The organism is uncultured Methanospirillum sp., from assembly GCF_963668415.2.
Lineage (GTDB): Archaea > Halobacteriota > Methanomicrobia > Methanomicrobiales > Methanospirillaceae > Methanospirillum.
This window is the reverse complement of sequence record NZ_CAXXDL010000001.1, coordinates 3,689,442-3,804,784: the sequence shown is the minus strand read 5'-3', so window position 1 is coordinate 3,804,784 and position 115,343 is coordinate 3,689,442. Positions and strand designations below refer to the sequence as shown.

The 115,343-nt window shown below is 44.1% G+C and carries 88 protein-coding genes and 4 pseudogenes (2 of these 92 cut by a window edge); 46 read left to right on the top strand and 46 right to left on the bottom strand.

Translation table 11 applies throughout. The features are described from left to right. The 4 genes from ACHZA2_RS17795 to ACHZA2_RS17780 form a co-directional block, all read left to right on the top strand. Positions 1-1,209 carry the 3' portion of a DUF2207 domain-containing protein gene (locus ACHZA2_RS17795; RefSeq protein WP_319580831.1) on the top strand. Its footprint begins 621 nt before the window's first position, so only the last 1,209 of its 1,830 coding nucleotides appear in the window; the start codon falls outside the window, past its left edge; the stop codon is at positions 1,207-1,209. 133 nt (positions 1,210-1,342) lie between these two features. Beyond that, positions 1,343-4,531, top strand: a complete 3,189-nt coding sequence (ileS, locus tag ACHZA2_RS17790; RefSeq protein WP_319580830.1) for an isoleucine--tRNA ligase — start codon at positions 1,343-1,345, stop codon at positions 4,529-4,531. 162 nt (positions 4,532-4,693) lie between these two features. Beyond that, entirely contained in the window at positions 4,694-5,245 is a 552-nt protein-coding gene (locus ACHZA2_RS17785) for a hypothetical protein (RefSeq protein WP_319537566.1), read from the top strand. A 681-nt stretch (positions 5,246-5,926) separates the two neighbouring features. Continuing rightward, positions 5,927-6,715 carry a hypothetical protein gene (locus ACHZA2_RS17780; RefSeq protein WP_319537567.1) on the top strand — a complete coding sequence of 263 codons (789 nt, stop codon included), beginning with the start codon at positions 5,927-5,929 and terminating at the stop codon, positions 6,713-6,715. Between the two features lie 253 nt (positions 6,716-6,968). Here the strand turns inward: ACHZA2_RS17780 and ACHZA2_RS17775 are convergent, their stop codons facing one another. From ACHZA2_RS17775 to ACHZA2_RS17765, 3 genes are all read right to left on the bottom strand, one after another. Continuing rightward, positions 6,969-7,652 carry a hypothetical protein gene (locus ACHZA2_RS17775; protein WP_319537568.1) on the bottom strand — a complete coding sequence of 228 codons (684 nt, stop codon included), beginning with the start codon at positions 7,650-7,652 and terminating at the stop codon, positions 6,969-6,971. 78 nt (positions 7,653-7,730) lie between these two features. Continuing rightward, a complete protein-coding gene (locus ACHZA2_RS17770; protein WP_319580829.1) occupies positions 7,731-11,111 on the bottom strand; it encodes a NosD domain-containing protein in 3,381 nt (1,126 codons plus the stop codon). After that, entirely contained in the window at positions 11,108-12,493 is a 1,386-nt protein-coding gene (locus ACHZA2_RS17765) for a hypothetical protein (protein ID WP_319580828.1), read from the bottom strand. Before ACHZA2_RS17765 ends, ACHZA2_RS17770 begins: the two co-directional genes overlap by 4 nt. Before the next feature lie 230 nt (positions 12,494-12,723). Here ACHZA2_RS17765 and ACHZA2_RS17760 point away from each other — a divergent pair, with 230 nt between their 5' ends. Then, positions 12,724-14,049 carry a PKD domain-containing protein gene (locus ACHZA2_RS17760; protein WP_319580827.1) on the top strand — a complete coding sequence of 442 codons (1,326 nt, stop codon included), beginning with the start codon at positions 12,724-12,726 and terminating at the stop codon, positions 14,047-14,049. 46 nt (positions 14,050-14,095) lie between these two features. Here the strand turns inward: ACHZA2_RS17760 and comE are convergent, their stop codons facing one another. From comE to ACHZA2_RS17730, 6 genes are read right to left on the bottom strand one after another with little or no spacing between them, the layout of a single operon-like run. Then, entirely contained in the window at positions 14,096-15,202 is a 1,107-nt protein-coding gene (gene comE / locus ACHZA2_RS17755) for a sulfopyruvate decarboxylase subunit beta (RefSeq protein ID WP_319580826.1), read from the bottom strand. Next, entirely contained in the window at positions 15,195-16,466 is a 1,272-nt protein-coding gene (locus ACHZA2_RS17750) for a cysteate synthase (protein WP_319580825.1), read from the bottom strand. Before ACHZA2_RS17750 ends, comE begins: the two co-directional genes overlap by 8 nt. Beyond that, the gene (locus tag ACHZA2_RS17745; RefSeq protein WP_319580824.1) at positions 16,463-17,689 is read right to left on the bottom strand and encodes a methanogenesis marker 16 metalloprotein; all 1,227 of its coding nucleotides are present in this window, start codon (positions 17,687-17,689) and stop codon (positions 16,463-16,465) included. Before ACHZA2_RS17745 ends, ACHZA2_RS17750 begins: the two co-directional genes overlap by 4 nt. Further along, the gene (locus tag ACHZA2_RS17740; RefSeq protein ID WP_319580823.1) at positions 17,689-18,402 is read right to left on the bottom strand and encodes a (Fe-S)-binding protein; all 714 of its coding nucleotides are present in this window, start codon (positions 18,400-18,402) and stop codon (positions 17,689-17,691) included. The genes ACHZA2_RS17745 and ACHZA2_RS17740 overlap by 1 nt, the downstream gene beginning before the upstream one ends. Beyond that, on the bottom strand, positions 18,395-19,099 hold the full coding sequence (locus ACHZA2_RS17735; RefSeq protein WP_319580822.1) for a GTP-binding protein: 705 nt from the start codon (positions 19,097-19,099) through the stop codon (positions 18,395-18,397). Before ACHZA2_RS17735 ends, ACHZA2_RS17740 begins: the two co-directional genes overlap by 8 nt. 4 nt (positions 19,100-19,103) lie before the next feature. Further along, positions 19,104-19,883, bottom strand: a complete 780-nt coding sequence (locus ACHZA2_RS17730; protein WP_319580821.1) for an ATP-binding cassette domain-containing protein — start codon at positions 19,881-19,883, stop codon at positions 19,104-19,106. A gap of 105 nt (positions 19,884-19,988) precedes the next feature. On the opposite strand from ACHZA2_RS17730, the gene ACHZA2_RS17725 reads away from it, so the two are divergent. Continuing rightward, positions 19,989-20,477 (top strand): helix-turn-helix domain-containing protein, encoded by a 489-nt coding sequence (locus ACHZA2_RS17725; protein ID WP_319580820.1) that lies wholly within the window; start codon positions 19,989-19,991, stop codon positions 20,475-20,477. A 79-nt stretch (positions 20,478-20,556) separates the two neighbouring features. On the opposite strand, the gene ACHZA2_RS17720 is transcribed toward ACHZA2_RS17725, so the two are convergent. Both ACHZA2_RS17720 and ACHZA2_RS17715 read right to left on the bottom strand, forming a co-directional pair. After that, on the bottom strand, positions 20,557-20,961 hold the full coding sequence (locus tag ACHZA2_RS17720) for a hypothetical protein (RefSeq protein WP_319580819.1): 405 nt from the start codon (positions 20,959-20,961) through the stop codon (positions 20,557-20,559). 121 nt (positions 20,962-21,082) lie between these two features. Continuing rightward, positions 21,083-24,682 (bottom strand): methyl-accepting chemotaxis protein, encoded by a 3,600-nt coding sequence (locus ACHZA2_RS17715; protein WP_394698627.1) that lies wholly within the window; start codon positions 24,680-24,682, stop codon positions 21,083-21,085. Positions 24,683-25,695: 1,013 nt separating this feature from the next. On the opposite strand from ACHZA2_RS17715, the gene ACHZA2_RS17710 reads away from it, so the two are divergent. From ACHZA2_RS17710 to ACHZA2_RS17690, 5 genes are all read left to right on the top strand, one after another. Further along, positions 25,696-25,875 carry a hypothetical protein gene (locus tag ACHZA2_RS17710; protein WP_319580817.1) on the top strand — a complete coding sequence of 60 codons (180 nt, stop codon included), beginning with the start codon at positions 25,696-25,698 and terminating at the stop codon, positions 25,873-25,875. 55 nt (positions 25,876-25,930) lie between these two features. Continuing rightward, positions 25,931-27,115: a Xaa-Pro peptidase family protein gene (locus ACHZA2_RS17705; RefSeq protein ID WP_319580816.1), complete on the top strand. Its 1,185-nt coding sequence runs from the start codon at positions 25,931-25,933 to the stop codon at positions 27,113-27,115. Positions 27,116-27,247: 132 nt separating this feature from the next. Continuing rightward, on the top strand, positions 27,248-27,442 hold the full coding sequence (locus ACHZA2_RS17700; RefSeq protein ID WP_319580815.1) for a hypothetical protein: 195 nt from the start codon (positions 27,248-27,250) through the stop codon (positions 27,440-27,442). Between the two features lie 167 nt (positions 27,443-27,609). Further along, positions 27,610-28,968 (top strand): PAS domain S-box protein, encoded by a 1,359-nt coding sequence (locus ACHZA2_RS17695; protein ID WP_394698626.1) that lies wholly within the window; start codon positions 27,610-27,612, stop codon positions 28,966-28,968. A gap of 114 nt (positions 28,969-29,082) precedes the next feature. After that, the gene (locus tag ACHZA2_RS17690) at positions 29,083-29,733 is read left to right on the top strand and encodes a tetratricopeptide repeat protein (protein ID WP_319580813.1); all 651 of its coding nucleotides are present in this window, start codon (positions 29,083-29,085) and stop codon (positions 29,731-29,733) included. Positions 29,734-30,827: 1,094 nt separating this feature from the next. Here the strand turns inward: ACHZA2_RS17690 and ACHZA2_RS17685 are convergent. Continuing rightward, positions 30,828-31,091, bottom strand: a complete 264-nt coding sequence (locus ACHZA2_RS17685) for a hypothetical protein (RefSeq protein WP_319580812.1) — start codon at positions 31,089-31,091, stop codon at positions 30,828-30,830. Between the two features lie 126 nt (positions 31,092-31,217). Here ACHZA2_RS17685 and ACHZA2_RS17680 point away from each other — a divergent pair, with 126 nt between their 5' ends. The 11 genes and pseudogenes from ACHZA2_RS17680 (at position 31,218) to ACHZA2_RS17630 (ending at position 45,193) form a co-directional block, all read left to right on the top strand. After that, positions 31,218-32,429: a serine hydrolase domain-containing protein gene (locus ACHZA2_RS17680; RefSeq protein ID WP_319580811.1), complete on the top strand. Its 1,212-nt coding sequence runs from the start codon at positions 31,218-31,220 to the stop codon at positions 32,427-32,429. 219 nt (positions 32,430-32,648) lie between these two features. Then, the gene (locus tag ACHZA2_RS17675) at positions 32,649-33,836 is read left to right on the top strand and encodes a hypothetical protein (RefSeq protein ID WP_319580810.1); all 1,188 of its coding nucleotides are present in this window, start codon (positions 32,649-32,651) and stop codon (positions 33,834-33,836) included. A 101-nt stretch (positions 33,837-33,937) separates the two neighbouring features. Further along, complete coding sequence (locus ACHZA2_RS17670; protein ID WP_319580809.1) at positions 33,938-34,222, top strand: hypothetical protein; 285 nt, start codon at positions 33,938-33,940, stop codon at positions 34,220-34,222. 18 nt (positions 34,223-34,240) lie between these two features. Further along, positions 34,241-34,549 (top strand): annotated as a pseudogene (locus tag ACHZA2_RS17665) (PAS domain-containing protein); the annotation flags it as partial. Beyond that, positions 34,529-35,089: a PAS domain S-box protein gene (locus ACHZA2_RS17660; protein WP_319580985.1), complete on the top strand. Its 561-nt coding sequence runs from the start codon at positions 34,529-34,531 to the stop codon at positions 35,087-35,089. The pseudogene ACHZA2_RS17665 and the gene ACHZA2_RS17660, both read left to right, overlap by 21 nt. Positions 35,090-35,339: 250 nt before the next feature. Further along, positions 35,340-35,717: an ATP-binding protein gene (locus ACHZA2_RS17655; protein WP_319580984.1), complete on the top strand. Its 378-nt coding sequence runs from the start codon at positions 35,340-35,342 to the stop codon at positions 35,715-35,717. Positions 35,718-36,076: 359 nt separating this feature from the next. Beyond that, a complete protein-coding gene (locus tag ACHZA2_RS17650) occupies positions 36,077-39,253 on the top strand; it encodes a PAS domain-containing protein (RefSeq protein ID WP_319580808.1) in 3,177 nt (1,058 codons plus the stop codon). 4 nt (positions 39,254-39,257) lie between these two features. Beyond that, the gene (locus tag ACHZA2_RS17645; RefSeq protein ID WP_319580807.1) at positions 39,258-39,770 is read left to right on the top strand and encodes a chemotaxis protein CheW; all 513 of its coding nucleotides are present in this window, start codon (positions 39,258-39,260) and stop codon (positions 39,768-39,770) included. A gap of 205 nt (positions 39,771-39,975) precedes the next feature. Next, complete coding sequence (locus ACHZA2_RS17640) at positions 39,976-42,180, top strand: PAS domain S-box protein (RefSeq protein WP_319580806.1); 2,205 nt, start codon at positions 39,976-39,978, stop codon at positions 42,178-42,180. A gap of 183 nt (positions 42,181-42,363) precedes the next feature. Beyond that, on the top strand, positions 42,364-44,172 hold the full coding sequence (locus ACHZA2_RS17635; protein WP_319580805.1) for a KUP/HAK/KT family potassium transporter: 1,809 nt from the start codon (positions 42,364-42,366) through the stop codon (positions 44,170-44,172). 322 nt (positions 44,173-44,494) lie between these two features. Next, complete coding sequence (locus ACHZA2_RS17630; RefSeq protein ID WP_319580804.1) at positions 44,495-45,193, top strand: PAS domain-containing protein; 699 nt, start codon at positions 44,495-44,497, stop codon at positions 45,191-45,193. Positions 45,194-45,239: 46 nt separating this feature from the next. Here the strand turns inward: ACHZA2_RS17630 and ACHZA2_RS17625 are convergent, their stop codons facing one another. From ACHZA2_RS17625 to ACHZA2_RS17605, 5 genes are all read right to left on the bottom strand, one after another. Beyond that, the gene (locus ACHZA2_RS17625) at positions 45,240-47,189 is read right to left on the bottom strand and encodes a DUF4118 domain-containing protein (protein ID WP_319580803.1); all 1,950 of its coding nucleotides are present in this window, start codon (positions 47,187-47,189) and stop codon (positions 45,240-45,242) included. A 4-nt stretch (positions 47,190-47,193) separates the two neighbouring features. Next, positions 47,194-49,299 carry a potassium-transporting ATPase subunit KdpB gene (gene kdpB, locus ACHZA2_RS17620; RefSeq protein WP_319580802.1) on the bottom strand — a complete coding sequence of 702 codons (2,106 nt, stop codon included), beginning with the start codon at positions 49,297-49,299 and terminating at the stop codon, positions 47,194-47,196. Beyond that, on the bottom strand, positions 49,292-51,703 hold the full coding sequence (gene kdpA, locus ACHZA2_RS17615) for a potassium-transporting ATPase subunit KdpA (protein WP_319580801.1): 2,412 nt from the start codon (positions 51,701-51,703) through the stop codon (positions 49,292-49,294). Before kdpA ends, kdpB begins: the two co-directional genes overlap by 8 nt. Positions 51,704-52,172: 469 nt before the next feature. Beyond that, complete coding sequence (locus ACHZA2_RS17610) at positions 52,173-52,991, bottom strand: hypothetical protein (RefSeq protein ID WP_319580800.1); 819 nt, start codon at positions 52,989-52,991, stop codon at positions 52,173-52,175. 223 nt (positions 52,992-53,214) lie between these two features. After that, the gene (locus ACHZA2_RS17605; protein ID WP_319580799.1) at positions 53,215-53,988 is read right to left on the bottom strand and encodes an ABC transporter substrate-binding protein; all 774 of its coding nucleotides are present in this window, start codon (positions 53,986-53,988) and stop codon (positions 53,215-53,217) included. Positions 53,989-54,080: 92 nt separating this feature from the next. Between ACHZA2_RS17605 and ACHZA2_RS17600 the strand changes: the two genes are divergently transcribed. Further along, positions 54,081-54,914 (top strand): hypothetical protein, encoded by an 834-nt coding sequence (locus tag ACHZA2_RS17600; protein ID WP_319580798.1) that lies wholly within the window; start codon positions 54,081-54,083, stop codon positions 54,912-54,914. A 172-nt stretch (positions 54,915-55,086) separates the two neighbouring features. Next, complete coding sequence (locus tag ACHZA2_RS17595) at positions 55,087-56,031, top strand: transporter substrate-binding domain-containing protein (RefSeq protein WP_319580797.1); 945 nt, start codon at positions 55,087-55,089, stop codon at positions 56,029-56,031. Between the two features lie 84 nt (positions 56,032-56,115). Here ACHZA2_RS17595 and ACHZA2_RS17590 read toward each other — a convergent pair whose 3' ends face one another. Beyond that, positions 56,116-57,981, bottom strand: coding sequence for an amidohydrolase family protein (locus tag ACHZA2_RS17590; RefSeq protein ID WP_319580796.1), 1,866 nt, complete (start codon positions 57,979-57,981; stop codon positions 56,116-56,118). Positions 57,982-58,309: 328 nt separating this feature from the next. Between ACHZA2_RS17590 and ACHZA2_RS17585 the strand changes: the two genes are divergently transcribed. Both ACHZA2_RS17585 and ACHZA2_RS17580 read left to right on the top strand, forming a co-directional pair. Further along, the gene (locus tag ACHZA2_RS17585) at positions 58,310-59,011 is read left to right on the top strand and encodes a serine aminopeptidase domain-containing protein (RefSeq protein ID WP_319580795.1); all 702 of its coding nucleotides are present in this window, start codon (positions 58,310-58,312) and stop codon (positions 59,009-59,011) included. Positions 59,012-59,164: 153 nt separating this feature from the next. Further along, positions 59,165-59,602, top strand: coding sequence for an isoprenylcysteine carboxylmethyltransferase family protein (locus ACHZA2_RS17580; RefSeq protein WP_319580794.1), 438 nt, complete (start codon positions 59,165-59,167; stop codon positions 59,600-59,602). A gap of 58 nt (positions 59,603-59,660) precedes the next feature. Here the strand turns inward: ACHZA2_RS17580 and ACHZA2_RS17575 are convergent. Further along, a pseudogene (locus ACHZA2_RS17575) lies at positions 59,661-60,166 on the bottom strand (preprotein translocase subunit SecD); the annotation flags it as partial. A 59-nt stretch (positions 60,167-60,225) separates the two neighbouring features. Here ACHZA2_RS17575 and ACHZA2_RS17570 point away from each other — a divergent pair. Beyond that, a complete protein-coding gene (locus ACHZA2_RS17570; RefSeq protein WP_394698650.1) occupies positions 60,226-60,411 on the top strand; it encodes a winged helix-turn-helix transcriptional regulator in 186 nt (61 codons plus the stop codon). A 29-nt stretch (positions 60,412-60,440) separates the two neighbouring features. On the opposite strand, the gene ACHZA2_RS17565 is transcribed toward ACHZA2_RS17570, so the two are convergent. Then, on the bottom strand, positions 60,441-60,716 hold the full coding sequence (locus ACHZA2_RS17565; protein ID WP_319580793.1) for a chemotaxis protein CheW: 276 nt from the start codon (positions 60,714-60,716) through the stop codon (positions 60,441-60,443). Between the two features lie 139 nt (positions 60,717-60,855). Here ACHZA2_RS17565 and tnpC point away from each other — a divergent pair, with 139 nt between their 5' ends. Next, complete coding sequence (tnpC, locus tag ACHZA2_RS17560; RefSeq protein WP_319580293.1) at positions 60,856-62,304, top strand: IS66 family transposase; 1,449 nt, start codon at positions 60,856-60,858, stop codon at positions 62,302-62,304. On the opposite strand, the gene ACHZA2_RS17555 is transcribed toward tnpC, so the two are convergent. Continuing rightward, positions 62,301-62,633 (bottom strand): chemotaxis protein CheW, encoded by a 333-nt coding sequence (locus tag ACHZA2_RS17555; protein ID WP_319580792.1) that lies wholly within the window; start codon positions 62,631-62,633, stop codon positions 62,301-62,303. The two genes, tnpC and ACHZA2_RS17555, sit on opposite strands and share 4 nt — an antisense overlap. Before the next feature lie 41 nt (positions 62,634-62,674). Further along, complete coding sequence (locus ACHZA2_RS17550; protein ID WP_319580791.1) at positions 62,675-64,783, bottom strand: methyl-accepting chemotaxis protein; 2,109 nt, start codon at positions 64,781-64,783, stop codon at positions 62,675-62,677. Positions 64,784-65,489: 706 nt separating this feature from the next. On the opposite strand from ACHZA2_RS17550, the gene ACHZA2_RS17545 reads away from it, so the two are divergent. Then, entirely contained in the window at positions 65,490-67,130 is a 1,641-nt protein-coding gene (locus ACHZA2_RS17545; RefSeq protein ID WP_319580790.1) for a PKD domain-containing protein, read from the top strand. A gap of 608 nt (positions 67,131-67,738) precedes the next feature. Here ACHZA2_RS17545 and ACHZA2_RS17540 read toward each other — a convergent pair. From ACHZA2_RS17540 to ACHZA2_RS17525, 4 genes are all read right to left on the bottom strand, one after another. Beyond that, positions 67,739-68,836: a transposase gene (locus ACHZA2_RS17540; protein WP_319578110.1), complete on the bottom strand. Its 1,098-nt coding sequence runs from the start codon at positions 68,834-68,836 to the stop codon at positions 67,739-67,741. 222 nt (positions 68,837-69,058) lie between these two features. Beyond that, entirely contained in the window at positions 69,059-69,610 is a 552-nt protein-coding gene (locus ACHZA2_RS17535) for a TATA-box-binding protein (protein WP_319580789.1), read from the bottom strand. Between the two features lie 146 nt (positions 69,611-69,756). After that, the gene (locus tag ACHZA2_RS17530) at positions 69,757-70,308 is read right to left on the bottom strand and encodes a TATA-box-binding protein (protein WP_319537608.1); all 552 of its coding nucleotides are present in this window, start codon (positions 70,306-70,308) and stop codon (positions 69,757-69,759) included. Positions 70,309-70,975: 667 nt separating this feature from the next. Next, positions 70,976-71,704: a hypothetical protein gene (locus ACHZA2_RS17525; RefSeq protein ID WP_319580788.1), complete on the bottom strand. Its 729-nt coding sequence runs from the start codon at positions 71,702-71,704 to the stop codon at positions 70,976-70,978. Between the two features lie 1,216 nt (positions 71,705-72,920). On the opposite strand from ACHZA2_RS17525, the gene ACHZA2_RS17520 reads away from it, so the two are divergent. Both ACHZA2_RS17520 and ACHZA2_RS17515 read left to right on the top strand, forming a co-directional pair. Beyond that, entirely contained in the window at positions 72,921-73,910 is a 990-nt protein-coding gene (locus ACHZA2_RS17520) for an ATP-binding cassette domain-containing protein (protein ID WP_319580787.1), read from the top strand. Further along, a complete protein-coding gene (locus ACHZA2_RS17515; protein WP_319537611.1) occupies positions 73,910-74,659 on the top strand; it encodes an ABC transporter permease in 750 nt (249 codons plus the stop codon). Before ACHZA2_RS17520 ends, ACHZA2_RS17515 begins: the two co-directional genes overlap by 1 nt. A 492-nt stretch (positions 74,660-75,151) precedes the next feature. Here the strand turns inward: ACHZA2_RS17515 and ACHZA2_RS17510 are convergent, their stop codons facing one another. The 6 genes from ACHZA2_RS17510 to ACHZA2_RS17485 form a co-directional block, all read right to left on the bottom strand. Next, complete coding sequence (locus ACHZA2_RS17510; protein WP_394698625.1) at positions 75,152-75,451, bottom strand: class I SAM-dependent methyltransferase; 300 nt, start codon at positions 75,449-75,451, stop codon at positions 75,152-75,154. Between the two features lie 902 nt (positions 75,452-76,353). After that, a complete protein-coding gene (locus ACHZA2_RS17505; RefSeq protein WP_319580785.1) occupies positions 76,354-76,779 on the bottom strand; it encodes a hypothetical protein in 426 nt (141 codons plus the stop codon). Next, the gene (locus ACHZA2_RS17500; protein WP_319580784.1) at positions 76,776-77,222 is read right to left on the bottom strand and encodes a hypothetical protein; all 447 of its coding nucleotides are present in this window, start codon (positions 77,220-77,222) and stop codon (positions 76,776-76,778) included. The genes ACHZA2_RS17505 and ACHZA2_RS17500 overlap by 4 nt, the downstream gene beginning before the upstream one ends. Before the next feature lie 98 nt (positions 77,223-77,320). Next, on the bottom strand, positions 77,321-77,515 hold the full coding sequence (locus ACHZA2_RS17495) for a hypothetical protein (protein WP_394698624.1): 195 nt from the start codon (positions 77,513-77,515) through the stop codon (positions 77,321-77,323). Positions 77,516-78,022: 507 nt separating this feature from the next. Beyond that, on the bottom strand, positions 78,023-78,445 hold the full coding sequence (locus ACHZA2_RS17490) for a transposase (RefSeq protein ID WP_394698623.1): 423 nt from the start codon (positions 78,443-78,445) through the stop codon (positions 78,023-78,025). 84 nt (positions 78,446-78,529) lie between these two features. After that, positions 78,530-78,694, bottom strand: coding sequence for a hypothetical protein (locus tag ACHZA2_RS17485; protein WP_394698649.1), 165 nt, complete (start codon positions 78,692-78,694; stop codon positions 78,530-78,532). Between the two features lie 327 nt (positions 78,695-79,021). On the opposite strand from ACHZA2_RS17485, the gene ACHZA2_RS17480 reads away from it, so the two are divergent. Both ACHZA2_RS17480 and ACHZA2_RS17475 read left to right on the top strand, forming a co-directional pair. Beyond that, the gene (locus ACHZA2_RS17480) at positions 79,022-81,259 is read left to right on the top strand and encodes a NosD domain-containing protein (RefSeq protein WP_319580783.1); all 2,238 of its coding nucleotides are present in this window, start codon (positions 79,022-79,024) and stop codon (positions 81,257-81,259) included. Positions 81,260-81,485: 226 nt separating this feature from the next. Continuing rightward, the gene (locus ACHZA2_RS17475) at positions 81,486-82,049 is read left to right on the top strand and encodes a tetratricopeptide repeat protein (protein ID WP_319580782.1); all 564 of its coding nucleotides are present in this window, start codon (positions 81,486-81,488) and stop codon (positions 82,047-82,049) included. A gap of 128 nt (positions 82,050-82,177) precedes the next feature. On the opposite strand, the gene ACHZA2_RS17470 is transcribed toward ACHZA2_RS17475, so the two are convergent. Together ACHZA2_RS17470 and ACHZA2_RS17465 are read right to left on the bottom strand one after the other, a co-directional pair. Beyond that, a complete protein-coding gene (locus ACHZA2_RS17470; protein ID WP_319580781.1) occupies positions 82,178-83,656 on the bottom strand; it encodes a condensation domain-containing protein in 1,479 nt (492 codons plus the stop codon). A gap of 166 nt (positions 83,657-83,822) precedes the next feature. Further along, a complete protein-coding gene (locus tag ACHZA2_RS17465) occupies positions 83,823-84,452 on the bottom strand; it encodes a TetR/AcrR family transcriptional regulator (protein WP_319580780.1) in 630 nt (209 codons plus the stop codon). 585 nt (positions 84,453-85,037) lie between these two features. Between ACHZA2_RS17465 and ACHZA2_RS17460 the strand changes: the two genes are divergently transcribed. Further along, the gene (locus ACHZA2_RS17460) at positions 85,038-86,426 is read left to right on the top strand and encodes a transporter substrate-binding domain-containing protein (protein ID WP_319580779.1); all 1,389 of its coding nucleotides are present in this window, start codon (positions 85,038-85,040) and stop codon (positions 86,424-86,426) included. A gap of 736 nt (positions 86,427-87,162) precedes the next feature. Here the strand turns inward: ACHZA2_RS17460 and ACHZA2_RS17455 are convergent. From ACHZA2_RS17455 to ACHZA2_RS17445, 3 genes and pseudogenes are all read right to left on the bottom strand, one after another. Further along, positions 87,163-89,418 carry an MASE3 domain-containing protein gene (locus tag ACHZA2_RS17455; protein WP_319580778.1) on the bottom strand — a complete coding sequence of 752 codons (2,256 nt, stop codon included), beginning with the start codon at positions 89,416-89,418 and terminating at the stop codon, positions 87,163-87,165. 876 nt (positions 89,419-90,294) lie between these two features. Continuing rightward, positions 90,295-91,542 (bottom strand): annotated as a pseudogene (locus ACHZA2_RS17450) (IS110 family transposase). 253 nt (positions 91,543-91,795) lie between these two features. Beyond that, positions 91,796-92,674 (bottom strand): class I SAM-dependent methyltransferase, encoded by an 879-nt coding sequence (locus ACHZA2_RS17445; RefSeq protein ID WP_319580775.1) that lies wholly within the window; start codon positions 92,672-92,674, stop codon positions 91,796-91,798. A 303-nt stretch (positions 92,675-92,977) separates the two neighbouring features. Here ACHZA2_RS17445 and ACHZA2_RS17440 point away from each other — a divergent pair, with 303 nt between their 5' ends. Then, entirely contained in the window at positions 92,978-93,781 is an 804-nt protein-coding gene (locus ACHZA2_RS17440; RefSeq protein WP_319580774.1) for an N-formylglutamate amidohydrolase, read from the top strand. 23 nt (positions 93,782-93,804) lie between these two features. Here ACHZA2_RS17440 and ACHZA2_RS17435 read toward each other — a convergent pair whose 3' ends face one another. From ACHZA2_RS17435 to ACHZA2_RS17425, 3 genes are read right to left on the bottom strand one after another with little or no spacing between them, the layout of a single operon-like run. Beyond that, on the bottom strand, positions 93,805-94,044 hold the full coding sequence (locus ACHZA2_RS17435; RefSeq protein ID WP_319580773.1) for a hypothetical protein: 240 nt from the start codon (positions 94,042-94,044) through the stop codon (positions 93,805-93,807). Beyond that, entirely contained in the window at positions 94,041-94,607 is a 567-nt protein-coding gene (locus ACHZA2_RS17430; RefSeq protein ID WP_319580772.1) for a hypothetical protein, read from the bottom strand. The genes ACHZA2_RS17435 and ACHZA2_RS17430 overlap by 4 nt, the downstream gene beginning before the upstream one ends. A gap of 32 nt (positions 94,608-94,639) precedes the next feature. After that, on the bottom strand, positions 94,640-95,149 hold the full coding sequence (locus ACHZA2_RS17425; protein ID WP_319580771.1) for a hypothetical protein: 510 nt from the start codon (positions 95,147-95,149) through the stop codon (positions 94,640-94,642). A gap of 594 nt (positions 95,150-95,743) precedes the next feature. Here ACHZA2_RS17425 and ACHZA2_RS17420 point away from each other — a divergent pair. The 3 genes from ACHZA2_RS17420 (at position 95,744) to ACHZA2_RS17410 (ending at position 99,531) form a co-directional block, all read left to right on the top strand. Further along, positions 95,744-96,109 (top strand): hypothetical protein, encoded by a 366-nt coding sequence (locus ACHZA2_RS17420; RefSeq protein ID WP_319580770.1) that lies wholly within the window; start codon positions 95,744-95,746, stop codon positions 96,107-96,109. A 101-nt stretch (positions 96,110-96,210) separates the two neighbouring features. Continuing rightward, entirely contained in the window at positions 96,211-99,123 is a 2,913-nt protein-coding gene (locus tag ACHZA2_RS17415) for a hypothetical protein (protein ID WP_319580769.1), read from the top strand. 96 nt (positions 99,124-99,219) lie between these two features. Continuing rightward, entirely contained in the window at positions 99,220-99,531 is a 312-nt protein-coding gene (locus ACHZA2_RS17410) for a hypothetical protein (RefSeq protein ID WP_319580768.1), read from the top strand. A 4-nt stretch (positions 99,532-99,535) separates the two neighbouring features. Here ACHZA2_RS17410 and ACHZA2_RS17405 read toward each other — a convergent pair whose 3' ends face one another. From ACHZA2_RS17405 to ACHZA2_RS17395, 3 genes are all read right to left on the bottom strand, one after another. Next, positions 99,536-99,691 (bottom strand): hypothetical protein, encoded by a 156-nt coding sequence (locus tag ACHZA2_RS17405; protein ID WP_319580767.1) that lies wholly within the window; start codon positions 99,689-99,691, stop codon positions 99,536-99,538. A 319-nt stretch (positions 99,692-100,010) separates the two neighbouring features. After that, positions 100,011-100,244 (bottom strand): type II toxin-antitoxin system MqsA family antitoxin, encoded by a 234-nt coding sequence (locus ACHZA2_RS17400; RefSeq protein ID WP_319580766.1) that lies wholly within the window; start codon positions 100,242-100,244, stop codon positions 100,011-100,013. Further along, positions 100,241-100,561, bottom strand: a complete 321-nt coding sequence (locus tag ACHZA2_RS17395; RefSeq protein ID WP_394698622.1) for a DUF4258 domain-containing protein — start codon at positions 100,559-100,561, stop codon at positions 100,241-100,243. The genes ACHZA2_RS17400 and ACHZA2_RS17395 overlap by 4 nt, the downstream gene beginning before the upstream one ends. Before the next feature lie 502 nt (positions 100,562-101,063). Here ACHZA2_RS17395 and ACHZA2_RS17390 point away from each other — a divergent pair. After that, positions 101,064-101,270, top strand: coding sequence for a hypothetical protein (locus tag ACHZA2_RS17390; RefSeq protein ID WP_319580765.1), 207 nt, complete (start codon positions 101,064-101,066; stop codon positions 101,268-101,270). A gap of 329 nt (positions 101,271-101,599) precedes the next feature. Continuing rightward, the gene (locus ACHZA2_RS17385) at positions 101,600-102,322 is read left to right on the top strand and encodes a PAS domain-containing protein (protein ID WP_319580764.1); all 723 of its coding nucleotides are present in this window, start codon (positions 101,600-101,602) and stop codon (positions 102,320-102,322) included. A 392-nt stretch (positions 102,323-102,714) separates the two neighbouring features. Here ACHZA2_RS17385 and ACHZA2_RS17380 read toward each other — a convergent pair whose 3' ends face one another. From ACHZA2_RS17380 to ACHZA2_RS17370, 3 genes and pseudogenes are all read right to left on the bottom strand, one after another. Continuing rightward, positions 102,715-102,930 carry a hypothetical protein gene (locus ACHZA2_RS17380; RefSeq protein WP_319580763.1) on the bottom strand — a complete coding sequence of 72 codons (216 nt, stop codon included), beginning with the start codon at positions 102,928-102,930 and terminating at the stop codon, positions 102,715-102,717. A 39-nt stretch (positions 102,931-102,969) separates the two neighbouring features. After that, positions 102,970-103,092: pseudogene (locus ACHZA2_RS17375) on the bottom strand (hypothetical protein); the annotation flags it as partial. Positions 103,093-103,764: 672 nt separating this feature from the next. Further along, the gene (locus tag ACHZA2_RS17370; protein WP_319580761.1) at positions 103,765-104,349 is read right to left on the bottom strand and encodes an isoprenylcysteine carboxylmethyltransferase family protein; all 585 of its coding nucleotides are present in this window, start codon (positions 104,347-104,349) and stop codon (positions 103,765-103,767) included. Positions 104,350-104,856: 507 nt separating this feature from the next. On the opposite strand from ACHZA2_RS17370, the gene ACHZA2_RS17365 reads away from it, so the two are divergent. The 6 genes in view from ACHZA2_RS17365 to ACHZA2_RS17340 are tightly spaced (at most 33 nt apart) and all read left to right on the top strand, a layout consistent with a single transcriptional unit that may run on beyond the window. After that, positions 104,857-105,636 carry a BrxA family protein gene (locus tag ACHZA2_RS17365; RefSeq protein WP_319580760.1) on the top strand — a complete coding sequence of 260 codons (780 nt, stop codon included), beginning with the start codon at positions 104,857-104,859 and terminating at the stop codon, positions 105,634-105,636. Beyond that, positions 105,611-106,210: a BREX protein BrxB domain-containing protein gene (locus ACHZA2_RS17360; protein WP_319580759.1), complete on the top strand. Its 600-nt coding sequence runs from the start codon at positions 105,611-105,613 to the stop codon at positions 106,208-106,210. The genes ACHZA2_RS17365 and ACHZA2_RS17360 overlap by 26 nt, the downstream gene beginning before the upstream one ends. Before the next feature lie 4 nt (positions 106,211-106,214). Next, on the top strand, positions 106,215-109,868 hold the full coding sequence (gene brxC, locus ACHZA2_RS17355) for a BREX system P-loop protein BrxC (RefSeq protein ID WP_319580758.1): 3,654 nt from the start codon (positions 106,215-106,217) through the stop codon (positions 109,866-109,868). A 5-nt stretch (positions 109,869-109,873) separates the two neighbouring features. After that, complete coding sequence (gene pglX, locus ACHZA2_RS17350) at positions 109,874-113,692, top strand: BREX-1 system adenine-specific DNA-methyltransferase PglX (protein WP_319580757.1); 3,819 nt, start codon at positions 109,874-109,876, stop codon at positions 113,690-113,692. Then, the gene (locus ACHZA2_RS17345; protein WP_319580756.1) at positions 113,689-114,453 is read left to right on the top strand and encodes a hypothetical protein; all 765 of its coding nucleotides are present in this window, start codon (positions 113,689-113,691) and stop codon (positions 114,451-114,453) included. The genes pglX and ACHZA2_RS17345 overlap by 4 nt, the downstream gene beginning before the upstream one ends. A gap of 33 nt (positions 114,454-114,486) precedes the next feature. Further along, positions 114,487-115,343, top strand: partial view of a tetratricopeptide repeat protein gene (locus tag ACHZA2_RS17340; RefSeq protein ID WP_319580755.1) — the start only. Its footprint extends 1,414 nt past the window's final position; 857 of the gene's 2,271 nt are visible here — the first part of the coding sequence; the start codon lies at positions 114,487-114,489; the stop codon falls past the right edge of the window.

Here is a 115,343-nt window from a genome sequence, read left to right as displayed (position 1 = left end):
ATAACCGGAAGTGCATCAGGAGATGTTCCTCTCGGATTTGAACTAGTACTCGATCGCGGAACCGGTGATACGATTCACGGCAGAATCAGCGACCTTGGAGCTGTCAGTATAGCAGAGAAGACAAACGCTGCAAATCCCTGGTTCGCAGGGCTGCTGACAGCCACTCCGGCCATCTCATACTTTGGATCAATCTGTCTGCTTGTCTGTATCCCAGTTCTGCTTCTTATTATCTGGTACCGGAAAGGGCGGGAAAAACCATTCACCGTTCCTGAACACCTGAGTGTCGTTCCTGATCCGTCGCTTAAGCCATGGATGGTAAACCTGATCTTTGAAGGCGATCCAGAAGAGTTCGGTAAAGAAGGGCTCTATGCAACATTGCTGGATATGCACAGACAGAAGATCATAAGGATTGATGAAAAACCTGACAGTAAGGATCTGACAATCACCATTTTGAAGAACCAGTCACCCGATCCATACGAGCAGACGGTCCTTAATGTGTTCAGCAGGATTGCATCAGACAACGTGATAGATACGGGATCACTTGCCTCGATGGCAGATGCAGCCAATTCTGATTCTTCAGTCAGAACCACACTCCTTGCATATCAGCAGGAGATTCAGTCACTCACCTCGTACTCCAGTTCCTACCTTGAGTCTCACTATATCGAGGATGGACGCGGGTATCTTCTTCCCCTTCTGATATTCCCGGTTATCTGGTTCCTGTTCTCAATCTTTGCTGCCATTGCCGGGAGTGATGGTCCGGTAGGATTTGCAGCAACCATCATGGCCGGGGCAGCATTCCTTCAGGGGCTTGTTGCCATGCTTTTTCCGGCTACCCTCTTCGGCAGATGGAAAGGAGATACATATGCCGAAAAACTCAGGTGGGACTCGTTCAGATCCTTCCTTTCTGATTCGGCATTAATACGTCGGTATGCTCCGTCTGATCTCTCGATGTGGGGGGAGTGGCTGGTGTACGGCACTGCCCTCGGTGTTGGTGATCGGGTGGTGAGAACGATGCAGGATCTCGAGGTGAACCTGCCTGAGTTTACTTCATCCTCTGGTTCTGCCATTTTTGCCCCCGCATTATTCTATTCGGCATTCATGCCGGTGACCGCATATTCTCCACCGTCATCAGGGTCCGGGTTCAGTGGCGGAGGAGGAGGATTTGGTGGTGGAGGCGGGTTTGGTGGAGGTGGTGCAGGAGGGTGGTAACCACCCATTTCTCGCTGTACATGCTTCATTGAACCACGTTCTCTTTTTTCTCTGACTTATGCTGAGACCGGAAGACCGCAAAGACCTTTGTATGGTCAGGTCTAATTAATAAAGGAATTTTTGAGGGGTATCCTTGCGAGAAGTCACCAGTAGTTATGTTGCAAAAGAGATCGAGACCTCTGTCCGTACGTTCTGGACAAAGAACTCGATCTACAGCAGGGTGAAAGATCAGAATAAAGGGAAAAAGCCTTGGTTTTTTGTTGACGGTCCTCCGTATACAACCGGAAACATTCACCTGGGAACTGCCTGGAATAAGCTCCTCAAGGATAGTATTCTCAGATTTCACCGGATGCTGGGATATGATGTTACTGACAGGGCAGGATATGATATGCATGGACTGCCCATTGAGGTCAGAGTTGAACAGGAACTCGGGTTCAAGAGCAAAAAGGATATTGAAGCATACGGTATCGAGACCTTCATTGAGCGGTGCAAGCAGTTTGCAATCTCGAACAAAGAGACTATGTCTGACCAGTTCCGGTCTCTCGGAATCTGGATGGACTTTGACAATCCGTACCAGACAATAACACCAGATTATATCGAGGCAGCATGGTGGGCATTGAAGAAGGCACACGAGAAAGACCTTCTTGAGCGGGGCCACCGGGTAGTAAACTGGTGTCCACGTTGTGAGACAGCCATCGCAGACTCTGAAGTCGAATACTGGGACGAACAGGACCCCTCACTCTTTGTCAAGTTTCCGATTACTGGTAAATCCGATGAATACCTGGTTATCTGGACCACAACTCCCTGGACACTTCCTGCAAACGTGGCAGTTGCTGTTGATAAGGACTTTGTGTACGCCAGGGTTGCAGCCGAGAAGGAGGGAAAGACCGAGTACCTCTGGATAGCAGAGTCGCTGGTAGAGGAAGTACTCAAGAAAGGGCGGTATCAGGACTTTTCGATCCTTGAGAAGAAGACCGGGAAAGAACTTGAAGGAACCAGATACACATCCCCACTGGCTGATCTTGTCCCACATCAGAAAGAGATCGATCACCGTGTCGTCATTGCCGGATTTGTTGAGATGGACAACACCGGAATGGTACACATTGCACCAGGCCATGGATGGGACGATTATCTCCTCGGTGTTCAGGAAGGACTTGATGTCTTCTGTCCGGTGGACGGTGCCGGACTGTACACAAAAGATGGCGGTGCCTTTGCCGGGAAGTTTGTTCGTGATGCAAACGCTGAGATAGTCGAAGCACTAGGCAGTTTTCTTCTGGCACGCAAGAAGATCACTCACCGGTACGGGCACTGCTGGAGATGTAAGACCCCGATCATCTACCGGGCGACCGAACAGTGGTTCATCTCGATCCCGAAGATCAAAGAGCAGATGCTTGGTGAGATAGCAGCTACGACCTGGTACCCCGACTGGGCTGGAAGTGCAAGATTCCATGACTTTGTCTCAGATGCCCGCGACTGGTGCATCTCCCGGCAACGGTACTGGGGCATCCCGATTCCAGTCTGGGAATGCAGCGAGTGTAGCCAGCAGATGGTCTTTGGCACGATGGCTGAACTTAACAAGGCAGCCGGATCGAACCTGACCGATCCGCACCGGCCATATGTGGATACGATCACAATACCCTGCTCCTGTGGAGGAACGATGCACCGGGTTGAGGACATTTTTGATGTCTGGTTTGACTCTGCAATGGCATCATGGGCAACGATAGGATATCCGGGGAAGACCGAAGAGTTTGAGAAACTCTGGCCTGCTGACTTTATTCTTGAAGGACAGGATCAGACCCGTGGATGGTTCTACTCACAGCTTGGTGCTTCTACTATAGCATTCAACCGCTCGCCGTACAAGCAGGTGCTCATGACCGGTTTTTCACTTGATGCAGATGGTCGGAAGATGAGCAAAAGCCTTGGCAATGTGGTAAGTCCTGAAGAGGTCGTCGAAAAGTTCGGCGTCGATGTGCTTCGACTCTACCTGCTGTCATCAAATGCCCCATGGGAAGATCTCAAGTTTAACTGGGAGAGTGTCTCAACAGTCAACCGAACCATAAACATCCTCTGGAATGTGTACCGGTTCCCACTCCCGTATATGATTCTTGATGACTTCACTCCATCATCTGCCGGAGGAGTCTGGAATCATGATTTCATTACACGTTCCCTGCGGGAGATGCCCGATGAGGATCGCTGGATCATCTCCAGAATCAACACTGTTGCTAAACAGATCACTGCTGATATGAAGGAGTATAACCTGCATCGCCTGAGCAGGTCACTTCTAAACTTTGTACTTGAGGATCTCTCCCGCTGGTATGTTCAGATCGTGCGTCCCCGGATGTGGCTGGAAGAGGATTCTCTTGATAAGAAGTACGCATATGAGACGATCTACTACTGTATGCGAACCATATGCCGGTTACTTGCCCCCTTTGCTCCACACATCGCAGAGGAGATCTATGGGAACCTCAGACTTGAAGGAGATCCAGTATCTGTTCATATGCTCTCCTGGTACTCAGGAGAAGAACGACTCATTGATCTCGATCTTGAGACCCGGATGGGTCTGATCCGGTCGTTTGATGAAGCAGTTGCAAATGCACGACAGACCGGAAAACGGAAACTTCGCTGGCCGGTAGGGACTGTTACCGTCGCAGCAAGAAATGATATGGTCGGGAAGGCCTTTGGCAGCATGTATGATCTGGCATGCCAGCGTGCCAACGCCCGGGAGATCGTTGTCATTTCAGGCCAGTACGATAAGATCCTCTGGAAGGCAGAACCGGTAATGAAGAAGATCGGCCCCTCGTTTGGAAAGATCGGACCACAGGTGAAGGCTCTTATCGAAGGTGCTGATGGAACCGAGATGCGGAGGCAGATTGCAGAGAAGGGATCGTACACTCTTGCAGGTCCTGAAGGTGATATCTCGATAACAACTGAGCACGTGATGTTCACTGAGGTAATGCCTGAAAATATATTCTCTGCAGAGATGAGTGATGCAGCCGTCTTTGTAGATGTAACCCTGACTCCTGATCTCGAGGCAGATGGATACACACGAGAGATCATCCGGAGAATTCAGGAGATGCGCAAGCAGATGAATCTGAATGTCGAGGAGATGATTGATATCGATGTTATCGTGCAGGATGCCCATCTCTATAAACTGTTGACCAAAACCTGGCAGGAGACAATTAGCAAAGAGGTCAGGGCAACATCGCTCGTGATTCATCAGGACAGTGGATCACGTGACACATCACTCTGGCAATTGGATCGTGACTGGGATATTGAAGGTGTCATGGTCACCATCGGCATCTCAGTATCCAATAAAAAATAATTTTTCGTATGTAATTTTTCTGGAAATGTCGGTATTCTCCTGATATCAGCATAGTATCTGTCCTGACAATTTCATCTTTGCCTACGAGTATGATCGATTTATATAGTAAAAAGAGGTAATCAACCCTAGCAAGATGAACGTATGGTATCTGGAATGAATACTATGAACTTACAATCTGTAATCCTGGTACTTCTGGGTGTTCTGTTTTTTATCATCGCTCCTGTATCAGCAATCGATTACTCTGCCTGGAAAGATATTACCGTAAATGAAACCCCGATGAATCATTCTTCCAATACAGTATATTCGATGAAAATTCCTCCTGGAAACTCAATTCTGATTGAAAATACCAATATCGGTCCGTTAACAAATGTATTTAACAAAAATAATCCTGGGTCCAGGATATCAATAGTGGTAAGTAATAATCCGACAGGTCTAAAACTGGATTCCACTGCTTCACGTCAGTTCCTTGATAAGTTCATGCTTGGTGCAAAGATCTCATTGATTTATGGTGATCAACCACAGTTCCTGAGTAATGGCGGAGTGATGGTTTATGGTACAAGCGGTGACAAGACCCTCGGAATCTATATCCTGAGTACAGACAAAAAGATCATCATCGTGACTGGTTTTTACGATTCGATGCAGGATGCCAAGGCCGGAGTAGAAACGCTGGGTATGCTTGCAGGATCAATTCAGATGGTAGTCCCTGCCCTCTAACCTGTAATCTCTTTTTCTCTACTGTTTTTAAGAACTGTGGCTTTTTATCCGGCAGGTATCGACAACATGTAAGTCGTATAAGATGATCCGGTTACTGACGACTGGACAGAAGAAGCAGGGAAGAAGATTGTAGAATTGGATAAAAAATATGGTGAATGTGGAAGTTATTGCAGGATTTCAGCGCCTGTTCTTGTTTGCACCAGGTGCATGTGCTGACTTTATGTCCTGCTGTTCTGAAACCGGAGCCTGAATATTCTTTGCTCCGGACTCATTCTTGGTGTTCTTCTTTGACATTAATTTCATCTCGTTCTATTCGAACTTTCAATGAACCTTATAGTTCATCTACATCTTTCTGTTGCCCGCAGCAGCGTATAAAGTTTCGCCTGATTGCCGATTCAAATACTTTATCAAATTGGTTTAAACGTATCATTAACAAAGTTATGGCGGTTTTTTGTAATTTTGTATATGCATACTTGTAATTTATGAAACACTCGTTAATTTCGTCCTCTCTTTGCCTATGGCGCATATTGGTTTCGTCTGGATATTTTTCAGAGCAATTTGATAGAGCATTCGGGTAATATAGGCAGACAGTCACTCCATTCTGTGCCTCTCTGTATCCACCGAACAACTATATACTAATCCTCGGTATTATGCAGTATCAACTCTGTGGAGGGTATGTAGATGATAAAAAAATGGGTGCAGGTGATTCTCATCTGCCTGGTCATCCTCATGTGTGCTACGGTTGTGACGGCCTTTCCATACCGGAGTCTTCCGATTCTAACCGGACTTGTCATTGGAAGCACTTCAGATCCGGGAATTAGTTCCAGTCTTTCACTTTCAACCAGTACTAGTATTATTTCATCGGGTACCTCGGGAACAACCCAGTCTGGTTCTCCATCCGGTTCTTCGAGCAATATCCTGAAGGCTGAAATACCTGAACAGTGGCAACCGGGAGTGAGGGAGGGTGTCTATTATGATCCACTCTCAAAGACCTCATGGATCTATGACAGAATTCTGAAGAAATACTATTGTCCGGAAAAAGGCTGGCTACTTATCGGTGAGTATACCACGGGATCTACACCACGGCTGATTCGGCAGTTTTACTATGATCCTGCTGATGTGGTTTTCATATCCATGAAGAATGGTGAGAAGATACAGGTAAACCAGAATGGAATTTATGATCCTACAAGTATCTCGCCGTCTGTCACTCCCAAGCCTGTTGTTCAGCCACAACAGACCGGTTCAACGACTATACTCATGAGCCCTGAACCTGTGGCTTCTGGAAGCAGTAGTCAACAGACAGCAGATCCCTGTCTTGTTCAATGTTCTGAATGCCCTGGTGGCACGTGCAGGGATTGTAATCAGAATGGTATCTGTGATGACAGTGAAGGGGCAACGGTAACTCCTACTCCGACCGGAGGAATGAGTGAGTCTGCCCAGTCAGGCATTCTGTTCAAGAAAGATCTCTGAACTTCTTTTTTTCTGACCTGAAGGATAGAGTAGAAACAATGAATCTTCTGGTTAGGCATAGTATAACTATTCCAGAACTGCATCAGGCATCTGAATTTTCTCACCTGACCCGGTCATATGAGCAAGTCCGGTCCTTATATTTCAAAACAGATCATGGATCAGATTACTGTGAGATACTCAGTGTTTGTCAAATTTGGCAGATGACTAATCCACATCAGGGTCATTGAGAATCATTGAGAAAGTACAAAAAAGGTTAGGTGTTCTGTATCGGGTTGGTACCAACCGGATTTGTCACCCGCTTGTCAGAGGTCTGACTGGTATCAACATTCCAGCTAAGCTGAGGCATGTCCATGAGGGCATCATCCTCTTCGGCTGTCAGGTTTGCTCTGACTTTGGTTCCGGTGAACGGTCCCCAGGTTCCGTCAGCATAGGCAAAGACACCATTCAGAGAAGTACTATTATCAAACGTTATCTGTACGGCACCTGCCTGATACGGTGGCCTGTACTCGGGTGCCTCCCACCAGAATCCGTCCATGACTGGCGAATTGTTGGATGAGAAGTTACCCTGCATGTATCCGTTGTTATCCTTCACCTTGTATGATGCACGGATGATATCGTCACCTGTCAGGCGGACCGTGAGGTTCCCGAGCAGATCCGTCTTCCATACTCCTGATACATCAGCGATCTGGGTGCCATTGGCCCACCAGCCTGTCCAGAAATTTGATCGTGTGTAAGAACTGAAATAATCCGAGTACAAACCACCGAACCAGTTCGGACCCCAGCCTCCTCCTGATGATGAAGAATGTGATTCACTCTGCTGCTGGTAACATCCTCCTCCAAAGAAGTTCCAGTCGCAGCCAGAAGATGACTGATAACTATCCTGCTGTGACCACCATGCGGCTGATACTCCGCCAGCGGTCATTACGATGAGAATCATCGTAATTCCTAAACATACCCACAACCTGTTCATACCCGATAATGATGGTTCTGTCTTAAAAATATTTGGTTATGATCATCATATGTGAGAATGCGAATAAGCCTTATCTGCCTCCTGTATCTTTCCAAGCGCAGTATATGCATTACCAAGATTTGTCCAGGCAACATCGTATGAATTATCTATCTGAATGGCATTTTGATATGCCTGAATTGCCCCTTCATAATCTCCTTCCAATGATAGGGCATATCCTTTGTTGTTCCAGGTGAATGCATTTCCAGGATCCAATGATAATGCTTTGTCATAATGTTGAATTGCCTGGTTGAAATTATTTGCGCGCGTTTCGATATTAGCTGCTTTAACCCAGGCATCTGTAAGTGACGGATTGATTGTGATGGCCTGGAGATAAAGTTTCAGTGCCTCATCACTCCTACCCGATTTATCCATTGCAAAAGCCAGGTTAGTCAGACTGTGTGTATCATCTTTGTCAATCGCGAGAGCTTTCTGGTACGCTGAAATAGCCTTTTGGTACTCGGCGAGGTCAAGCAGATAGATGTCACCGAGAGTGTACCACAGGATGATAGATTCAGGATAAAGACTCAAAGCCTCATTGGCAGTAGCAATCGATTCATCACTCTTTTTCATTTTTGAAAGAGAGAGAACCTTTAGTCTCCATGCCTGGAAATTTGTCGGAGACGTATCAATGGCCTTGTCCATCAATGCCACCGCTTCTTCGTATTTTCCTTTACCGAAGAGAGAGAGGCCCTCAGTAAGGAGATCCTCCGGACCTGGAGGCCTGATAGTGGATCCTGTACTTACCGGACTGCCCGGTATGATGGACGAACTGGAATATTTCAATGGCAACTCATCTTTAACTCCCGGTAACACTGAATAGGCAGCATCACATAACCCGTCCCCGTCAATGTCAGGACAGGTCTGCGAGAATCCTTTCCCATCAGCCAAAGCCCAGACATTACCGCCGGTATACGGTCCACCAACTATGTTTGTACCCTGGGATTTTTCACCGTTCCAGGCATAATTAGGATTAGCACCCTCCTGGATGTTTACATTATTCTCATTCTCAAGATAGTTGTCTGAGATAAGATTCACTTTTTCAGGTGTGACACTGCCAGAAATGAGGATACCTTCACCAACATTTCCTGTAATTCTGTTCTGACTTACGATATTGCGTCCCGAGGGCTGGAACATGATACCGCTGATCTTGTTCGATAGTACAGAATTATTGGTAATCGTGTTTGTGTCTGAATAATAGAGATTCAATCCTCGGAGATTTCCAGTCAGAGTATTATCAGATATCAGGTTCTCTGAACTCTCTTCCAGGTAAATTCCTGGTGGTGAGTTCTGTTCACAGATATTGTTGTTGATCGAATTTTTCAGTGAGGATTTCAGGACGATCCCACCATTTCCATTTCCTGAACAAGTATTTTTCTCGATGACATTTGATGTGGATCCTCCCTTAAGCAGGATACCTTCCTGGTGACTGAGAATTACAGAATTGCCGGATATCCGGTTATTAGACACTTTATCCAGAACCATACCGATGAGGTTTTTCTTTAGATCGTTTATGCTAATGACTGAGTCGCTGGTTCCTTGATCCATCACAAGGCCATACTGTGCATTCCCGTTAATTGTGTTCTTTTTTACATCTGCATGCGATATCCCTGACAGGATCATCCCGATGGTATTATAGGGTAAACGACAGGAATCTATCACCAGACCATTGGTATTTCTGGCTGAAATTCCCACATATGTTCCCATCACGGCGAGATTCTTTATGGTTATATTCTTAAGCCTGCTCTGATCAGGGGATTCAATCACAATTCCACGTTGAAGGGGGGGAGATTCAAGTCCGAACTGTACCGCAAATCCTTCGATCTGGTGATCTGTTCCATCCAGCGTGACATCAGAAGAGGATATCCTGATGATGGTTTCTGAAGAGTCAAGAATATCTGATCCAAGGGTATATTCACCAGACTCTGTTATTTCAACAGAACCTGTGATTACAGAGGAGGTTCCTGTTTCTTCAACTGGTGGTTGCGTAGGAGTGGGGAACGTTGTCTGAGTCGGTGTTGGTGTGATTGTCTGTTGTTGGGTTTGGTTTGCCGAAGTGTTATGCAGATATTCATACATCTTTACTGCATTTGGAAGGCCGTACCCGTACACAGGGCTCCATCTCTGCTGATCGAATGGAGTCGCACTCTGGAACATGGCTTCCTTCATACGTTCCCCGGATGTCTGGGGAAACAGGCTCCATACAAGGGCTAATAAGCCGGCGATATGGGGAGCTGCTGCACTGGTTCCGGTAAATGGTGAAGGAAATTTTCCGGCTCCAGAAACTTCGACTGAGTTGAGTCCTGATATATCAGGCTTTTTGCGCTCTACCTGTGTTGGATATGCGATGGTCACCTCGCCCTGTGATGAAAACTTCTCAATCGTTGGAGCCATAACTGCAGGTACTGCGGCTACGGATATCACCTCATCCACTGCCGCCTGACCGATGATAGAATCTGATGAAATCATGTATCCCTCCGGAATGGATACCAGATTCTTGTCGATCTTCAGAATCAGTTCAAGAATTTTTGGTTCTGCCTCTTCTGTCTTTTTTACCCTGATCTCAGCCTTCAGTGGTTTGTCTCCGATGTACTGATAATATAATTTTTCAAGTGAACGTTTTTCTCCACTCTCCGTTCGTTCACTTACCGCGATCTCTGCTCCTGTCTGGCGATCATAAAGATACAGACTGTACGGGTTTTGACGCTGCTCATACGAATCATCCCATTCAAGGATAGTTCCCATAAAACCGCCTGAGTTCATATCAACCGGAATGCCCGGAGATCCATTGAACGAGTTGAAACCACCACCTGCATCGGTGAACATCCCCTGGTAATGCAGTTGCCCATTGTTTCCAGCTGCAGAAACAAAGATCTGGTTTGGATGTTGAAGGAGGATCTCTTTCAGATGAACTGCACTACGTCCGTCTTCAAAGTACGGAATCTCAAGGAGTCCGACATCATCAACAATAATGTTGCATCCAGCCGCTACAAGACTGTCAATAGCTTCTGAAAAACTGAGATCATTATCACCTGAATCTGCATAATAGAGCGAAGCGTTTGGTGCCAGGTCATGAATGATCTCGAGCATTGCTGTTCCTTCATCCATCTTACCGGTCTTCAGAACATGGACATCAGCAGGGAGATCGCCGGTCTTCTGGGCATCTGCAAGATGCTTCACCCCGTTTGAGATGACACCTACTCTGATCCCTTGTCCGTCTCCTCCGGTAAGATTTCTCAACTGGTCGGTCTTCAGGATCTCATCTCCGGCAGTTGTGACACTCCCGATTGCGGAGACCGGAGAGAAAATGTAGAGAATGCAGATGATGAGTATGATAAGCCCGAACTTTTTCAGGTAACCTTGTTGAAAGGATACCAAAGAGATGGTCATGATGTCAGATCTCCTATCTTGGTGCTTTTCAGATCCAGGGGCTTTATGGATGAATCAGAAAGATCTGAGAGCGAACTGGTATTTATCGCACTAATATACTCCACTGTGCAGAACCCTTGATTCTTTGAATTTGTATTGACAGACCAGGTACTTTGGTCTGAATCAATAACCGTGTAAGATCCTTTCTTAAAAATCGGTTTCTCATTACCAGAAGTTTCAGGAATGGCAGTCCATCTGGTATTCGGCACTCCGTCTGTTCCCTTTTCACCGGTGGCCTGCCAGGGTCCGTACATTGTTCCATCTGAATCCTTGACCCCGATGGTTCCCGGAGCGGAGACACCCTGGCCGTTATTCCAGTGATATGTGGAGATGGACAGAATCTGAACATCTGAGTCAAAAGTTATCAGAGTGGGTGATGTTGGATTGTTCATCACAGCATCGGTGTTCTCATTGGTCCAGGTTGATCCCATCTTCATTGCCAGGATAGGTGCCTGTGCTGTTTCGCTGATTCCGCCCTGAGAAACAGGTGTCTGTGTTGGCTGGACAATAGGCTGGGGTGCTTCACTCTGGCCACTCTGATGGTTGGTAACACTTGGGACCGGTTGTACCAGACCCTGAGGATTTTCACTCTGGCCCCCGGTCGACGTTGTTCCTGAAGTACCAGATTCTATCTCATCGCAGATCTGGTTGTGGTTACAGTCACGACAGTATCCGTCAGGACAATCCTGACAGGTAACAAGGCAGGGATCATTATTGAGTGTACCAGAGTCTGACCCGCTGATTCCTGTCTCGCCAGTCTCCTGGGGTATAGGAGTTTTCGTATAAGTGGGTTTTATTGTCCTGGCCGGAGTCTGGGTCTGTGTAGGTTGAATGGCCTCCATTGTACTGGGATTGATGGATTGCCCGGTTTCCATATCAATCAGGCTGATGGATCGGGGATCATAGTAATATTGCGCAACAATCCGTGCTGGTTGTATGTCAGAAAAACGGGTAACCAGATACCATTCCTTGTCTTTGCAGTAAAATTTCCTGATGACCGAATCGTATCTCCAGTATGTTCGTGATACCGGGTCATAATACTGATCGGTTTTTGTGTCTCTGATCCAGCGTTCAGGTGGTTGTTCCTGAATTCGTGGAGGTACAGAAGTACTGATAGAAGCATCATTACCATCTGAAGGTGTATACGAGACGACTTTGCTAGAAGAAATACCAGATAGAGATGTGCCTGACTGAGATATGGTGAGTGATGTATCAGTATCAGATATGCCGGGATGATCCCCCAGATCTGTAAGGGTCTCGGCTGATATCAAAGACGATGCTGTGACAATTAGTAAAAAAATACCAATTAATGGCATTAATTTTCTGATACTATCTGCTCTCATGCTTCATCCTCTCTCGTATGAAGAGGGGATATTCGCTGGTGAGTATTTAAAAGTGCCGTAAATAATGAGCAGATACAGGATGCTTATATCTATTATTCAAATTCCAATGTTTTTGTGATATAATTTGAAATTTATTATTATAATCGAATATTTGTAGATTTTTTCTCCTGGTAAAGATATGTTTAAATAATTCACAACTCACTACAATCGTATCTCATGGAGGTGTCACTATGAACAGGTTTTGTAGTCTGGAAGTACTGATGATTGTCCTATTTGGATTTCTGATCAGTATAACTGGGGAGGTTTCAGCATTGAATGCACAGTTTATGATGAAACCTGCTCAGGGACAGGCCCCGCTTACGGTGTTCTTTGTCGATTCCTCTTCCGGGGCTCCATCGGACTGGCGTTGGGATTTTGGTGACGGTTCAACCGGAGAAGGTAGACAAATTATACACACATACCTCCAACCCGGGAAATACACGGTTTCAATGACCGTTTCTGATGAATCCGGTTCAGATACCAGTACTCTCCCTGATGCCATTTTTGTGGTGAATAATCCCTTTTACTCATCGATTCCTGTAGTACCTGGAATAAAACCATCCTTTATGGCAAATTTCAAGGTCAGTACACGATCCGGCACAACACCACTTCAGGTCCAGTTCACTGATCTCTCTAGTGGAGATCCAACTGCATGGAAATGGGAATTTGGAGACGGAGATACAGATTCTGTTCAGAATCCGGTTCACATCTATACAAAACCTGGAACTTATCCGGTCTCACTCTCGATCAGTAAAGAAGGAAGTTCCAGTTCAAAGGAGGAGAAGAATTATATCTCTGTGTCTGAAGGGCAGAGAGCCGCTTCCATGAATACCGTAACTTCCCATCAGACCAGTGAACAGGCATCTGGTACTGATTATTCTCAATCATCTACTTCTGTTCCTCTGCAAGCTACAGGAGCTCCTGTATCTTTGATATCAGCCAGTTCTGCTACAACCACTGATTCATCTCCATCAGGTGAGAAGTACTCGTTGCTGAACAGGCCGCTGATCGACTTCTATAACAAAACTCAGGCATTATTAGCATCCAGCCCCTCTGGAACACAAGATCTCCTTACCATCAGTACAAACCCGGAAACAGTAAAGGTGGGGCAACCATTTGTATCTGTAATCTCCGGGAAACCCGGAGAAGATGTTTATATCTGGATTGTTGTCCCGGAGAATGTCGCAGATTCAGATAATCCGATCATCCCTTTTTTTGAAGGTAATCAGAGTGACATAATGAGAGATTATCCACCCGGTCCCTACCAGATAGGGGCGTATATTCCCTCCGGGGAAGGTGAGGGAATCTCCCTGAGATCTCTCATCCCAACTGATTCTGTCTATCAGGGGACAACTTCTTACGGGCAGATCAGGCTTAATCAGACCGGAAAAGGTATAATCTCATGGGAAACTACTGGTACAACTCCTGGAAAGTACTTCATCAGGGCAGAGTCAAAGAGTGTTGAGGCATCATCTGCAAACATACAGGCTGCAGCCGCCTTATTAATTGTATTCTGAAAAAACTTATTTTACTTCTTTATTTCTGCACCTAATAAGATCCAAACTATCCCGCTGAAAACCGGTTCCTGATATCATGGGGTGAGAGGGAAATATTTGGTGCAGTACTATTGCCGGGTTCAATTACAACATGAATAAACCGGGGCCCCTCCGGAAGACTACTCCAGGCAGCTTTGAGTTCTTCTGCTGAATGTACTTTTATTGTATGAATAATTCCATTAGCCTTCGCAATTAGTTCGAGATCGATCGTCTGATATGCAGGTGAGCACTGGTCTCCGGTACTTCCATATACTCCGTTATCAAGGCACACGATCGTAAGATTTTTCGGATTTGTGGCAGCTACAACTGGGAGGATGGCAGTTCCGAGCAGGCTACCGTCACCATCAAGTACAATGACCTGATCGCTGGTTACCAGGGAAATTCCGAGACCTATTGGTGTCGCCTGGGTGTATGATCCAAGCATGTAGAAATTTCTGTCACGATCACGGGCGGTATGAAGTTCCTTTGATGGAACTCCGATGTTTGAAACAACAAACTCATTTTGTAATAGTTCTGCTATCGTATTGATAGCATCTGCCCGCTTCATCTCCGGCTTTTTGAATTCACCGGTATAGGTAAGATTTGTTCGCCGTTCTCGTGGTTTAAACTGGCATCGTTTAGCAGGGGCATCTCCCTCCCAGACCAATGGAGATATCAGGGCTACGTGCGGTCGATGTTTTTCATAAGCATCAATAATCACGTCTTTGATCTGGGGGATGTCTTCAGGTGTGAGGATACGTGTGTACGCGATACCATAGAGATCAAGAAGCTCTGGAATCTTTTCATTAAAGGGAATCTGTGCAGCAATCTTCTCCTGATAGTATCCCCGCCAGCTTGCAAGAATGGGGAGAGGAAGACCATATAACGCTGGCAGCGTCAGAAGAGCATTGAGAGAATTACCAAGTCCTGAACTCTGCATCTGAAGGATGCATCGTGCATTCATGAGAGAGATACCAGAACAGACACCAACTCCATCTTCTTCACGTGAGATGGTAATGTACCTGAACTCATCCTCAAGTACCATACAAAGATCTTTTGTCCTGTCGCATGGGAGAGAGACGACATACTCAATCCCTTCGGTGTGCAAAATCCGGGCAACCTGTTCCTCATACATATCTGTTCACCCACTCTTTCACGAACTGGATCACTTTTTTGCTCTCGGTATTCTGAGTAACTTCGAGATCAGGTATATGAACGTAGGTCTTCATTTCGCTATGGATTCTCTCGTATCCTCCACCTGTAATAGCCAGAAGAATGTTCTCGTCTTTCCTCATTAATCCTGACTGCACGGCCCTGATAAGTCCAGCAACACAGACTGCAGCTGCGGGATCAAGGTCAATACCCTCCAGATCTTTGAAATGCCCTCCAGCGGCTTTTGCTTCTTCTGTTGTTGCTGTGGCCATCAGCCCGTCTGTTGCAGTCAGGGCATCGAAAACACCTCCGGAGATTCCATATGGGGGTATACGGTTGGTGAGTACATCTGCGTATACCTGGGATATTGCATCTTTTGGATCTTTCATATCATCAGCAATAATTTCCCGGCGTCCAGCCTGATACGCATTCGCCATCGGTATAAATGGCTCGTTCTGGATCAACAGCAGACGTGGAAGGTGTGATCCGAATCGGCCATCTTCAACCAGCCTCATTGATGCTTCCCATGCTGCAATTCCTCCGGTTCCGCTTCCAACAGCCTGCACGTACCAATCAGGAAGGTGATCCATGGTCACTGTCCCTTCGAGCATCATAGTACCCATCCCATCCCGGCGTGCAACATTTTTTGCACCACCCTCCGGATATACTCCGGGAAGTGTGCAAATCATATTACCCAGGTTAATGGCGTCTGTATAATCGCCATCAACAGTTATGAGGAGGAGATCATCTGCTGGTGTACTAGTCCATATCCTATCTCTGGCTTTTGCCGGAACAACAACGATTACTGGTTTCCCGGTCTTAGCTGACACCTCGGCAAATGCCCTTCCAGTATTACCGGCCGATGCAACAAGGATCACACCTTCGGCCCTTTCTGCCAGCCGCACCATGGTTGGCAAAGCCTCGAACTCCTTGAATGATCCACTGGTGACATATGCGTTATGTTCTGGCCAGTACCCGGCAAAGGCTATCCATAGATCCGTCAGACCAAGTTCACGTGCTAGACCTGAACTTTTGTAGCAGACAGGGCCAGACCGGGTAGGGAGATTACCATCAACCGGAAGCCAGTCAGCAAATCTGAATAAACCTGGAAGATCGCGGATAACCAATTGCGACGTCGTGTATTCAGCCCTGATAAGCCCTGAGCAACCCGACGGACAGGTCAGCTGATATGTATCAGGAAACCTCGTACCACATACCGGGCAGAATAACTGATATCTTGAAGTCATAACCAGAACTCTCCTTTTTGAATCAATTTCTTCATCTGTCTGCAGATCTTTTCGCCCCTCTGTCGGTCAGATTGCCGAAGCACAATCGGAATATTTCCTTCAGGGAGAGCGAGTGAACCGAAGTCTCCCGTGTATACCGTTCCCCTGCAGAGGTGCACACATGTACCGCAGGTAAAGCAACGTGCATGATCGATCTCTCCTGATTCCCTGATGGCATCAACAGGACAGGATTTTTTTACTAGACATGGGTCACATCTGATACATCCGGCTGGATCATATCTGATGGTCCGTGCAGTTCCGCTCCAGACCCGATCGTACGAACTGCATGATATCTGCTGCCTGTCAGCGATGTCCATTACCGGCATCGCGATAGTGGCATCTCTGATCATAAGTGAGGAGATAACTGATTCATCAACAAGGGGAATCGCTGTACCGATACTTGTCAGGCATTCAGGTCCTGCCGATGTAAGAAACCCGCCGCAGTAATCAGGATCCATGGTGTTCATCTCGCCATGAACAGCTATGTTTGGACGCACATTACTGCTCCGGGTTCCCTGTCCGACAACATATCCAACTCCTCCATTGACCAGAATGGGTGTTCCGGGTGAGAGGAACCGCAGTGTTGGATCATTTTCTATTGGATTTATTTCACCACATCCGGAAACCGTTGCCTCATTGCTCTTTCCTGCAAGTGGATTTGCTGAGAAGATTGTACTCACCGGTGTTTCAGATCTGTTGATGATCGCTGTATAGTTTTTAAAAGCACTTCGGGTGGTAAAAAGCCGTGCATGTGGCAGATCATGGCCTGAAATATCGGCTTGATATGATCTACCTTCTGCAGTAACTTCAACATGGAGTTCCTGATCAGCGATGATGTCCCTGAAGAGGTGTCCTCCTCCATAGGTTGGAGAAGCATGTGCAGTTCCGTACACGATGAGATCAACCAGCCCGAGACGTTCATTCGGGCATGGTCCGGGAATTGCCGGAACACCATTCAGGGTTACGGTGTCAGCACGAAGAAATGTTCCAGGAGGGGAAACAGGAACTGAGAGAACAGCATAGGTGCCTGACATAACGCCGCATGTCCCACAGGTAACTACATCGACATCCCTGAGAAGTTTATCAGGTTCACTTTCATCGATCTGCTTCTTGAACTCACTTGCAGTGAGAACTACTGCATTTTTGTCTCTGATCCTCTCACGGATCTCGTCAAGTCTGCTCATTAAATCCTGATATCCTCTACCCGAACATGGAGCCCGTTCTTTGTGCCCATGACCATATTCACGACACCAGTGTGGCCGAGGTTCATCATACAGAATCCGGGAAGAAATCGCATTCTCTTTCCAAATACCGGCTCATTCCGTGAAGGGATGGCGATTCCTTCAAACCCAATCATGTGGTATGCTTCCAGATCTTTTACCTCACGCCCCCGGGAATATGCGGGACCGACTACGTGACCGGTGATAAGTCCTGAGATTTTACTTGCCGTGATGACCTGCACCACATGCTGCACAGGGCAACCTGCTCCCATCGGTCTTCCGGTGATGATGTCGCCTGACTTGATCTCCCACCGTTCAACCATATCCGGCCTGAAGGGAAGCAGAAATTTTCGTGCTGAAAATTCACCCGGGAGCGGGAGAAGGATAAAATCTAGCGGATTTCCAAGAATATCTGTATCTGGAATCTGTTCCAGATTGCGTGAAGGAGGAAGGCTGCTGATGCTTTGTTGTAGGAGGTCTGATGAAGAACCAGATGAAGAATCTGATTGATAAAAGGGGCAATCGACCATCCTTGCTGTACCGGCAGAGATCTCATCCATAAATGCCATGCAGGATTTGTGTCCACATGCCCCGCAGTCCCGACCGGGTGGAGTCCAGATTGAAGATTTTGCAGTCTGCTTTTCCCCCTGGTCAAATATTTCTGTCAGGTTACTCACCTCTAAAGAGGTAATCAGCCCCGTCAAGTTTCCTGATTACGCCAAAGTGGTTCTGCCAGCCGATAGATGTCTTTCCAATACATACCGTACAGACACCCAGTGGAGGTATCCCCCTGAGTGTGATAGATTTTGAGTCTGTCACCTCCGGCCCTTCACTGATGTCCCTGATCAGGAACCGAAGCCCGGTTCCCTGGATGGCATTCGTCTCTACGATCTCGATCCCGTTACTAATCCCTTTTATCTTCTCTCTGAAGACCTCTTTTTCGGCCTGGGTCACAAGATCGATTCGTGTGACCACAGCAATATCAGCGAGTGCTATCATCGGGGCCATCTTGACTGGAGAATGAATTCCGGATACGGCGGAGAGGACAACGATACCGAGTGACTGGGTGGTATATGGTGTGCAACGAAGACAGAGCCCGGCACTCTCTACGATCAGAAAATCTGCGATCTGTTCTGCTGCCCAGGTGATAGCGTCATCCATCACCATGATTCCTGCATGATCTGGGCAGATATCTCCTGAATAGACTTTCTTTGTCGGAATGTTGAACTCGGCAGCGAGTTCCTCATCCTCTGTTGCAACTACAACATCGATCTTCAGGTATGCGAACCGTTGCTCGGGCATTGATCTGATGATCTGTCTGATAACTGCAGTCTTCCCTGTAGAAGGAGGTCCGGCTACTATGATAAGCCGCATCAGATCAGGCCGGAACCGCATTCGTGATCAATTCGCCTGCCCTGATCATCTCCCTGACACGGGCGATAGCAGCGTCGTACGCAAGCATCTGCTTGAGAGCTGACTGCTCTGATCCATTCGGAGTGATAACTTTTACGACTGCACCATCCTGCATAACGATCCGGCGGTCAGAGAGGAGAGAAACAAGAGGATCATGAGTTACAAAGAGCAGAGCCTTGTGGTACTGGCGTAGTGCTTCGATAACCCGGTCTTTAAAAATTCCTGCATTCTCCACTTCATCGAGCAAAATAATCGGGGTATTTGAGATGAGAATAGCATCAGCAACCATGAGTGAGCGGGTCTGCCCTCCGGAGAGCTGTGTCATCCTGACCTTCCGGCGAATAGCCTCCCCGGTAAACTGGTTTGCAAGAGTAACCGTCTCATCAATCAGATCCTGACCCTGATATCCCCGTGACTTAGTATGCATAAGAAGGAATTCTTCAACAGTGAGATCACAGAGACATCGTGTATTCTGAGTTATCATTGCCACCGGCTTTCTTGCAGGATCCCTGATGAAATGTTCAGGGGGTACCTCTCCGTTCACCAGAATCTGCCTGCCGGTGACTGTGTCCCTGCTGGCAAATATCTCGATATCATTGATGAGGGCACTCTTTCCTGATCCGGTCGGGCCAACGATGGAGATGGTATCCCCTGGCTTAATGCGAATCTCATCAAATCCCTCTGATACTCCATTTCTATTTGTGCCGGAAAGGATGGTTATCTCATGAATAATATCTTCAGGCATATAGGGGAAGATAGAACAACTAGCAATAAGATGCTTTTGCCTACTTTAAAGAAAAAGTGGCGCTTAATACAAACATTATATCTAATAATGGTACAATGGTATTGTATGTTCTCTCGGGTAATCTTCAGACAGGAGTTTAAACAGGCACTTGAAGAGGCACTGGATCGGAAGCAGATAAGCCTGAAAGAGCTAGCAGAGCTTGCAAAAATCCCCGTTGCAACCATCTATAAGATCACATCCGGTGAACGTGACCCCCGCCTCTCCACAGTGCGTGCGATCGTCCAGGCACTTGAGCCATTTGACCAGGATACAATTGCGATCATTGCTGCCAAGTTCCTCCTTGATGAGATTGGCAATCAGACGATCTCTCTTGACGGGAAGAAATATCGGATCAAAGGATATCCGGCTCACACCATGGAAGATTGCATCGTAGCTGCTGTCCGGGCAGAAAAAGAGGGAGCAGCAGGACTTATCTGTGCTCCAATCCTGGCTGCCCTTATCGAGCGGATCGTTGATATTCCTGTTGTTATCTTAAAACCTGATATCTCTTCATACGAAGAGGCTATCAAATCCCTGACACGCCAACTTGAATGATAAGAAGGATAAGCCATGATCTGAGGTGATCAGATCATGTTTTTTAAAAAAAGGAATCGAATTTACGGAATAAATTTTTTTAATCGAACTTGCTGGCAAGAGTGCCGGTCTTGTTTGCTTCTTCAAGAAGTTTCGGGTACATCTCATTTATCTTGGTAACACATGAACCGCATGAGTTGGTGAGGGTTGAATACTCGGTCAGATCTGTCTTAAAGATCTCTGTTGAGTTGATGAACTGGCTCCTGACCGGGGTAACCTTCTCTGAGAGTTTATACTCGTTGATCTTTTTTACAAAAGCATCAATTTTTTCAGTCTGCTCTTTGTTCACTGTCTGAAGCGTGGACTCGTTGCCGTTGAAGAATCCATCCTTCATGATGTCCGGAATTGAGCTCAGTAACGGGAGCCCTTCCTTTGTTACATCGGTGATGAACTTTGTATCGTCACCGGAGAGGGTATCTGCAGCACTGGCTGGAAGAACACCCATACATATCAAAAATACTGCGATAATTAAGAGAGACCAAATAGATCTGTGCATTATCGAATGTATGGATTGATAGTCTATAATTCTTGTGTCCGATAAGGGGAAATCGGGGAGATTACCTCTATCACTTCTTCTGAAGTTTGAACCTGTCTGCCTGAACTCTCAATCGGCTGGCAAGGTCTGCAATATCATGGGATGAATGAGCAATCTCTGAAGTTGATGTACTTGCTTCTTCCACGCTTGCAGAGACCTCAACCATCCGTTCCAGGTTTTCAGAACTCTCACTGCTGAGTATATCGATACCTTTCATAACCTGCTCCATGAGTTCACGCTCCTCGCTGGTTGCACGGGTTATCTTTGCCATCTCATCAGTGATCTCTCCGACTACCTGTGTAATACTGCCAAGAGCACTGATGGTCTGGCTTACACTATCGATACCTGATTGAATCTCGGTGTACTGGAGCTGAATGGATTCTACAGTCTCACCAGAACTTTTCTGTATCGAGTGGATGAGTTCCTCAATCTGTCCGGTTGCGACCTTTGACTGCCCGGCAAGGTTCTTGACCTCCTGTGCAACAACAGCGAACCCACGTCCATGCTCACCTGCCCGGGCGGCCTCTATTGCGGCATTGAGAGCGAGGAGGTTCGTCTGACTTGATATATCAGAAATCATCCTGACGATCTTATTGATCTCAAGCATCCGGGTGTTCAGTTCAGTGATCTGATCCATGCTCTTCGCACTGATCTCTCCGACAGCTGACATCTTTTGTTCAGCTTCTCCACCAAGACGTTTCGCATCTTCTCCCTGCTTTGATGCGAGCTCTGCCTGTCCCATAAGGCTCTCGACCGTTGTGCCGATCTCACCAACTGATAATGAGAGGGTTTTTACCTCTTCAGACATGTGAAGAGTCTGATTCATCTGTTCCCTGGCACCTGAAGTAGAACCCTGAACACGATCAAAAACACTGGTAATTATTGCTCTGATGGCATCAGTCCTGGTCAATGTCTGACCTGCTGTGTCTGAAAGACTCGTTATTGATCCCTCAAGTTCTGATAATACTGTATTGATAGCGGTCAGGGCTGTATTGTAGTCTTCCTTGATCCGTGCAAGCGGATCATCTATTGAGGATGATGTAATCCTGGTAAGATCTCCGACAGCCATCTTTGCCATGGCATCTTCGAGTTCTTCGGCACTTTTGGCAAGGGCTTCAGATTTCCCCCTGGCATCGTCAAGCAGGCGGGCGACCTCCTGTTCTTTCTCCTTTCTTGTAGTGATGTCGTTGTACACTATCAGGAAATTTTCCAGTGTTCCTGACCTGTTATGGATTGGGATCCCATATTGCTCAAGAGTTCGCAAGCCGATAGGGAATTGAATTGTAAGTTCACCGTACGTGGGTTTCTGATGGGTGATCAGTTCACGCAGACCGGTTCCTGAGTGTTCAATAACCTTTATTCCACAGGGGTTTGTTCCGATGAGCTGCTCCCTGGTGAACCCGGTAAGGCTGATGTATGAATCATTAGTGACACGGATGTGTTGTTCCTCATCCACCAGCAGAATTGGCATAGGGAGTTGCTGCACAATAGTATTATTAAGGTGCTCCAGTTCTGCTAATTCCTGCTCGCCTTCCTTGCGGTCTAGATATGTTTTGAGCATTTCTGCAAGCGAATTGATGAGATTTCGTTCTTCGAGAAGAAATGGCCCTTCATGCTCCTCAGGAGAGTCTTTGAGATAGACAACTGAGATTACTCCTTCTGTGCCTCCTTTTGTCCTGAACGTTGCTTCCTGTTTCCATCGTGTCTCCTGGTAATTGGAAGTCTTTGCAAATTTCCCGGCATAAGAGATCTGAGCAGCGGTGATCTCGGGATATTGCCATCCTGGAGGGATCAATTCTGCTATTTCATGCAGAACCTGAAGGGTATCTTTGTTGTCGTCCTGGATGAGTGAAGCAGTTGAGTAAAAGAGTTTCTGCTCTTTCACTCTTTCTCCGAGATCATGCATCCGGGTTGCCAGCTCTTGTTCGTTCTCTTTGCGATCTATAAACGTCTTGAGCATCTCTGCGAGCGAGTTAATGAGATTCCGCTCTTCAAGGAGGAATGGTCCTTCATGTTCCTCAAGACACTCTTTAAGGTACACGACAGAGATAATGCCCTCCTCTCCAGACCGGGTTATGAATCTTGCATCCTGCTTCCACCTGGTATCAACATAGGATGTTGTATTTGCGACATTTCCCCTGTATGTTATCTGTGCTGCCGTGATCTCAGGGTACTGCCATCCCGGGGGAATAAGTTCTGCAATCTTCTGAAGTACTTCAGGGACATCTTTTGTGTCATCCTGGATGAGCGATGCGGTTGAGTAGAAAAGTTTCTGCTCTTTAACTCTCTCACCGAGATCATGCATCCTGATTTCAAGCAACTGCTCATTCTCTTTCCTATCGATGAATGTTTTTAGCATCTCGACAAGCGAGTTGATTAGATTTCGTTCTTCCAGGAGGAATGGCCCTTCATACTCATGTTTCTGCTCTGAAAGGTATACCACCGAGATGACACCTTCTCCTCCAGATTTGGTCTTGAACTTTGCTTCCTGTTTCCATCGTGTCTCCAGGTAGGTTGGTGATTTTGCGACATTTCCTCCATATGTAATCTGTGCAGCGGTGATTTCCGGGTACTGCCATCCCGGAGGTATCAGTTCAGAAATTTTCTGGAGTACTTCCGGAACATCCTTACTATCATCCTGGATGAGCGATGCGGTTGAGTAGAAGAGTTTCTGCTCTTTCACTCTCTCACCGAGATCATGCATCCGGGTTGCCAGTTCCTGCTCATTCTCTTTCCTGTCAAGAAATGTTTTGAGCATCTCTGCGAGTGAGTTAATGAGATTCCGCTCTTCAAGGAGGAACGGCCCTTCATGTTCAGATGGACATTCCTGTAGGTATACTACCGATATTGAACCGTCAACCCCGTGCTGAGTCCTGAATTGTGCCCTTTGGATCCATGGGGTTTCGATATAATTCTCAGTTGAGTACATTGCAGAATCATACCTGATAGAAGCGGCTGTGATATCAGGATACTGCCATCCTGGAGGAATCAACTGGACAATATCTAGTAGAACTTCATCAGCAGGACGTGAATCATCCTGAATGAGTGATGCAGTTGAATAGAACAATTTCTGCTCTTTTACCCGTTCGCCATAGTCGTGAAGCAGTTTCTGTCTTATCTGCTCTGCCTCATCCTGTGCTGAAACCCGGATGGTAATATCCTTGAAGATCAGGATGATCTCATTAATCTGATCCTTCTCACAGGGAACCCTGATGGTATATTGATCAAGGACTTTTCTACCTGCAGGAAAGTCTATGGCGATAAATCCGGAACCATCAGAATCCTGACCCGAGACCTCTGATACTGCAGTCTGATAAATGGATGGTATCGCTTCACTGAGTGGCTGATTTATCAGATCTCCTTCAGAGAGACCACTCATAGTGATAAATGAGGGGTTTACTGATAGTATTTTGTATTGTTCATCGGTGATGATAATCGGTTGCGGACTTGATCCAAAGACCGCCTCCATCCTTTTACAGGTCTGTTCTCTTGCTTCAAACTCGCATTTAAGTTCATGAATCTTTTCGGTGAGGACCGGATCATCTGTCAAAGTGCTCTGCAAGATAAGTTCATCTGATAGGGTTCCATTTTTCAGATGAGTAAGTATTTTTGACAATGCCTGAGAGTCCATAGAAACCACCTATAATATATGTCACACAACGCAACTATTATATTATATTTCATAGAACTTAAGTTCCATGGATATGATAGGCGGCTAAAAGCGCCGATCTTTTATGTGACTATAGTACTGAATTGAATTTTCTCTTCGAATTAAAAAATATCGCTCATATCAGTCATTCTCATTGATCACCAATATCTATTGAAAAATCTGATCGAAGTATTGTATGGCATATTTTTATATGCCGAATGATGTGTTGTAAGAATAGTGGTAGGGATGAATATCAGAATCAAGTCTCTGATTGTGAGAGCCACTGGTTTTATTTTCATTATTCTTTTATTTGTTAGCAATGCGTTTTTTATCTGGATTCATAATACAAAACTCTTGAAAATGAACTGGTATCCAAGATCTTACAGAGTCGTTATCAACAGATCGCTACTGATCTCCAGGTCATGGATCATCTCCTTCGCGGGTATTCAGGATGGAATGATTCCTACAAATATGTTCAGAATCCATAGAATTCATACCTTTCAACGAATTATCAATCAGAGTTTCTTGGATCTAACGGACTAGATGAAAAAATCAGTCTTGGCGATCATGATGCTCTAATCCCAAGTGAGCCCATCCTGACCGATTCTTATGAGAGACCAGCACAGGGAACGATGCATTCTCTCATATGGTTTGACTCACGGTATCTGAGCAGACTCACATCTACCCTTGATCAACAGAATTATTATTCCAAAATTTCCGGTGCCAGCACAAGAGAAGATGTAGATCCTGACCTGTATACCTCATATTTTCCCTATATCGAGATGCAAATGTGACAACCAGTCTGGTAACCAATATCGATTCCCTATTCGTATTTGCTGACGTGCTTCTGGAAAAGGACTTCTTAAATCTCATTGATAAATCCTTGAGACATGGCGACCTGATCACATAGATCACATAGATCACCATTGATGGCCGTGGTGAGTCCGATGGATTTCATCTGATCTATGCCGATGATGGATCAGGCGTCTCTTTTGATGAGAAGTAAGAATTTTTCATGTGGAGTTGGCAAGAATACCGGGATAGGGCTCTTTTTGATCAGAGAGATCCTTTCCATCATATCTATCATAATTACTGAGAACGGGATACCAGGAAAGAGAGCCGGATTTGAGATGGTAATACCTGATGGGAGGTACAGGATAGGAAGAGATGAATAGGAGAATATACATGATTCGTATCTGTTAAGTCAGTATCACCCCAATTCTATACCGCATGAAGGTCCCGTTGACCGAACTTACTGACCGGTTAACCCGGTTCCGGGCTCGTATGGATATATCCTGTCCGGACTGGGAGATCGCGGCTATCGTAGGCAAAATTCCATTATATTATTTCACCGGAACTATGCAGGATGGCATCCTGCTCATTCTCCAGGGAAGCGATGCTGTATTCTGGGTCAGACAGAGTTATGAACGAGCCCTTGATGAGTCACTTTTCCCGGATATCAGGAAGATGAGGAGTTACCGGGATATCGCTGCCGGGATGGGTCAACTCCCATCAACAGTATATCTCGAAACCGGGATTATGACTCTCGCCCAACTCAACCGAATTCAGAAATATCTTCCTTTTACTGATATCAGATCTGTCGATGATCAGGTTTCTGCAGTGAGGGCAGTGAAGAGTCCGTATGAACTCGCTCTGATGGAGCAGGCAGGGGAGATTCATCGCGAGGTACTTGAAGATTGCGTACCTGGCATGCTCAGAGAGGGTATTGATGAAGCATCACTGACCTGTGAACTCTTCTCCCTGATGGTAGAGAAGGGACATCAGGGGATCATCAGGTTCGGGATGTTCAACGAGATGCTGCTCGGGCAGATCGGGTTTGGAACCAACTCAATATATCCGACCTGCATTAATTCTCCTGGTGGGATTTATGGTCTGCATCCGTCAACACCCCTTATGGGAAGTCGGGATAGAAGATTAACCTCCGGAGACCTGGTAAATATTGATATCGGGTGCGGGGTCAAAGGATATCAGACTGACAAGACGATGACCTATATGTTCGGTGGCCCGATCCCTGAAGATGCCATATCTGTCCATATGAAATGTGTTGAGATTCAGGATGAGGTTGTTACCCGCCTTGTACCAGGTGCAGTTCCCTCAGAGATCTACCGGGATGTAATACATGAACTTGATTCATCTTTTCTTGAAAATTTCATGGGATTTGGAAAACACAGGGTGAATTTCCTTGGGCATGGAATCGGGCTGTGGATCGACGAACTTCCGGTAATTGCTGAAGGGTTTGACGAACCACTGCAGGAAGGGATGGTTCTTGCCCTCGAACCCAAGAAAGGTGTGCCTGATGTCGGTCTTGTAGGGATAGAAAATACTTTTATGGTCACTCCTGGTGGTGGGAGATCCATTACTGGTACAAGCAAAGGCCTGATTGAGGTATGGTAGGTACTGATCTTCAATAGGTCAGTTCTACTCCGATGGTCATCGTTCAGATGGACCAATTTTTCTTCTTTTTTGAGTCATCCGGTTTCATTTCATTTGACAATGTTTTTATTTTCCGTTGCTGAAATGTAAATAATGAGTCCTGAATTGATTAAACCGGAGAATGTTCACGAAGTGCTGGTAAAGTCCAGTGAATATTACCAACTGAAGAAGAAACTTACAAAGGGTATTTATCAGCCTGTTGTCCGCTACATCGATGGAAAGGTCCGCACCGGTATTGTTATAGGGCTTTCCAACAATCTTCGTGTATTAGTTGCTGTTGCTGAGTAATTCTGGCAACATTCTGATATTTTTTTATCACATTCCTCACAATGACAACCTGATCTATTCTTTTTTTAATATAAATCCCGGAGATGGGATCCTCTCTTTCGTAGAGAAACCATCTTACCATTGTAAGTCCCAGAAGGTATCTGGGTGGGTAATGGATGTCGTCAGACTTGAATATCTGTAGTGATGCTGATCTTCGTAAGCGGGCAGAACAACGTCTTCAATCCCAAAAAAAATCTGCTTATACAAAAGATGAGAAGGATGATGCATATCATGATCTTCTCATCAGGTTGTATGAACATGAGATCAGGGGTGAAGATCTGCTGCAGAGTATCAAGGAGATAGAGGCCGAACTCCGGCATTATGTGGACCTCTATTACCATGCACCATTTGCCTACCTGACTCTTGATGAAAAGGGAATAATAATTGAGTCTGATGATCAGGTATCAACAATTCTGCACCAAAAGCAGGATCAGATACTGGATCATCTGTTTCAGAATTTCCTTGTTGAAGATGACCACTCCCGATTTGGTGCATTTCTTATGCATATTCTAGACTCCCGGGAGATCGGATCGTGTGAGGTGCATCTGGATGATAAATCTATAACTGGCAAGTTGATCAGGTGTACCGGAAACATGGTTTACCACCCTCAACGAAGATCACATGTCTGGCTTATTGCCATAATACCGATCAGTCAGCCTGATAATACTAATATCCGTATTCACAGCAGAGAAAATATCAGTTTTTTTGCTGATCTTGTTGAACATACCTCTCATCCATTTGCGGTTGCATTTCCCAATGGACAGATTCGCATGTGTAATACCTCATTTGAGGCATTGCTTGGATATACCTCTGAAGAACTGTCAACTCTGGACTGGGCACGTGATCTCACTCCTAGTGAATGGAAAGAGCATGAACTCTCCATGCTCAAAAAACTTCACCGCACAGGCAGACCTATTCAGTATGAGAAAGAGTATATCAGAAAGGATGGGACCCGCATTCCTGTTGAACTTTTTGTTCATCTGGTCACTGATGATCGAGGTAATCCCCAGTACTATTACTCGTTCATCTCTGACATATCAAAGAGGAAAATGTCCGAGTTACGTCTGAAAGAGAGCGAAGAACGGTTTAAGCAGCTTGCAGAGCACGTCGATGAGGTCTTCTGGTTTACATCCCTGAACCCGGAACGTGTTCTGTATGTAAATCCTTCTTTCGAACAGATTTGGGGAATTTCATCAGATGAACTCTATGCTGATCCCAGAATCTGGACCGACCGGATACATCCGGATGATAAAAATCGTGTCCTTAATTCTTTTTCTGCATGGATAACAGAGAAAATTCCCAGATATGATGTTGAATATCGTATCTTCAACAAAGAAGGAAAGCTCAAATGGATCCATGATAAAGGTGCTGCCCAGGTAAAGGAGAAAGGTATCGTTATTCAGGTGAGTGGTATTGCAAAGGACATTACGTACAGGAAACTTAAAAACATGACGAACCAGCAGAAAAAAACATTCCTCGAGACATAATCTCTGATTACTCAATTATCCTGGATCACAGGAAACCTTATTTCTTCGTTCGAATGGTGAACCAACTCTATAGGATATTTGATCTGCTATGCGTAGTGTTTGCTTATAATAGGAATGACAAGTTCTATTCCAGATATGGGATTCTTATTCAATCGCTCACGCAACATATGCAAAAATAATCCAGATGATGATATCGAAGATTTTAACTCCCTATTTGAGATTAAAGCACTAGATGATCTGGATCCCTGGGAAGAAGAAGAAAGGGAGATCTTTGATAAGCCATCAGAATCCTCTTCAAAATCCTCTTTAGATTCAGCCAGTCAGGTACAGGAACCTGTAGATGTTCCTGATGAAGATGTATCAATTGAGACTGTGACTGCGAGTGATGACTCATCAGACAAGGTTTCTACATCTGTCGTCCCTTCTGTTGAAAAAATATCAGCGAAACCTCTTGAAGAGTGTTCGCAGGATCTGGCGATAAAGCCCGATGGGCAGGCTGATACCCTGGTTGAAAAGACTTCCATGCAGGGAGCAAAATCACACGAAAAGAAGGGCGTTACCTGGAACAACAAAGGTGTAGCCTTGAGTCGTCTGGGAAAGTATTACGAGGCCATCGAGGCATATGATCAGGCTCTGCAGATTGATCCCGAGTACTCCAGTGCATGGAACAACAAAGGTGTTGTTCTGAGTCGTCTGGGAAAATACCACGAAGCACTCGATGCCTTTGATCGGGCACTGAGAATTCGTCAGGTCATCAGATCCTGAGCACAACAAGTGTCTGGATACCCTTATTATCTTTTTTCAGAGCTGGACAGATATCCTTCTTTAGTTACTCCCTGTATGGTTTCATCCGGATTGTTGTGACGTCTTCTAATATTGTTACTCAAATCCGGATGGGGTTTTGTATTATATATTGGTTCATGCTCTTCCTACCAGTCTGCCCGCACCAAAAATCAGTTGGTTGTTCCTTTCAACCGATAGGACTTCTTGATCTTAAATACTGACACGAGAGAATGTGAGTACTCTTTCCATGAGAATCTCATGATTGAGTAATAATTTGAAGCCAGAGTACCTGAAACAAAGCATCATAACCATACTATCCAGCCTATATGTGTAATACAGTTAACCAGAACTCCCCAGTATCCAATCCACCACTAATGCATTTCAACCTTTCTGGTTTGATTATATCATATATTCTTGCGACAGGTACCTGATTCATTCGCTAACCGAAAGAACAGTCGATCCAATCCAGGGGAAGGACAATCCTTCCTTTACCTTATTAGTCAGCCCGAGTCTGCCCATCTATTATGTGATGTCCTGGCGGTCTTTATTGACCTTCCGTTCTCATCACTACTGATCTGGTGTTTTATGCAACTATCTGATTGTTTCTTTCTTATATACAAGTGACCCGGATATTCTGTGCTCTCTCATGGAAATACCTGTGATTGAGTAAAATAAGAGAATTTGGCATATTGTGTAACCGCGTTTATAATCTCATTATTCCTGTTTCTCCAGGATAGTGATATTTGATGAACACCACCAGAAGCAGAACGAGGTACACTCCCGCGACATCCTATTCATATACGGTATGCCACTTTCACATGTATGCGATGTAACAGCAAACCACTCCCCGGGAAGGATTTATCCTTCCCTTTGCAAGAATCAGAAAAAATTGAGATAAATTATCGTTCTACTCAGGTTCTATTCTGTCGTATTTATCTTTGAGTTTTGTTCACGCTCGGGATCTTCTATTATTGATCTGTGCCCTGTGTAAACCGGTTGACCACTTCATCATACATGCCAAACTATCACGCTCTGAAGTCTGGCATGTAATTCCAGTTCCTCCCGTCATGGGAGAGTTAGACAGAAAAATCCAGGTTTTTCAATCCGGATTCACGATATCCGAAACATGCTGCAATACCATCTCTCAATGTTCCAGCCGAAAACTGGTGTAATGCCCATTCCTGCTCGATATGACGGGCTACGTGCCTGATGGCAGGGATAATATCTGCCGGATTTTCCCATAGACTCTTGTCAGCAGGGTATGAAGGTGTAGAACTGAACTCTGTACTAATTGAACTGATCAGAGTGCTGACTGCCTCCTGCTGATCATGTGTGAGCACTGTCTTCGAATCCCGGATTATATCTTCTGTGTTGGTTTTTTGCTTATCTGTAATCCGGATCTCATGTGTTCCTCTTCCATACCTATATGTGAGTGGGAGTGTACTTCATCACAAAAGGTGGGTTCCATGAATGGTCAGATGTATGTTATTATTCTCAGTATCCTTCTTCTGATCTCTCATTCAACTGCTCTTCCCTCTCCTGATGTATGGAAGACCTCTGTTGTCGGACAGTTCTCCAGCCTCTCTAAAAGCGAGGTTGATTCATTCATCAATCCTTTCATAACCTACAACATGAGCAGAGGTATTGTGGTGGTCCTTGTGGACCGGGATGGATATACCTGGTACTCATACGGAGGGCCAGATACAAGAACTGGAAAAATACTTGATAATACCACACTCTTTGATATTGGCTCGGTATCCAAAACCATGACCGGACTTCTTATGGCAGATTCGGAGATGAATGGTGGGTACAATTTCTCTGCTCCTGTGAATTCATGGCTTGGTGATGAGTATGCACTTCCCGGGGAGGAAGGAATCGAGATTACCGGGATCGATCTTGTCACTCATCGTTCAGGTCTTCCAAGGACACCTGAAAAGTTTTCAGCGATAAACCCGGCTGATTCAGAGGCTGATCAGATCGAAGACTCAATGCAGTATTTCCAGACGATGACTGCCGATGATACGTACCGGGAGATTATAAACAGTTCTCTTCTAGCCCCACCTGGATACCAGTATCTCTATTCAAACCTTGGTGGTGCAATAGCAGGGGATGTAGTCTCACGGGCTGAGAATATTTCATACTCCCGGTTACTGGCAGAAAAAATTACAGAACCACTAGGGATGACAAGTACCGGAGCATCATGGTCGTCTGATGATCTCGACCGACGTGCAACCGGGTACCGGGCCTATGCATACCCGACAGATGAGGCACGTCTCATCAGATTCAACGAATTCTGGACTTCTTCCGGAGGAATTCATTCTGATGCAGATGATATGGCGGTGTTCCTGGCAGCAGAACTTGGACTGATCGATACACCTCTGTCAAGTGCCATTGCAAAAACCCATACTCCCCTGGCAGTTGCTTCAACCGGTCCTCTACTTCTAGAGCAGGGGATCTTCCTGGATATTCTGCATAACCGGGATGGGACGATCATCCTGAAAAAAGCAGGAGAGACAAACGCTCATCAGGCTGATATTGCATGGAATCCGGATATGAAGGTCGGTGTGGTTATCCTGTCAGATACCGCAAACATAGGAGGAATTCATGTTGAAGAAACTGCCATCGCCCTGCTTGAGAGGATGCAGGTCAAGAGGTTAAACCAGAAGAATGGGCAATAAGTATCAACAACAGTCATGTTCAGTAAAATTATTGAGTGAGGTTCACATGTGTTTCTGCATGAAACCTTACAGTTATCTTTTTCCTGGTATTTTGCTGATTTCTAACATTATCACGCACTGAACGGCAGTTTTTTCATATAACGCTTTGAATAATACTTTTTTCAGGTATTCACGGTCATGTATGGAAATTCATATAAACCTGGAGAATTCAGTTCTGCCATGGATCGTTTCATGTGGACAGGGGTTGTGCTGATTCTTGTCATGATGCAGTTCTCCGGTTGTTATGCTCTTCTGTCTCCTGATGACGGGAATGGAACAGAAAAGGTAAGTCAGAACCTGAGCGGTTATCTTACTCAGAATGCATTTGCCATTTCACAACAAGATTCCGGAAATCAGTATACCACGTATTCAGGATCTTACTTTCAAGTAGATTACCCTTCGAACTGGATTCGGGTGGACGGTCTGACATATATGGGATCGAATCAGTTTCAGATGCAGTCAGACTCTGATCTCTTGACAGCGGTGGTTCCTGATTTTCAGGTCTTTGCACCCCTGTCAGGAACTGATATGGTCGCTGTTGCGGTATATGATTTCCAGAACCTGGGAGTAACTCTTCCGTTTACCAGGGATATTACAGATCTGATGATCCAGGGAAGTGTTAACTCCACGGCTGCAGATGGGACATACAAATTCCTCAATGATATAATGGTAAACGGGCTCCCCGGTTATGAGTATAAGGTCACCAGCAGAGGGATGAGTGGAAGAGCAGATATCTTTTCTCGTGATGGAAGATTCTATCTGATCTATTACCTGGGAGAGAACGATCAGAAGGTTCCAGAGTTTTACAACAAAATTGTAAATTCGTTTTCAATAGTAGAACCTGAAGATGACACTCCCCCCATCAGACTTTCACCAGAAGGCACCATCTCTTCACGAAGTCAGGTGACAGAGAAGCCATCACCAGTGCCAACACTAACTCCTCTGTCTGTCGGGCCTGTTCTCCTTCCGTTCACCGGTACGAAACTTACCGGGGGATTCTTTCCTCCTGGTGATGCCTATCTTACCGTGAAAAATTCCCTGAACAGTGACGCCGTATTTATTATTACTACTGCAGGATCGAAAGTCCCCCTGGTTTCATACTTCATTAAGAGAGGGGATTCTCATACAATCAGAGATATCCCGACCGGGTCATACAACTTTTATTATGAACTGGGATCCGAATGGAACAGTACGGAAAAACAGTTCACCGACGGTAATCCATCCATGTTTTCAGATACCAATGGTTTGGTCCCTAAACTGGTGACATATACTACCGATACTGCAGGATATGAAGTGACCCTGTACGGTGTTTCCGGGGGCACTGCCAACACGAGAAGTCTTGACCGGAATTCATTCCCGAAATTATGAGAATTAATTTAATTCACCTTATCCAGCCCTTCTTTTTTGATCTTCACATTTGCTATTTTGGCCAATGCTTATAAATCACAACTCACCATAGTGGATATACCATGCTCCCGGTGCTGCCACGCCTTGAAGCACTTCTCCAGTCTGGCCCGCTCAGAATATCTGTACTGTATCTTGTCATCGGGCTTCTCTGGATCCATTTCTCCGACAATTTTGCCTACATTATAGCCGGGGGTAATCAGGATAGATTTCTCATTCTCTCAAGATTCAAAGGGTTTGCTTACATCATAGTGACAACCGTTCTCCTGTACGTGCTCATCCAGTATTATTTCAGGAAGATTTCAGAAGAGCATGATCGCTATTATGCAATCTTTAATCAAACGTTCTAGTTCACCGGGTTTTTATCTCCTGCGGGTACACTGATTGATGCCAACCAGACATCATTGGAGTTTGCAGGAGTTACAGAATCAGCTGTAAAGGGAAAATTCTTCTGGGAGACTGTCTGGTGGCAGCACTCAAAAGAGATTGAGAATCTGATAAAACAAGCTGTTGAGAGAGCTTCGAGTGGTGAATTTGTCCGATTTGAGACTACATTTTCAGCAGTAAACGGGTGGATCAGAGATCTTGACTTCTCAATAAAACCGGTAAAAAGTGAATCCGGATCTGTTAATCTCCTGATATCAGAAGGGAGAGATATAACAGATCGGAAAAAAGCCGAGTCTGATCTGATCTCTGCATATGACCAGATCGCTACATCTGAAGAAGAACTACGTCAGAATTATGAGAATCTGGAAAAGAGTGAACAGAAGATCAGTGAGAGCGAACAGCGTCTCTATGATATCATCAACTTTCTTCCAGATTCGACATTTGCAATTGATGAGAAAGGGATTGTTATTGCCTGGAATCGTGCAATTGAGGATATCTCCGGCGTTCAGGCAGAGAATATTCTCGGAAAAAGCGACCACGAGTACTCTCTCCCATTTTACGGAGAACGAAGACCAATTCTTATTGATATAATCTTTGAGGATGTCGAGGTGATCCTTTCCCAATATGATACCGTTAATAGAGTCGGGAACTGGCTAATTGCGGAGACGTTTATAGTCGGGGCATATCAGGGAAAAGGGGCATATCTATGGGGAATTGCATCTCCATTGTATGATACAAATGGGAAAATTGTTGGTGACATTGAATCTATCAGAGATATATCTATAAAAAAATGGCACTCGATGCTCTGGCACAATCAAGAAAGAAATTAAACCTTCTGAATGCTGTAACATTGCAGGATATTCAGAATGCAGTCTTCTCACTCACGGCATATATTGAGCTGGAGCGGAATAGGGAGGCAGATGATGTTACGAGGGAATATATCGAAAATGAGAAGAAAATTGCAGGTAATATTTTAAATTCACTAAAATTTGCTCAATATTATCTGAACCTGGGACTTCATTCTCCTCGATGGCAGAACGTCCAGCAAACGTTCCTCTTTGGGATATCTCACACTGATCTATCAGGTTTGTCACGGATATAACCCTTGATCAACTCGAGATCTATGGAGATCCTCTTCTCGAAAATGTCTTCTTCACCCTTGCAGAAAATGTTATTCTTCATGGGAAAAAGGCAACCGAAATCCGGTTATGGTATTATCATTCCTCACATGAGATCGTGATTGTGTTTGAAGATAATGGATGTGGTATTCCTGATGACATGAAAGAGAAGATATTTGAGCGGCAGTATGAAGAAAAGAAAGGAATCGGTCTTTTTCTTTCCCGTGAGATCCTTTCAATCACCAACATATCTATACGGGAGACCGGAAAAAAAGACATCGGAGCCCGGTTTGAACTTACTGTTCCGAAAGGGATGTACCGGTTCTCTGAAGGTACCTAAACAATGGTCTGCCAGATGGCTCTGTATCAATTTCTCTGAGAGTTACTCGTCTGATCAAGACCATGGATCAAATCTTCATATGTGTCAGGTTGGGCCTATTTTTATACTTCCCATAAAATTATTACTTAAACGTTTTGGCAATGGCGCCATTACCAATCTTTATTACTATTCTCCCGATAAAAGAATAGATTTGTACTATTAAGAATGCAGAGCACATCGGAAATAATTGAGGTTGAAATTATGTCTGACAAATACTTTGTTCGCATTCTAATGTAGCAGGTAATGCGTAAGGAATTTAAAAATTCGTGTTACCATTCCATTCTGGATGGGTGGGTTTGCAGAACCAGTCAGGTACTACCATGGTTGAAAAAAATACTGCCGTTATCGGCTCTCAAGATACTGCATCGCTTCAGAAGATCATCGATTCAATACCATCGGCAACGCTGATTATTGATCCAAAAGGGGTATTCGTTGACTGCAACAAGGCAACACTCCAGATTTTTAACGCTTCCAGTCGAGCTGATATTGTTGGAAAACCACCGGCCATTCTTTCTCCGCCAAAGCAGAGGAATGGCAAGGATTCTGATGCCGAATGTGTCAGACTTCTCCAAAAAGCCCATGAAACTGGATCGGTCACGTTCTATTATGATCACCTGACGCTGAAAGGGAAGTTGTTTCCTGCCAAAGTATCTCTCAGTGAGATCGAGTACGAAGGCAACCAATGTCTGATGTGCACTATTACTGATATGACCGGGCAGGTCAGAGTCGAAGAGAATGAAACTCTTATTTCGCAGAATCCATACGCAATGATAACTCTGAATCCTGATATGACTATAGCGGATGTAAATCCTGCATTTTCACAGATATCTGGATATAAAAAAGAGGACTGGATAGGAAAAGGTCTGAGTGATTTTAAGATCATCAAACGGGATGGACCGACAGTGCAGGATGCACTTCGGACTAAACAAACAGTTTCCGGAAAGATCATCGTTGACTTTCCAAATGGGATCAAAAATATGCAATATTCATATGTCCCGGTCTTTGATGCTGATGGTGAAGTTATTCTGATTTATGATATCTTTGCTGATCTCACCGAGCTCGTCCAGAAGGTCAACGAATCGAATTCATTGATCTCTGAAAACCCAGCTTCCATCGTGAGTATGGATACATCCGGTAATATTCTCTCTGTCAATCCAGCTTTTCAGGATTTATCCCGGGTTTCAAAAGAGAAACTCCTCGTTATGAATCTGCAGGAGTTCAATATACTGGAGAGGGATGGACAATCTCTAAAAGAAATAATCATATCAAAAAAGCCTTCAAAAGGGAGGTTGGTTGTTGATTTCGGCTGGGCGGTTAAGACGCTTGATTTCACGTATATCCCGATACTGGATGCGAATGGTATTGTAGCCAGCATGGTTGCGATGTACCTTGATGTCTCGGATCAGGTTGCATACGAAGATGAGATTGCGAAATTTATTCACGAGAATCCTCATGCAATCGTTACTATGACACCTGATCTGAAGATCACTGACGTTAATCCCGCGTTTACAAAAATTATGGGGTATAGGTATGAAGAAATTACAAATATGAGACTGAGTGATCTCAAGGTTCTTGAGCGTAATGGCGGAACGGTAAAGGACAGTCTCCAGAGTAAAAATCCTGTTTCTGGAGCAGTTATCGCCGATACCCCGGCAGGAATCCGTCACCTAGCGTATGTCTATGTACCAATCCTAGATAAAAAAGGCGAAGTGATCAAGTTCCTTGAAATATTCTCCGACCTGACTGAACAGAGGAACCTGATCGCATACTATGAATCGATCCTTGATGCTGTGCCTCTTCCGATTCATGTCACCGATAATGACATGAAATGGACGTACATGAATAAACCTTTTGAGAAGATTCTCATGAATAACCGGGTTATTCAGGATCGTAAATCTGCATACGGGTTGCCATGTTACACAGCTAATGCCAATATCTGCAAGACGAATGAATGCGGTATCCATAAACTCAGAACAACCGGAAAGAATGAGACCTTCTTTGAATGGATGGGTGCTTCGAATAAACAGACCACTGCACCGGTTGTTAATGCCAGCGGAGAAACTGTCGGGTATGTTGAGACTGTACAGGATCTGACCGAACAGATAAGGCTGATTGAGTTTTTACAGAAAGAGGTGGCTCGTCTTTCAGAAAATATTGTGAAGTTAAGCAACGGCAATTTTGATCTGAATCTGAAGATGACGGCTTCAGATCAGTATTCAGAGAAAGCAGAAGTGATGTTTGAGGAGATTAACACAAGCATATCAACCCTTATTACCGCTCTGTATAATCTGATACAGGATTCAAATGACCTGGCATATGATGCAACAAACGGGAATCTGAAGGCACGTGCAAATATTGAAAGGCACAAAGGAGAGTTCAAAAAGATCGTGGAAGGATTTAACCGGACTCTTGAAAGTGTCATTCAGCCGATAGACGAATCGCTCCGGGTTTGTGAGAACTACGCCTCGTATGACTTCACGGCCCGGTTCTCTTCTTCCCTTGAGGTCAAAGGAGACTGGATTCAGTTTAAGAACGCACTGAACCATATTGGAGTGAGTGTTTGTGATGTGATACACATGATCACTCAAAATGTCAATGATCTTGCAACCAGTGCTGAAGAGGCCCATGTCAGCGTTGAAGAAGTGGTTACCGGAGCACAGCAGATTGCAACTAGTGCCGGAAAGGTCAGTCAGAATGCTGATCAGGGAGAAGACGGTATTTCACAGGTACTCAAAGCGATGGAGGACCTCAATGTAACGGTCAGTGCTGTGTCGCAGAAGGCAGAGTCAGTCTCCATTGCCTCTGATGAAGCAAATAGTCTGGCTAAAGAGGGTATCAGTCTTGCACATGAATCTGAAAAAGCGATGGAAGATATCACCACCTCTGCCAGGGAGGTTGATACCATAGTAACCGGTATCAACACACAGATGGATGAGATCGGAAAGATCGTCCGGCTGATATCAGACATTGCCAACCAGACCAACCTGCTTGCTCTCAATGCAGCAATTGAGGCAGCCCGGGCAGGAGAAGCAGGGAGAGGATTTGCCGTTGTTGCAGCCGAGGTAAAATCTCTTGCCCAGGACTCACGAAAGTCGGCCGAAAATATTGAGGATATGATTGCAGCACTTCAGACAAAGGCTCAACTGGCAACCGAGGCGATGGGTAAGTCCACAAGAGCAGTGCAGGATGGCAGTTCAGCACTTGAACAGACACTCGGAGCTTTCAATAAGATTGCACACACTATTGAAGATATTAACCGTAATACAGTAGAGGTTGCATCTGCATCTGAAGAACAGGCTGCATCGGTTGAAGAAGTGACTGCCAGTATCCAGGAGGTTTCAAATCTTGTGCAGAACACCTCGCATGAAGCAGGTGATGCTGCTGCGGCAACACAGGAGGCAAGTGCTTCAATCGATGAGGTGGGACGGATTATGAATGGTGTAGTCGGTATTGTGGAGAATATCTCGCGTGAGATTGTCAAGTTCAAGGTAGCATAATTCCATGAGTGAAACTGAAGGTCTCTCGAAGAATTCCAGGAAAGCGATATCAGAGACGGAAGAAGAGATTCAGATCGTTGAATTTCTTCTGGGCAATGACAAATTCGCTATCAACCTCTTTGATGTGAAAGAGATCGTGGAATATACCAGGATCACACCACTTCCCGGGAGTGGTCAGTATATCAAGGGGATTATCGATCTGAGGGGGGAGATCACCACTATCATCGATCTCAAAGCTAAGATGAGTATTACATCCTCAACTGCCACCCTTGAACAGTCAAGAATAATTGTCATTGACAGTTCGGTGACTAAAGGAAAGACTGGAATTTTAGTTGACGACGTAACAACAGTCCTCTCGATTCGTGAATCCCAGATAGACAAGAAGATCAATGAGGGAACAGATTCGCAATATATTCTCGGAATTATCAAGCATAATGGTGGAGATCGTGAATCAGATAAGACCGAACTTGTTATCTGGATAGATGTTCCCGGACTATTACGGGACATGGGTCAATAAAAACCCCATTGGGGGCCCAGGGCAGGACCGATGATAGGGCTGTTTCATGCAGTATCGTCCTCTTTTTTCTCGGTTCTGACCAATCAAATCCGATATTTTCTGAAGAAGATAAATCGATAGTCTCATATATTCTTAGATTTAACTCCTAATTCAGTCGGACTGTCATCGATGTGAACATTCTGAATATCTAATCTCGAATAGTTCCATGACTCACCAAATTGAAGAAGAGCGGACTCAAATTCTTCATTCTCTGGAAGGAGAGGATGTCTGTATCTCCATATCAGCGATTGCTTCAATAACCGGGATGAACAGGCATACTGTAGCCCGGCATCTAGACTCACTGGAGATACTTGGAAAAGTGAGGAAACTCGATGTTGGACGTGCGAAAAAGTACCTGCTTGTCAAAAAAATATCTGAATACAGTCTGATGGATATTAGTTCAGATCTTATCCTTGTCCTTACACCAAATCTGACAGTCCAGTATCTGAATAAAGCAGCAGTCCGGCATTTCATGACATCATTGCACGAATGCATTGGAAAAAATATCAGTGCTCTTCACTTTTCTCTACTCTTACATGATGATCTGATACAGATACTCGATACATTTTCATTCGAAAACCCGGAAAAAATAACTGTCCAGGATGAGCATGGCTTCTGGTTTGAGATAACCATTCTCGGATTATCACTTCTTCAGGCCCCAAATCAGATAGCGATCATCTGTACTGATGTTACTGAAAAGAAGAGGTCAGAGGAAGCACTCAAAATAGCTCAGGAAAAATACGGGTTTGCATTCCATGCATCACCAGACGGGATTGTGATGCGGGAAATTTCCACCGGAGAGATACTCGAAGCAAATCCGGCATACTGTACATTGATCGGTTATTCATGGAATGACATTATTGGAAAGAGTTCTATAGGTCTTGGATTTATTGAGTCAGCTGATTTTCGGGATAATCTCATCAGAAAAATCATTCAAAGTACAACTGGTCAGCATCGATATGAATTACAGGTCCGCAGGCAATCCGGTGATGTTATTGATGCATCCTGTTCTTCAAGTATTATTCATGTATCCGGCCGGGACTGTCTGCTAACCGTTATTAGAGATATTAGCGAACAGAAAAAAGCCGAGGAATCTATCCGCAAAAGTGAAGAGTTATACCGGTTGCTTGCCGATAACACCGAGGATGTCATCTGGACACTGGACCCATCAGGATGTTTGTTTACCTATGTCAGCCCTTCAATTGAACGCCTCTTAGGGTATCGTCCTGATGTAGTTCTGAATATTCATCCCCAGGATATAATGACACAGGCATCATATACCCGGATGAGAGTTAAACTCCCCTATTATATAAAGTCTCAAGCAGAGCGGAGAACTCCTTCATACTGCAGGCTTCGAATCCAGTATATCGCTGTAGATGGGAGAATAATTCCGACAGATGCTGCCATCACCTTTATCAAAAGTTCTTCCGGAGAGATAATCCGGATTTTGGGAGTATCGAGAGATATTTCATTGCATCTTGAGATGTCCAAAAAATTACAAAAAAGTGAGCATCATTACCGGGTACTGGCTGAGTCTGTCAAGGATGTTGTCTGGATCATAGACTCTGTATCCCGGGTATTCAGGTATATAAGTCCGTCAGTTACCGGATTGCTTGGCTGGACACCTTCAGAGATCTGTCAGAAATGTGTTGATGAGATTATTTCTCCAGATATGCTCTCATATTTTCTAGAAATATGTGCTGATCGCCACCGGGAATTTCTCGATTCAAATATTACGCGATATTACACTGATGAATTAAAAATACTAACAAAAACCGGCGATGTAATCTGGAATGATATCATCTCTCACACCACCAGAAATGAAGAGACCGGTGCTGTTGAGTTCATCGGGATATCCCGTGACGTTACCGAAAAGAAGAATACCCATCTGGAACTAGCCAGCAGTGAAGCATATTTACGACTGATTTTAGATAACATCCGGGACGTTATCTGGATCTTGGATCTTACATCCCTGGTTTTTACCTATGTCAGCCCATCCATCATGAAACTCAGGGGATATCATCCGGACGAGATTGTAGGTCATTCCCTGAATGAACTCTACTCCCGGGATGTTTATGCCGAAAAAGATATGGGCTCCATAAAACTGGAAGAGCAGATCAGGGCATTTGAATCAGGTGATGATTCTGCACGATATCGGCGATTCTTTATCATCCTCAAACATCGTAATGGACATCTTATTGATGTTGAAGAATCGATATCGCTGATCGCAGGACCTGACAGGAAAGTCACTCATATCATCGGAGTCTCACGTGGCATTTCTGAAAGTGACGATCTCATCCATTCTCCGAATTCTATCGTTTCTTTCTCTCCTGATCCGGAGAGATCCCGTCTTACTTCTGGCAATGTATAATTCTTATTTATTTGATTAAGAGATAATGTATCTCTATTTTTTATTTCTGATAGATATTGATATTACTATCGAGATGGAATTCAATGTTATGATATTGAACCTGAATAATGATTTGACTACACTGATATTCCGGGTATAAGACCAGAGTTCATTTATCTCTTTGATAGAAATAATGAGATGTTTATGCTTCAGCCTCCACCGCTTCCATCCATATTAAAATCAATTGGCCTGGTCTTCGGTGATATCGGGACAAGTCCAATATATACTCTCGCTTCCCTGTATCTGGTTGTACAGCCAACCCCGGCTCATATCTTTGGGACAATCTCACTAATTTTCTGGACACTGATCATCCTTGTATCCCTTCAGTATGCCGTTCTCGCGATGCGACTATCCAGTAATGGGGAGGGTGGGACTATTGTGCTCAAGGAACTCCTGCTTCCCATGGTCAAGAGTAAATACGGTATTCTGGCAGTAACCATCATCACCTTTGCCGGGGTTTCCCTGATGATAGGTGATTGTGTCATCACTCCTGCTATCAGTATTCTCTCAGCTGTAGAAGGTATCAAACTCATTCCCGGCTGGTCTGATATTGAAGAGGGAACCCTTGTACTACTTGCTATTCTTATATCAATAGGTCTGTTTTGGTTCCAGAAGCAGGGAACTGACAAAGTGGGAAAGACGTTTGGACCCATCATGATCATCTGGTTCACCTCTCTTGCGGTCTTTGGTATTGTATCGATCATAAGAACCCCTGAAATCATTCTTGCATTAAGTCCAACTCACGCTCTCCTTTTCATACTTCAGGATCCCGGCATAGCATTCCTCTCGCTCTCACTTATAATTCTGTGTGCAACTGGGGGAGAGGCTCTGTTTGCAGATATGGGCCATCTCGGACGGGAACCAATACGGTGGGCCTGGCTCATTGTCCTTGTTGCACTGACGCTGGTATACCTGGGTCAGGGAGCATTTCTCATCAGAAACGGCCCGGTCGGAAATCCGTTCTTTGGGATGATCATAAGCGAGATTGCAATTCTTTACATTCCTTTCCTGTTCCTGACCGTCATGGCGACAATCATCGCATCCCAAGCTGTCATTAGCGGTATCTTCTCAGTAATATATCAGGCAATCAATACCCATCTCCTCCCAAGGCTTCCTATTGACTATACCTCATCAGAACTGCGAACCCAGATTTATATTAATATTGTCAACTGGGGACTGTGCATCGCGGTTATCTTCATGCTTATCATATTTGGTTCATCAGAGCGTCTCGCTGCTGCATATGGTATTGCAGTCAGCGGAACGATGCTGATCACCGGGGTTATGATGAGTACAATATTCCTGTATAAACGACAGATAGTCCCGGTTATTCTCTCAATATTCGTAACCTGTGTGGACCTCCTCTTCTTCCTCTCACTTCTCCATAAAATTCCGGTCGGAGGGTACTGGTCGCTGGTGATCGCTGCTATTCCGTTCTCGATCTTTGTTATTTTTACCGAGGGACAGAAAGTGCTATACCGGGGTCTCAACCCGATGGATAACGGTGTTTTCATCAAGAAGTTTGAGGATCGTTATATTCATTATCCAAAGTTACCAGGAACTGCAATCTTTTTTGCCCAGTCGATGGATCATATCCCTGCCTACATGACCAGGACTATGTTCATTCACGGGATTATTTACAAAGAGAATGTAATTATCTCAGTTCAACCAAAAGAAGAGGCATACGGTGTGAGTTGGCATCTCAAAGAGATCAGGCCCGGGCTGCGATATCTTTCTATCCAATATGGATACATGCAAGTTATTCACCTTCTTTCTATCATCAGACAAGTGGGAATCGAAGAAACCACAGTCTTTTACGGGATGGAAGAGATCGTAACCAATAACATCATCTGGAAAATATATTCCGTTATTAAGCGGTTATCTCCGTCATTTGTCCAGTATTACCGGCTACCACCAGATCGGGTTCATGGTGTAGTGACCAGGCTTGAGATGTGAATTTAATGTTTGGACGGTATTGCATTATTTTCTTTTAATCTTTCTATTTTGAAGATTCATCACGATTCACGGTTTTGTGAAGTTTTATGTGAATCAATGATCTGAGAACTGTTAAGCGGATTATCATAAGTACGACGGTAATAATGGGAGAAACCGCTATCCTGAGGTGACCTGTTGATTAGAGGGTTATATTATCAATTTTTTTAGTTTCATGGAGATAAATAGAAATCAGGTATAAAATGTCAGCATGACTAATATGTACTACATATATCCCCCAAATTCTGATCATCAACGTTTTATCTATTAGAATCAAGGATCTATCATGGCCATTTCAAATAACATAACTCAACCAGAAGAAAACATAGTCCAGATAGTATCCCTCATTCTGATATTCATCATCCTGATCTTTTACTCTGACATTTCTACTCCCCTCGGTTTAATGACCGGAATCCTGTACTTTATTCCAATAATGATGACTCTGTATATCAGATACCAGAATGGCCCTTTTGTAGTCAGTGGGATTTCCATCTTTTTACTGTGGATTGGTTATCTTCTTTCACCCCGGGACATGTCTGAATTTTATGCCCTGGCGAATCGTGCATTTTTCAGTATTCTTCTCATTGTTCTGGCTATTATGATCTGGAGAAATATAGTACGAGAATCGACACTCCAGAGAGATGAAGAGAGATTTCGTACTATTGTAGAATCGTCACCGATGCCGATATGTATCTTCAAAGACGAACAGTTACAATTTGCCAATACTGCAGGTATTGAATTATTTATGGATGAAAATGGGCTAAAAACGACAACAGATCTATTAAATTTCTTTAATTATGAAGATAGGGAGATGCTCTCATCAAGTATGAACAAAGCTCATGAAGGTGCAAGAGTGGAACTTGCCGATTTGAGATGGAATCCAAAAGAGAATAGAACTGAAACCGTTGATCTCTGGATTGCGGAGATAGTTTGGGATAGCTCATCTGCAATTCAATTGACTCTCAATCCCCATCCCGGATCTTAAAAAATGTTTACCTGCCTGGTATTTTCAGTCTGTATAATGGGTATCATTATCCCTTTCCAAACCGTTCAATCGCAAGTCCTGTAAGATCAGCAAACAATTCAAGCATCCGTCCCTCCTCCGGAGAGATAACACCTTCAACCTCTTCAGGTTTTACTCCGAGGACTCCCAGGACTTTTTTTCTGCTTCTGATTGGAATAAAACGCAACCGCGAGGCATGAAGAGTATCTGTATCGTACCCGACAATATCATTCTTTGAAAATGCCCATTGTGCAACTGAAATCTCATTATCGGTAATATGGAGATTGTGGGATGAACTGCTGACCATCAGGGAGTTGTTATGTGGATTGAGAATGACTGCCTGCCAGTTAAAATTCTCCTCAACTTTGAGAATTACCGCAGATAATACTGATTTTAGATCAGATGCCCCTGCAAGGTTTTTTGCAAGCCTGTATAGAGCTGCATTCTCCTGTTCACGGGCATGAGCTGATTTTGCATAATCCTGAGTTTTGGAGATCAGGATGCTGATAACTGTCCCAACCAGGATCATGCCAAAGAATGTAATAATATATTGTGTGTCTGATACTCTGAAGGTGTAATAAGGAGGGACTAAAAAGAAATCAAACATCAGAACGCCGATAATTGATGTGAAAACTGCAAGATATAACCCCCTTCTGAAGGCTGCCATCACCACAACCATCAGATAAAACATAATGAGATTTGTCTGTGAGATGTAATTCTTCAAAACATCTCCGAAGATGGTGACAATGCCAACAAGGATCAGACTTTCAAGATATTTTCCTGGTAGTGTTACCGGGAGGATTGAGTCATCAGAATACGAAATACTCTCCCTTTTTTCATCACTACTGCTGATCACATACACATCGATCTCTCCGCTCTTGTGGATCATCTGATCCACGATCGACCCGAATATGAGTTCTTTCCATCGTGATCTCAATGTTTTACCGATTACTATTCGGGTAATATTATGTTTTTTTGCATACTCGATCAGGGTATCAGGAATATTGAGTCCGAAGATCGTCTCTGTCTTCCCTCCAAGACTCTCTACCAGTTTAATAGTCTTATAGATCTGTTCTTTTGCAGAGTATGATAACCGGTGATGCATTGGCGTCTCAACATACACGGCTCTCCAGTCGGTGTTTAACCGATCGGCCTGACGTTTTGTAGTCCTGACAAGTTTTTCAGAAAGAGGACTTGGACCGATAGAGACGAGAAGATGTTCAGATACCGGCCATGGACCTGGAATTGATCTGGTCTGCATGTACTCAAGCATCTGGGTATCAACCCGGTCTGCAGTCTTGCGAAGAGAGAGTTCACGAAGAGCAAAGAGATTTCCTTCATTGAAGAACTGTTCAATAGCACGGGTAGCCATATCAGGAACATAGACTTTTCCTTCTGCAAGTCTTGTTCTCAATTCTGCAGGAGGAATGTCCATGAGTTCAATCTCGTCTGCCATGTCCACGATGCGGTCCGGGACAGTTTCATGAACGATTATTGACGTAATTTTCGCAACAACATCGCGTACGCTCTCAAGATGCTGGATGTTGAGTGTAGTGTACACATCGATTCCTGCTGCTAATAGTTCCTCAACATCCTGGTACCGCTTTGTATACCTAAATGAAGGAGGATTGGAATGAGCCAGTTCATCAACAAGGACAAGGGACGGATGAGCCCTGATGATAGAATCGGTATCCATCTCGTACAGGATTGTTGATTTGTATGGAATCTCTGCACGCGGGATGATCGGTAGTCCTTCTATCAGGGCATCGGTATCAGGTCTTCCGTGAGTCTCCACATATCCGATTCTGACATCAATCCCTTCTGCAAACCGCTCATGTGCAGCCTTGAGCATCCCGTAGGTCTTCCCTACACCTGCTGCATACCCGAGAAATATTTTGAGTTTTCCTGCCTTTTCTCTCGTCTCTTCTTTCTGAATTTGAGAGAGGAGGAGATCAGGATCGGGTCGGCCATCATCCATTATCTTATCCCATGCCTGTCAGAACCAGAATGAGATCTATTATCTTTATTCCTATAAACGGAGCGATGACTCCGCCACCTCCATAGATGAGGATGTTGTTTCGCAGTGCTTCATCCGCGGAGAGTGGTTTGTAGGTAACTCCCCGGAGGGCAAGGGGGATCAAGGCGATGATGATGAGAGCATTGAATATCACGGCAGAAAGGATAGCCTGATGGAGATCCATGATATTGAGAGCAGCGAGGGCAGGGTATGTCCCGACAAATGCTGCAGGAATAATTGCGAAGTATTTCGCGATATCATTCGCAATACTGAACGTTGTCAGGGCTCCTCTGGTCATGAGCAGTTGCTTTCCGATCTCCACAATCTCGATAAGTTTGGTCGGGTTACTGTCAAGATCAACCATGTTTGCTGCTTCGCGTGCCGGTTGTGTACCGGTGTTCATAGCAACAGCAACATCTGCCTGTGCAAGGGCCGGGGCATCATTGGTGCCATCACCTGTCATGGCAACGAGACGCCCACCTTCCTGATACTCACGAATGAGACGAAGTTTGCTCTCCGGTGTAGCCTCGGCCAGAAAATCATCAACTCCAGCCTCTGCAGCAATAGTTGCAGCGGTAAGACTGTTGTCACCGGTTATCATGATCGTCTTGATCCCCATGTGACGAAGTTGAGCAAATCTCTCTTTTATCCCTCCTTTTACGATATCTTTCAGGTAGATTACACCAAGGGCTTTTCCATCCCGGGTTACTACCAGCGGAGTTCCCCCGGCCCTCGATATCTCGTCTACTTTAGAGATGAGATCATCAGATACCTGAGTCCCCTTCTCTTTCATATAATTGTAGACGGCTTCTGCTGCCCCTTTTCGGATCTCTCTGCCGCTTACGGTAACACCGCTCATCCGGGTGTGGCTTGAGAATGGAATAAACTGCATCTCCGGAGAGTCATCATGAGCACCGACTGTCCTTCCCCGGAGCCCATACTCGTTTTTGACTAAAACAACAATACTTCGACCTTCCGGAGTCTCGTCAGCAAGGGATGCGAGTTGTGCAACTTCAACGAGTTCTGAAATCTCTGTCCCATCAACCGGAATGAGCTCTACAGCCTCACGGTTACCAAGAGTGATCGTTCCGGTTTTATCAAGAAGGAGGACGTCAACATCTCCGGCAGCCTCGATGGCCCGCCCTGAAGTAGTAATCACATTTCTTCTGATGAGCCGGTCCATCCCTGCAATTCCGATAGCACTGAGAAGTCCGCCGATAGTTGTCGGAGCAAGACATACGAGCAGAGCAATCAGGATTGTGACACTGACCACCGTCCCTGTTCCCGCCGCCCTGACACTGTAGAGCGAGAATGCATACAGGGTGGCACAGACACAGATGAAGATCACGGTCAGACTGATGAGAAGGATATTCAGGGCAATCTCATTTGGAGTCTTTTGCCGCTTTGCCCCTTCGATGAGGGATATCATCTTGTCAAGGAATCCTTCTCCAGGGTTAGCTGTCACCCTGACAATTAGCCAGTCTGAAAGTATGGTCGTCCCGCCAGTTACGGCACTCCGGTCTCCTCCTGATTCTCTGATAACCGGTGCACTCTCTCCGGTAATGGCACTCTCGTTCACCGATGCTATTCCCTGGACAATCTCACCATCAACCGGAATGACATCCCCGGCTGTAACATAGAAGAGATTGTCTTTCTGAAGCATGCTTGATGAGACCTCTTCTACCATTGAATCAGCCGGAGGAGAACTCTGTCCAAGCGTGTACTGATCCGGAAGACGCTTAGCAAGTGTATCCTGTCTCATCTGACGCAGAGCCTGAGCCTGGGCTTTTCCCCTTCCTTCAGCAAGAGCCTCAGCAAAATTAGCAAAAATAACCGTGAACCAGAGCCAGAGTGAGATCATTCCAATGAACCAGGCCGATTCATCACTCAGGTTGAGGAGGGCCATAATCCAGAAGATTGTGGTCAGGGCACTTCCGATCTCAACCACGAACATGACCGTATTTTTTGCCATGAGCCTGGGATCGAGTTTGATCACCGACTCCTGTATTGCTTTGAGATATAGATCACGAGAACTGGCTGAACTCCGGGCATTGCGAATTGGATCAGACATGCATCAGACCTCCCTGCAAGAGAAATTCTGCAATCGGGCCAAGGGCAAGGGCAGGAAGAAAACTCAAGACTCCTACGCTTACAATGACAAAGACGAGCCAGATAATAAAGAGTGGCCGGTGATCCTGCAATGTTCCCCCGGATTGCGGAACAATCTTCTTTTGTGCGAAAGACCCGGCGAGGGCTAACAGGAGTATCAGCATTGGGAATCTTCCTACAAACATCTCAAGGGCAAGAGCCAGGTTGTAAAACAATGTGTTTGCACTGAGCCCTCCAAATGCACTCCCGTTATTCCCAACAGCCGAGGAGAATGCGTATAAAACTTCAGAGAATCCATGGGCCCCGGGATTGAAGATAGAGGAAGTTCCTGCATCTGTGACCACTGCTATTGCAGTACCTACGAGGATGGCAACTATCGGGATGAGGATGACGATGGCTGCCAGAGTCATCTCTGGTGGTTCGATCTTTTTTCCAAGATATTCCGGGGTTCTGCCCACCATAAGCCCTGCGATGAACATAGCGATGATGACATACACAATCATCACTCCAAGGCCGGATCCGACTCCGCCAAAGACGATCTCTCCGAACTGAATCATCATGAGTGGGATCAGTCCTCCAAGTGGAGTAAACGAGTCATGCATAGAATTTACTGCACCACATGAGGTCGCTGTGGTCGCCACTGCAAAGAGGGCACTATGAACTATTCCGAATCTGACCTCTTTTCCTTCCATATTTCCTCCGGACTGGAGGGCATTTGGAGATTGATCAATATCGGAATGTGATAAGAGTGGGCTGCCGCTCTGCTCTGCCCAGAAACAGATCCCCACGAGAGGGATGAAGATGATGAGCATCGCAATAAGCAGGGCTACTCCTTTCTTTACCGATCCGATCATGCTTCCGAAGGTATAACAGAGTCCTGCCGGAATGATCAGAAGAGCAATAATCTCAAGAATATCTGAGAGAGGCGTTGGGTTCTCATATGGGTGGGCAGAATTAGCGTTAAAATATCCGCCGCCATTTGTTCCAAGTAACTTGATTGCAATCTGTGAAGCTGCCGGTCCCTGAGGGATAACCTGGGTTGTTGCAACTGTGGACCCATTATCTGTGAGTGGATCGAGGAGTTGAACTGTAGCAGGTTCGTTAAAATTCTGAATTGTTCCCTGTGATACCAGGATGAGAGAGAAGATAATGCTGAGTGGAAGGAGAATCCAGATACTTCTGATCAGGAGTACCCAGAAGTTTCCGATGGATCCAGCCTGCTTGCGGGTAAACCCATAGATGAGGGCTACAAGAACTGCCATTCCGGTTGCAGCTGAGAGGAAATTCTGAACTGTCAGTCCAAGCATCTGGGTAAGGTAACTGAGAGTTGTCTCGCCGGCATATGCCTGCCAGTTTGTGTTGGTGGTAAAACTGACTGCAGTGTTGAGTGAAAGATCCGGAGCGACTGCACCAAGATTCAGGGGATTAAGAGGAAGGTAATGCTGGATCTGCTGGAGGATGAACACGACAATAATGCCAAGAATGTTGAAGATCATCAGTGCAAAGGCAAATGTCTTCCAGTCCATCTCGTCATCGTTCTTAATTCCCGCCCTGCTTAAGATCCAGGATTCAGATCTTCGAAATACGTTGGTGCCTGAGCCAGTTCCCTGGTAGATATGAACCATGTATCTTCCAACCGGAATAACCAGCGCAACCAGGAGAACAAAAAAGATAACGAACTGAAGCCAGTCTGAAGCTCTGATTCCAAGGATGATTGGGGTTTTTTCAGAAATTTTTGTTGACAATGAGCTCGTGAGTTGATTGTTTGGAGATTGGTATGAGTCAAGGTCCTGGTTTATTGACAGAACATTGACTCTGCTCTCACCAAGTACTCCAAACTGTGGGCCCTGAATATTCTGGTTTACAAGCCCGGTTAAAGTACTGGTATCAATCCCTCGTGCATGAGCAACTCTTGGAATCTGGTAGTACGCAGAAGCGATGCTGATATCTGGGTCTAAACCACTCGCTGATGTTGTGACGAGATCTACAGGAATAAGATCTGTGGCATGTAGCGATCTGGTTTGCATCTCCAGAATAGATGAGGTCACCCGATCGCCGAGTGCCGGATTTGTCGGTCCATAATTAGAGCCAGAAGAGAGACTCGAATTATATGATGGTGATGTAGCAGAGAGCCTGGACCAGAAGTACTTCTCTGAAGTAAATGGCTGTCCTATAAGGGCCGATCCTGAATGATGGCCATGGAGATCAAATAGACTGCCGTTCGCCTGCCAGGGGAAGAAGATCATGGCAAGGCCCGTTACCAGAAGTGGATAGATGATCCCGGTGATGATTGTAAGCAGTACGAAGATAACAATGGCAGGTTTAATCTGCCTAATGAGCGATGGGTATTTTAGATAGAGATTCACTCAACTCAACTCATGTCGAGAAATTATTTAATCTGCGACATATCTTGGTTTTCTCGATCGTGATTAAAACCTTTCTCGTCTCTGGAAAAAAGTCAATGTAAAAATGAGGAATTTCCTTTTATTTTTTGATATTTTAAGGATGATTCTTTCAGAATGAAAACCGCGGCTAATAATAATAGATATACCATTCTCTCCCCATTATTCAAGGGCATACAATGGATCCTACCCGGAAGAGAATTGGATGGAGGTCAATGGTTTCTTTACCCAAATTATATGATCCAGCCATTCAGTTGTAAAAGGAGATGTGGTCCATCTTCAAATCATGATAAAGGATAGAGATATTGGAAAACTGCCTAAGAGGTACGTACTCATCCTTCGGATTTATAAAAATCCCAACGGTGCCCCGTTGGGGGCCCCAGGTAGGACCGGTGAAAAGGACTTTTTCATGCAAAAAGAAGAGTGGTATCTATTACACCCGTAATCCCGAGACGTATCCAAATGACTTCTGGAAGTTCTTTATTCCACCACTTACTGTGGATATATCTTTCCAGGTATTTGTGGCTGATGTCTTGTTCCAGTTGTCTCCGGTTGTGTCCCTGGCCTCCATGATACTGCCTGCAAACACGGTCTTTACAATTCCTTCAGCATACCCTGAGCCTGAGTTTGTATCAGGAGTCACTGCTATCTGGTAATTGAGAGCAGCTGGAACATCTTTCGTGTCTGCAACTGATCTGAGGCCTCCTTTTGAGGATATCTGGGCACTGTTTACATTTATCAGGCTGCTCTTTGCAGTAACGATGTTACAGAACGAAGGCATCTGTGACTCGTCTCCCCGTGAGAAGACACAACGTATGTTACCATCCGTATCCTCACCGTTTCCTGCTACAGAGAGTGTATACTCCTCTTCACCAACAAGATGAGATCCGTCAACACTTGCATATGTCAGTACTTTCTGGGTCTCAAGGTTATACATTCCTGAAGACTGATCTCCTGAATTGAAATCAACCCGTTTGTTCATCATGAGATGTCCGCCGTTGGTCATGGTTGAATCATGATAACTGACATCAGCAACAGACTGTCCTGCGCCTAACATTCCGGTTGGTATCGACCCTGGAGAAGCCAGAGTCCAGGAAAACATTGTACTGTCAGAGACAAATCCCACGACGTCAATGACAGTGGTAATGGATATCATCTGATTTTCTGGTGTCTGGTTCGGCAGCCAGTCTGCCGAAACCCCCCCTGTAACCAGAAAAAGAGTGACCACTCCAAGTATTGTAATATTTCGCATTATCTATCCCCTGTCTGCCCACCAGACAAACAATGAATAATTCGTATCAGGGATGTTAATATGTTTTCTATATATCTGGTGGATCAAATATGATAGTTGAGAAGAGATCAGTCCGTGTAAAATTGAACAAAAATGATTTTATAATGATGTAGTCTTCATCTAAATAATCGGACCTGCCATCTGGTTTACAAACCGACCAATCTTCGTCCATGAATACTGACCATCATTCTGCTTTACGGTCCAGAAATCGATGTTTGCATATTTTCGATCTCCTGAAGTCGGTCAATGAGGTGTAGCCTGATAGCCCGTAAAAGTGGCATGCATTATCTAAAAATATAGGTCCCGTATCGGTTACTCCGGGGCTCATAATTTCTGTAAGTGCAGCAAGCTGGACTGCATCATTGATGACAACTGCATAAGGAGTGGCCTTAATTCCGGTAGCATTCTGCAGACGTTTAGAGAATTCCATGAACGTAGGCTCATTCTCTATCTCGCCATACATTGTTGCAGTAAAATTTGTCTTTGTTGCGAATTCTGCTGCATTCTTTTTCTTTAGGACCGAGTCAGAGAGGGCGATACCATCAGTTCCAAACCATGGAACAGAACTGAGTACCAGGTTTTGCGATGCTTCCTCGAGAAGATCAGTAACTTCATCAAAACCAATCGCCAGAACTGCAGTGCCGGTCTTCTTATCAACAGATTGAACAGATTCTGCTATCTTATCGACGGTCGAATTAAAGGAGTTCGTTCCAGTCTCATAATAGACTGGAGTGGTCAATGTATAGTTGCCTTTGGTGGAGAGATTACTGACCAGTTCTAATAATTCCTGCCCATATACATCATTTCGAACAACTGGAATGATAGTTGTGTAGTTCTGCTTCTTAAGCAGGCCCATTATTCCCTGGGCCTGAATGGTGTCATCCGGACAGAGTCTGAAAATTGTGTTATCCTTACTTGAGATGCCCGGTGTTCGTCTGTATGATAGGAATAGAATCATACCAATTTTTCCGTAACCACTGCATAGGTAATGGTTAGAATTTCGTTCAAACATGAAGATTGTTGTATCTGTATCCAAAGGAGACTGGTAATATGAAACATATAATCACAGGATTGATACTTGCTATTCTGTGCGTTGGTTGTGTTATGGCAGCTGAAGACAGCCTGGGCGTATCTGGTGAACTGAATGTCACTCAAAACGAGATCTGGACCATGAGTCCGGAGGCTGCTCTTGCATTAGAAAAGACATATGCAACAGATATCAGGTGCGTAGATCAGACCTATCGGTATCTGAAAACCGGTGATCAAACCGCTAAAGAGGATATCCTTGATGCGATGTATGATTATAATGGAACTGTCAGTACATGGCTCAATACGGTAGATAACTCAACCAGACAAAGCCCGGAGGCCACTGCTGATAGAAAGAGATCATTTGCGGCATGGACTGAACTGAATCAGACCCTTGTGCAGATATTATCCACCATTGATAGGAATGAGACGGTTGAATCCGGCCTTCTTTACAAATTCGAGAATTCCAGCTGGACTCACTTACAAACCTTTGATACATTGATGGATTATGTCGATGAAGACTCCTTTGATCAGAACACGTCGCGGATCGAACTATATTTGATCCTGATGAATGGGCTCATTGTTCCTGATGTATATGAGATGACCAAAAACTCTGAAGAGAAACAAAGGTTCTCATCTCTGATGAACTCATTTGATGAAAAGATAAAATTGTATGAGTCACGGTTCCCTGATGTAAAAACGAATGAACTGAAAACCGTGAAAACAGATCTTGTCACGAATGCAGATCAGGTATTCTCATCGATAGATGCAGGGAAAGAGATCCCTGTAGATACTGCCCTTCAGTTGCATGATCTTTCAGACAATATCTGGTTGAACTTTTCAACTTTATCAGGTTGAACACGACCTGTTCATACCCTTTTTTACACCACTTCATCAGGAACAAGTCAATTATTGGTGTTCGGTTCTCTGCTTCTGATTGAAGAACCTTCGTTAGATTTATTCTTGAGTTCAAATAAAAATACTTATGTGGCATCAAAATCTCAATATTATCATCCATCAGGAGAATTTCATGCATATCGAAAGGATTTTTTTGGGAATACTCGTAATTTTACTCGTATTCTCTGTATCTATGGTTTTTGCAGATCAGAATACATCTGTTGTCCAGCAGGACAGGCTTCAGGAGATTCTATCCCGGGGCACACTGGTTGTAGCAGTTAACACTGATCTCGCATCTGATTTTAAAGTCAACAACGAAACGGCACGCGATCCTGAATCTAAATGTTCTGATCTTCAGTATGCTGAAAACCAGGTGAGCGGATATGATGTGCAGATCGGGTCTCAGGTTGCAAAAGAACTTGGAGTTGACTCCTGTTATGTCCCCACAAACAGTTCTGAACTGAAGAACACGAAATGGGGTGACAAGTGGGACTACTACACGGACTTCTATATGACAAACGACCGTCTGAAATGGTTATACTTTGCACAACCGATATTTGCAGTTTCGTCATCTTTTTACATAAGGGCCAACGATACCAGTGTCTTCAACATCTCTGACCTATCTGGAAAGACTATCGGGGCATATGTTCAGTCTGCCCAGACCAGTTACCTGAATAATAACCTCACTATGGTTGGAACTGTCAATGATAATCCTGTCAAAGATCCAACGATCGTAGAGTATGCTCAGGATTCAGATGCAATCAATGATCTTGTAACAGGAAAAGTTGATGCACTTCTGTTCCCTGATACAGATATGAATAATGTAATTGCAAACGGAACTCCGATCGTTGCTCTGGAACCCTATGCATTTATGGGGTATTCCGGGATTGCAGTTGAGAAAGGAGATGGTAATTCTACCGTATCTTTTGTTGAAAAACTGAATGAGATCGTTCAAAAGATGCATACCGACGGATTTCTCTCATCCATCTACATGAAAACGTACAACCAGGATCTCAGCAAAGATGCACAGGCTTTTGATATCTCATCCCTTCATCAGTTCAACGAAAGTTCTTCCTAATCTCTCCTTTTTTATCTGTGTTTCGGGTTCTGATTTTCTCATTGAGAGATTCAATGCTTTTGCATCAAAAAGAGTTTAATCTGGTTAATTTTCAGTTGTGTTTGTAACCAGTAGATCACTGTATACCTGCTTTCCTTCCAGGTATGTTGCGACTACGTGAGCCTTGTTGATATCCTCTGGCTGGATTGTAAATAGATCCTTGTCAATGACGATGATATCTGCAAGTTTCCCGGGTTCAATTGACCCTATACTGTTCTCCATGAAGTCGGTATATGCACCGGTATAGGTGTAGGATTCGATTGCATGCTGGAGATCAATCCGCTCCTCAGGTCTGTAGGGCTTTTTGTATGGTGAATCAGGGGGAAGTGGAAGCCTTGTTACTGCCGTTCTGATACCGTCGAGAGGATTGAATGTCAGGTAATCAGTTCCTACCGGCCAGTCAGATCCAAATGCAACCGGGATGTCATTATCCAGGAGCGTTTTGAGCGTGTACATGTGCTCAGCACGATCGCTGCCGAGGTATGGAAGAGAGACATTTCTGAAGTTATTATCATAGTAGAACCAGTTCGGTTGCAGAGATGCAACTATTCCAAGAGATTTGAGTCTTGGGATATCAGAGGAGTTGATCAACTGGATGTGTGATATCTTATGTCTGGAATCCCTCTTTCCGTTCTCATCTCTGGCATTCTCATATGCATCAAGGCATAGTCTGACGGCTCCATCACCGATAGAATGAATATCTACCTGGAATCCTTCCCTGTCCAGAGTTCTTATCATCTCATCAAACCGGGAGACGTTCCAGTTTATCATCCCCTTTGTCTCAGGTTGATCGGTATATGGAGAGAGGAGATATCCGGTATGGCCTTCTACAACACCATCCAGGAACAGTTTTCCGGTTTCAAGTCTGAAGAGACCTTTTGTGTCCTTGAGATTTTGTATTGATTTGAGTTGATGGTCGGAGGTATTTGCCAGCCTCGTATTCAACGTGATATCATTATTTTGACTGGTTTCATTATCCGACGGGTACGAACTGAAGATGTCCTGTTCCAGTTCCATCAGAGCGATCTGCTCAGTTCCGAAGTTTGGAACAGCCACCATCTCTCCAAATATCCGGACCGGTAGTTTCCCCTGACTCTCCAGGTGTGAATAGGCTAGGATCATTCCGGGTGTCAGGGCAGCATCATCTGCTGTTGTGATTCCGTATGCTGCAGCCTTGGGCAGGACATCCATTACCTTCTCTTCGATATCGGACGGAGTGAGAGGAGGTACTTTGCTTGTGACAAGATTGGATGCTGCCATCTCTCTGAGAACACCGCTCGAGTCTCCATTGGCATCATGTTCTATCTTGCCTCCCTCTGGGTCAGGTGTATCAGCGGTTATTTCTCCGACCTCGAGTGCTTTTGAGTTCACCCAGGTTGCATGACCGTCAAATGATATTAGAATTACCGGTTTGTCCGGGATCACGGTATCTATGAATGCTTTATCAGGCCCGGTCTGGTTGAAGATGTAATAATTCCATCCGAATCCCCGGATAACATCAATATCAGGATGTTCAGAATAATAGTTTGAAAGAAGCTGCTGAACCTCGCTTACAGAGTGGCATGCCGAGAGATTTACCCCGAATGTCAGCTCAGCCGATGCTCCAAAATGAATATGTGAGTCGATGAATCCTGGTAATACCATCATTCCTGCAAGATCATGGACGTTGGTTTTTGGTCCGATATACTTCGTGATATCACTGCTTGAATTTACTGAAAGGATTGTATCTCCTTTTATTGCAACTGCTTCCCTGGGATTTTCAGACCAGTTCGTTCCAGGTTCTACAGTATATACTGAACCGTTAAGCAGGACGGTGTCTGCATACTGATCTGCATAGACCGGGAGCGTTGAACAACTGATGGCGGCAAAGAGAATAAGTAGAATGATATGCAGGGGACTCGGTTTCGACATACTAGGTATATGAAGGGATTTTTGATATAAGAGGTACTCTGTGTAGTATGGATAATCCCATTTACTTCCATGAGTTCATCTTCTCAATGAACCGGATTCTGTATGGGAGTATATGTCTAAATCACGTTATATTTGTTGTATATATTGACTGTTGGAGGTAATCCGATACGGAAATTTGTTATTCCTGTAGAGCAATAAATTATTAGAAATCATCAATCACCTTCGTTCTTCTTTTGAAACGCTTTTGAATGCCATATCATGAGATAATCTTTGTTAGTTTGATCATTCAGGATATGATTGTATAACACCAAAAATACGTGAACATACTATGATCATTAATAGATTCAATATTGGAACGATTCCCGCTGTATTATGGGGAGATACGTGTGAAAAACTTTTGATTGCAGTCCACGGAAATCTCTCTCATAAGGAAGATGTCGTGATACAACTCCTGGCACGTGAAGCAACTGCTAAAGGGTACCAGGTGTTGAGTTTCGATCTCCCGGAACACGGGGATAGAAGAGCCGAAGATATCCCTTGTAAGGTGCAGTTCTGTATCCGGGATCTTGCTGAGGTCATGAGATTTGCAAAAGATAATTGGAAGAATATGAACCTGTTTGCATGTAGTATGGGTGCGTATTTCAGTCTATTGGCGTATAAGAATGAGCCATTGAACAAGGCTCTGTTCCTGTCACCGGTTGTAGATATGGAACGGATCATCAGCAACATGATGACCTGGTTTCAGGTTACTCCTGAGCGTCTGCAAAAAGAGCAGACCATCGACACACCTATTGGCCAGAAACTCTATTGGGATTACTTCTGTTATGTCAGAGATCACCCGGTTGATACCTGGAATGTCCAGACAAGTATTCTATATGGGTCAAAGGATGAGATCTGTGAAACTGACACGATCGAGAAATTTACGGAAAAATTCCATTGTGATCTCACGATTCTGGAGAACGGTGAGCATTACGTTCATACCGTAGAGCAACTTCAGGTATATTCTGACTGGTTACAAACCAATATATGATAATATTCGGCAATCTTCAGAATCCAGAATCTCCTGTTTTCAGAAGATTCCTTAATGTTCTCCAGAATAAAAATATGCAGGGTTGGATAACAGATGAATGAGAATGTTCTCAAACAATGTTCTGAAATTCATAGTACCGCTAAGGTCTGATCTATGGCAGATGGTCAATCGTACTTTTTACTCCTGCTACTATCTTCAATTCTGGTGAACTGGGTGTTTCCGTACCCGATGCTTGTCTCTGCACCGGTTACCTACATTGGGATAGTCTTCGTCATCTTCGGGATATCGGTATGTTACTGGGTTCGTTCACTGTTTCTCAGGAATAGAACAACACTCTCACCATTTGAGACCCCCTCTGTACTTGTGACAACCGGACCGTTTCAATTCAGCCGGAACCCGGTTTATCTTGGTATGACATCTATTCTCCTTGGAACCGCTCTATTCATGGGTTCTGGTATTCCATTCATATCCCCCCTTCTGTTCATCGCAATAATTGAGATCATGTTTATTCCAATCGAAGAACAGAGACTGGAAAGGGTATTTGGCGACCAATACCGGGAGTACAAGAGAACTGTCAGAACATGGATCTAATCATCCAGCGAGATCATTTAATTTTCACCGGTGTAACGTGTATATCAATTCTAAAATTTTATTTAGAGAGTATTGCCATTATTATTCTTCCATATGCCGGTCTGGTGATGATTACACCGACAAGAACTCCCAGAATGGTAACGATGGCAAATCCACGAAGGGTAGAGAGATCCATCAGGGCCAGTGGCAACATTGCAATGAACATCGTCGATGCTGAAGCTATGATTATACCCAGTGCCCGCTTTAATCGTTTGAGATACAGATTCGGTGAAGGAACCCTGCCTTCATGAAGTATCTCATCGGTAAGGATAACGAGTTGATCTATATCGGTTCCAAGCACAGTAATAAGACCCTCGATGGTTGCAAGATCGAGTTGGAGAAAGAATGAGGTGATAACGAGGAGAATGATCACCTCTGATGCATTGATCAGAACCATTGGCAGGACTATGGCCTGTTCATAATACCGCACAAGGATACTTGCGCCACTGCCACAAGTGCGAATATCCCGGCGATGAGACACCAGAGTTTGAACTGATCTCCGAGTTCAGGGGAGACAGACCCAGACCTATTCAACACGAGAGAAAGAGTTCTATTCACGGTATTCATCTGGTCAATCTGGAAAAATACTACAGACTGTTCAAAAAAATCCAGGAATAACCAGGAGAGAACTGGCAGATAAACTGGGAGTTGCAAGTCCTACGGTAACACGAGGTGTTCAAAACCTTCATGAAGATGGATATCTCATTCTGGTAAAAGAAGGCAAATATACCAGGCATTATATGCCTGGGAATCCTTATGGCAATGCATAGAATACTAAAAATAGAGAATAAATTTTATTTCAGAGTTCACTCGTAATAGATGCACGAATATTCTGAATGTCAAGCCAGAGAACAAGGTTATGCTTGTCTGACCTGGTTATCCTGATTACTCCGAGAATAAATCTTGTGCTATGAGCCTTGTCATCAGTCTCCCGCTCAATATCTGAAGCATGACGGGTACTGACAGAATAGACGTCATCAACAAGGATTCCTACCGACTTTTCTGTTGGATCGCTGTCCAGAATGATGATTCTTGATCGCTTTTTTGAGTCTCCTGTCTCACTGATATTGAGCAAAAGTTGTAACTATTCAGCCTCTCTCAGCGCTTTCTAAACTATCCACCCTGATTCTCTTCAAATATTGCCTTTCTCACTCAAATCTTCCACTATAACCGAAAGATCTTTTTATCTTGAGTTTAAACCTGTTTTTATCGGAATGGAAATACCTGAAGAGATCAAATCCAAATTTCCAGATTGCCCCCCTGAAATCGTCGCATATATTTACTATCTACACGAAAAAATTGATAAATTAGAAGCCAGAGTAACTGAACTCGAATCCCGGCTAAAACTCAACAGTAACAATAGCGGCAAGCCCCCCTCCTCGGATGGTTACACCCATAAGAACCATACAACCTCACTTCGTAAGAAAACCCAGAAAAAACCAGGAGGTCAACCCGGTCACAAAGGAAAAACCCTGGAACAGAGTTCTAATCCTGATCACATCGAAACTCATTCTCCTGAAGTTTGTTCCTGTTGTGGAAGAAGTCTTCAGAATGGATCAATCATTGGAATTGAAAAAAGACAAGTTTTCGACCTTCCTCCTCCCCCATCAATTGAGATCATCGAGCACCAATCCCTCACAAAGGTTTGTACCCATTGTGGAAGAAAAACATCAGGAACCTTTCCCCCGGGGGTTACACAACCCGTTCAATATGGATCAAGAATCAAGGCCAATTTGAGTTATCTCGTTCATTATCAGTTTATCCCATACGATCGGGCAACCGAGGCCTGTTATGATCTCTTTGGTATCTCCATCAGTCCTGGAACCATTGTCAATATTACTCGCACATTGTCAGAGAGACTCATATTGTTTCATGAATCGGTTAAGAGCGCTCTTAAATGCGAACCCGTAATCCACAACGATGAAACAGGGGTCCGAGTTGAAGGAAAACTCCATTGGCTTCATGTTACCAGTGCATCTCGACTAACCTCTTACTCAGTTCAGCCAAAAAGAGGAGCTGATGGGATCAATAACATCGGAGTTCTTCCAATTTACACGGGAATTAGTGTTCACGATTTTTGGAATCCATATCTTTCATACTCATGTACGCACAGTTTCTGCTGTGCCCATATTCTTCGAGAACTTAAACGGGTAGAAGAGGAAACAGAACAAAAATGGCCTAATATATTAAGTGAATTACTGATACAAGCAAAACATCTCAAGGAAATGTTTCATTTGGACGATATTCCCATACCACAGATTATGGTGAACAGCATCAAAAGTTCATATGATGAACTAATTCAAGCAGGACTCGATGAGAATCCGCTACCCATTCATATCCCCGGAAAGAGAGGAAGGAAGAAAAAGAGTTTTGCCAGAAACCTGCTCGAAAGGTTGGACATCCATAAAGACAGTATCCTGCGATTTATTGAACAGATTCGTGTTCCATTTGATAATAATCTCGCGGAGCGGGATATCCGGATGATGAAGGTAAAAATGAAAATCTCTGGAGGGTTTAGGGACAGAACAACCGCTGAAGCCGTAGTTTTGATCAGAAGTTACATCTCAACAATCAGGAAGAATGGTGAAAGGGTCATTGAGGCGATTAATGCTGCGTTTAACAATAATCCATGGATGCCAGAGACTCATACGATAAGGTCTTAATGACTTGATGTACCTTCTTTTCCTGTTTGGTGATATGATGCCTGAATAGTTACCAAAAGTTTAAGATCTACGATTGTGGTGATGGTTCCCCGAAGGTCCATTACCCCTTTGATATATGCTGCAGAGTTAGGAAGCGGAGTGATAGAGGTCGGTGTTATGACCTCTTTTGTATTAAACAGGTTGATTGCAAAGTTTTCACTCCCAAGGGTAAACTCAACGAACTGCAGATCGGTGCTGCTTTTGTTCTTTTGAGTTTTTGTTCGCATTACATTGACCTGCATATCCTGTTCTGACTGGGTGGAAACCTGATGAATGGCACTGATCTCCATAATGTGATCCTTCTTTCCTATTATTATTTCCAGTCTCTTATTTATCCATTCAGCCGTGAGACGGATTCGTCAATCCTGGTTGCAATGACTGATAGTTCGCTGATGATACCTGATACCTGGTTGAGTGCTGATGCCGATTCTTCTGTGGCAGCTGCTGAACCAACAGCTTCTTCTGCAGTCTGTGAAGCCATGTCTTTCACTTCAGAGACACTGGATGTTATCTCCTGGACTGCTGCGGTCTCCTCTTCAGAAAGGCTTGCGACCTCCATCATATGTTGAGAGATCTCCTCAACCTGTCCTGCGATGTGATTGAAGAGATCGATCGTCTCGGTGATCGCTGATGAACCCCGGGAAACTTGCGTTGTTGCAAGTTCCATAGCAGATGCGGCTCTGTCTGACTGGTGTTGCAGGGATGTAATGATCTTTGAGATGTTCTCTGCTGATCCCTGGGACTCCTGCGCAAGGGTCTTTACTTCATCGGCAACGACAGCAAATCCCATTCCAGCATCACCGGCACGGGCAGCCTCTATCGCAGCATTGAGTGCGAGAAGGTTAGTCTGATCGGCAATATCGCTGATAATCACGACGATCTTGTTGATCTCATTCATCTGATCCCTGATCTCGTTGATGATCACACCGACATCGTTTACCGCCCCGTTGATCGCAGTAATTCCCGTTTCTGCTATTGCTGCCTGTTTCACTCCTTTAGTTGAAGTACCGTTTGCTTCCTGGGTTAACCTGCTGACAGAATCGACTTTAGCTGCAACTATTGAGACCGACTTGTTCAGATCTTCCATGGCACCGAGCACCTGATCGACTGCCTGGACGCTCTTTTCTGCGTTAGAACTTACCACACCTGAACTCTGGGCCACAGAAGCAGAACCAGCAGTTATCTCTTCGACACTTGCTGCTGCTTCTTCTGAAGAGGCTGAAAGTGCACCAACCTGTTCTGATATTGTTGCGATCGCTGCGGATAGTTCGGTTCCGATGGTGTTAAGTCCCTCTTTGAGAGCGACAAAGTCTCCTCTGATTATTACATCATCGTTGAACCGGGCTGAGAATTTTGCATGAGAGTATTCGTTTGATACTCTGAGTGCTTCATTGAGCGGAGTCGTAATTGCATCAAGCATGTTGTTGATGCCAACGATGATGTTCTGATATACTCCGGTAAACTGGGTTGCATCCCCACGTTTCTGTAGTCTTCCTTCCTCTGCTTCTGATATGAGCGTGCCAACTTCGCCCATAATATTGTTTATGGCTGATAGCAGCTGGTTGAATGCCGGTGCGATCTCATCTTTATCGTCTCTGGGAGGGACTGAAAGTGAAAGATCACCAGATGCTATCTGTTTTAACCCGCCGATAATGACAAACTGCAGGTCATCTGAAAACCTGTCCATTGCTACCGCAAGATCCCCGATCTCATCCTTTCGGGTCATCTTCAGTCTGTTATCAAGGTGGCCGGTACTCATCTCCTGCATCACGTGAACGCCCCGGGCCAGGGAACCAGTGATACTTGAACTGATGAGAATACCAAGTGAAAATGCTGCAATTGCTCCGATGATAATCGCAGATATGAGCAGGAAACTGATAGATGATACGGTATTATGTCCCTCATCAGAAAGACCTTTGGCGTCATTCAGATTCATAGTCGCCAGTTCATCAAGTGATTCTGACAATGCTTTTCTCTGACTTACCAGGTTACCGGTGGTCAGCTCAGTTAACGCATCATCATTTTTTCCAGAATCAACAAGGGTATGGAAATTGTCAATCGCGACTTTGTAGTTCTCCCACGCAATTTTTCCATTTTTATAAATTTCCCGTTCCTTTTCTGTTACAATGTATGATTCGTACTTTGTCAGGTTGGCATCTATAGACGCTATGAGATCGGTGCTATCTACTTTACTACTGTTTCGCGTTGAAGGAATTAAGAGATATCCCGGGGGATTCCCTCTAAGGTGCCAGAGATCAGCCTCGGTCTTTTCAAGGATGTCGGTTGGAATCAGTTGCTGTGTATACATCTGATTCAGGTAACTGTTTGTTGTCGAGACTCCGGAGTATCCCACAATTCCGACGGCGATCATGATGAGAACAACTGCGAGAAATGATCCGATGAGTTTTCTTCCAATTCTAATATCGTCTAATGCTTTCATGGTTATACTGGACTGGTCAAAAAATTTTCATCCGCTCTGCTATTGCATGGTGTTATATTCCGGATGCCTGGATGGCATCCGGTAAAAACCCAAAATGATGATTCAACCCCCCGATTGAATCATTTACAGGGCAAACTGGTTCAATGAATTTTATCTGGTATCATTAGTGGCTATCTGGCTCCTGTATTCCATTATAGCCACATCATGAGGTCCCCCATACTCTACTTACGAGCATACCAGAACAACAGTGTGTTTAATTCAGATAGGGATATATTCACCGTCAATGGCGCCATTACATAAAAGGATAAATATGATGAATTCTGCCAGATCATAGATATTAGGAAAAAATCAATTTTATGTACAATATCTTTCTGAAATGTACCTGCCTGGGATGGTGGGACTCTATCAGTGCGCAATTTATACTCGGTTGCCTGAGCACGATATCATACTACAAAAAATGTGCCCACCAAGGTCAAATGAAAATTTGAAAATTATATAGGCGTAAATATATAGAGAATAGAATATATTTTACATCATGATGGGGCCCGGTATATTCATTAAATACGTATTAACATTTTTATTTATCTCATTCCTTTTGGTTTCGCTCTTTCCAATACGTGGGTTCTGTGACTCATCTCCTACAGAGCAGGGTCCTGGAGATACCGGAAATGGTTCACCTACGAGTGGATATATCAGACATCCTGTTATGCATTTTACACCATTACAACTTCAGGAGCATGAATCCAAACGTGCATTGATGCCTACAGTCGAGAGTACACGTAGCGAACCTCTGCCTGCCGGGTCCAAGTCACTGATATCTGATCTCCCATATCTGGGTAATACCCGTGATCAGGGATTTTGTGGTAATTGCTGGGTGTGGGCCTCTACGGGAGCCCTTGAAATTGCCCATAAGGTTACCACCAATGTGAACTCGCGATTATCTATCCAATACTTTAACTCCAACTGGAATGGCGGGGCGTCCTCCGGAAATGCATGTAGTGGAGGGTACCCTTCTGATTTTGCTGGATTCTATTCAGAGACTTTAAAGAAGGCTATTCCCTGGAGTAATACGAATGCCAGTTTTGCTGATTATGACTGGTTTGGAGAAGGATCATTGATGGATGCATCATCAATTTCTACATCACCAAATTATCCACTAACCAGCGTCTCTGATACCGTGCTTTCAACGCATTCCTGTCAGAATAATGCCGTAAATGTGATTAAATCACAGATTAACGCAAATATTCCTGTAATCTATGTTTATTCTCTTCCGTCTGACGGATGGAGTGCATTTAATACATTCTGGTATGAACAACCTGATTCGGCGATTTGGAATCCTGATACGTATAATAATGGTTACTGGAGTGGTCGCCATGCGGTTCTGATTGTCGGATATGATGATACAGTTTCCACCCCTTACTGGATTGTTTTGAACAGCTATGGAACCACTGCATTACGGCCGAATGGTACATTCAACCTCGCCATGAATATCGATTATGATGGTCAGATGAAGTATGGTGATCTGAAATACTATTCCCATGAATTTGAGATCTTTAATACTGTCTTTTCCACACCAACTCCGACACCGACTGTAAACATCAATTCATCTGCGAATGAATGGGGGATTGTGGTTCCAAAAGGTAATATATCATTCCCGTTTTACTCAAACCAGACATACTTTACTCAGTCAAAACCTGGAACTGCAGTTCAGGATGTTATCGTGAATGCTAAGTCGCTGGGTGCAATTGACAACTGGACGTTTACGAATCTGACAGCAAACCAGGATATGTATGTAAAAAGTATACCAGTGCCCGGGCAGGTTCATGCAATGTTCAATGCCACTCCCCGGTATGGTGCAATGCCCCTTCTTGTGAATTTTTCAGATGCATCAATCGGTTCTCCTACTTCATTCTTATGGCAGTTTGGAGACGGGTACTCAAATACATCAAAAAATACCACTCATACGTACACATTGCCGGGAATATATTCTGTATCCCTGCAGGCAATGAATGATCAGACCGGTGGGTACTGTGTCTGGAATGACGTTATCACAGTTACGAATGGTGTCATCCCTAAACCGAGTCCGATTCCTGTGCCCGGTGAAATCACTCCGGGTTTTACCATATTCCCTGAGAGTGGTAAGGCACCACTTGGTGTAAGGTTTACTGATTCATCTACCGGTAACCCGGTTTCATGGTTCTGGAATTTTGGTGATGGTTCAACATCAGACCTTCAGAATCCATACCATCAGTACACCGGGAATGGTTCATATGGTGTGACCTTGTCTGTAAATAACGGTATATCTTCGGGAACATTGCAGCGGCCACAAGCGGTTCTGGTTGGGTAGAACAGAATCCCAAGTAATCTTTTTTCTGGAGGTTACGGAAACGATTGCGAAACGTTTCACTATTCTGGGCATCGTGAGGATGGTGATTCGTTCTACGAACCCCGATCAGGTTATCAGAAGTCTCTTCACACCTAAACCGGGGCTCATTTTATGACCTCCGGTCCTGGAACGGTTTTGTGAGTGCTTTGACAACTTTTTAGTTTATTGACCAGTCCAATACATCCCAGATGAGGAACAGGTACAATTACGCCAGAAATCATGGGTTACTGGTGAGATCCTGATTCATTCATGACGTCACCTGGAATCTGACGAATGTGACATACGGTATCTTACCCACGTGAACCTGAGAAAGAGCCTTATCGAATCTATTCTAATATGATTGTCTTCATTGAGAGGCTGTCCAATGAAAAGATGTAGATTGGACAGATTGTCAATCAAATAATTCGCTTTTTGTCGAACTACCAATTTTTACAATAGAATGATAGATACACGCACTGCAAAGGATGGGAATCAACATCCAAACTACTCAAAATTACAGTTGATAGACGAAGAAGAACTAAAAACTCGATAGCATTCGCTACTTAATGGGACATCTGCATTTTATTTTTTCAGTAATATTTTGATAGACCCTGACCCTTTCCTTGGTTTTTTACTAAATTTGCAAGTAATACAAACTGATATGAAATGAGATTCAATGTCATGTAAAATTCTTCAGATCTTTTCTGAATCCATTTTACACTGAAATTAAACATTCGTTTCATGTGTGAATGAGTTCTTTCACAATCTGCCCTTGATTTGTATTCAACTCTGAAATTTGGATTAAGTAAGTTCTGATTGCGAAGATACATCCCGACCTGTTTCTCCCTTCCATTATTCGTGAGAAATAGCATTTTTTCCTCAATAGAATCTCGAATGTCTCCCCCTTTCTTCCACATTTTATTTACCCAATGATCAATTCTCTCAATTGTCCCCTCTATGTTCAAAATTGCGTTCTTGCTTGGATCGATTAGTGGTTGAATTCTGAAAATTCTCCAGTATCTCGCATAAATCATGAAGGAATCATAGCCACCATCAAGTTGAACTTTGATCATGCTTGGATTCATCGTACCAACAATTTCAGCTAATGGGATTGCATATGGGGAATCATGAGCATTACCTTCAGAAAATATTCCATAAAGTGGAAAGTTGTTTAAATGAAATATGTGATATTTGTGCATCCTGCAAGCGTAATGGGGATTATATTCTGCATATTTATCATACCTTGAGGCTTCAATAGGGGTTGAATCAACCATTCCGTGACCATTCTGAATAGATTGACATGCAATGGCTCCGTTTAGGTACATGATCTTCTTAAAGCCGTCTAATCGCAAACGATTGTAAGCAAAATCATGTAAATTACTTGCAGAGGGAATATGATATTTTCCGGGCTCTATTTCAGGAATTCCAAGAGCAATGCAATCTTCAAGTGTTAGTGATTTGATGAATTTTCGATAGGATTGTTTTCGAAAGGAATGGACAATCAAGAGTTTGAATAATAATATTGGTGAATATAACCATTTTCGAGTTTGGCTGTAATTGAGATGGTTGTGCAATTCAATTTCAATCTGGGTAAGATCCATTTTTCCAAGTAATGTACTGATTGAAACACTATTTGTTGGATTTACAGTCCCATGTAATGTCCTTTTTTCGTTTGAGCCAACGAGCATAGAGGCCAGTTTCAATAGTATATAATGGTGCCGAAATCGGTCCCACGGCAATTAACGAAATGAAAAAAGAGTGGAGAGTCGAGAAATTTTATGACCTATTTAAATAATAGGGCCTTCGTTGGACGGCCTCATTGAGCAATCAGACATTTAAAAAAACGTTTTTAGTTGATATACATTGATGATCTGGAAATCGGTTAGGTATAAGACTTTTCTGATATTACTTTAAATGCTGCTGATTTTTTGTTCAAGATATGCGAGTCCTTTCTGTATATCATCCATCGTTTTCCCACCGGTGAGGATTATTTTTCCTGATGAAAAGAGAAGCGCAACGATTTTTGGATCCGGGATGCGATAGACTAACCCGGGAAATTGTTCTGGTTCATATTCGATGCTTTCAAAACTCAGGGTCATAACCACCTTATTCAGGTTAATTTTATTGCCCATATCATACGAACAGACCATATTCGTAACTATCACATCAGGCGTATCATAACAGATTACTCCTACCTCTTTCATCTTCTTTATAAGAATGTCCAGACCCAGGGCAAATTCTTCCTGACTTTTTATACCGGTCATTACAACCTTACCGGAGGAGAATACCAGTACCGTGATTTTGGGGTTTGCTATCCGTAATATAGCGCCAGGGAATTTTTTGTTGTTGAGTTCACAGTTCTCAACAGAGGTGGAGATCATCTCAAGAACGATAGATTTAGCGATTGATCCTGACGCAACTATATTTTCGATCTTAAGGGAACCAGATTTTTCCTCACTCATGTGGGGTAAGATTGGTATGATGAACCCAAGGTATTATCGGTGTTTGTCAGAGTCTGGGTGTGACCTGACATACATGTAACCCCTGCATGAATACCTGCAAATGAACGGACTCTAAAATTGAGGTGGAGATAAGGTCAGGCAAACCCTTATATATTACATAACTTTTGTTCAAGAAATGCAGCCCCTCTCTCTACATCTTCCATCGTTTTTCCCCCGGTGAGGATTATTTTTCCAGATGAAAAGAGAAGAGCAACAACTTTAGGATCTGATATGCGGTATACTAACCCGGGAAACTGTTCAGGTTCATACTCGATATTTTCAAGGCTCAGGGACAGAACTACCTTATTCAGGTTGATCTTATTGCCAAGATCATACGAACAGACCATATTTGTGACAGCCACATTAGGCGTTTCATGACATAGTACTCCGGCCTCTTTCATATTCTTCATGAGAATATCCTGGCACAGGACAAGATCCTCCGGACTTTTAACACCAGTAATCACTACTTTTCCAGATGAGAATACAAGGAACGCCACTTTTGGGTCCATGATCCTGTATACTGCGCCGGGAAATCGTTTCTTATTGAGTTCGCAGTTTTCTATTTTAGCAGATATCATCTCGAGATCGATAGAATCAGCGATAGATCCTGACGCAACAATATTTTCGATCTTAAGAGACTGAGTTTTTTCCTCACTCATGGTAGTAAGGTATGTATGGTGATACCAAGGTGTTATCGGTTACTGATTTCAACGGTTTCCCTTTTTACAATACTCTCATGTGGTAAAAATACCTCCAAATCTTTGAAATTTTCACATTTCGAATATCTATTAGGAGGTAAAAAGAACTAAAAAAAAAAGATCGAGATAATACTGAACTGAATATTCAAATACACAAGGTGATGTTTTCATGTTCAGTTCGATAAAACCAAGAGTATATAACACATGGAGAAATTGGAAACCTCATACTTCAGGGAACACTATAGAACCGGAGATGTACAGAATACCCGTGAATTCTGATTCAGCTTTATAATCGAACCGTACAGTACGTTTTGTCGGTTACCTATGGCATTACCTGCTTCTTTACCCTTGGGTCAGAACAATAGAACATCATACAGGGTAACTCCCGTGCTCAATATCTATGTACCAAGTCAGGTCCAACGCCCACCTCTCCGGAATTATACCTCACAACGAGAAAAAGAAATGCCAGTCCACTCGTGAAGAATTATGTAGAGATACCCTCGAGAGCAATAGCATCGGAGATTGAGGTTTTTTCATTCATGCGGGTATAGTTTTTCTCACAATATTCCATGGTAGTATGACGAGGGCCCCAGATAGAGAAAAAAGATCCGGAGAACTGGTCCCGGATTTATGCAGTTTCACGAATAGCCGGGCCGGGTCCCATTACCGGTGCTGGTGGCACTGAACTGATGGATACATTCCATGTCATTGGATTCTCTTCCATACAGATTGCATTCAGGTAGTATGTGCCTGGTTCTGGTATGTTGAGGATCTTGAATGTTTCGGTAGAGATTCTGCTGAATCCTGGCAGGACGTATGAGTTGGTATCGTCCATGACGTAACTACCGTTTGAGTATGAGAGGAAATACATCGGAGATTCTGCCTGGGTCTGCCCCCTCTGGAAGAAATACTCTCCTTTTTCCAGGGTGAATGGCTCTGAAACAGTAGTGCCTGTCCCTGACAGATTCACCGGTGTCATAACCGGATTTGTCATATCATACCTGGTAACCTGTGCTGCCCAGGTGCCTGTACTCGTTATATTGATAGTGCATTCATTCGGTTTATAAATCCCGAAGGCGAGACTTCCGTTGTAGGGGCTGTCAATAATGAGCTCTGATGATCCTACACCGGCATCTTTGGTTGCCTGATTGTAACTCATCCTCTGGGGCTCAAAAGCCTGGAAGGAGATGAGGTATACTCCGGGTTCCATGGACATAGTCACATCCGGCTGTTCATTTGATAGTATTGCAAGAGTCTCGTCAGATACCTGAGTAGATTCTACCGTTACTGCCTGGACTGATCCAAAGATTGTAAAGCCTGCTATCACAAAAAAGCACAGCACATGAAATAATTTCATAGGATTACTGATCTTTTTTTGTATATATATATTTGCAAAACATATTCCGGATTGATGGCAATCTGCAGAAATTGGGTGTAAATAAACTCATTTTGGATGAATAGCACAATTGGCTTTATGTCAATTCACTGTAAAAACTTTTCATATCAATGGGTGTCGGCTTAAATCCGGAAAGCATAGATCCGGTTTTCAGATCATGGAAACCAGGAATCCTGGTTTTAGATATCCACAAGAAGATTACGGTATGGTTTCAACCCGGGTTATCGCCATCTTTTTTGACCCGGTCTAAAATGCTGCACATTATGGATAATTTCTCTTTTCAACCGTTACTAATTCGCATAAATCCACATAGTTTCTTTTTCCCTCCTGGTAGTATGACAGATGGAATATGCCTAATGTGCAATCAGATTAAAAATGCCTGAAATTGCCCCCCTGATCAAGCCGTTTCATGAAACAGATGGATTAGAATTCAGCCGATATCTTTCTACTGCACAATTTCGTCGGTTGACTATTCAGCTTCATAATTCCATGTTTTCAATGAATAGAGATGATGATAGCAATAATATGTGAATTATCTTCCTGGCAGATTCTGGTGCGAACTTATATATTCACATGCAAAGTTGATTGGATAGAGGTGTAACAGATGATAGCAAGACTCCGTTACTCAAGAAAATTCCGGAATCATCTCAGTGTCTGTGCAATGGGTATATGCGACAGAACAAGTTGTCCATCATATGGAAAATGGTGGTGCCCCTTCACTGGTTGGTGATTGCCTTCAAGCCCAATTAATCCATGATATCATTTTGTCCTGTGAATGGTTATCGTGGGTGTTGTTGAAGGAAGTATTCCCTAACCCGACACTCGTTACGAAGTAAGGATGCTCGCCCATCCCTATGATTCTATCAAGTACATGGGGAGGTTTGGGAAGAGGGGTGAAGCCCTCCTCCCTATGGACTTTTTTTAATGAACCTACGATCGATTATGATGGACACTGATCTGTTTCAGGCTGCTCTTATCCTGAAGTCCCCCTGCAAAAAAACCGTGACCATCAGTTCTGAATCTTGATCGTTAGATCTCTGGATCACTAGTGTTCAGGGTAATAATTATCCCCCATGTTCTCGCGACGGAAGATTTCTCAATAAGATATGATAATACCTCAAGGAATTGGTACCAGGTTACAAGAACCGCCTCTCTTGATACCCAGAAGGCAAATCACATGACTCCTGCAATACAGATGCAACAGGTCTCACGATCCTTTGGAAAACTCATAGCAGTCGATAATGTCTCTCTTGAAATACCGGAAGGGGAGATATTTGGTCTGCTTGGCCCGAATGGGGCTGGTAAGACTACCATTCTTTCAATATTATCAACGATGCTGGCTCCCTCATCCGGCTCTGCAATGGTAAACGGTCATGATACATGTACAGAACCAGATGAGGTTCGCCGCTCCATTGGCATCGTATTTCAGTCTCAAAGTATCGATGAAGAACTTAGCGCCTGGGAAAATATGGAATACCATGCCCGAATCTTCCGGGTACCTAGGGAAATTAGGACCCGGAAGATCAACGAGCTGCTCACCCTGGTGGAACTCTATGATCGTCGGTATGATGTTCTGAAGAAATTTTCCGGCGGTATGAAACGACGGCTGGAATTAGCCCGTGGTCTGCTCCATCACCCGTCTGTTCTTTTTCTTGATGAACCGACTCTTGGTCTTGATCCCCAGACTCGCAATCATCTTTGGCACTATATCACCTCGTTATCGAAAGAAAAAGGGATTACGATTATTCTGACCACCCATTACATGGAAGAGGCCGACCGGCTTTGTGATAGGATTGGTATCATCGATCATGGAAGAATAATTGCCATTGATACTCCTGATAATTTGAAATCCAGTCTGGGGGGAGATCTAATCACGATCAAATCACCCCTCCTGAATGAAGTAGCACAGGCCGTACGGGAACCCTGGATTAACAGGGTTGACGTGCATCAACATGAGGTAATTTTCAGTCTCATGCATGCAGAGCAGTATGTCCCGGTCATTATGACCCGATTGATTAAAAAGCAGATTCCCATTACCTCTCTGTCTATCCATAAACCTACTCTGGAAGATGTATTTTTATTCTATACCGGGAGAAAAATCAGAGATTCTGATGTTGATTTTTGGGAAAATATACAAAACAGAGAGAGAATGACGGGGAGAGCATAATGGATGTTATATATGCAATATGGCTTCGGAATATGCAACGGTTTGTGAAATCACGGAGCCGGGTGATTGGTAGTATTATGATGCCCCTGTTTTTCATATGTTTCCTGGGGTATGGACTCAATTCTGTGGTAAATATTCCCAACCTGCAGAGTAATTACATGGAATTCCTTATTCCCGGTATGGTTACCATGAGTGTCATGTTCTCTTCAATAGCTGCAGGTACACAGATTATCTGGGATAAACAGTTTGGAATATTAAAGGAGACCATGGTAGCTCCTATCTCCCGGTATGAGATTATGCTTGGTCAGACTATCGGTGGTGCAACCACCGCGGTGTTACAGGGATTTCTTATCCTTTTCTTTGCCCTCATCATCGGATTAATCGGATCTGATGTCACTGGATTCATATCCGCTCTGGTGATAATGCTTATCATCGGCATTTCGTTTACAGCATTTGGCATTGCATTAGCCTCATCATTTGATAATATGCCTGGATTCCAATTATCCATGAGCTTCATTGCGTTTCCTATTTTCGGATTGTCCGGAGCACTGTATCCGATATCTGCGTTACCCGAATTTGTTCGCCCACTTACGTTGATCGATCCACTGACATACGGGGTAGAGGGTGTCAGATATGGCCTTACCGGAGTTTCCCAAATCCATCCACTCATCTGTCTGGTAGTGATTTTCGCGTTTGCATGTTTTACCGTCGCTGCCGGAGCATATCAGTTTAAACGGATTAAATCGTAAAACACCAATCGTTAATCTAATCTGAAAATGACCCTGATATTCTGGTTTGAAGAAAAGCGTATCATGATATCATAAAGCAGGATTCTATATCAACCTTTCATGTTTTGCGCAATCGGATTGTAATGATAACAGGAATCTCTTTGTCATCGTCAGGCTCTTCAAAAAACCCATTGATTACAAAACTAGTAAAAAAGAGATACATCAGATCTTGTAAAGGTCGATGATAAAAAAATTGCTTGATAGGCTGACCAACAATACCTTCACCATCATGAATAAAAAGACTGAAATAATATCCTTCAGGTTTAACAAAGTAGGAATGATGAAATGAAAAGACTAATGTTCTTCGGGTTTCAGTAGTGTAACCACTGCCCGGAAAAGGGGTTCAATCACTGCAATATCAATAATGGCCTTATGTGTAACTGCTTTATCAAAATAGCGGGATTATTTCAGTGCCTTCAGGTCATCATACTGTGTTTCATCACACATATGAAATTAAATAGAATTACAGTACGCCTGACGTCTTTTTCTGGCATAATTAATCATATTTTCTGAAAAATCAAATGCCACCACTTCAGAACCCTTCTCAGCAAGCCTTTCTGAAAAAAATCCGGTCCCACATGCGATATCAAGTACATAATTTCCTCTCCTGATATCCAGCAGTTCTTCGGTATGAGGACGAATTATCGTACGATGGAATGCATTTGATTTATCACCCATACCTACATCCCAGGGGTCTGCGTTTATCTCCCAGCGGCATTTGTTATCAGAAGTAGTTGATGAAAAATCAGTCATAAATAACTTATACAATTATAATTATCAACAAATCGCGATTTCTATTTTTAGGTAGGTTCCATATACTTGATCAACTGAATTTTTTTCAATATATGAAAGTATGGTAACTATTCAGCGGGCCTCTAAGCTCCTTTCTTTTTGACCGGAAAATATCCCCACATAGTAATCAGCTTCTCCAAACAATCAATTTGAATGGTAGACCTTATCATCCTGATTATGAACTTCTTTATCAAATGGACTTTCGGAAGATCTTATATAAATGTCGATGATCTCAAGGTATTATGCTTCCCATTATGAAAATGCAACGCATTTCATGACAATTTTAGAGACTCATTATGAAGTAATCGCCTATATTATTCATCTTCACGAAAAAAAGGAAGATCGGAATTCAGGGGAAGATCTCGAATCAAGACTCAATCTCAATGGGAGAAACGGTAAAAAACCATCTTCATCAGATGGGTATAGCAAGAAAAATCGTTAACCATAGACTCTTAAAAGTAGAAACCATGAGGTCAACCCGTGCATAAGGGGAATACCTTAAAGCAGATTTCTCCTCATTCAGACTTCGGTAGAATTTCATTATTTAATGGGTAATTCAATCATTTCGACATAATGTTCAGAGTTATATGATAAGTAAATGGTTCATGTAGAGGAGCTCCCCGTTTACACGGGATGAATCTTTCCTGACCTCCAATCGATCGAGCGGGAGGTAATCATTCAGATACTGAATAAACTGGGCTAGATTAGGTTTTACTTAAGAAACCAGGTAAATGTTGAAGTGGGATAGATTATCATTTCGCTGAAGAAGTGAACTGGTGAACATATCGGAATTATTCCGGTCAGAAGCCAGATTAGTGGAGGTTTGTGTAAGAAACAAAAAAGTGATTTTTATTAACAATAATTCAAAATGCGTAGATACCGATTACTCCAAGCATGGTTGTAACAATCAGCATACACCATATCAGTGGTCTTAAACACTTCTTCTCTGATGAAATTTGCTTTTTCATCACCGACTCTGATATACCAAATCCCATGAATAACATAATCCAGATGATGATATCATTATTTAGTTGCTGTTGGGGGATAAGTAGGACATGTTTAAGGACTATACATAAAATCAGCAGGCAGGCAGCTGATGTCAGGGCAACCAGGATTGAGCCGTCTTGTAACCAGGAAGGAACTATAGTGTTCCCCTTGCCATCATCGGGACTGTTTTTCTTCGACTCCGAAATTTTCAATGAGGTGAATGGTTCTCTCATTACCCTACTGGACATCGGGCACCAGCCTGCCCCATTATGAATAATCTCTGAAATATATGTTAATGTCATACGGACTCCTTTACCTTATTAAACAGTTCTTCTGCCATTTTTGTCGGCTCATCGGTTTTTTTTATCGTAACATTGAGTTCATCTGCATAATCCCAGATCAATTCGATGCAATCGGTATATCGCTGGCATGTTTCACATTCTCCTTCGTGCTCATACCATACCTGTATACCATGTTTTGCGGAGACAAAGATGATTACCTGGGTTTTCAATGGGATGGACCTCCCGATGAGAATGCCCCGTTCTACATTGATTGTGTCAATTGAGATCTGGTTAGCATTTGCCATTTCGATGAGACTAGTCTCAATCTTTTTATCCATGACATGAAGAGCCTGGGATACTGCCTGCCTTGAGATACCCAGCAGGCTGGCGATTGTTACGTTGGGCGTTCCTCCTCTACGCATCGCCCAGAATCCGAATTGCTTCTCATCAATTGGCAGAATCACCCGTCAATATTGACGCATTGACAATAAATACTTATCTATATTGGTGTAACTATTCAGGCATCATATCGACAAACAGGAAAAGGAGATACATCAGATCATTATGACCTGATCATATGAGTATCTGGCATCCAGGGATTATTGTTAAAAGCACCATTTATTGCCTCAATAACCTTTCCACAATTTTTCCTCATTGTTGAGATATAACTTCTGATCAAAGATACTGCTTCAGCTGTAGATATGTCCCTGAATCCTCCGGAGATCTTCATTAAACTTCTATCATCCGAATATACCACTCTTCGAGATTATTTTCAAATGGAACTAGAATATCCTCCATAAATCGCAGGATTCTGTCTCTATAGATGTACATCCTTTCGAGCAGATTCCTGGCAAATCACTTTTTCTTCATACCTTTTTCCTGGAATATGAACGGAGGGCGGATTCTCATCAAGTCCTGCTTGAATTAGATCATCATTTGAGTTTTTGATGTTGTTCATCATGATAGTTGGTATGGGAATTTCGTCCAAATGAAATATTTCCTTAATATCATTTGCTTTTATCAATTATTTACTTAATAAAATGGACCCTCTTTGTTTGTTTCCTCTTCTACCCGGTTAAGTTCCCAAAGAATATGGGCACAGCAGAAACTGCGCGTACAGGAATATGAAAGATATGGCTTCCAAAAATCGTGGACATTTATTCACATGTAAAATTGGAAGAACTCCGATGTTGTTGATCCCTTCAGTTCCTCTTTTTGTCTGAACTGAATAATAGGTCAGTCGAGATGAACTGGTGATCTGAAGTCAATTGAGTTTTCCTTCAACTCTGACTCCTGTTTTATCGTTGTGGATAACGGGTTCGCATTTGAAAGCGTTCTTAACCGATTCCTGAAACAATATGAGTTTCTTTGACAACGTGCGAGTAATATTGATAATTGGTCCAGGACTGAGGGAGATACCAAAGAGATCATAACATGCTTTGGTTGCCCGTTCGTAGGGGATAAACTGATAATGAACAAAATAACTCAAATAGGCCTTGATTCTAGACCCATATTGAACGGGTTGTGTAAAACCCTGAGGAAAGATTCCTGACGTTTTTTCACCACAATGGATACAAACCTTAGTGATGGATTGGTGTTCGATGATCTCAAATGATGGTGGGGGAGGAAGGTCGAAAACGTGTCTTTTTTCAATTCCAATTATATCTCCATTCTGAAGGCTTCTCACACAGCAGGAACAAACATGAGAAGAATGAGTTTCGATTTGATCAGGGATAGAACACTGTTCCAGCGTTTTTCCTTTGTGACCTTGTTAACCTCCTGGTTTCTTCTGGGTTTTCTTATGAAGAGAGGTTGTCCGGTTCTTACGGGTGTAAACAAACGAGGAAGGGGGTTTGCCGCTATTGTTGCTGTTGAAATTTTGTCGGGATTCCTGTTCCGTTACTCTGGTTTTTAATTTATCAACTTTTTCGTGCAGATAGTAAATATATGCAACGATTTCCAGAGGACATTCTGGAAATTATAATTTTATCTCTTCAGGTATTTCCTATCCGATAAAGAACGTTTACCCACATTATACTAAGTTTTTTGGTAATTTTCCGATTATCCATGTAATAAAGCGATATTTAAAGAGTTTAGAACATTAAAGATTGGCGTCGCTGAGAACGGCTGAATAGTTATTCTGGATGATTTTACTCCGGATGTTCAACCTGGTTGTTTTCATTTACGTAGATTTATATTCTATCTGTTATATATTGGGCAATACCTGTGCAACACTATGCTCAGTGGTGGGGTTCATATGCAAATGAATAACTGGATAATACTCCTGATCTTCATCCTTTTAGGATGTGGGGGGTTCGTGGTATCGGCTGTCCAACCGGATGGTACCTCTGGAAACGATCTGTATTCCAGGATTTTAGCCAACAATAATGAGTACGAGAATCAGGGTTCTTCTGAACCTGGTGCCGAGCCGAACCTTTCTACAGTTTCTGGCATAGAAAGTGATCCGGGTGTATGTTCTTCGTCACCGGAATCATGGGTTACCATTACTATGCCGACGACGATTACCTGCCCTGGTAATTATCGTATCTCAAACGATTACAATGCTACGAATACTACTGAAACAGGAGTTACAATTCTCTCTTCGAATGTTACCCTTGATGGAAATGGGCACACCTTCAGTGGAAATGGTCTTTTAGGAACGACCGGGGTTACTGTTCAATCCGGTTATAATTCTATATTCGAGGGGGTTGTAATACAAAATTTCAGAACTGACAAAAGCTGGAGAGGAATTAATTACGTTGCAATCTCCGGAGCAATCAATAATACTACTCATACCGGTGGAAGGGTCGGAATACAGGCATCAGGTGATAATAACCAGATCCTTGGTAATACCATTCAGCATGAGAGAAGTGGTATCAAGATTTTAGGAACAAATTACACAGTTCAGAATAATCAGGTATATAATACCACGATCTGCTTTGATATCCAGGGATATGAACTGTCGCATTTCTTACATCATATTGACAGATCAAACCTGGTAGATGGAAAACCAATCGTATACTATTCAAACCAGTCTGATTTTGTTGTCCAGACAGATACAGAACCAGCGATGATCATCATCGCAAACTGCCATAATGGTACTGTACAGAATATCAGGACAAATAATTCCTATATCGGATACCAGTTAGTCTGGAACGATCAGATTCATTTTGAGAACGTTTCTGATACACATTCCATGTATGGTATGGTTGCTATCTCTGTTCAGAATGGATCTTTTTCAAATTCATCATTTACAGGAAATTGGGATGGAATAGATATTGAGAATGGAGTTAACCTTTCTTTCTCTAATATTACTATAGCAAACCCGACACTCAGTGGAGTATGGTTCTATAATAGTACACAAATTAAGATCACCGATTCATGTGTAAAAGATACGAGATCAGATCTCTATCCATATCCAATCCCCGGGATTATGGCATATCTTTGTGATACGTTTGATGTAACAAAGAGTTCAGTCTCAAACGCGAGTGAATATGGAATTGGAATTATCAGCTCTGCCCATGTTAACCTTGATGATGTTCTGGTAACCAAATGTGGACTGCTCTCATCAGAAGAGAGTAGTATTGGTAAAGGAGGAATTCTTCTTCAGAATACGACCGGATTTTCTGTTAAAAATTCAAGAATCACCAAGAATTACGATGGTATCCTTTTGCGGAATGCCACAAAAGGCATAATTTCAGGAAACAGGATATCTGAAAACGAGCAGTCCGGTCTGATTACAAATACAACCACACAAACAATCCTGTATAATAATATCTTCAATAACTCTTACAACGTCCTTATCGATCAGTATAGTTACAATACTGGCTGGAACATCTCGCTCACGTCTGGAACCAACATTGTAGGGGGACCAAACCTTGGTGGGAACTTCTGGGCAACTCCGAATAACACTGGTTTCTCACAGACCCATACAGATCGGGGAGATGGTATCTGTAATGGCTCGTTCACTCTTTCTCCCGGCCAGACAGATTATCTACCGCTGGCAGAGTGGAGTAACCTTCTGACCGCCGGGTTTGATGGAAATGGTACCCAGGGAGTTCCTCCGCTCTCTGTTTTATTCACTGATACCAGTTCCGGACAGCCAACTCATTGGAACTGGACGTTTGGTGACGGATCAGTATCTCATGAGCAGAATCCGGTTCATATATACAGCGGGATTGGCAGATATACGGTGACATTAGAAGTATCTGATTCTAATGGAAGATCAGACATCATCCGGAAACCGGGTTTCATTATAACAAATTCTGGAAGAGTGACCGGACCGAATGGTATGATCTGGATCTCCTCGACTCCGTCAGACGCACAGGTATATGCTGACGGAGTGTACCTGGGGGATACTCCTCTCCAATCAGTTGGTGTACCAGCAGGGATACGGCAGATCCTAGTTTCCAAAGACGGATACCATGACTGGACCGGATATGTTCAGGTACGTCAGGGCGTATTCAGTTACGTTCCCAAAGTGGTATTAAGATCTAATTAAATTCTTTTTTTCTAATATATTCGGGGTTTTCCCGGATCGGGTATCTATTCACAGGCTATTGCCGGTGAGTATTCATTCACCCGTATGTACCTTCTGGAATCTACCATACAAACTGAAATTATCCCTTTCATCTTAGTCAAGTGGTGATCCAAATGTATTTCTCCTTACAGAAAATATGAAAGATATGGACTCGGAGAATTATTTCTTATCCGGTGAAAAATCTCGCATGGGGATCTTTTCGGGAACGTTTTTTATTCTGGTACTTGCCCTGTTAATTGGCCCCTGTACTGCAGATATGTCCTCGTATGACTGGAACAACCTGGGAACAACGTACTATAATCAGGGAAATTATGTCAATGCGATTCAAGCATTTTTGAATGCTCTTCAAATAGATCCTTGTCTGGTCATAGCCTGGAACAATCTGGGTATTGCATATCAGGCGAACAATCAGTATTCTCAAGCCCAGGATGCATTTCGGCATGCAATCTCCCTCAATAATGGATATGATGAAGGATGGTCAAATCTGGCATATGTGTATCAATATCAGGGGAGAACTGATGACTATAATTATGCCATAAAACATGTTCATCAGGGATTCACCCGTCAGGGTATTATCTTTAAAAATTTCGACAACCGGAATTATAATAATGGACATTACTACGATGGATTTGACACCTATCATGGTCAGGAATACCATAATAATCCGAATTCAAACTGGAATGAAGTGACCCCGATGCAATATGGAAGTTACAATACCTATAACCAGAATTTTCCCGGGTATTACCGGTAACCCAGATACGTAATACCTTACTTTTTCCTGGTCGTAAGAAAGAAAAGACTATTTTGAGGTGAACTATTCATCTCTGTTTCATTGAATCGGTACTACCGGACTTCTTTGCAATACGATACATATCATTTCTAACGGGTATCCTTCTCCATGGATGGTTGGCATTTTTCCTCCACCGGTTTTTGATGGGATTTTTCAGGAAATCCTAGTAATTCTAGAGCCCTATTTCGTATCTGTATCATCTCTGATTCAGGTGATGTTGTAGTGCCTGATGGCGGGTCTACAAACTGCAGGGAGAATACCACTCTTCCTCTGGCTCCAACTCCTCCAAGGATGAGTGGATTGAGTTCACTTGATGATGGTAAAAATACGAGTTGTTCCAGTTTTACATCTCCGTATGACTCTGAAAACTCAATATTGCCAAGATTTGTCGGTACCAGGCAAGGAATACTGTTCTCGAAGTTTTTGGTTAAAGACCATGCAACATTATGTGTATCTTCACTGAATTTTCTCAAATTTTCATTCAGGGTATTTGTCCGTGATACACGGTGTACGAACGCAGAATATGAGACTATCGCATCCATGAGAGAAAGATCAAACGGGGGTATTTGTATTCCTGGTAATTTCTTTGAACTCAGTCGGGAATGTGTTTCCTGGTGAAATGATGCTGCATTCTGCCAGAATGTTTTATCCCGGGAATAGTTGAACGGGAAGTGAATGGAACCAACACAAAGGCAGAATACATCTTCCACATGTTCTCTCCTCCGGAGATCAAACGGCATCATGATCTTCTGTTTCGATCTTGGAAATTCTCCGCAAATTTCCTCATATGCACAAAGGCTTGCAACAGAAAAGGCAGATCCGATTGATACCTCATGATCCCGACAGATCGCTATGAGACGTTCAGATTCGGTTAGGTCAAACTCAAACAGAACAAAACCCGGTTTTTTATCATTCCAATATGAACTGTATAAGGTGGAATATTCTTCAGAACCGAAATAGTATGGATTTTTTCTCCATTTCCAGTTGGTATATGAAGCGAATATCTGTCCTATCAGCCCCTGAATAGAGAAGCCCGGTTTCAGGATATTCATAGCATCCGGTGGATGAATAACTTCTATTTTTTTATCCGGGTCCTGATACAATTCGAGAAGATCTCTGATGAATATGGCGAGTGCCATTCCGTCACAGATGCTATGATTACATAACACAAGAAGATCTGATACGTCGGGTGAATGAAGGAGAATACACTTGATGAGTGGCCCTTCTTCAAGTTTAAATGGTATTCGTGCCTCACGTTTAATCTCATCCATCCACTGGTTATCTGATAATCGGGAAATGATTCGTATTGGGATGCTGCGAACATGATCTGTAGAGAAGAATGCCTCATGGTCCTGATCGAATACAATTTTTGCACGGAGGAGAGGGTGAATACCGGTGACTGCATCAAGTGCTTTCTGAAACCTGGTTGTATCAACCTGTCCTGTAATCCGGGCTGCCATCATAACGGTGCAGACAGGGCTCATAAAGAACATCCGCTCGCATAATGACATTTTTCTGATATTCCCTGATTCGTTCTGGTTTGTTAATTCTTTCTTATGAGAACTCATATTTTTCTCCATATCATACTGAAATTCTGAAAAATTCCCACCATTTTTTGTATCGTGATCTGATAGTGCAGAGCATACGCTACCAGATGTGGTTCTGTATCGTACCGATGGGGGATTCTGCTGATTTTTGTTGACTTTTCACCCTCTCTACTGTTTTCCTCTTGTGTTACGGGATTAAGGAAGGACCAATAAATTTCTCTAAGTTATCTACGAGTCCTTCATATCCGATACCGTATAGTTCAAGGCCTTTATCCCATGAGGGGAGAGGGGAGACAACCGAGAGGCTGATCATAGAGATATACACACCAAAAAGGACAGGATCAAGGTCTTTTCTGAGCGAGCCATCTTCGATACCCTGTCGGATGGCATGATCTAGCCAGATGTTGTATGCAACAGCATTCTCGGCAAGGATCGTATCATATTCGGTGTTCATCCTGGCCCAGATGAGAGGACCATAGGTCCGGGCCATGTCATTGTATTCCCGATGGTCTTTGATGAATTTGACCAGGAACCGGATCATGCTCCGGATCTGATCTCCTCCACTGGCATTTGTATCGAGATTTTCCATGAACAGCCTGAAAAATTCTGTATTCACTTTGTCAACTATCGCGAAGTATAACGAATCTTTATTTTTAAAGTGAAGATACAAGGAACCTTTTGATAATTCAACCGATTCAGCAATCTCATCCATGCTGACATTGTCAAACCCTTTTGAATAGAAGAGCCGTTCAGCAGTATCGACGATCTCCTTGCGGCGTTGTTCCTTCTCCCGTTGTCTCCGGTCAGCAGTTGCCATGATAATAATAATGAGTCATGATGATGACTCACAGCCATTATGTGACTGAAAGTCATTCTTGTACTTTGAGTCACACATGTATAATCATATCGATAGACTATCCGGGTATTAATTCGGATTTGATAGTGATTCACGACATTCTTAAAGAAAAAATGTACCAATCTCCACAAGAAGGTGAGGTTTGGCGACGGAACCTCTCATCTCGTGACAGGTACTGATGGTAAATGGCAGTATGACTGATATCCGGGTCACACATAATGATCTGGACCTGTTACTCCTCCCAGCCCATCGTCTCCTAATTTTCAATAACATTTTCAATGGGTAGTACTCTATTACCCCAACGATGGCCCGTTGGGGGCCTCAGTCAAGACCGATGAAAAGGCCTTTTTTGCAAAAAAGGTAATGGTGAGATACACTACCCGTTGTCTACTTGTCAATCCCCTGGAAGAAATCAGACATCGGAGTTACCATCGAAGATCAATACATCCCGGATCCTGATCCTGTCCGGATGAGAGATACAATATCACCATATTAGCCAGATTCTCTGATCATCCATCGGAATATGTATTGTCAGGATGCTGTATCATGAACGATCACGACCTGGTTTCCGGATCTATTCAGAAGAGATCACCGGGCCTGATGTCATCTGGATACTGGTATGTCTTCGGAGTTCTCTCCTATTTTTTCTCCTACACCGATGACAGGATCAGAGAGAAGATGTGGCTTAATTATAAGGGGGAAAAACAATTTACTCATGATATGGATGGAAAACTAATACTGGCCATTCTGGCTCTGCTTATCCTCCCTGCCGGGGGATTTGCTGCACCTATTCCGGATGATCTACAGATTCTTACCGAAGATAATGCTCCGCTCAATTATATTGAGAATGGAACCCTGCAAGGGATAACAGTTGATATGATGGAGGAGATTCTGAACCGGATGGGGAGTAATCTCACTCGTGATTCGTTCAAGGTAATCTCCTGGAATGATGCATATACACAGATCAGCAACAATCCTGATACGATGATTCTCGCCATGGATCGGTTACCCGAGCGTGAGGATCAGTTCCTCTGGGCCGGTCCGGTTATCACAGTTCCACAAGTCCTGTTTGTCAGAACCGACTCGAATCTGTCTGATGAAACTGATATTGGTGCCCTTCGGATCGTCACTATCACTGATGACTGTGGGAAGACCTATGCTATCAATGCCGGAGCAGATGAGAGCAACATTGTGGAAGTACCTTCCACCGGTGATGCGGTCCGGATGGTTGAGAACGGGTCTGTCGATGCCTGGGTATACAATGAACTTGCCGGAATGAAAGCGATCGATCAGTTCGCGAAAGATCCTAACACGTTTGGTATGGGAAAAGAACTGGGATCCAGCCGGGTTTATTACGCATTTAATCGAGGGACATCACCTGCATTTGTCCAGGAAGTGAATGCAACCATTCAGTCACTCAAACGTGATCGATCAGAGACAGGAGTGACCGGGTATGAACACATCATCTCCCGGTATATCGGGGTGCAGTGTTCATTCAACTCCACGGGCAAAGAGAAGGTGATCGATCTGGTTAACAAGACCGCAATTGCACTCTCATCTGACGCCCCCGGGACAATTGCAGATATCAACGCAGGAAAAGCCCCATACCGGGATCCAACTGACCCTGAACTCTATGCCTTTGTATTTGACAAGAATGTAACGCTTCTGGCGAATTCAGTAAATTCTGCAAATAACGGGAAAAACCTCTCCGGGACGACTGATGTGACCGGGAAGGCGTTCCGTGATGATATGGTAGATGGAGCAGTACGGAATGGAACCGGATGGGTTTCTTATGTTTATTCGAACCCGGACTCACTGGGCCTGTATCAGAAGATGAGTTACTACCAACTGGTGAACGGGAGTGATGGGATCTCCTATATTGTAGGTGCAGGGAGGTATGTTTCCTGCGATGAAGTCACCAGTCCAGAGTCCTAAACACTTTTCATTTTGGATTCTTTTTCAAACTCTCCTTTTTAGTACCTTACGAGTATAGAGAATGAAAACATGATTCCTGAATCATCTTTATAATCTGGCATGAATAAAATAAGGTCCATTTGAGTATTTTTTGGAAATGGCAACCCTAGTATCAGATACTATTTTATTGTTATTTTTGTTCAGTCAGATCAGATAGTTCAGTGTTTCCTTGCAAAAAAAAGGCACGTAATGAATAGGTGATTACGATGGAAATGATCCTGATGAGATCATGAATAATTCTGGGTTATCATGTCAATTTCCTTAAAAACCCCAACGGGGCACCGTTGGGGTTTTTATGAAAGGTAATACCTGTATCAACACAGTCCATCAAAAATTAATCACTTATACAGGCTTTAACAAATCAAAGAGCATCTATGATAGTTCCAGTATTCTCTGCTATCTTTTCAACAGATTAAGGTGTGTTTGTCCGGATGATTCTCGTCATAGTAATGTGAGTATCTCCTTGAAAAATATTTGAAATGAGATAATCTGTATGTAATAAAGGGAAGAAATACTTTTGACCGTGTATAGATATTCGTTATATATCGGTTGTGATCTTATTCAGAAATTTGCGTTCTATTGATTATTTCTACTCAATGTATCCATATTTCTATTACCAATTCAGCGTATTTTAATTGAGGCTGTCTAGTCTGAAACTCCACGTTGGACAGCCTCATCAAGAGTTTTTACGAATTATTTATGCAAACCGGTAAACACCCTTAGGGACATGTATCTCAAATCTGGCACCAGAACCTTCAATGCCGGTTTCAGAAATGGTAAGGCCAGTGATAGAGAGGATTTCACGGGAGAGAAATAACCCAAGACCGGTATGCTGAAAATATTTCCTTGTAAAAATGTTTTCTTTCTCATTTAATGGTATACCATTCCCGTTATCCTCACAGATAATAGTCATACCTTCAGAATTCTCAATGAAATAAAAAGAAATCTTTGTGATTACTCCTCCATGCCGTATAGCATTTTCAACCAGATTATAGAACACCTTTCCCAGTAACGGATCGGTAAATAATTCGATATTTGTAATATCCAGAGAAATATTTATGTTCCCGACATTACAGGTTTTAATCACATTAGTGATGATATGGTGGATATTTTGCCATTGAGGTGCCCTAATACCCATCTCTTCATAATCTCTGGTAAATTCAATCTGGTGTTGAATATTTACGGCTGATCTTTCTTCTTTTTCGAGATATTCAGATAATATTGTATAATTACTCTCATTTTTTGAGAGATCCAGATATCCTATAAGAATAGATAATTCATTGAGAATATCATGACGAGTAATGCTTGACAGTAAATTGAGTTTTTTAATCGCCAATTTCAGAGCATCTTCTGCTAATTTTCTGTCTGTTATATCTTCAACTGTTTCAATAGCACCAATGATCGTACCCTGCGAATCTCTGATTGGTGCTGCGGTAATATACATCCATTTTCCTGATGTACCTAAAGTAGGGAAAAAAATGGTTGACTCATAGGCTCCTTCAATTATCTGTGATTCCTGGATTGGACTATCATACCACCTTGAATGATATTCAATCTCATCCAGAATCAGGAGATCAGCCAGACACGGGTGTTCATTTTCGTAAAATGCTTTCCACTGATAGGTGGTACCAACCATATCTGTCGCGTTAAGTTCACTAAATTTTTCGATTGCTCTGTTCCAATGAATAATTCGATGATCACAATCTAATACAAACTGGAGGACTGGAGAACCCTCAATGATAGAATGTAATCGTGCCTCACTATCCTTTAGAGCTTGTTCATTACGTTTTTGTTCAGTAATGTCACGTATTGTTCCCTGATAATATTGAATCTGGTTTTTATCATCCCTAATAATTACAGTGGTGATAAGGGTATTGATGACACTTCCATCTTTTTTGCGTAGATTTAACGGATAATCTTTTATAAAACCGAATTGACTAATCTTATTCAGAAGTTTTTCTCTCTCCTGTTGATTTCCATACAACTCTGTGATATGGGTATTTTGTAATTCACTCCTGCTTGCAAATCCAAATAGTTGAATTGCAGCATCATTGAAGTCCCTCCAATTCCCATCCTGGGAGGTAATAAAAACACAGTCTTTTGAAGTTTCAAAAAAAGCACGGAATTTTTCTTCACTTTCCGCAATTTCCCGGTACATCAGATCAAAAGGACGACTGATTCCCGTCTGTACAATCGCTAAATAAATAAACGTAAATGCGATGAATTTGAAGATATGCCCGAGGAAATTCGCAGGTCCATAAACATTAATATAATGGGTGAACGCTAGTTCTGATCCTATTGTTGCGATAATTGCTCCAAGAATGAGCCAAAAAATATATGCTTCGAATCTGTTCTTTTGGTTATATAATAGGGCTATTGAACCAAACAGCATCAAACAGATAACATATTCACTGTAGATTTTAAAGGGCGTCAGGCCGAAATCCTCGATATAACATGTCGGGAAAAAACCTGCAAAAATAGAGTACACAATACCGGTGGTAATAATTGCATATCCCAGAAAAATACGTTCGGCAGGGATTTTTTGTTGAGATACCAGGAAAGCGATAATTAATGTAAACGCCTCAATATATCTCGCTGCTATCCAGAGTTGCGTAGGGAGATTGGCATCATATCCACTGAAAATATTCATCCCTTTAAATGCAAGAGTATGGATGAGATCCACAATTCCAATAAAAAAGAAAGCAGATCCAAGAAAGATTAGAAAACTATTCTGAATACGATCCTTGCTATTCCAGGTAATAACAAAGATTAAAAAAGCTATTATGATACTGAAGAGTTCAATAATGGTATGAAAAAGAAGATAACTAATCAGATCGGTACATGAAATAAAAAATAAGATACAGAAAAGAATGAGAAAAAAATGTTCAGTTTTCTTTTTTTCATGAGACTTAAAGTTATATTTCTGAAAAATCTTCATGTTCGATTCAATCATTGATGATATTTACTCCTAGTATGATGAATAAAAAAACATTGGCCTCATATATTAGTATTTACTGATATCTATTTTTTGGGTAAAATCTGTCAATGGTAAAATTATAATTTAAGTCATATGGAATTTGCACAAATATCCCATAATTAAACGTATTCTGGATGAATCATCCAATCGCCTTACTATTAACACTCTCAAACTTTCAATAAACTGGAATCGGTATATCCGGAATATGAGAGATCCGGGTTGTTATTTATATCAGCCTGAAAATGTTGCATAAAATAAAAATTTCTATACAGTCTTATTATGATTTAGAAGATAACCTGGCTCTATGTCTCTCCTGATGATATCAAAGGTGACCTGGCTTGATGAGCAATCATAATAAAAGACTGAAATATCATCTCTGATTTCGATATCCAATATAGTTCTTTATGCTTTTGAAAATTTTTTGTGGTGATGTCAGTATCGGGATATCTTCAAATAATCTCAAAAATGTTAAAAAAACGTTAGACTGCTGGTTATTAAATTGGAGGAGTTATGGATAATATATATCGGAAATTTAGAGGTGATACAGGCATTGTCGGTCCCATCCTCTTCCATCATCTCTGATGACAGTATCCCAACATTCTTTTTCTCTTCTACATATTCACATTGTTTTATCTTGAACCTCGAACGTCACTTCCTTCTCTGATCAAGATAAATCAACAGTAAAAAAGGAGACTGATAATCATTATTTCCTTTTATATTTGTTCAGATGTAAATGATTAGTCCGGATGATAATATGTAAGATCTGTATGAGATAGTGCGAGACTATCTTTCATGTTCTTTTTATGGTATTTTTGCATGAAAAAGCCACATACGAAGGGGGGATCAACCCCCTTATATCAGATCAGGATCAGGTTTCTTAATTGCCTGAACAGCTTCAGAAAATAATTTAATAGCCTCTTCTATCGTGTATGAGACGGGAATTTTAACGGTTTTTACTGAAAGTGGTTTCTTTGGTCTGGAGTATTTATCTTCATAAACCTCGTTGTTTACGATGAGGTGCCATACAACAGTGATAATTTTTCTTGCAAGAGCCACTGCAGTTTTCCCTTTTCCAATAAGGTCCTTCTTAACAATATAGAAATCAGCGAAAACACTCCCCGATTTTTTTGCCGCTGCATGAGCTACTTGAATTAAAATCCACCTGAGTAATCGTGAAGCTCGTTTGGTGATTGATCGTTTTGACATATGGTCTGCAGACTGATAGACTCTTGGAACAATTCCTGCCCAACTTGCTAACTTATCTCCGGATTGAAAATCTTTAAAGTCACCAACTTCAGCAAGTATTGTAAACGCTGCGATCTCTCCGATACCAGGAACCGAATACAGGATTTCAAATTCCCGTGGATATTTATCCATGGCATACTGAGAAGCGGTTCGTGTAAGATGTTCTATTTCGTCATCCAATTGCTTCATAACCCGAAGACAGTGCTTCAACTGTATCAATGCATACAATGAGAGATTTTATTCCAGAAGTGTTCGAATCTCTTCTTCTTTCCTATCCCTCACGCGTGCATGATTAGATAGAATTACCTCGTCTGGAGATTTCCCATCAAGGATGCCTTGCATGATCTTGACTCCGGATTTGCCAAAAATGTCGGTAAGAACATTGGATAATTGGAATAGTTCACTGTCAAGGATGCTGTGAACCCGATTTTTTATGTCAGTACGCTTACGAACAAGAAACTGCCGGAGACGAACAATCTTTCTAAAGTCACGATGTATGCGTAAAAATACTCGAGAAGACTTAATCATCCCCTTTAACGCTAAAAGCGCTATCATTTCCGAATCAATTTTATCCGTTTTTTTATGGGATAAAACCTTCATATCTTGAGGATTACCAACAATAACTTCCAAATAATCGCATAATAGATCATAAATCTGTACCCAGTAGTCACTTGTAGATTCACATGCAACCACTTGGCATTTATTTGCAAAGACCCAATCTTTCAATGCAAGTAGCCCTTGCATTGTTCTTTCAAATCGCTGTTGGAATTTGACACCATTAGTATGGAGTACTGTAGCGATGATAAATCGCTTATGGATGTCTAATCCCGCAGTTATTGTATACTCTTCTGTCATATTACCCTTAAATTTAAGAAAATTGGGTAGATGCTGAATTACCTGACTGGTTAATTTTGCATTCGCGATCTATGTCGCAGTCCAGCCTGCAGTAGCAATTCCGGGTTAGTTTTTATACCGAGTTTCTGATCTCAAAAAGAAAACAACCTGCTCTACCCAAAAAGAGATTGACTGAGTACTATATCCATTTTTCAGGAGTCAAGCCTGAGGCAGCGCCTCATTGGGGTTTTCATGCAAAATTAAAAAAAAAGATTTACGTCTCCGCCCATATGAAATTGAATGCTTCAGATACACTCCGGGACTTGTTTATTCCGGTAAAATATTGTGCAACGTATGTCTCTTTTGTAACGACCTGAATATTTTTGAAACCGATAGTTTTCATATATTTCTCCTCTTCTCCTTTTCGAATACCAAACTTGAATGTCTCTCCCAATCGGGACATCTGCTGCCTGATATTCATGGCATACGCTGATTGATCAGATCCATCAACTATGGCTCCGTCAATAGAATCAAAAAGAACGGCGCTTCCTTGTGCTGATAGAAAAATAATTGAAGAGAATAACTCCTTTACTTGTTCAGGGGGGATATAGAGGATAAGTCCTTCTAAAACATAGAGTGTTTTTTGGCGAGAATCAAAATCGTTTCCCTTGAGTGCTGTTTTCAGAGAGGTGATGCTTAAGTCAACCGGGATATAGGTGACCTCAATGGGAAGGGAGCCAAAAATCTCTTGAATTTTGGATTTTTTTCTGTTTTGAATCTCAGGAAGATCAAGTTCAAAGACTCGTACATTCGATATCCCTTCGATTCTATATGCACGGGTATCATATCCCGCACCAATAATTACAATCTGGGTAAATCCTTTTGAGATACTGTCCCTTACCGAATCATCAAAGAATCGTATCCGTGCGATAAGAGCATTTTTATGACCGGGGAATTGATTTTCGTAACTCTCCTGCATCTCTTTTGATTTTTCTGGAGGCATCCTGGCCATAATCTGAAGCAGTTTTGGATTTACAAATCGCATTGCATAGGGATCGAAGCATATTCTCTCATCGGTATTTAGAGTAGATTCTTTTGCTCGAATTAATGCCAGAGATTCGGCAGTAATACTACCCTCCCGATTATCAATCATATATTGTTCATATTCTGATAATGTCTCCAACTGTTCTGATGAAATTTTTTCCATATTGTTCCACTATTAATATAATTTCGATTATGTGATATTAATGATTATTTACCGTTAATTATTTTAATTGAACCAGTATCCTTACATCCTCAAATGTATATGATGAGCTTCATCAGTGTATCAGAAATATCATCGTGGGTATTTCGGGTGGATCGGATGGTTAGGTTTTTCTGATCAAAGTTTTTCCTCCGGGTACCAGTGTCCAAACACTCTTATCCTCATCCCTTCACTATTCATGTATAGATATCAATGAATTCTCATCTTCCGTTTCTCATTTCTGTTCCCCATGGTGGCATTGATGCTATAGAATCTGTCAGGTCACGGCTTCTCCTATCTGATCAGGATCTCATATGGTACTCCGATCCCCTGACCCGGATAATTTTTAGGTTTGAAAACCGTGTCGCAGCATATATTGACACTCCAGTCTCCCGTATGATCGTGGATCTGAACCGTCCTCCCCTGCCGGTTCCTCTCCAGGATCCGGATGGAATCATCAAGACGAAAACCTTTGATAACAGGGATATCTACCGGCCCGGTGAGGTTCCCGATCTGCATCTCATTCACAAGATGGTGCTCTCGCACTACTTCCCGTATCATCAGAAGATCGATGAATACCTTGATCCATCCCTGATTCAGATAGCATTTGACTGTCATTCCATGCTTCCGACAGGGTCTGTCAATCAGATCGATGCCGGGAAACCCCGTCCTCTGATCTGTCTTGGGAATAATGGAGACTGTCAGGGAGATGAGAGAGAAGGAACACTTGCAACCTGCAGCACGGAATGGATTCATCTGCTGGCTGAATGTTTCAGAGAAGAGTTTCCTTCTGAAGATGCTGTTACACTCAACAAACCATTTTCAGGCGGGTTTATTTCTAACGCTCACTTCTGGAGAAGAGGCATTCCCTGGATCCAGATCGAGGTTAACCGTATCCTCTATGAACCTGATCCAGCCTCACCAGGATCAGGTACAACCATAGAGGAGCGTGCAATCCTGTTACGGGAACGGATCTGGAGTGTTTTATGCCTGTTCTTCCAACGTATTCAAGAATGAAGATTCAGATGTAAATCCCGTATTTAGATTGTCCTGGTCAGAGCAGAGAGCCTGCTTGCATGGTCCATGGCAAACGCTGCAAGTGAGAGCGGGTCGGTTGTGATCGATCCGTCCTCATCCTCTTCGAACGATGAGATCACCATTCCTGCAAACTCAAGTGACTCTTCAACAAGTGTCCGGTATTGCCTGTAGAGCAGGTACAATGCAACAAGATTACCGGCACATATAGCCGTTGCAGCTCCTGATATCAGTTCAAGGATCATATCTTCCCCCCATACCTGAAGATATCCTTAACCGACATGTTTCCTGCAATAAAATCTCTGTTACGCAGTGTCCTGTTCCCGGTCATCTGTGATCCGGTGTATACCATCCCAGACCCGTTCACAGCCGTTACACCCGAAATGGACGAACCACCGGTCCGTGATGAGTCGAGTTCCCCATGCTGCAGGATTCCTGAGATCACACTTGTGGCTTCTCCTATTCTCTCTCCACTATCATCCAGAAATGCACATCGTGTCCTCAGATCAGAACTCTTCAGAACAGCTGACGCAAATCCTGTGAAGAGCACCGGTCCGGTCCCCCATACCGAGAGGTCCTCCTGCAGGTCTGAACCGGAGTTGAGATCTCCCTTATCCTCAATCGTTCTGCTGATCCTGGCATCATCCAGGGCCATCACCCTGGATACTACTGATCCGTTCTCATCTGACCCTGCTGAAGAGAGCATGACTGCTCCGTTAGAACTGATTGTCGTTGCATGATATCCGGCTCCGGCGACTCCTGCAACAAGCAGGAGTGCCATTCCGATAATGATATACCTCCCTTTCATACTCCCCCCCGGATATGAAAAAGAATTGGCGATCATGCCAGGATGGCAACAGTATCTGCCCAGGCTTCGAGACCGGTCCGGATCGAATCGGCCTCGTAACTGGAGAGGCTGACGCTGTCCCGCTTGAAGGTGACCGAGTAGAGTTCACCGTTGCTTGCATGACATTTGAGTGTGCAGCTGAAGGTATCTTCAGAGCTGTCACGTGATGCTGAAACACCTGAACCCATTGCGGTCGTAATTGCAGTGTTTCCTGTGATCTGGGTGACGGTTGTGTTCACCGCTGCCATCGTTGGTGCACGAACCGGAATCTTTCCGACCTGCTTTGCTTCTGCGTTCTCATAGGCAATTGCGGCAGCATATGCTTCTTTGCTCTTCTCAACTGCCGGCTTGGCTACTCCGGCTGACTCGTACGCCGTGCACCCCCACGGGTTGTTGTCAAGTACGTCCTGAACCAGTGCATTAAATGCTGTGAAATCAGCAATTGGCGAAGTTAATTTTCGAACCGCTGATTTTACAACGCTTTTCTGTGTGAAGTCCCCCATCGTTTTCACCTCGTCGCTGATGATGCGACACTATGGGGTATGTCATGAGTTTATAAAGTATTCTGGGAGGGGGGTAAAACCACGTGAGTAACATTGTCAGATCGCCAATCGGACGCCATGAGAGATCACCTGCTCGTACATTTTGATCCAGATTCAATTTTGTTAAAATTGTGTCAGTATGCGCAATGAAGAGGTACCTGAGAGAATCTGTAATCCCTGACTCATTATATGTACATATATCTTACGTTAATTATTGCAGCTTAAAAGAAAAGATTTACGGGTCTCTCACAACCACCATGTGTTCGGTGCTCAAAAAACGTCATCTTTTGAGAAAACGCAGATGAGCGATGTTCAACGGTGTTGAACATGGGCACCTGGAGTATCGTCATGACACCAGGAGTTGTTCCATGACAAAAGTGTACTCCCCGCAGATTACCTTCGCTAGCAGGCTGGATAACACGGGGAGTGATTATGTATTATCGGCTGGTCTGTTAAGAATATCCTTCACGTCAGGTGTGGCGGTAAGAAACCTGATACGGATGAATACTCATCCCGATTCACATTACAGTGGATCGTCGGTAGCTGGGAGGCTTGATGATCGCTGTTCATGAGTACCATAATATCAGGGTCGCTGAGTATGCAGTCAAGAATCATCTTCTGAATCGGGAGTATATCGTTGCCAGGGTGACTGAACATCACGGAAAGGACACGGTCCCGTTTAATCTGATTGCGTGGCAGGTTTCTGGTGAGATGACCTTTATCAGGGTCAGGTCGTGCAGGAAAGGGTCATCTAAGCAGGGATTCAGAAATGAGGTTCGGGATCTAAGCACACTCTTACAGAGCCATAGGTATCCCGGCAGTATTCATCTCTGGATATATGATGATGGAATCTGGAAGCAGTACCTGATTCTTCTGGGCGGTGCAATCCGGATCGGGGAGTTCAAAAATGCCAGGTCATAGCCTGATCAGATCTGATGCATGGTGCAGCATTCGTCTGATTCTGCTCTGTAGAGTAAGTACCGGATTGAATGGGAATATTCAGATACAACCCGGAGGGCAGGATGACTGATGAGAACCTGACAGAGGTCCTCTCCTCTCTCCATCTCATCGCTGTTCCTGATGGAGTCATTGAGGTCAGGATCATGCGGGATGACGGGATCTGCAGCGGATACTTCTCAGATCTTGAGAAGGCTGCAGCAGAGATCATCAGGTACGATGCAGATCCCAAGGTTTCAGGCATTTATGTCACGCTGAATGTTGTCGATCCTGCTCTGCTTGCACGGCGTGCAAACCGGATCAAGTTCAGACTCGGCAAGAAGGATGCGAGTACAGCAGATGCCGATATCATCAGGAGGCAATGGCTTCCGATAGACATCGATCCTGCACGGCCATCTGGTGTGTCTTCGTCAGAGTCTGAACATGCAGATGCACTCTGCCGGGCTGATTCGATTACTGAGTTTCTATCAGGACTTGGATGGCCAGATCCGGTCATTGCCGACTCTGGCAATGGTGCTCATCTTCTCTACCGGATCGATCTTCCTAATGATGAGGAAAGCCGCAATTGTGTCAGGTCTGTGCTCAAACTGCTGAATCGCAGGTTCTCTGATGCGAGCTGCAAGGTTGATACCGCGAACTTCAACGCTTCACGGATCTGGAAGGTGTACGGGACGATCTCACGGAAAGGTGATAATCTCCCGGATCGGCCACACCGGAGATCGAAGGTCGTTGTGGCTGCACGTGAGCAGGAGTTGTCCGATCATCTGGTCAGTGCAGAACAGATCTGTTGTCTTCTGGATTCGGAGCAGCCAACGGGCATTTCTTCTGTGAAGAATGCGGGAGTTGAACCTGATGGGAACCCGGAGATCAGGATCGATCTCGCATTATGGCTCACGGAGCACAATCTCTCGTACACTGAGAAGCCGTACAACAGCGGTCGTCTCTTTGTGCTTGATACCTGTCCGTTCTCCTCTGCCCATTCAGACGGGGCGTATGCGATTCAGTTTGCGAACGGAGCCATCTTTGCCGGTTGTCATCATGACTCATGCGGGTCCAGGAGACAACGATGGCCTGAACTTCGTGCCATGTTTGAGCCGGTAAAGCCTGATGTTGAGACCCGGCTGGCAAGGATGAGGTCAGAGCGGATCAGGGCAAAGAACGAGGCCGAAGGGCGATGTCGTCCGACTGAGTATGAACTTGCACAGGCACGTGCTCAGTACGAGGCCTCGTGCTCTGACACCGGAGCAGATCAGGCTGATTGTGTAGAGGAAGAGGAGCCTTTCGTCACCGAGACGGTTCTCTCCCGGTGCACCGGGATCCTTGAGTCAGAGGATCCACTCTCGTTCCTCCTTCAGACGTTTGCCTCAGTTCACGAGGGTGATCTCACGGTTGCCGAGTGTCTTGTTCACTCGCTTGCGTCCCGGTCGGTGATCAACAGCAAAGGGCTGCATGTATCCATCACCGGTGAGTCAGGGAAAGGGAAGTCCCATGCAATCGAGACGATGATGAGTCTTGTTCCACAGCGGTTTCGTCTCGAGGGCCGGATGAGTGACAAGGCCCTCTTTTACATGGATGATCTCTCATCAGGGAGTGTTATCACGCTCGATGATGTGAGCCTTTCTGACCAGATACAGGAGATCCTCAAGGGTGTGACGACCTCGTTTCAGAAGCCGTTTATGTACCGGACGGTGAACAAGGACCGGAAGGCACAGATTTGTACGATTCCTGAACGGTGTATCTGGTGGATTGCGAAGGTTGAGGGTCCTGGTGATGACCAGGTCTTTAACCGGATGCTGACCTGCTGGATCGACGACTCGGAGGACCAGGACAAACGGGTACTCGACCGGACACTGTGCAGTGCAGAGAATCTTCCTGATGTCACCGGTCCTGAATCAGAGGAGATTCTTGTCTGCAGGCAGATCTGGGAGTCGCTCTCACCGGTCTGGGTGGTGATTCCGTATGCGACAAAGATCAGGTTCCAGTCCGCAGAGAACCGGAGGAATCCTGATATGCTGCTCGATCTGATCAGGACGAATGCTGCTTTGAATCAGTGTCAGCGTGAGTCGAAGGAGATCGGGTCTGTGAAATGTGTGATTGCGAATCATGATGACTTCTCACAAGCTGCACGGCTCTATGCTACGCTGAACGGAGAGACAGGTGCCCAGGCGAACAAGCTGACAAAGCGTGAGAGTGTGCTCATAGAGGCGTTTACGTCATTGAATCAGTCAGAGGTGACGATCGCAGAGCTTCAGCAGGTGACCGGGATCTCGAACTCTTCTGTCGGGAAACTACTTCACGGGTATCATTCGTATGGGAAGACCTACTCTGGTCTGCTTGATAAGTGTCCGGCTGTCTCGTTTCTTGACCGGACGGTGACGAGTGGCGATGAGGGCTGCTCGACGATGCGGAGATCCCGGGTATATCTCTGGGATGCGATCCTGTATGACGCCTGGGAGAAGGGTGGGAGAGTCTGGCTTGGTGATTATGATCAGGGGGATGATCAGGGGGATGATCAGGATTCAGATGATCCCGGGAGTGATCCCGATGATGGGCCTGACGGCTCTGTCGAACCGGTTTCAGATATGGCGATGTCGTTTTCTGATGTGAAGTCAAGGAATTTTCACAAGATTTCAGGTCTTCCTGATCGGCACCGGTGCAGTGTCTGTGGGAAACGTCCGACACAGTATCAGGAACGTCTGTCTCATGGGAGTTCTGCAAAGATAGTGCGGATGCTGTGTGCTTCGTGTTATCATCGTGCTGTCTCCCGTGAGGTTGCGTCGATCCTTCCTCTTCCGGGAGTTATCGATACGAAGTCGCTTGTGAGACGAACAGTTCTGAGTGGTCGCTGTCAGGTCTGTGATCGACATGTTGCTGTCTGGTCAGATCCGGATTCCCGGGTTCACATCTGCGATCAGTGCTATAATCGGCTTCATTCAGATGAGTCAGACCCCCATGTTTCTACTCCAGGTCCTCCGTAGGTAACTTCAATTCAGAATTTATGGCGAGTTTGGGGAAGTTGTACTGTACAGTGTCAATGTAATATTTTGAACATTTTTGTGGTGTGATGGTATAGTATGAGTCAGTTTATTGAGACTGAGAAGAAGGGTTCTGGGTTTGAACTCTGTGGACGGATGATCAGGGAAGGTGATTCCCTTGTGGTGTTTATCGATGAGGTCGGGAGGTTTGAGATCCCGGGAAATGTGCTTACCGTTACCCTGGCAGGTCTTGGAGACGGGGAATTTTCGTGGGGAAGGGTCCGGCTGTCTGAAAGTGGCCGGGGTCTGTACCTGGATATCGGTGGTCTCTGGTATGCTACTCCGATAGCCAGGGTGAGGACTGTTATGGAGGGGAGGAACCGAAAGGGTCCGGTGAGCAGAGTGAGATAAGTTCTCATTCCGTTTTGGGATTTTTGGGCTCGCAGGTCAGGCACCGGCCTTTGTGTACGCAGATGAAACCGCCACATGGGGGACAGGTGTACTTAGCAGTCTGGCTCGCAAGGAACGAGTCCATTCCTTTTTCCTTGATATCATTCAGGTTGTCCAGCATACTGATTGCGTACTTTGTCCGATACAGGATGTCCAGATGTTTGAGTTTTTTGCATGGGATATCGGGACAGTCATAGCAGAAATGAGATGGAGGTCTTACTCATATCCTAGCGCTGATATTCGATTACTTCTGAAAAGGAAAGGGTGTTACTATCTTCTGATGCAATCTTTCGTGGCGATCAGATTATATGAGATATGCATCAGTTCTGTTTTCTTCTCTACTAATTATGATATTCGGTAACGACAGTTGTTTCTTTTGCATGTAAAAGTCCTTTTCACCGGTCCTACCTGTGGCCCCCAACGGGGCACCGTTGGGGTTTTTATGCACAAGCAGCCTGATATTCCCTGATATCCACTTGGACCCCGGCACGTGCATCCTGCTCTGCAATTTTCAGGACCGCATCGGTGATCTCTTCGCTTAAGTATTCTTCGCCACAGATGTTACATATCCGGGCAGGAACCTGTCTAATGACAACGGTGGTGGTTCCCCGTTCCAGGGTGACAGTGATAGTTCCCGGGGTGCATTCTCCATGTTTACAGATGGCACATCTCATGTTCTTCTCCGGTATTCAGAATCCCATGCTTCTGAGTCAGGTTCGTATACAGTTATTACATATATGATCTTTTCCTGCATATGAATTCCTATAACTACGTGAAAGGGTCGCTCCTGGCATCTACCCATGATAAGACAGGAGGGAAAAGGAGTATTATCAGGATATGATTCAATAATTTCACCAGTTCTGATAAGTTCAGATACACAATTTCGTGAGATTCCTCGTTCGAATATCCTTTTTACGGCATGGAGGCGATATTCTGTAGAGCCTGCCGGATCTTGCAAAATATTATCAATTTCAGTCCGCAGATCATCCATTTCGTTCTCCGGAACCATTGAGTCTCTGGAGGATTTCATCGATTTCCCTTATATCTCTGGGTTTTATTCCTTTGAGGCAGGTGGCAGGTCTGGTACGTATGTTCTTTCCTTTGGTAAAGAAACGGGTTATATATGATTTAGGAATCGGAAAGGATACGCTGGTGATAGTTGTCATTTATTTAGTGTCATTGAATGCACTTGATATATTTCTATTTGCATGAATCTAAAAAAGATTGAATAACATATGTTAGTTTTTTTCTATCCTTTTATCAGGTATTCCTTTCTCTTCTGATTATCAAGAACTCGGTCGCATTTTTCAATGGAACCGATGCGATAAGATCATATTTAATGTCAAATTCTTTGATTCAATTTATCTAAAACAGAATGCAGATTTAATATTTTTTGCAATATCTTCTGTATGAAATCGTTCAATTCAATATAATTTAATGTCTCCTTATGAATATCAGAGATTACTTTTCAGAATTTGCGGGCCAATAGGTAGGTGCTTACCGCGACTATTGCCGGTCTTGGAGACGGTGAGTTTTCGTGGGGAAGAATCCGGCTGTCTGATAGTGGCCGGGGTCTGTACCTGGATATCGGGGGTCTCTGGTATACAACTCCGGTAGCCAGGGTGAGGGCTGTTATGGAAGGGAGGAACCGGAAGGGTCCGGTGAGTGTGGTTATCTTTACCAATACCCTTTTTGAGTGATTCTTCTGTGAATTGATGTAACCCCCGACGGTGACCCGTTGGGGACATCAGGCAGGGCCGATGAAAAGGATTATCCATAGAAGTTATATGGAATGGCACACCTTTTGAGAAGATGTGCCTTCCACTATGAATCGTAATTCAGATGCACGCGTTAGAATGACCCCTGTTTCTCTTCTGTCATCCAAATAGGGATGATCTGCACTGTATGAGATGAACGGTCATTCAATTTTTCATACTATCAAAACGAGAACTTATTCACAGGACATCCTATACTATTTCATCAGTGATAAATAGTATCAGATAACAATATCAAAAATCCCCTGAGAAAAATGGCATTCCATAATCCTGAAGATACTGATTCAATCAAGAAGATGAACCCTGACACATTCAATTCGCTTGACCGGGTTAAGAAACAGGCACTGGCATCTGATATTCGCTGGGGCACTCTGTTTCGTGCCGTGGCAGATCCAATCATAATCGGGGATGAAGAAGGAATCCTGGTATGTAATCCCTGTTTTGAGAAGTTGACCGGTCTTACATCAGAGGAGATCCTTGGATACCCCATATCTCATCTTCCCATGTGCCATTCTCATCCGGAAGATTGTAATCTTTTCATAAAATACTGGAAAGAACCTACGTATACCGGAAAACGGTTTTCATGGTCATTTACCAACACTCAACAGAAGAGAATAGTTCTGGATATGCAGATAGTGTTCGTGACCATCGAAGACAATATATTCAGGTTTTGTATTGGCCGTGATATTACCCATGAGACTGAACTTATTGAGGAACAAGAGATTGCACTTCGGCAGATAGACAAAAACATGGCTCAACTTGCAGCATTAAATGATGAGATACGAAATCCCCTGACATTAATCTCCATGAGTGCTGGAATGCATGAAGGACCGGAACAGATTAAAATTCTTGAGGGTGTTCAGATGATTAATACTCTGGTAGATCGCCTGGACCAGGGTTTTACCGAGTCTGAAAAGGTCAGGAAATTTTTAAAACGTACAATTCAGGATTTTAGCACTGCTCTGGAAGAAGAGTAAGACACAGATCCAGAAATGTTGGTATCAACAATTACCCTTGTGTCGGAGGGTATGTCTCTGATATTATTCAAGGATGTTACTTTCAGCAATCTCTTCAATTACTGATTCGTTCTGAATCTGAAATACCCCATAAATCCGGTTGGTAAGGCTTGAACTGGGAGGTATCGGGTATGAGACTGGATCTTTTGCGAATGAGGGGGCGTTAGAAATTCATTCGCCAGCCATAGGACACTTCTATTAGTTCTGATCTGTTATCAATCTCCTCTGAATCTGATATCTGGACAAGGATATTTCAGTATCCTCATCTGGATTCTCGGTTACTACTGATATATTGTTGTGCAGGTTTTCTAGGCCCAGTCGAAAGTGTCCGGTGAGCAGAGTGAGATAAGTTCTCATTCCTTTTTGGGATTCTTGGGCTCACAGGTCAGGCACCGGGCTTTGTGTACACAGATGAGACCGTTGCATGTAGGGCAGGTGTATTTTGCGGTCTGGCTCGCGAGAAATGAGTCTATCCCTTTTTCCTTGATCTCATTCAGGTTGTCTATCATGGACATTGCGTACCTTGTCCGGTACCGGGTGTCCAGATGTTTGAGCTTCTTACATGGCATATCCGGACAGTCATAACAGAAATGAGATGGAGAATTCCTGATAATCTCACAGTTTTTGATGAAGCAGGTCTCACAGGATTTGGCATTCTTCGGGGTTTCATCTCTGCATCCCAGGCATTTGTTCTTCGGGCGTTGATAGGCATGGCAGAGTGCACAGTTCATGCCACATGGGGCGATCAGGTCTGGTTGGATCATGGTTGTGAGCGGGAGATTGTGTGTTTGAGCGGGACGAATCCTCTCTTTATCCGGTGTTAATTTTAGGTTTCAGGGGTGGTGCAGTGGTCGATGGATCTCCGGGCGGGAGAGCGGGAGATCCAGGTATGCAGAGATGTGTGATCATGGGGGCCGGTGGTCACTGTATGATCCTATTCTCCCGCTCTATTATTATAATTATTATTATTCTTAGTTAGATCTATGTTTAGAGGATTGGATGTCCGGCAAAAGCGAGCGGGGGTTCCCGCTCCGGGGAAAGATTGGGGGTTTTGTCCCGCCCGTTCACAACAGTTCGGGGAATGGTTCCCTTCTACCGGACTAATCCTGTTTGGGGGGAATATCTTAGAACTCTGGAGACGACAGATCCGGGAGGTGATGCGAGAAGATTATCAAAAGGTTGAGAAAAATAAGGTTGTTGATCCCGGGACCCGGGAGAATATTATGCCGATTATCCGGATGTGATCTCAGGATTATCAGGTTATCTGTTTTAATGCAACATGTTCTGGAATAATTCAAAACGTGTGCTCACTACAATGTAGCGCTATTCGATTGCAGGTACAGAAATAATTTCCATTTCCAATCGACTATTTCCAACCATGATGGTTGGTTCTATTCGATATCTCAGTAGATATACGGGATCAATCTCCAGGTCTCTTTCATATACTCTTCATATGCTGGTCCCAGATGATCACAGAGAGCTGCTTCTTCATATGATATCCGGTTGAGAACTGCGGGTATGAGAACTCCCACAACAATGATGGGAATGAGCATATTCTGAAATATCAGGGTGACGCCGAATGCCGTGATGATGGATCCGAGATAGGCCGGGTGTCTGATATATTGGTATAATCCGGTGTTGACGATGGTATGGTCATCCCTGATGTGAATAATGGTTCTGAAATGACGGCCCAGTGTCCTGATAGCCAGGAACCTGATGATGATTCCGGCCCACATGATCCCAATACTGATACCCATGATTGTATCAGGATTGATCTGGAACCAGAAGATCGGGTTGAATCCTACCAAGAATGAGAGTGCCATTCCGGTGATGATGGCAAACCCGATTTTCCTCCGGGATCCCCGGTCCTGGTGCTTTGAGGTGTTCCGGTCCCGGTACATCAGGTAGAGTTCGCCGAGAATCCAGAGGATGAGGGTGAGATACCAGATCGGGGTGTATAGTGAGGTGAATGCTGGAGATAGGATCATAAATCTCGTGTACTGTAGGATCCGGGAGAAGAATAATAATCGGATCTCCGGGGGGTATTATTGTATAATCCATTCTTCACGATCTATAATAATTATTATGCCTAGTGCCCCTCGTCATCTAAAAATAATATTAAAATCCCTAGAGAATCAATTTTAAAATTAAGAGACGACAGGCACTAGTTAGATCTTAGTTTAGAGTATGGGATGTTCAGATAAAGTGAGCGAAACTTCCCGTCCTGAAGAAAGATTGTGGTTTTTGTTCCGCTCAATATAGTATAAAGTTATTGGAAAAATCTCTCTATATGGGTTAAGAGAATCTAATATTAGATTAATATATCTTTTATTTCATTGTATTTATTTTATTAATAATATATATGTGTGGGTTATTTTACTTACAAAATTAAATCAAATTAATTCGAATAGGAAAATAATTTCGATATGTTTATGGTGATTTTCTTACAATAGGAAAGTTGCGATTAAATATCAATTCCATATTTGAATATCATTATGTCTGCTCAATATACCTCGAAGATCCTCAAAGCATCCGCCCTCATTGATGACACGCTCCAATTATTATCAACCTGGGATATTTCTCTCAATCGGGAAGAGAATTTAGCGTATATCAGGGATAGTAACATCTTAGCGAAACCATCCCGATCCAGACTTGAAGATGTGCTGGTCATTTTTAAACATCGCTATCTCTATGATGATGATCTCTGCGCAGCACTCCATATTTTAGTAAACCATCGACTAACTCACGAGGTTCTCTATCCAATTCTCTTTTTTTTAACCGTCCGATCAGATCTTCTCATTCACGATCTCCTGGTTGGCTATATCTTTGAACGAAGACGATCTGGAGCTGATTCCATATCATCATCAGAGATCGATCAGGTTGTTCAACAATATGTGAAGGAGGGAAAAACCATCACCTCATGGTCTCCAAAGACTACGATTCGAGTAGCTCAGCATTTTTTGGCTCTCCTCCGGGACTTTGGAATTTTCGAAGGTCGAGGAAAAAAACATTTTGCTCCGTTTCTTATTCCAAATGCCTCATTTGCATTTCTCTCATTCTACCTTCAGAAACAGGGATTTTCGGGTCAACAACTGGTGACCACCGATGAATGGAAGATATTATTTTTAGAGAAAGATCTCGTAGAACGGTTTTATGTCGATTGCGAACAGGATCGGCTCCTGATTTACAATGCAGCCTGGCCAGTGATTCGGATAGATTATCCAAGCCCAACCCTTGCGGAGTATGCACATGTCATCATTAACCGGACGAATTGAACAACTACGACAAGATATTCTGAGTGATCCACCCCGGATCAGTGTGTACCGGGAGATGCCATTTGCTATCTTCAGATACAATCCGGAGGATGAGTGGACACTACGATCAGAGACACAGAATCTCGCAATACAACTTAAAAATGCCGGGAAAAACGTGGTAACTTTCTCGATGGAACAGATACTTTGGGAGATTCTTGAGAAGATTGAAGAGGAGAATCCGGGAGAAGGGAAACTCGGGGGGCTTATCGACCAGGAGAGGTCTGGCAAGTTTTCCGAAGTGCAGGAACAGATAACAACCTATCTTTCAGAAGAAATGTACTGCCCCCTCTCAAATGTTCTTGAGGAGAAACTCTCGGTTCTGGATCCAAAGCACGATATTGGATTTCTGGTACATGTCGGGGCTCTTGCCCCCCACTTCTACCAGGTATCGAGGTTACTTGACGAACTCTATGGACTGGTATCGGTGATGACCATCCTCTTTTATCCTGGATCGCTCGAAGAGCCTCACGGCCTTCGTTTTATGGATTTGCATGACCGTCCTGCCACCGGCGGATATCGGGTGAAGATATACTGATACTATGACACTTATTCGCGACATACTGGAACGGGATCTGAATCAGAAGATCGCCGAGATTATCAAGGTAAACCAGGCTGATGAAGAGACCGTGTTTGAAGAGATTACAGAATACGTAGTCACTGATAATATCAGGAAACAGTACCAGGCAGTGCTTGAAGCGATCTCAAAAGGCCCGCAGACCCACCAGACAGATGAGAATATCGGGATATGGGTGTCTGGTTTTTTCGGGTCAGGTAAATCGTCTTTTGCAAAAATTCTCGGATATATTTTAAAGAATCCATCCATCCACGGGAGCAGTGCCAGTGCTCTCTTTAAGGATCAGATCAAGGACACCCGAGTAAGTGAATATCTGGATTATATCAATGCCGGTATTCCCACCGAGGTGATCATGTTTGATATCTCAACCGATCGGCTGGTGAAGCATGGGGGGCTTGAGCCGATGGCTGAGATTATGTACCGCAAGCTCCTTGAGCATCTGGGGTACTCTACCGATTTTGATATTGCAGAGCTGGAGATTCAGCTTGAGGAGGAAGGTACGATGGATACATTCCTCTCTGCTTTTGCATCCCAGTATCCTGATACCACCTGGGAAAAGGCCAGAATCGGTGCGACGAAGCTCAACCGGGCGAGTGCAACCCTGCATCAGATGGAGCCACAGACCTTCCCGACTGCTACTTCCTGGGCAGAGTCGGTGAAGATCCGGCAGGCTGAACTGACGGTGAACAAGATCGTCGGTCGTATTTTTGATCTTCCTGGCCGGAGAATACCAGGGAAGGCCCTGGTCTTTGTCATTGATGAGGTTGGTCAGTATGTTGCCCGGAGCTCAGAGAAGATAGAGGATCTTCGTGCCCTGGTAGAACAGATCGGAAAGGAAGGAAAGTCACGGCTAAAAGAGCGGAAGATTCCTGCTCCTATCTGGCTCGTGGTCACGTCACAAGAGAAGCTGAATGAAGTGATTGCGGCAATCGATAGCAAGAATGTTCAGATTGCCCGGCTCCAGGACCGGTTTGCGTACAAGGTGGATCTCTCCCCTGCTGATATCAGGGAGGTTGCCAGCCGGCGGGTGCTCTCCAAGAAAGAGGCGGCAGTTCCGGCTCTTCAGCAGATGTTCCAGCAATCCGAAGGGCGGCTCATCGCCCAGTGTTCTCTTGAGCGGTCCGGCATTGCGACCACGATTTCAGCGGATACCTTTGTCGAATCATATCCCTATCTGCCGTATATGATTGATCTCTCCATCCGGCTTATGTCTGCTATCCGGCTCCAGTCCGGAGCAGTGAAGCATCAGGGAGGAGCGAACCGGACAATCATCAAGCAGGCGTATGAGATGTTGGTCTCTGAACGGACCCGGCTTGCTGATGCTCCGGTCGGCCGGTTGGTGACGCTTGATCTGATCTATGAACTGGTCGAAGCGAACCTTTCGGTTGAAGGCCGGATGGATATGATGACGATCCTCTCTTCATTTGAAGAGGAGGGAGATTCTGAGTGGCCGGTTCGGGTTGCAAAAGTGATCATGCTGCTCACATTTGTCCGGGAGATTCCCCGGACACCGAAGAATATTGCATCGGTCCTGATATCAGAGGTCGGGCAGGATGCTCCGGTTGCCGAGGTGAAGGCTGCGGTGGACCGGCTGCTTGCCAAGCGGTTCATCAAGGAGACGGAAGAGGGGTATAAACTCCTCTCACAGGGTGAGAAGACCTGGGATGAGGAACGTCAGGCACTGAAAGGAGAGATCCGGCCTGCTGACCGGACCGGTATTATGCGGGATCAGATCGGGAAGAGTCTTACCGATCCGAAACTGAAGACCTACCGGCATCAGAATCTGAAGAACTTCAAGGTCTCGTACTCGGTGGACGGGACCCGTGTCTCGGATCCTGGATCGATTGTGATGTATATCGAGATCGCGGAGGATCCTGAGAAGTTCCCGGTAGAGATTGAACGGGTGCAGAGTGAGAGCCGGGGAAAAGACCGGCAGTATGACATCTTCTGGGTGATGTCTGCGACGCCGAAGATCGATGAGATGGTGACTGAACTCTTTGCATCGCGTGAGATGGTTCGGAAGTACGACCAGGCTCGTGCCCAGAATAAGATCAATGCGATCGAGCAGGAGTGCCTGGAGGCAGAGAAGAAAGAGCAGGCCCGGTGGCAGGCCCGGCTGTCAGAGAAACTCTTCCAGTCTCTGAGCGAAGGAGTCGGGATCTTTCAGGGGGTCAGGAAAGAGAGTGCTGCTCTTGGAAAGGATCTTTCCTCTGCATTTTTGGCACTTTTTGGATATGCAGCACCGATCCTCTTCCCCCATCTCTCGGTCGGGGCGGTGAACCTGAAAGGCAATGAGGCAGAACGGGTGCTTCGTGATGAGAACCTCTCCGGTCTGCCTGCGATCTTTTATGACGGGAACGGGGGGCTCTCCCTGGTCAGGAAGGAGAATAATAACTACGTAATTAACCCGGAAGCCCCGATTGTCGCATTGGTGCTTGAGCCGATCCGCAGGCAGCATGAGTACGGGGGTGAGGCAATATCAGGGAAGTATCTTGAGCAGTATTTTGGCGGGTATGGCTTTGGCTGGGATAGTGCAGTAGTGATGATGACCCTGGCAACCCTGTTCCGGGGCGGTATGCTTGCGGTGATGCATCAGAGCAAGACCTATGAGAGTTATGATGAAAAGGAGGCCCAGGCCATCTTCACCACGATTCCGAAGTTCCGGAGTAGTGCTTTCATCCTTTCTGATACCAATATCCCGGTAGAGGCACTGGTCAGGCTCTCCGATCTTCACCGGGAGATGACCGGGGTAGAACTCGATATTGATGAGGTGAAGATTGCTGCCGGATTTGTGGAACTGGCAAACAAGGAGTATGACGGGGTGGTTGGGCTTGCAGCGACGATCCGGTCGTACAAACTACCTCATCTTGAGGATGTTGAGAATTTGAAGGTGATGCTCCAGGCCATCCGGTCTGCCCCCTCATCACGAGCGGTCTGCAAGGTACTGCAGGGGTATGATCAGACACTACGGCATACCCGGGATCAGTACCTGGGGTTATCACGCCGGCTTACCGACTCGTTCATTACCGTGCTTGAGAGTGCCCGAAGATTTGTTCCGATTGCCGCTCCGGCGGTAGAAGACCGGATAGGAGGTCCGGAGCTGAAAGCCCTGACTGCCCTGCTTGCGTCTGATGATCTGATAGAACGGGAACCTGAACTCCAGACCCTTCTTTCTGCGGCAGAAAAGGGATACGGGGTTCGATACCGGGAGGCCCATGCTGACCGGAATGTCGTGTTCACCGGTATTCGGGAGCTCCTTCATGATAATCCTGATTTCGAACGTCTTACTCCGGCACAGCAGGAGATAGTGCAGGGGATCGTTGAACCGTACATCTGCACCGGGACGGGCCTTTCTGATCAGTATGTTTGTCCGGTCTGCAAGGCAAATGTCGCGACCCTCTCTACCCACACTCTACTGAGAGAGAGGCTGACAGAGGCGATGAACCTGAAGATCCAGGAGTTCCTCATCCCACCGGAGCGGATCAAGCAGGTGAAGATATCGACGTATCTTCCGAGCCGTATCGAGGATGCCGAAGATCTCGACCTTGCCGTTGCCGAACTGAAAGCAGAACTGCAGAAACTCCTTGACGAAGGATATACGCTCGTCTTTACAGCGTGATGACGATGACCGATACATCGGAAGTGAACAAGGCTGCTCTCCATGACCTCTCCCTGGCTGCCCGCAAGACCTTAACCACTGATGTCCAGGATCTCCTTGAAGGGGTGTATGGTCTCTCTGATAAGGGAGTCTTCACCCCAGCAGAGAAGATCCCGGCGATCCGGGATGATAGTGAGATTGCCGAGACCAGGCGTCTCCTTGAGCAGCTCTTTGCTGATGAAACGTCTTCAGGGATGCCTGCCCAGGAAGCATACCGCCGGCTGGTAAAAGAGGTCTCGTTCACCTGGACGAACCGGCTGGTGGCTCTCCGGATGATGGAGGTTCGCGGGCTTATCAGAAAGTCCCTGGAAGGGCAGGTTGATTCAAACGGTTTTCTCCGATGGTCCGTCTCCCCGGAACAGAAAGCGATCAAGCAGGGGATGGGCAACCTTTCGCTGAACAGCCGGGGAGAAACGGGACGGGACCGGGCATACCGGCTCTTTCTCCTCTCGCTCTGTCGTGATATCGCCGGAGAGATCGCGGTCCTCTTTGATCCCGAGAGTCTGCCGTCCCGGCTCTTCCCCCGGCCACCAGCCTTGAACACCCTGATCAGCCTGCTCATAAGCCCGGATCTTGATTCTTCATGGCAGGCAGAGGAGACGATCGGATGGGTGTACCAGTACTTCAACGAGGAGGAGAAGGCTGCGGTCTTTGACCGGCTCTACAAGCAGAAGAAGAAGATTCAGGCGGAGGATATCCCGGCAGCGACCCAGCTCTTCACCCCCCGGTGGATCGTGAAGTACCTTGTCCAAAACACCCTTGGCCGCCAGTGGGTGCAGATGCATCCCGATACCCGACTCACTGAATATCTTGATTACCTTGTTCCCCTCCAGGGAGAGGTTCCCCCGGTCACGATGAAACCGGTCAGGGAACTGACCCTCCTGGATCCTGCCTGCGGGACGATGCACTTCGGGCTGGTGGCATTTGATCTCTTCACCCGGATGTACGAGGAGGAGATGGAGAAGGCGGGAACTCCGGGTTGGCCGGTCTCTCCATCGGTGAAGGATAAAAAAGAGATTCCTGTTGCAATCATTGGAAATAACATCTGGGGGGCAGATATTGACCTCCGGGCTATCCAGTTGTCGGGATTAACGCTTTACCTGAAGGCAAAGGTCTACAATCCGGAGACTAAGATTACGAAACATCACCTGGCCCATGCCGGGGTGCAGCCGATCAGCGGGGAGCATCTCGAGAAATTTGTGAAGGAGGCCGGGCTTACCCCGTTATATAACCGGATTCTCCGTCAGCTACTTGAAGAACTGAAACTGGCCCCGCAGCTCGGGTCTCTGCTCAAGATCGAGGAGTCGATCACCCAACTTGTGCAGGAGGAGAAGTATCGCTTCGAGGTGAAGGGTCGGCAGACGGATCTCTCCGGGAAACCCTTGGAAGGATTTGGTGAGTCAGCCTTTGAAGAGGTCTTCTGGGAACGGCTCGGGGATGATATCGCGAAGAAACTTCAGGAGTATGCAACGGCCCATAGTGAAGGTAAGGAGAGTTTCTTTGCCGGGGAGGCGGAGAAAGGGCTTCGATTGCTGGAAGTACTTAGGCGGAAGTACGATGTCGTGTTAGCAAATCCTCCATATTCTGGCCGAAAAAATATAAATGAAATACTAAGAGATATTCTCAACTCATTATTTCCTGATAAATCTGGAGATCTATATTCTGTTTTCTTTTCGAGATGTATTAACTTATTAAACGAAATAGGACGATGTGGAATTATCACAGTCCATTCTTTTATGTTTACTTCTTCGTATGAGGCGTTACGTGAAGAAATCACAGATAAAATGTGCATTGAAACTGGATGTCATTTAGGAGCCAAATCTGAATTCGAATTGTCAAACCCCAATGCACAAGGGTTTGTCATGTCTGTTCTTCGCATAGAATCCAATGAAAAAAGCCGGAAAAATTCAACATCAATTTGGATCCGTGCAGTAAAGGAAGAAGGAACCAATAAAAAAAATGTATTGGAAGATTCCTTTAAGAACCAAACTAAGCTTTTATATTGTTTTAAATTTGTAGATCTTTTTAAAATTAAATCTAATCCTTGGATTTACTGGATTACTAATGATTATCGTAGTTTATTCACATCATTACCAGAGTTAGGAAAAAATACTCCACCACGGCAAGGATTAGCCACCTCAGATAATTTTCGATTTGTCCGTTTTTGGTGGGAGTCAGGTAAAGAAAATCTATTAATTGGTGCTGAATCATTTACGAATCAAAACATAGGAGAATATAGATGGATTCCTTATATGAAGGGTGGAGATTATTGCAAATGGTATGGAAATCAGGAGTGCATTGTAAATTGGTCTAATAATGGATTAGAAGTCAAGAATATTGGACTTGAATCTGGAAAAATTTCTTCAAGACCTCAAAATCAAGAATATTTTCTAAAAGAGGGTATTAATTATTCATTTTTAACCTCTGCTATATTTAATGCTCGAATCACACCTAAAGGATTTATATTCGATGTGGCTGGTTCTTCAATTTTTCCTGAAAAAATTCACCTAATTCTTGCAATTTTAAATTCTAAATTTGCCAACTATACCTTAAAGCTTCTTAACCCTACGGTAAATTTTCAGGTTGGTGATTTAGCTAGGCTCCCAATTCCCTCTAAATCATCCATAATCATAGAATCTCTCGTCGAAACCGCCATCACCCTCGCCAAGGTCGATTCAGCCGAAGACGAGACCACCTATGACTTCAACGCTCCCCCTTTCGCCCCCACCCTCTCCGGGATGTCAGATCTCGTCAAAGCCCGCCATGACCACCTCCGGGAGATCGAAAACCAGATAGACGACGAGGTCTATCGCCTCTACGGTATCACCGACGAGGACCGGGCAGCCATCGAGGCCGAAGTGGGTGAGCCCCCGGCACTCCCGACCCCAACACCCCAAGACCTTGCTAACCGCTGGATCGGGTATGCCATCGGGATCATCATGGGCCGGTTCATCCCCGGAGAAGAAGGGGCACTCGGATCCGGAATCGTGGACGGAACCCATATCTTCTCACCCGAGACCGATGAGACCCTCCGGGATCTCACCGATGCCGATGCGGTGACGGTCCTGGAAGATGGGCATCCTGATGACCTGGGCGAGAAGATCCTCACGGGGTTGAACCTGATGCTCGGAGAGGAGACGACCACGGAGATCCTGGCGGTGCTGGGGGGGGATATGGCGACCGGAGCGGCGACCATCCGGTCATTCCTCCTAAAAGATTACTGGAAGATCCATCTCCAGTGGTACCGGAAGCGTCCGATCTACTGGCTGATCCAGTCACCAAAGAAGGAGTACAGCTGCTATGTCTTCCATGAGCGGATGACGTCAGACTCGCTCTTCCTGATCCAGTCGGCCCGGTATCTGGGAGGGAGGATCAATGCCCTCCTGAGCAGGATCGGTGAGGTCATGGAGGCGATCCAGACTGCTGAAGGCCGGGAGCGGAAGGCTCTTGAGAAGGAGCGGGAACAACTCGAGAAGGCTCTCGTGGATTGTGAGGAACTGGATAGTTCTCTCACCCGGATCATTCAGAAGACGGATGAGACCGGGAAGACGGTCGGGTGGAAGCCAGAGCTCGATGACGGGGTGATCCTGAATATGGCCCCGCTCCGGGAGTTATTCCCATCGTGGAAGGTTGAACCGGTGAAGTTCTGGAAAGAACTGGAAGAGGGGAAGTACGATTGGTCGTATACTGCGATGAGGTACTGGCCAGAGCGGGTCAGGGCGGCATGTAAGCGGAATAAGAGCTACGCGATTGCACATGGACTGGAAGAGGAGTATGAGGGATGATAAATGCGATTATTTCATTCTTAGTTTTTCCAGGAGTGTTACCAATTATGACGGGCATATTTGGATTTTTTAGTGGGTATTTTCTTAATCGGCATTTTGACAAAGAGAAGGCATTGCGTGATAAAGCTAAGCAGTTGGATATCATCTTTTATTCTGAATTGAGGCCTGAAATTCTCGAATTGATCAAGTCCCTTAAGGAAGGTACATACATAAAAGTAAAAGGGGAAGGTATTGACTCAATATTAATTACAGACAAAAAAATTCATGAGATTATTTTAAGATCTAACGTATTTATAGAAAAAGAAGGTAAATTGGAACTCATTTATACTCAAGATAAAATATTTACAAAAATTGCGAATCAAATTTTGGGATTATTTGAGAAGTATAGAAATGATCAGAACAATTATCTCAAATCTCTGAAAGAAATAGATACTACTATAATTCCCCCCTCTTTTGAATCTGATTTAATTCAAACCTTTAAGGTTGGACGAGATTCGCGGATGAATGAATGGTTGATGTATATCATCTGTTCTACAGTTTTAGATACTAAATCTGCTTTTCCTGGTGGCCATACTTGGGTTAATAATCTGATTCAGAACCACTTTTCCTCTCTTCAATCGTTTGTTTTTCAATATGACTCACTCAAAAACAAATCTGAAGAACTTGCAGATAAAAGAAGCGAATTAATAGAGATATTATCAAAAATGGAAACCCAAATCTCTGAACTTCATAATCGTTTTCTCAATGAAAGATTAGTATAAGGTTTTAAAAATTAGTTGTAGGGAAATTAAAAAATGAATAATAATATGGAGAAATCAGATAATGACGGTATTATTCGGAGGCTCCATGCGGATTACCCTATCAGATTAATTGAAAATGATAATTTCCTTGTTGAGATCTGCTCGTGTTTATATGCAGCTAATTTAAATTTTGACCAGGACCCTGATGAGGCTTTAAAAAACTATTATTATTCCCTCTCCTTTAATTATCCGCAAAGATTTCCTATCGATATTGTACTAGTAATTCGACCCATCCCCTTTAATTCAGGAATATCTATCTCTGCAATATTTACCAAAACTGCAGAAAATTGCCGAAAATTGGGACATTATGACCTATGTATCTGGGCATATTGTTTGGCATTTCTTTGTGATGCGGAAAATGAGGACATAATTGAAAAAATCCTACTATTTACTAGCATTCAAGTAGAAAAATCTGGAAAAAAACTCTTAGATAACATATTTGATTATTTTTCTTCCCCTCCAGAAGAACTCAGTAAATATTTATTAGAAATAGAATATCTAACTCAACTCTGGCCTATGCGTTGGATAACCTTCTTTTTTAAAAGTTCACCAATATTATGGGCTCAGCATCTTACCGGGATATTATCCGGACAGGATGTTGAGCGATTACTCAACATTTTTATTGAAGCAAAAGATGCCATATCAACCGCTGCAATTCTTTCTACTATTTCATATAATGAAGATAAAAAACAAGATGATGACCTCTTTTTAATTGATTTGTTAAAAAATAAAGGCGGAAATCTTCTTTGTATAGACTTTTTGGAATCAATCCTCACATATTATCCCGAAAGATCAACACTATGGGAAAAATTAGGTCAATTGTATGAGGAAGAAAAGAAATTTCAAGAGGC

Bases quoted from the DNA above. Each gene is read 5' to 3' on its own strand.
- ACHZA2_RS17705 (WP_319580816.1), top strand. From the start codon at position 25,931: ATGAAGGTCCCGTTGACCGAACTTACTGACCGGTTAACCCGGTTCCGG.
- comE (WP_319580826.1), bottom strand. From the start codon at position 15,202: ATGTATGAGGAACAGGTTGCCCGGATTTTGCACACCGAAGGGATTGAG.
- ACHZA2_RS17630 (WP_319580804.1), top strand. From the start codon at position 44,495: ATGGCCATTTCAAATAACATAACTCAACCAGAAGAAAACATAGTCCAG.
- ACHZA2_RS17515 (WP_319537611.1), top strand. From the start codon at position 73,910: ATGGATGTTATATATGCAATATGGCTTCGGAATATGCAACGGTTTGTG.
- ACHZA2_RS17675 (WP_319580810.1), top strand. From the start codon at position 32,649: ATGGATCGTTTCATGTGGACAGGGGTTGTGCTGATTCTTGTCATGATG.
- ACHZA2_RS17645 (WP_319580807.1), top strand. From the start codon at position 39,258: ATGAGTGAAACTGAAGGTCTCTCGAAGAATTCCAGGAAAGCGATATCA.
- ACHZA2_RS17535 (WP_319580789.1), bottom strand. From the start codon at position 69,610: ATGAGTGAGGAAAAATCTGGTTCCCTTAAGATCGAAAATATAGTTGCG.
- ACHZA2_RS17505 (WP_319580785.1), bottom strand. From the start codon at position 76,779: ATGACATTAACATATATTTCAGAGATTATTCATAATGGGGCAGGCTGG.
- ACHZA2_RS17470 (WP_319580781.1), bottom strand. From the start codon at position 83,656: ATGAGTTCTCATAAGAAAGAATTAACAAACCAGAACGAATCAGGGAAT.
- ACHZA2_RS17610 (WP_319580800.1), bottom strand. From the start codon at position 52,991: ATGCGAAATATTACAATACTTGGAGTGGTCACTCTTTTTCTGGTTACA.
- ACHZA2_RS17765 (WP_319580828.1), bottom strand. From the start codon at position 12,493: ATGAGAGCAGATAGTATCAGAAAATTAATGCCATTAATTGGTATTTTT.
- ACHZA2_RS17465 (WP_319580780.1), bottom strand. From the start codon at position 84,452: ATGGCAACTGCTGACCGGAGACAACGGGAGAAGGAACAACGCCGCAAG.
- ACHZA2_RS17595 (WP_319580797.1), top strand. From the start codon at position 55,087: ATGCATATCGAAAGGATTTTTTTGGGAATACTCGTAATTTTACTCGTA.
- ACHZA2_RS17635 (WP_319580805.1), top strand. From the start codon at position 42,364: ATGCTTCAGCCTCCACCGCTTCCATCCATATTAAAATCAATTGGCCTG.
- ACHZA2_RS17345 (WP_319580756.1), top strand. From the start codon at position 113,689: ATGATAAATGCGATTATTTCATTCTTAGTTTTTCCAGGAGTGTTACCA.
- ACHZA2_RS17775 (WP_319537568.1), bottom strand. From the start codon at position 7,652: ATGATTCTCATCGTAATGACCGCTGGCGGAGTATCAGCCGCATGGTGG.
- ACHZA2_RS17510 (WP_394698625.1), bottom strand. From the start codon at position 75,451: ATGACTGATTTTTCATCAACTACTTCTGATAACAAATGCCGCTGGGAG.
- ACHZA2_RS17580 (WP_319580794.1), top strand. From the start codon at position 59,165: ATGGCAGATGGTCAATCGTACTTTTTACTCCTGCTACTATCTTCAATT.
- ACHZA2_RS17410 (WP_319580768.1), top strand. From the start codon at position 99,220: ATGAGTCAGTTTATTGAGACTGAGAAGAAGGGTTCTGGGTTTGAACTC.
- ACHZA2_RS17415 (WP_319580769.1), top strand. From the start codon at position 96,211: ATGACTGATGAGAACCTGACAGAGGTCCTCTCCTCTCTCCATCTCATC.
- pglX (WP_319580757.1), top strand. From the start codon at position 109,874: ATGACCGATACATCGGAAGTGAACAAGGCTGCTCTCCATGACCTCTCC.
- ACHZA2_RS17430 (WP_319580772.1), bottom strand. From the start codon at position 94,607: ATGAAAGGGAGGTATATCATTATCGGAATGGCACTCCTGCTTGTTGCA.
- ACHZA2_RS17395 (WP_394698622.1), bottom strand. From the start codon at position 100,561: ATGGATGATCTGCGGACTGAAATTGATAATATTTTGCAAGATCCGGCA.
- ACHZA2_RS17745 (WP_319580824.1), bottom strand. From the start codon at position 17,689: ATGAGCAGACTTGACGAGATCCGTGAGAGGATCAGAGACAAAAATGCA.
- ACHZA2_RS17600 (WP_319580798.1), top strand. From the start codon at position 54,081: ATGAAACATATAATCACAGGATTGATACTTGCTATTCTGTGCGTTGGT.
- ACHZA2_RS17530 (WP_319537608.1), bottom strand. From the start codon at position 70,308: ATGAGTGAGGAAAAAACTCAGTCTCTTAAGATCGAAAATATTGTTGCG.
- ACHZA2_RS17525 (WP_319580788.1), bottom strand. From the start codon at position 71,704: ATGAAATTATTTCATGTGCTGTGCTTTTTTGTGATAGCAGGCTTTACA.
- ACHZA2_RS17720 (WP_319580819.1), bottom strand. From the start codon at position 20,961: ATGGGTGTTCTTCCAGCCAGTGCTGCAGATACCCTCTCCGGTGACGAT.
- ACHZA2_RS17760 (WP_319580827.1), top strand. From the start codon at position 12,724: ATGAACAGGTTTTGTAGTCTGGAAGTACTGATGATTGTCCTATTTGGA.
- ACHZA2_RS17730 (WP_319580821.1), bottom strand. From the start codon at position 19,883: ATGCCTGAAGATATTATTCATGAGATAACCATCCTTTCCGGCACAAAT.
- ACHZA2_RS17590 (WP_319580796.1), bottom strand. From the start codon at position 57,981: ATGTCGAAACCGAGTCCCCTGCATATCATTCTACTTATTCTCTTTGCC.
- ACHZA2_RS17710 (WP_319580817.1), top strand. From the start codon at position 25,696: ATGAGAAGTAAGAATTTTTCATGTGGAGTTGGCAAGAATACCGGGATA.
- ACHZA2_RS17770 (WP_319580829.1), bottom strand. From the start codon at position 11,111: ATGACCATCTCTTTGGTATCCTTTCAACAAGGTTACCTGAAAAAGTTC.
- ACHZA2_RS17690 (WP_319580813.1), top strand. From the start codon at position 29,083: ATGACAAGTTCTATTCCAGATATGGGATTCTTATTCAATCGCTCACGC.
- ACHZA2_RS17780 (WP_319537567.1), top strand. From the start codon at position 5,927: ATGATAAAAAAATGGGTGCAGGTGATTCTCATCTGCCTGGTCATCCTC.
- ACHZA2_RS17670 (WP_319580809.1), top strand. From the start codon at position 33,938: ATGCTCCCGGTGCTGCCACGCCTTGAAGCACTTCTCCAGTCTGGCCCG.
- ACHZA2_RS17650 (WP_319580808.1), top strand. From the start codon at position 36,077: ATGGTTGAAAAAAATACTGCCGTTATCGGCTCTCAAGATACTGCATCG.
- ACHZA2_RS17555 (WP_319580792.1), bottom strand. From the start codon at position 62,633: ATGGAGATCAGTGCCATTCATCAGGTTTCCACCCAGTCAGAACAGGAT.
- ACHZA2_RS17640 (WP_319580806.1), top strand. From the start codon at position 39,976: ATGACTCACCAAATTGAAGAAGAGCGGACTCAAATTCTTCATTCTCTG.
- tnpC (WP_319580293.1), top strand. From the start codon at position 60,856: ATGGAAATACCTGAAGAGATCAAATCCAAATTTCCAGATTGCCCCCCT.
- ACHZA2_RS17400 (WP_319580766.1), bottom strand. From the start codon at position 100,244: ATGAGATGTGCCATCTGTAAACATGGAGAATGCACCCCGGGAACTATC.
- ACHZA2_RS17540 (WP_319578110.1), bottom strand. From the start codon at position 68,836: ATGCTCGTTGGCTCAAACGAAAAAAGGACATTACATGGGACTGTAAAT.
- ACHZA2_RS17785 (WP_319537566.1), top strand. From the start codon at position 4,694: ATGAACTTACAATCTGTAATCCTGGTACTTCTGGGTGTTCTGTTTTTT.
- brxC (WP_319580758.1), top strand. From the start codon at position 106,215: ATGACACTTATTCGCGACATACTGGAACGGGATCTGAATCAGAAGATC.
- ACHZA2_RS17365 (WP_319580760.1), top strand. From the start codon at position 104,857: ATGTCTGCTCAATATACCTCGAAGATCCTCAAAGCATCCGCCCTCATT.
- ACHZA2_RS17475 (WP_319580782.1), top strand. From the start codon at position 81,486: ATGGGGATCTTTTCGGGAACGTTTTTTATTCTGGTACTTGCCCTGTTA.
- ACHZA2_RS17605 (WP_319580799.1), bottom strand. From the start codon at position 53,988: ATGATTCTATTCCTATCATACAGACGAACACCGGGCATCTCAAGTAAG.
- ACHZA2_RS17700 (WP_319580815.1), top strand. From the start codon at position 27,248: ATGAGTCCTGAATTGATTAAACCGGAGAATGTTCACGAAGTGCTGGTA.
- ACHZA2_RS17445 (WP_319580775.1), bottom strand. From the start codon at position 92,674: ATGATTGATAATCGGGAGGGTAGTATTACTGCCGAATCTCTGGCATTA.
- ACHZA2_RS17550 (WP_319580791.1), bottom strand. From the start codon at position 64,783: ATGAAAGCATTAGACGATATTAGAATTGGAAGAAAACTCATCGGATCA.
- ACHZA2_RS17680 (WP_319580811.1), top strand. From the start codon at position 31,218: ATGAATGGTCAGATGTATGTTATTATTCTCAGTATCCTTCTTCTGATC.
- kdpB (WP_319580802.1), bottom strand. From the start codon at position 49,299: ATGTCTGATCCAATTCGCAATGCCCGGAGTTCAGCCAGTTCTCGTGAT.
- ACHZA2_RS17625 (WP_319580803.1), bottom strand. From the start codon at position 47,189: ATGGATGATGGCCGACCCGATCCTGATCTCCTCCTCTCTCAAATTCAG.
- ACHZA2_RS17585 (WP_319580795.1), top strand. From the start codon at position 58,310: ATGATCATTAATAGATTCAATATTGGAACGATTCCCGCTGTATTATGG.
- ACHZA2_RS17370 (WP_319580761.1), bottom strand. From the start codon at position 104,349: ATGATCCTATCTCCAGCATTCACCTCACTATACACCCCGATCTGGTAT.
- ACHZA2_RS17440 (WP_319580774.1), top strand. From the start codon at position 92,978: ATGAATTCTCATCTTCCGTTTCTCATTTCTGTTCCCCATGGTGGCATT.
- ACHZA2_RS17420 (WP_319580770.1), top strand. From the start codon at position 95,744: ATGATCGCTGTTCATGAGTACCATAATATCAGGGTCGCTGAGTATGCA.
- ACHZA2_RS17425 (WP_319580771.1), bottom strand. From the start codon at position 95,149: ATGGGGGACTTCACACAGAAAAGCGTTGTAAAATCAGCGGTTCGAAAA.
- ACHZA2_RS17480 (WP_319580783.1), top strand. From the start codon at position 79,022: ATGAATAACTGGATAATACTCCTGATCTTCATCCTTTTAGGATGTGGG.
- ACHZA2_RS17735 (WP_319580822.1), bottom strand. From the start codon at position 19,099: ATGCGGCTTATCATAGTAGCCGGACCTCCTTCTACAGGGAAGACTGCA.
- ACHZA2_RS17405 (WP_319580767.1), bottom strand. From the start codon at position 99,691: ATGCTGGACAACCTGAATGATATCAAGGAAAAAGGAATGGACTCGTTC.
- ACHZA2_RS17380 (WP_319580763.1), bottom strand. From the start codon at position 102,930: ATGCCATGTAAGAAGCTCAAACATCTGGACACCCGGTACCGGACAAGG.
- ACHZA2_RS17360 (WP_319580759.1), top strand. From the start codon at position 105,611: ATGTCATCATTAACCGGACGAATTGAACAACTACGACAAGATATTCTG.
- ACHZA2_RS17435 (WP_319580773.1), bottom strand. From the start codon at position 94,044: ATGATCCTTGAACTGATATCAGGAGCTGCAACGGCTATATGTGCCGGT.
- ACHZA2_RS17545 (WP_319580790.1), top strand. From the start codon at position 65,490: ATGCATTTTACACCATTACAACTTCAGGAGCATGAATCCAAACGTGCA.
- ACHZA2_RS17715 (WP_394698627.1), bottom strand. From the start codon at position 24,682: ATGGACTCTCAGGCATTGTCAAAAATACTTACTCATCTGAAAAATGGA.
- ACHZA2_RS17455 (WP_319580778.1), bottom strand. From the start codon at position 89,418: ATGATTGAATCGAACATGAAGATTTTTCAGAAATATAACTTTAAGTCT.
- ACHZA2_RS17460 (WP_319580779.1), top strand. From the start codon at position 85,038: ATGAACGATCACGACCTGGTTTCCGGATCTATTCAGAAGAGATCACCG.
- ACHZA2_RS17750 (WP_319580825.1), bottom strand. From the start codon at position 16,466: ATGACTTCAAGATATCAGTTATTCTGCCCGGTATGTGGTACGAGGTTT.
- ACHZA2_RS17725 (WP_319580820.1), top strand. From the start codon at position 19,989: ATGTTCTCTCGGGTAATCTTCAGACAGGAGTTTAAACAGGCACTTGAA.
- ACHZA2_RS17520 (WP_319580787.1), top strand. From the start codon at position 72,921: ATGACTCCTGCAATACAGATGCAACAGGTCTCACGATCCTTTGGAAAA.
- ACHZA2_RS17385 (WP_319580764.1), top strand. From the start codon at position 101,600: ATGGCATTCCATAATCCTGAAGATACTGATTCAATCAAGAAGATGAAC.